Source organism: Roseomonas sp. CAU 1739 (assembly GCF_039839775.1).
Lineage (GTDB): Bacteria > Pseudomonadota > Alphaproteobacteria > Acetobacterales > Acetobacteraceae > Neoroseomonas.
The window spans coordinates 56,199-169,936 of sequence record NZ_JBDOQQ010000006.1 but is presented as its reverse complement, the minus strand read 5'-3'; the positions used below and the strand labels follow the sequence as shown (position 1 = coordinate 169,936).

Here is a 113,738-nt window from a genome sequence, read left to right as displayed (position 1 = left end):
GCCGGCCTGCTCGGCGACGTTCATGAACAGGTTGTTGAACAGTTCCAGCATCACCGGATCGGGCCGGTCGCTGGTCGCCGCCAGCGCCGCGGCGCGCGGCGAGGTCCGCCGCAGCACGAGGTGGTCGAGCGCGGTGAGTTCGGCGGTCCAGCCCGGTTCGACCACGGTGGTGGCGATCGCCTCGCGGATCAGCGCCGGGCCAGGGATGAGATCGCCGGGGAGCAGCGCATCGCGGTCGAACAACGGGGCAGCGTGCGCCGCGCCTTCGCTCCAGACCTCGACCGTGTCGATGGGTTCGGGGTGGCCATCGCCGCGATCGGGCAGAGCGGGTTCGGTGACGCGCTCGCCGGGCATGGTGACCTCGGCGATGCAGGCCTCGACCACCACCTGGCGTTCCGGCGTGGCGAAGCCGAAGCGGCGGCGATGCGCCTCGGTGAAGGCGTCCAGCACCGTGGCGTGGTCGGCAAAGCCGACGGGCAGGAAGGCATCGGTGCCGGCGTAACGCAGGTGCAGCCGCCGCGCCGCCTGCAGGCGCGACGGGTCCGCCCCCTGCCGCACCAACTCCTCGCGGCCCTGTTCGACCAGCGCATCGAGCCGCGCGGCGAGGTCGGCCATGCCGTCGGCGGACAGCGGCGCTTCCACCGCGCCCTCGCGGATCACCGCCTGGTCGGCGAGGCCCATGCCATAGGCCGAGAGCACGCCGGCGAAGGGGTGGATGAACACCGTCTCCATCCCCAGCGCATCGGCGACCAGGCAGGCATGCTGCCCGCCCGCGCCGCCGAAGCACTGCAGGGCGAAACGCGTCGCGTCATGGCCCTTCTGGATGGAGACCTGCTTGATGGCGTTCGCCATGTTGGCCACGGCGATGCGCAGGAAGCCCTCGGCGACGCCGCGCGGATCCTGCCCGGTGCCGGTAGCCTGCGCGATCTCGGCGGCCAGGGCGGTGAACTTTTCCCGCACGACCGACGCGTCGAGCATCTGGTCGCCATCCGGCCCGAAGATCGCCGGGAAGTGCCTTGGCTGGATCTTGCCGACCATGACATTCGCATCCGTCACGGCGAGCGGCCCACCGCGGCGATAGCAGGCCGGCCCCGGCACCGCCCCAGCGCTGTCCGGCCCGACGCGCATCCGCGCGCCGTCGAAATGCAGGATCGAGCCGCCACCCGCCGCGACCGTGTTGATCGCCATCATCGGCGCGCGCATGCGCACGCCGGCGACCTCGGTTTCGAAGGCGCGTTCGAATTCGCCGGCATACAGCGCCACGTCGGTGGAAGTGCCGCCCATGTCGAAGCCGATGATGCGATCGAACCCACCCATTGCCGCGGTGCGCGCGGCACCGACGATGCCGCCCGCCGGGCCGGACAGGATCGCATCCTTGCCCTGGAAGCGGCCGGCCTCGGTCAGCCCGCCATTGGACTGCATGAAGTAAAGCCGCACGCCCTTCTGCGCGCCGGCCGGCTCCGGCCCCACGCCCTCGGCGCCCGGCGATCGGGCCGCCTGCAGTTCGGACGCCACCTGGTCGACATAACGCCGCAGGACCGGCGACAGATACGCATCCACCACCGCGGTGTCGCCACGCGGGACGATGCGCGGCAGCGGGCTCGCCTGGTGGCTCAGCGAGACCTGGGTGAAGCCTTCCTCACGCGCGATCGCGCCCAGGCGCAGTTCATGCGCCGGATGCGCCCAGGCATGCATCAGCACGATCGCGACCGCGCGGATGCCATCGGCGAAGCCGGCCTTCAACGCGGCGCGGGCCGCCACTTCATCCAGAGGCTCGATCCCGGTGCCATCCACCGCGACGCGGCCGCCGATCTCGGCGACGCGTTCATGCAGCAGTTCCGGCAGCCGCACATCAAGGTCGAACAGCCGCGGCCGCGCCTGGTTGCCGATGCGCAGCATGTCGCCAAAGCCACGGTTGACCACCAGCAGCACGCGTTCGCCCTTGCGCTCCAGCAGCGCATTGGTGGCGACGGTGGTGCCCATCTTCACCGCCTCGATCGTGCCGGGCGGGATCGGCGCACCGGGGGGCAGGCCCAGCGTCTCCCGGATGCCGGCCACCGCGGCGTCGCGATAGCGCTCGGGGTTCTCCGACAGCAGCTTGCGAGTGGACAGGCGCCCGTCCGGGTCGCGCGCGACGATATCGGTGAAGGTGCCGCCACGATCGATCCAGAACTGCCAGCCAGCCATGAAATCCCCATCCATCACCAAAAGCGGGCGGAGAATGCGAGCAGGGCCGCGCCAGGACAAGACGAAGGTCGCGCCGCCAGTGGGGCGAAGCCGCCCGGCCTTTGCAGCTTCGCGCCTGACGGACGGCGTCCAGGCGTGCTAGCAGGATCACCATGATGAGCTTCTGGGGCAAGATCCTGGGCAGTATGGCGGGCTTCGCCATGGGCGGGCCCTTCGGCGCGATGATGGGCGCGGCGATCGGTCATGCCGCCGACAATGGCGCGATTCCCGGTGCCGGACGCATCCCACCCAATGCCGCCGACATGGTCCACATGCTGGGCGGCAAGGAAAACCTGTTCTCCTTCGCCGTCGTGGTGCTGTCGGCCAAGCTCGCCAAGGTGGATGGGCCGGTGAAGCGGGTCGAGATCGAGACCTTCCGCCAGATGTTCCGCGTACCGGATGAGGGGCTGCGCGATGTCGGCCGCCTGTTCGACCAGGCGCGCGAGACCGCCGATGGCTGGGAACCCTTCGCCGACAAGCTCGGCGTGACCTTCGCCGACAACAAGGCGATGCTCGAGGATGTGCTCGCCGCGCTGGTGCGCATCGCCCGTGCCGATGGGCCGGTCACGCGGTACGAAGGCGACATGCTGCGCGGCATCCATGCGCGCTTCGGCCTGGACGCTGCCGCTTGGCAGCGCGCCAAGGGCGGCGCCCCGCGCGGCATGAACGCGCAGCAGATGGAGGACCCCTATCCGGTGCTTGGCCTGACACGGGAAGCCAGCGACGAACAGGTCCGCGCCGCCTGGCGGCAGTTGATGCGCGAGAATCATCCCGACAGCCTGGCGTCGCGCGGCGTGCCCGAGGAATTCGCCAAGCGTGCGACGGCGAAGGTCGCCGACATCAACGCAGCCTGGGACAGGATTAAGCGGGAGCGCGGCCTTTGAAGGCAGCGCCATGGTCCCAGGATCCTTGTCCAGAACGGCCACGCCAGCGCGTCCTCGGGGACCGCATCAAGCGGGAGCGCGGCCTCTGATCCTGCGCGTCATCGAGGCCCCGAGCCCTAACCACGACGACCGCCCGCACGGCATGCCCATCGACATGCTGGTGCTGCACTACACCGGCATGCGCAGCGGCGCCGAGGCGATCGAGCGCCTCCGCGACCCCGCCGCCCGCGTCTCCTCCCACTACGTCGTCGAGGAGGATGGCCGCATCGTTCGCCTGGTGCCCGAAGCCCGCCGCGCCGCCCATGCCGGCGTGTCCCATTGGCGCGGCCACACCGCGTTGAACGCGCGCTCCGTCGGCATCGAGATCGTCAATCCCGGCCACGAATGGGGCTATCGCGACTTCCCCGCCCTGCAGATGGCCGCGGTGTGCGACCTCGCCCTCGACATCCTCGGTCGCCACCCGATCCCCGCCCGCAACGTGGTCGCGCACAGCGACATCGCGCCGGACCGCAAGCAGGATCCGGGCGAGTTGTTCGACTGGCAGGGCCTCGCCGCGAATGGCGTCGGGCTGTGGCCGCAAGCCGATCCGCCACCCCCGGCGGAAGCGGACGCGCCCGGCCTGCTCGGCGCCATCGGCTACCGGACCGACCTGCCGCTCTCATTGCTGCTCAGCGCCTTCCAGCGCCATTGGCTGCCGGGCCGTGCGGATGGCATCGCCGATCCGGCGACGCTCGCGCGGCTCGCCGCAGTCGCCATGGCCTGCACGGAATGACCCCTATCCAGACCAACAACGACCGGATGCGCGACGCCGCTGGCCTCGCGCGCTTCATCCACAGCCAGCCGACCATGATGTCGCGGCTGGGGTCCGTTGCCGCGCATGGCCCGCCTGGCGCCTGGATCGGTGCCGGCTTCCTGCGCAACGCCGTGTGGGATGCGCTGACCGGCCGCGACCCGGACGCGACACCGCCGACGGACCTCGATGTCGTGTACTACGACGTCGCGGATGCCTCCGCCGCGCGCGATGCGGCCGCGCGGGCGCGGCTGGAAGCCGCAGCCCCGGGCCTGCCATGGGAGGTGACGAACCAGGCGCGCATGCATGATCGCCACGGCCATGCACCCTATCAGGACCTGGCTGACGCCCTGGCGCATTGGCCTGAGACGGCCACCGCGATCGCCGCGCGGCTCGGCCCTGGCGGGGTCGAGATCCTGGCCCCGCACGGCCTTGCCGACCTGCTTAGCCTGATCGCTCGCCCGACGCCGGCGTATCGGGCGCGGCCAGCGGCAATGCTGGCACGCGTCGCGGCGAAAGGTTGGGCGGCGCGATGGCCAGCGCTGCAGGTGCTGGCACGTTGATGCGTCGGCGGCAGGCCCGAAATGGGCGTTGCCCCCTTCCGAGCCTCACCCCCCGCCAAAATCCCGAAGACTTCCGAACATCTCGACGTGACGCCGGTAGCCATGGCCGGACGAGGATGATCCGGTCGCGATTTGCGCGGCGGCCGGCACGCATCCGGGCGCCGGGCCGATCGGTCAGCCCGACTGCGACACCCGATGCCGAAAACCCGCGGTCCAGGGGCCCGCAGGCCCCTGGCGGGGTGGCTTGGAGGGGCAGAGCCCCTCCATCCCGTGCCTCACCGATCCCACCACGGCAGCACGGGCACCACCTCGTCCCGCCCGTATCGGATCGCGCGTTCGGCGTCACCGCGATGGATGCCGATGTCGCGCAGCATGCGGTCGTCCATCTGGCCGACCAGTTTGCGGGCCTGCCGGCGTTCCATCGCGACAACCGCCGTGGACCAGAGGCGCGCGAACGGCCCCGGCGTGACGGCCGAAGCCCGGTGCCCTGCGGTCCGGAAGGGGTTGGCGATGCGTTCGACGGACATTGGTCTGCTCCTGCGGCGCGGGTTGCGGAGGGCGCCGTGCCGTCAAGCATTGCGCGCATGGCATGGCTCGCGGAAGCGTCTCGCATTCACGGAGGATGTGAGGAATACTCACGCCCATGCGCCCCACCCGCCTACCCAGCATTGAGCAGCTCCGCGCCCTCGATGCCGCGCTGCGCGCCGGCAGTTTCGGGCGCGGCGGGGCTGCACTCGGCCTGACGCATGGTGCGGTCAGCCGCCACGTCGCGGCGCTGGAGGCGATGCTGGGCGCGCCATTGTTCGAGCGCGGCCCACGCGGGGCCGAGCCGACGGCGCTGGCCAAGCGCTACCATGCCGAGGTCGCCCCCCTGCTGGCCGGGATCGAGGACGCCACGCGTCGCGCGGCATCCCGCGGCCGTCGCCGCTCCCAGGACGGCGCCGGCGAAGTCCGCGTCGGCGTCGTGCCGACCTTCGCGGCACGCTGGCTGCTGCCGCGCCTGCCCGCCTTCGCGAAACAGCATCCCGCCATCCGCGTCGAGGTCGCCGCCACCACCGAACTGCAGGACCCGCAGCGCAACGGCCTCGACTTCCTGGTGCGGCACGGGGTGCCGCCCTGGCCCGGGATCGAGGCGGAATTGCTGATGGCCGAGACACTTCGCCCGGTGCGGTCCCCGCAGTTTCGGCTGCGCGGCACGCCATCCCTGAAAGCCATCGCCGAGCGCCTCCCACTGATCTTCGATGTCAACCGGGACCACTGGGCGGGCTGGCTCGCCGCCGCCGGTTGGCGCGGCGATCCACCGGTCAACGGGCTGGTGTTCAGCGATTTCGGCCTGACGCTGGAAGCCGCGGCGGCGGGGCTCGGGCTGGCGCTGACGCGCGGCGACCTGGCGGAGCGGGAAATCGCCTCGGGCCGGCTGGTCTATGCGCATGCCTTCGCCGCCCCGGGGCCGCGCGCCTTCCACCTGGCCAGGCCGATCGGTCCGCTGCGGCGTCCCGCGCAGGTCTTCTGGGATTGGATGCGCGCCGAGGCTGCCGGGGCCACGTGACGCACGGCAACGCCGCAGTGACCTCAAGCGCGGCCGCGCTGGGACAACCTGAAGCGCGGCCGAGCCGCGACAACCTCAGACGCGGCCGAGACGCGACAACCTGAAGCGCGGCCGAGCCGCGACAACCTGAAGCGCGGCCGAGCCGCGACAACCTGAAGCGCGGCCGAGCCGCGACGACTTGACGCACGCCCTCGCCACAGCGCACAGGGTGCGCGGCGTCAGACGGCCGGGCGGCCGCTGGTGCGGGAGCGATCCCGCACTGGAGGAAAGTCCGGGCTCCACGGGACTACGGTGCCGGTCAACGACCGGCGGGGGCGACCCCAGGGAAAGTGCCACAGAGAACAGACCGCCCGGACGGCTTCGGCCCTTCGGGCAAGGGTGAAACGGTGGGGTAAGAGCCCACCGCGCTTCCGGCAACGGCGGCGGCACGGCAAACCCCACCGGGAGCAAGGCCGAATAGGGGTGGACGGCGAGGCGCCTTCGGGCGTCGTCGCAGGGGCGGTCCCGCCCTTCCACCCGGGTTGGCCGCGCGAAGCCCGCAGCGATGCGGGTTCCAGAGGAATGGCCGTCCATGCCCGGCAACGGGTGTGACAGAACCCGGCTTACAGGCCGTCTGACGTCACTCGCCGCCGCAAAGCGGCGAGTGACGTGAGGTGTTGTTTTGACCCTCAAACGGCGGGCGGGCCGCATCCGCGGCCCTTGCCTTCGCGCCATGGACTGTCGTTCCTGCGGCGACTGATGGTCGGGGCGCGGTCGCGCTTTGCGCTCCCGGATCGAGGCAAAACCTCGATCCGCAGGGACCGGTGGATGGTGGGCGCGCCTGTCCGCGAGGATCGGCCTATCCTCGCGGCATGGATGCCGCCGGCCCCATCATCGTCTTCGACACTGACTGCGTGCTGTGCAGCGGCATGGTGGCCTTCGTGCTGGCGCATGAACGCGCATCCGACCTGCGCTTCGCCGGCGCCTGGTCGGCCGAAGGCCTGGCGCTCGCGGGGCGCCATGGCTTCACCCGCGACGATCTCGAGGAAACCTTCCTGGTTATCGACGGCGATCGTGCCCTCGCGCGGTCGGATGGCGGCATCGCGGTGGCGCGGCATCTGCGGCGGCCCTGGCGATGGCTCGCCATGGCGGCGATCCTGCCGCGACCCATGCGCGACGCGCTCTATGTCTTCGTCGCCCGGCGGCGCTATCGCTGGTTCGGCCGCCGTCGCGATTGCACCATCATCCCGCCGGCCCAACGGCACCGCTTCATCGGCCTACCCGGCAACCCCGGCAGCGGCTGAGCGGCACCCCCGGCAGCGGCCGAAATGGCCGATGCCGTCCGCCAGGCCTGTCGCGAAGTCAGAAGCCCGGTTCCGGCCGCTCGCTGCGCCGCGGCGCATCCAGGCCGGGCCGGCGGCTGGCTTTCCAACCCCGCCGCCTCGGTGCTGATCAAAAACCATCGTCATTGTTGAACAAACGGTGCAGGCTGACCCTGCAAGCATCCGTTTTCACTGTGTTTTTCAAGCAACGTCCGCGACACGCAATGATTCTTCTCCCTTGCTGTCCCGCGTTTTCCCATGTTATCCCATGTCATCCCGTGAGGATCCCAGGACGCTCGGGGGGGCGAGAGGGTTTCAGAGCGGGATGGTCGGGCGAGCCGGCGAGGTCGGGGGGCCTCGCCGGCCGCTGATCCGGACCGGAACAGATTTCAATCGCGGCATCGCGGGGCCGTCAGCGGGGGGCGATGACCCAGTTCCTGGGCACGCACAAGGGTAAGTTGGACAAGAAGGGCCGCATCTCGGTTCCCGCCTCGTTCCGCGCTGTCCTCGAAGCCCTGGGCACCGCCGACATCGTGCTGTTCCCCTCCTTCCGCCACCCCTGCATCGAGGTCTGGCCGCAACCCGCCTTCACGGCGCTGTCGGCCGGCCACAGCAGCCTCGACATCTTCTCCGACGCCTCGGACAACCTCGGCGCCGCCCTGTTCGCCACCGCCCATCCTGCCCGCCCCGATGGCGAGGGCCGCCTGGTGCTGCCCGAGGACCTGATCGAGGAAGCCGGTCTGTCCGACACCATCGCCTTCCTTGGCGCCAACCAGTGCTTCCAGATCTGGAACCCCGAGCGCGCCGCCGCCCATGTCCGCGACGCCCGCGCCCGTGCCCGCGACTTCCGCCTGACGCTGCCCTCGCCCGCCGCCGCCCCCCGCCCGGACGGAGGCGCGGCATGAGCGGCCACCTCCCCGTCATGCTGGCCGAAGTGCTCGACACGCTGGCGCTGCGCAACGATGCCACCTATCTCGACTGCACCTTCGGCGGCGGCGGCTATGCCACGGCTATCCTCGACTCCGCGCCGGGTTGCACCCTGTTCGCCATGGATCGCGACCCGGATGCCATCGCCCGCGGTGCCGCGCTCGCAGCGCGCTACGCGCCCCGGCTGCGCCTGATCGAAGGCCGCTTCGGGGACATGCTCGAACACCTCGCCGCGCACGGCGTGACGGCGCTCGACGGCGTGGTGATGGATCTCGGCGTCTCCTCCTTTCAACTCGACCAGGCCGAGCGCGGCTTCTCCTTCCGCGCCGACGGCCCGCTCGACATGCGCATGGAAAAGGACGGCCCCTCCGCCGCCGACATCGTCAACACGCGCACCGAGGCGGAGATCGCCGACATCCTGTACCACCTCGGCGAGGAACGCTTCGCCCGGCGCATCGCCCGCGCCATCGTCGCCCGCCGCGCCGAACAGCCCTTCGCCACCACCGGCGACCTCGCCGCGCTGGTGCGTTCGAAGGTGCCGCGCGATCCCTCCGGCATCGACGGCGCGACACGCTCCTTCCAGGCGCTGCGCCTCGCGGTGAATGACGAACTCGGCGAGGTCGAGCGCGGCCTTGCCGCGGCGGCGCAGTTGCTGGCCCCGGGCGGGCGGCTCGTCGTCGTCGCCTTCCATTCGCTGGAAGACCGCATCGCCAAGCGCTTCATGGCCGACGCCACCGGCCGCGCGGGCAACGCCTCCCGCCACAATCCCGCCGCGTTGGCATCCCGCGTGCCGCCACGGTTTCGCCTGATCACATCCCGCGCGCTCCGCCCTGCCGAGGCGGAAACCGCGACCAATCCCCGTGCACGCTCGGCCCGCCTGCGCGCCATGGAACGACTGGAGGAGGCCGCATGATCCGCCCCCTGACCCTCGTCACCCTCTGCGCCGCCGCCGGCGCGGGGCTGTACCTGTACCAGGTCAAGCATTCCGTCTCCGAACTCGATCGCGAGTTGCGCGACATCAACCGCCGCACCGAGCACGCGCGCGAACGCACCCAGGTGCTGCGCGCCGAATGGGCGCTGCTGAACGAACCCGACCGGCTGCGCCAGGTCGCCCAGCGTTACCTGCCGCTCGACGCCATGACGCCGGCGCAGTTCGTCCGCATCGGGGAGATCGAGCGCCGCCTGCCGGCCGCGCGGCAATTCGCCGGCTCGCCCTCGCTGTTCGCGCCGACCGAACCCGCCGGCGACGGCAGCGCGACCCCGATGGCGATTGCCACGGCCGAACCGCGCGGCCAGCCGCCCGCTGCGACCCTGGCGGCGGCGGCCGCCGCCGTTGCCGCCCCGCGCATCGCTGCCGCCGCGACGCCGCCACCGGCCACCACCACCCCGGCGCCGACGGTCGTCGCAGCACCTGCGGCCCCCGCGGCCCCGGTCACCCCCGCCCCGGCAATGGCCGCCGCCGAGCCCGCCCGCCCCGAACCGGCCGCCCCACGCGCGGCCCCACCAGTGCGCGTCGCCGCCGCCGCGCCGCGGCCCGCGCCGCCGGTCCATTCGGCGATGCATGTGGACCGCCGCCCGCAGCAGCCGCCCCAGGCGCAGACCGTCGCCGCCAATGTGGTCCGTCCCGCGGCGGCCTCCTCGCTCGGCTTTTCCGCGCTGGGTGGCAGCGGCATGCCGGCCCTCGCTCCGCCGGTGCCGATCGCGCGCGCCGCCGCCGCGACGCTGTCGCCCGGCATGGTGCGGTAGGCCCGCCCCCGCGCATGACCCAGCAACCCCCCATCGAGGTGATCCGCCCGCCCGAGCCGAGTTCCGCCCCGGCCAGCAACTATGGTCTGCGGCGGCCGGCGAACCTGGCCGGCGGGGGCGAGCCCGGCACCGCCGCGCCGCGCGCACTTGTGCGGGTGACGCAGCCCGACCTGATGCGCCGGGCGATCCTGGAGAAGTCCCGCGGCAGGCTGGTCATCGCCGCCTTCGGCTTTTCCGCGATCTTCGGCGTGGTGGCGATCAAGCTCGCCTTGGCCACGGTGCTGAACCCTGCCGATGCGCGCCGCGCCGCCGTGCTCTCCCGCCCCCCGGCCCCGGCCGCCGAGGCGCCGGTCGCGCGCGCCACCGTCACCGACCGCAATGGGGAGATCCTGGCGGTCTCGCTGCCGCTCACCGCGCTCTACGCCAATCCGCGGCAGATCGAGAACGCGACCGAAGCCGCCGACCGGCTGCGCAGCGTGCTGCCCAATCTCGACCGCGAGCGCCTGATCCAGCGCATGACCGGCGAGCGCCAATTCGCCTACATCGCCCGCGCTCTGACCCCGCGGGAGATGTCGCAGGTCAATGCGCTGGGCATCCCCGGCCTGCATTTCGAGGAAGCCGAGCGCCGCTACTACCCGCAGGGCCGCACCGCCGCGCATATCATCGGCGGCGTCGACGTGGACGGCCAGGGGATCGCCGGCGTCGAACGCCATTTCAACGCGCGGCTGCGCGACCAGCCGAACGAAAGGCTGCGCCTGTCGCTCGACATCCGCGTGCAGCTCGCGCTGCGCGACGCGGTGCAGCGCGGCATCACCGAATACAACGGCATCGGCGGCGCCGGCGTGGTGATCGACGTGAACACCGGCGAAGTGCTGTCGATGGTCAGCCTGCCCGACTACGACGCCAACGATGTCGGCTCGGCGACGATGGACCAGCGCTTCAACCGCGTCACCGTCGGCGTCTACGAACCCGGTTCGACCTTCAAGCTGCTGACCGCGGCGATGGCGCTCGAACACGGACTGCAGACCTGGCAGGGCTACGACGCGGCGCATCCGATCTCAGTCGGCCGCTTCACCATCAACGACTATCGCGGCAAGGGGCGCTGGCTCGCGCTGCCCGAGATCCTCGCCTATTCCTCCAACCTCGGCGCGGCGCGCATGGCCGCGGCGGTCGGCGTGAACGATCATCGCGACTTCCTCCGCCGCATGGGCATGACGTCGCGCCTGGGCATCGAGATCCCGGAGACGGCGCTGCCGCTGGTGCCGCCGCAGCGCGCCTGGCGCGAGCTGAACACGATGACGATCGGCTTCGGCCACGGCATCTCGGTCACGCCGCTGCATGTCGCGACCGCCGGCGCCACCATCGTCAATGGCGGCATCCTGCGCCAGCCGACGATCCTGGCGCAGGAACCAGGCGTCGAACGCCCGGGCACGCGCATCATCAGCGAACGCACCTCCGAGACCATGCGCCGGCTGATGCGCCTGGTGGTGACCGACGGGTCAGGTCGGTCGGCCGAGGTGCCGGGCTACTATGTCGGCGGCAAGACCGGCACGGCGCAGAAGACCGGCCCGCGCGGCGGCTACCTCGAGAATAAGCGCATCGCCGCCTTCGTCGGCGCCTTTCCCATCAACGCGCCGCGCTACGCCGTCTATGTCATGGTCGATGAGCCGAAGCCGAACGCGCGCAGCCACGGCTTCGCGACCGCCGGCTGGGTGGCCGCGCCGGCCGCCGGCATGGTGATCTCCCGCATCGCCCCCATCCTGGGCATGCTGCCGGAACCGGCCACGCCCGAGATCACCCGCAGCATCGCCATGCCGATGAACGGCCGCGGCGTTCCCGGTGCCGCCGCGCCGGCCGCGGCCACACCCGCACCGCGCCCCGTCCGCCCCGCCGCGCAGCCGCCCGCCGCCGCCGTGCCACGCCTGGCCGTGCAGCGGGAGGCGAGCCTTGCGCCTCGGTGAGATCATGCGCCGCGCGGGCCTTCACGGACCGGCCGAGGACACCGCAATCGCCGGCCTGACGGCCGACAGCCGCGCGGTCTGCCCCGGCATGGTCTTCGCTGCCCTGCCCGGCGCGCGCGCCGATGGCCGCGCCTTCATCGCCGATGCGGTGGAACGTGGCGCGGCCGCGGTGCTCGCCCCCGAGGGCACCGAATGGCCGCCCGGCGTGCCGGTGCGTCCGCTGATCACCACGGCCGATCCGCGCCGGACGCTGGCGCTGATGGCGGCCGCCTTCCATGGCGCGCAGCCGCGCAGCGTGGTCGCGGTCACGGGCACCAACGGCAAGACCAGCACGGTCGATTTCCTGCGCCAGATCTGGATCGCCGGCGGCGAGCGCGCCGCAAGCCTCGGCACGCTTGGACTGGTGGCGGAAGGCTTTCCGCCCGGGCCCTCGCTCACCACGCCGGACCCGGTGGCGCTGCATGCGACGCTCGCCGCCCTGGCGCGCGCCGGGTTCGGCGCGGCGGCGATGGAGGCGTCGTCGCACGGGCTCGACCAGCGGCGGCTGGATGGGGTGGTGCTGGCGGCGGCGGGGTTCAGCAACCTCACGCGCGACCACCTGGATTATCATGGCGACGTGGCGGCCTATCGCGCTGCCAAGCTGCGGCTGTTCGACACGCTGCTGCCGGCGGGTGCCGCGGCGGCCGCCTGCACCGAGATGGATCCGGCGACGCTCGCCGCGCTGCGCGGGATCGCCCAGGCGCGCCGGCTGCGGCTGCTGACGGTCGGTGATGCCGGGGATGCGATCCGCCTGCATGCCGCGCAGCCGCTGCCGGATGGGTTGGCGCTGAGCGTCACCGCCTTCGGCACGCGGCACGACATCCATCTCCCGCTGCCAGGGCGCTTCCAGGCGGATAATGCGCTACTCGCCGCGGCCCTGGCGGTCGGCGCCGGCCAGCCCGCCGATCGCGTGCTGGCCGCGCTGCCGCATCTGGCGGGCGTGCGCGGGCGGATGGAACGCGCGGCGATGCTGGCCAATGGCGCCGCGGTCTATGTCGACTACGCCCACACGCCGGATGCGCTGTCGCGGCTGCTGGTCGCGCTGCGGCCGCATGCGACCGGGCGGCTGCACGTGCTGTTCGGTGCCGGCGGCGACCGCGACCCCGGCAAGCGTCCGCTAATGGGTGCCGCCGCCGCGGCGGCGGCCGACATCGTCTGGGTCACCGACGACAATCCGCGCAGCGAGGACCCTGCCGCGATCCGCGCCGTCGTGCTGGCCGGCGCGCCGGGCGCCATCGACGCCGGCGCGCGCGAAGCCGCCATCGCCGCCGCCCTGTCCGACCTGCGGCCGGGCGACGTGCTGGCGGTCGCCGGCAAGGGACATGAATCCGGGCAGGAGATCGCCGGCATCGTCCATCCCTTCGACGATGTGACCGTGGTGCGTCGCCTCGCTGGGATGGCGCCGTGACCGCGCTGTGGAGCACGGACGAACTGCGCGCCGCAACGGGCGGATCGCTCGATGCCGAGGTCGCCGTCACCGGCGTGTCGATCGACACCCGGACCATCGCAGCCGGCGACCTGTTCGTGGCATTGCGCGATGCCCGCGACGGCCACGACTTCGTCGCGGACGCCCTGGCGCGTGGCGCGGCCGCAGCACTGGTGGACCGTGATCCGCCGGGCGCCGCGGCCGATGCGCCGCTGCTGCGCGTGGCCGATACGCTGGCGGGGCTGACCGCGCTGGGTGCGGCGGCACGCGAACGCAGCGATGCCGTCTTCGTCGGCGTGACGGGTTCGGTCGGCAAGACCACGACGAAGGAGATGCTGCGCGTCGCCCTCGCCGCCTTCGGGACGACGCATGCCGCCGCCGCCTCCTACAACAATCACTGGGGCGTGCCGCTGACGCTCGCCCGCCTGCCGCGCGACGCCGCCTTCGCGGTGATCGAGATGGGCATGAACAATCGCGGGGAGATCGCCCCGCTCGCCCGCCTGGCCCGCCCGCGCATCGGCGTGATCACCAATCTCGGCTCGGCCCATGTCGGCCGGCTCGGCAGCGAGGAGGCGATCGCCGAGGAGAAGGGCGACATCATCGCCGGCATCGCCCCCGGCGGCGCGCTCGTGCTGCCGGCCGACAGCCGCTTCGCCGCGCGGCTTGCGGCGCGCGCGCGCGAGGCCGGCCTCGATGTGCTGACGCATGGAGAAGCGCCCGGCGCCGATGCGCGGCTGCTGTCCTACGACGGTGCCGACGATGGCGGGCGGGCCGAGATCCTGCTGGGCGGCGAACGGATCGGCGTCACGCTGGCCGCACCGGGGCGGCATGTCGCGCTCAATGCCTGCGCGGTGCTGGGCGCGGTTGCAGCACTCGGGCTGTCGCCGCGCATCGCGGCGTCGGCGCTGCCCGCCTTCGGCGCGTCGGCCGGGCGCGGGCGGCGGACACGCATCGCCGTCGCCGGCGGGGATGCACTGCTGATCGATGATTCCTACAACGCCTCGCCGCCCTCGATCCGTGCCGGGCTTGCCGTGCTCGGCGCGCAGGCGGCGGGAAGGCGCATCGCCGCGCTGGGCGACATGCGCGAACTCGGCGAGGACGGGGCGGCGATCCATGCATCGCTCGCCCCCGATGCCGCCGCTACCTGTGATCTTGTGTTCTGCTGCGGGGACTTGATGGGCCACCTGTATCGCGCGCTGCCGAATGTGAAGCGCGGTGCGCATTGTGCGGATTCCAGCGCCCTCGCGCCCGTGCTGAAGGCCGCGCTGCGGCCGGGCGATGCCGTGCTGGTGAAGGGTTCGCTCGGGTCCCGCATGGCGGTCGTCGTCGCCGCGCTGACGGAAGGGGCGGCGGCATGATCTACAACCTGCTGACGCCCTTCGCCGAGGATTTCGCGCTGTTCAACCTGGCGCGCTACCACACCTTCCGCGCGGGTGCCGCCTGCATCACCGCGCTGTTCATCTGCCTGGTCTTCGGCAGCCCGATCATCCGCTGGCTGCGGTCCTTCCAGCGCGGCGGCCAGCCGATCCGCGACGACGGCCCCGAGCGCCACCTGATCGAGAAGAAGGGCACGCCGACCATGGGCGGCGTGATGATCCTGACCGCGCTGGTGGTCTCCACGCTGCTCTGGGCGGATCTGCGCTCCGGCATGGTCTGGGCGGTGCTGCTGGTGACAGTCGGCTACGGCGCGCTGGGCTTCGCCGATGACTGGCTGAAGGTGACCAAGCGCAACACCAAGGGCGTTTCGGGCCGGGCGAAGCTGTTCGTGCAGGCCGGGCTGGGCCTGGTGGCGGCGCTGTGGATCACCGCGCTGATGCCGGGACCGCTCGGCGACCGGCTGGCGCTGCCTTTCTTCAAGGAAGTGCTGGTGCCCTTCGGGCTGCTGTTCCCGCTGTTCGGCATGCTGGTGATGATGGGCGCGTCGAATGCGGTGAACCTGACGGACGGACTCGACGGGCTCGCCATCGTGCCGGTGATGATCGCGGCGGCCGTCTTCGCGTTGATCGCCTATCTCGTCGGCAACCGCGTCTTCGCCGACTACCTGCAACTGCACTATGTGCCGGGCACGGGCGAACTGGCCGTCTTCGCCTCGGCACTGATCGGCGCGGCCCTGGGCTTCCTGTGGTTCAACGCGCCGCCGGCCGCGGTGTTCATGGGCGATACCGGCTCGCTCGCGCTGGGCGGCGCGCTGGGTGCGCTCGCGGTGGCGACCAAGCATGAGATCGTGCTGGCGATCGTCGGCGGTCTGTTCGTGGTCGAGACGGTATCCGTCATCGTCCAGGTGTTCTGGTTCAAGCGCACCGGCCGCCGCGTGTTCCTGATGGCCCCGCTGCACCACCATTTCGAGAAGAAGGGCTGGGCCGAGCCCACCATCGTCATCCGCTTCTGGATCATCGCCATGATCCTCGCCCTGGTCGGGCTGAGCACGCTCAAGATCCGATGACCGCGCCCCCGCCCCCCTTCACGCCGTTCCTGGGTGCCCGCATCGCCGTGGTCGGGCTCGGCCGCGCCGGGCTGCCCGCGGCGCTGCGCCTGGTGGAATGGGGCGCGGAGGTCGAGGTGTGGGACGACGGCGAGACGGCGCGCCGGGCCGCCGAGGAAGCCGGCCTCACGGTGCACAACCCGGCCGAGGATCGTTTCCGTGCCGATGCGCTGCTGCTGTCGCCCGGCATCCCGCACCGGTTGCCGAAAGCCCATCCGGCCGCACGCGCGGCCGAGGCCGCCGGCGCGCCCATCCTGTGCGACGCCGAATTCCTCTATCGCGCGGTGCTGGCGGCCCATTCCGGCGCACGCTTCGTCGGCGTGACCGGCACCAACGGCAAATCGACCACGACGGCGCTGATCCACCACCTCCTGGCAGGCGCGGGGCGTCCCGCCGTGGTGGGGGGGAATCTCGGCCCCGCCGCCCTGGGACTCAACATCTTGGGGTCGGATGGCGTCTACACCCTCGAAATGTCGTCCTACATGTTGGAGCGAATCGCCACGCTGCGCTTCAACGTGGCTGTCATGCTGAACCTCAGCGCCGATCACCTCGACCGTCATGGTGACATGGCCGGCTATGCCGCTGCCAAGGCGCGAATCTTCGCGCGGCAGACCAAGCAGGACGTCGCGGTGCTCGGCCAGGACGACGCCGCAACCGTGGCGATGGGCCACGGGCTGCAGGCGCAGGTCGTGCCGATTTCGGGACTGGCGCGGCAGAAGGGCGGCATCTGGGCCGAAGGTCGCGCGCTGCGCGACGAAGCCGGAACGATCCTCGACCTGGGCGAGGCGCCGGCCCTGCCCGGCAGTCACAACGCGCAGAATGCCGCAGCCGCCGCCGCCGCCTGCTTCGCGCTCGGCCTGTCGCGCGATGCTGTCGCCGCCGGCCTGGTGACCTATCCCGGCCTGCCGCACCGCCAGGAACGCGTCGCCGAGGCGCGCGGCGTCGTCTTTGTGAACGACAGCAAGGCGACCAATGCCGACAGCGCGGCGCGCGCGCTGGCGTCGTATGACCGCGTCGTGTGGATCGCCGGCGGCGAGGCGAAGGATGGCGGCATCGAATCGATCGCGCCGTTCTTCCCCCGCATTGCCCGCGCCTTCCTGATCGGGCGCGACGCGCCGATGCTGGCCCAGACGCTCGCCGCCCATGGCGTGGCGCATGAGGTCGCCGGCACGCTCGATGCCGCGACGCGCGCTGCCGCCGATGCCGCCTTCGCGGGGGCCGCGCCGGTCGTCCTGCTGTCGCCCGCCTGCGCCTCCTGGGACCAGTTCACCGGCTTCGATGCGCGCGGGGACCGCTTCCGAGACCTGGCGCGCGCCATTGCCGAGGAGACCACCTGATGGCCTTCTCCCGCGCCGACACCTCCGTCCTCGGCCGCTGGTGGTGGACGGTGGACCGCTGGACGCTGGCCGCGCTGCTGGCGCTGGTCGGCTTCGGCTACGTCATGATGCTCGCGGCGTCGCCCGCCGTGGCCGAGCGCATCGGCGCCTCCTCGCGCCACATGTTCTTCATCAAGCAGGTCGCCTACCTGATGATGGCGACGGGGCTGATGGTCGCGGTCTCGCTGCTGTCGCCGCGCGGCGTGCGGCGCTTCGCGCTGATCGGCTTCGCCATCGCCCTGCTGCTGACGGCGGCGACCCTCGTCGTGGGCGTCGAGATCAAGGGCGCGCGGCGCTGGCTGCCGATCCCGGGCCTGTCGCTGCAGCCCTCGGAGTTCCTCAAGCCGTTCTTCGCCGTGGTCGCCGCCTGGCTGATCGCGGAGGGCAAGGCACCGGGGTCGAAGGTCTGGGGGGCGACGATCGCGCTGGGGTTGTTCCTCGCGGTGGGCGGCATCCTCAAGGGCCAGCCGGACATCGGCATGCTGATCGTCGTCTCGGCGGTGTTCTTCGCGCAGTTCTTCGTCGCGGGCATGAACCTGTTCCTGGTCGGCATGGTCGGCGGCATCGGCGTGGCCGGCGCGGTCGGCGCGTATTTCATCTTCCCGCATGTGCAGTCGCGGGTGCAGCGCTTCCTCGATCCCGCCTCGGGTGATTCCTACCAGGTCAGCGTGGCGATGGAGGCTTTCGCCAATGGCGGGCTGCTCGGCCGCGGGCCGGGCGAGGGCCGGGTGAAGAACGTGCTGCCCGATGCCCATGCCGACTTCGTCTTCGCCGTCGCCGGCGAGGAATTCGGCATGGTGATCTGCCTGGTCATCCTCGCGCTGTTCGCCTTCATCGTGGTGCGCGGGCTGATGCGCCTGCTGTCCGAGACCGACCTGTTCGTGGTGCTGGCGGGCACCGGGCTGCTGACGCAGTTCGGGCTGCAGGCCTTCGTCAACATGGCGTCCACCCTGCACCTGATCCCGACCAAGGGCATGACGCTGCCCTTCGTGTCCTATGGCGGGTCCTCCGTGCTCGCCATTGCGATGGGGATGGGCATGCTGCTGGCACTGACGCGCCGCCGGGTCGGCGCGCGTTCGGGTGGCAGCGTCGAGGACTCCCCCGCCGCGCCTGTCATGGCGGCGGGAGGGGCACGGTGAGGGGCCCCGCCGTGCACCCCATCATCATCGCCGCCGGTGGCACCGGCGGGCATCTGTTCCCCGCCGAGGCGCTGGCGGCGGAACTGCTGCGCCGCGGCGAACGCATCGCGCTGATGACCGATGCGCGTTCGGCCGCCTATGACAGCGCGGCCTTCGCCAATGCGGAACGCTTCGTGCTGTCGGGTGGTGGCCTGTCCGGACGCGGCTTGCGGCGCGCGACGCGCGGAGCGATGGCCCTGATGGCCGGCACGATGCAGGCGCGGCGGCACCTGGCGCTGCTGATGCCCTCGGCCGTGGTGGGGTTCGGCGGCTATGCCTCCTTCCCGCCGCTGGCTGCGGCGCGGCTGATGGGGGCGTCGCGCCGCCCGGCGATCATCCTGCACGAACAGAATGCGGTGCTCGGCCGCGCCAACCGGCTGATGGCGCGCGCGGCGGATCTGCTGGCGCTGTCCTTCGAGGGCACCGCCAATGTCCCGGCCGGCACGACATCGGCCGTGGTGGGCAATCCGGTGCGCCCCGCGCTCGCCGCGCTGGCCGGGCAGCCCTATCCGGTGCCGCTGGAAGGCGGCGCGCTGCGGTTGCTGGTGACCGGCGGCAGCCAGGGCGCACGCATCTTCGCCGACATCGTCCCGCCCGCCGTCGCCGCACTGCCCGAATCGATCCGCGCGCGGCTGCTGGTGACGCAGCAATGCCGCGCCGAGGATCTCGCGCGCACCGAAACCGCCTATCGCGAGGCCGGTGTCGTCGCCAACCTCGCACCGTTCTTCCCCGACATCGCGGGGCGGCTTGCCACCGCCCACCTGGTGGTCGCGCGGGCCGGCGCCTCGACCGTGTCGGAACTGGAATGCGCGGGACGCCCCTCGATCCTGGTGCCGCTGCCCTCGGCGATCGACGACCACCAGAACGCCAATGCGCGTGCCCTGGCCGAAGCGGATGCCGCCTGGGTGTATCCGCAACCGGCCTTCACGCCTGCGGCCCTGACCGAAAGACTGACCGCCTTGTTCTCGGTGCCTGAACGCCTCGTCTCGGCCGCGGCTGCCGCCGCCGCCCTCGCCCGCCCGCAGGCCGCGCGCGACCTCGCCGACCAGGTGCTGGCCCTGGCCCGCCGCGCGACGATGGGGCTCGGCTGATGCGCGCGCTGCCACTCAACATCGGGCCCATCCATTTCGTCGGCATCGGCGGCATCGGCATGTCCGGCATCGCCGAGGTGCTGCACACCCTGGGCTACCAGGTGCAGGGCAGCGACATCGCCGACAGCACCAATGTCCAGCGCCTGCGTGGCGCGGGCATTCCGGTCGCGGTTGGGCACGACGCGGCAAACCTGGGCGATGCGCAGGTTGTCGTGGTCTCCACTGCGGTCAAGCGCGACAACCCCGAGGTCGCCGCTGCCCGCAAGCGCTTCATCCCGGTGGTGCGGCGTGCGGAGATGCTGGCCGAGCTGATGCGCCTGAAATGGGCCATCGCGATCGGCGGCACCCATGGCAAGACCACCACGACCAGCCTTGTCGCCGCCGTGCTGGAAGCCGCGCGACTCGATCCCACGGTCATCAATGGCGGCATCATCAACGCCTATGGCACCAACACCCGCATGGGCGGCGGCGACTGGATGGTGGTCGAGGCCGATGAATCCGACGGGTCCTTCCTGAAGTTGCCGGCCGTCGTCGCCGTCGTCACCAACATGGACCCCGAGCACCTGGACCATTGGGGCACCGGCGATGCGATGAAGGAGGGCTACGCCCAGTTCGTCGGCAACATCCCGTTCTACGGCTTCGCCGTGCTGTGCATGGACCACCCGGAAGTGCAGGCGATGATCCCGCGCCTGTCGGACCGCCGCATCGTGACCTACGGCTTTTCCCCGCAGGCCGATGTGCGCGCCGAGAAGGTGATCACCGACCGCATGGGTGCGACCTTCGAGGTGACGGTGACCGACCGCGCCACCGGCCGCGTGCGCCAGATGAAGCCGTTCCGCCTGCCGATGCTCGGGCAGCACAATGTGCAGAACGCGCTCGCGGCCGTGGCCATCGGCGTCGAGATGGATGTCGATGAGGGCACCATCCGCACCGCGCTCGCCGGCTTCAAGGGCGTGAAGCGGCGCTTCACCCGCACCGGCGAGGCCGGTGGCATTTCGGTGATCGACGATTACGGCCACCACCCGGTGGAAATCGCCGCGGTGCTGAAAGCCGCGCGGCAGGCCGGCGCGCGGGACGTGATCGCCGTGGTGCAGCCGCACCGCTATTCCCGCCTGCAGACGCTGTTCGAGGATTTCTGCACCTGCATGAACGATGCCGGCACGGTGATCGTCGCCGATGTCTATGCGGCGGGCGAGCAGCCGATCGAGGGCATCGACAAAGACGCGCTGGTCGAAGGCCTGCGCGCGCGCGGCCATCGGTCGGTGGTGCCGCTGCCGGGTCCGGATTCCCTGCCGGAGATGATCAACGCCATCGCGAAGTCGGGCGACTACGTGGTGTGCCTCGGTGCGGGCAACATCACCGCCTGGGCGCATGCCCTGCCGGGCCAGTTGCAGGAGCTGCAGTCGCGCTCCCGCGGCCGGCTCGCGGGGGCGATGAAGTGAGGCCCGGCATGCAGGCCCACGCCACGCTGCCCCCGCTGCGCGGCCGCGTGCAGCAGGACGCGCCGCTGGGCGCGGCGACCTGGTTCCGCGTCGGCGGGCCGGCCGATGTGCTGGTGCGCCCGGCGGATGCGAACGACCTGATGCTGCTGCTGCGCGACCTGCCGGACGATGTGCCGCTGACCGTGCTGGGCGCGGCGTCGAACATGATCATCCGCGATGGCGGCGTGGCCGGCGTCGTGGTGCGCCTCGCGCGCGGTTTTGGCGACATCGCGGTGGAAGCCGACGGCATCGTCGCGGGTGCGGCGGCGCTCGATGTCACGGTGGCGGAAACGGCGGCCGCGCACGCGCTGGGTGGGCTGGAATTCCTCGTCGGCATTCCGGGGACGATCGGCGGCGCAGTGGCGATGAATGCCGGCGCCTACGGGGCCGAGGTCAAGGACGTGCTGGACTGGGCGGAGGTCGCCACGCCGACCGGGCTGCTGCGCATGACCGCCGCCGATCTGCACTTCGCCTATCGCCACGCAGCCCTTCCCGCGCGGGCCGTCGTCACCCGCGCGCGCTTCCGTGCGATGCCCGGCGACGCGACTGTCATCTCGGCGCGGCTGAACGACATCCGCACCGCGCGCGAAGCCACCCAGCCCGTGCGTGCCCGCACCGGCGGATCGACCTTCAAGAACCCGCCGGGTGCTGCGAAGGCCTGGGAACTGATCGACGAAGCCGGCTGCCGCGGCCTGGCGCTTGGCGCCGCGCAGGTCAGCGAGAAGCACTGCAACTTCCTGCTGAACCTCGGCGGTGCCACCGCCGCCGAGATCGAAGCCCTGGGCGAGGAGGTCCGCACCCGCGTGCGCGCCGCCACGGGCATCGATCTCGAATGGGAAATCAAGCGCATCGGGCGGCCCGCGCCTGCCGATCCGATCCAGCACTCCGGGCCCGGCGGCCCTCCGTCCATCGGATCGATGCCATGACGCAGACGGTCGCGGTCCTCTATGGCGGCAGGTCGGCGGAACGCGAGGTCTCGCTCTCCTCCGGCCGCGAATGCATCGTCGCCCTGCGCGAGGCCGGTTTCGACGTCATCCCGATCGAGGTGACCGACGACCTGCCCGCCGTCATCCACGCGCTGACGCATCCGCGCCCCGATGCCGTGTTCAACGCATTGCATGGCCGCTATGGCGAGGATGGCTGCATCCAGGGCGTGCTGGACTGGCTCGGCATTCCCTACACGCATTCCGGGCTGCGCGCCTCAGCGCTGGCGATGGACAAGGCCGCCGCCAAGGCGGTGTTCCGCGCCGCCGGCCTGCCGATCGTGGACCATCGCCTGGTCACGCGCGACGAACTGGAAGCCGCCGACCCGCTGCCGCTGCCCTATGTGGTGAAGCCGGTCAACGAAGGCTCCTCGGTCGGCGTGCACATCATGCTCGAAGGCAGCAACCGCCGCGCCGAGATCGCCCGCAACTGGCGCTTCGGCGAACACGCCATGGCGGAAACCTATGTCCCGGGCCGTGAACTGACGGTCGGCGTGATGGGCGACCGCGCACTGGCGGTGACCGACATCATCGCCGATGCGGGCGCCTTCTACGACTACGATTCAAAATATGCCGAGGGCGGGTCGCGCCATGTCGTGCCGGCGCAGATGCCGGCGGAGGACTACGCCCGCGCGCTCGACATCGCGCTGCGGGCGCACCAGGCGCTGGGCTGCCGCGGCGCCTCGCGTGCCGACCTGCGCTACGACGAAACCGCCCAGGGCACGCGGCGGCTCGTGCTGCTGGAGGTCAATACGCAGCCGGGCCTGACGCCGACCTCGCTGCTGCCCGAACAGGCCGCGCATTGTGGCATCCCCTTCCCCGCCCTTTGCGCCTGGATGGTGAAGGAGGCACGGCATGGCGCGTGACCCGGCCCGCGCCGCGGCGCGCGAAAGGCTCTCCCGCAGTTCCGTGCCGCACAAGGACCCGGCGCGGCCGTCGCGGCTGCGCATCTGGGTCAAGCGCCGGCGTTCGCTGCTGCGCCCCGCACTCTACGGCGCATTCGGCATCGGCGCGCTGGCGCTGGTGGTGGTGGCGGTGCGTGCGGTCGATCCGGCGGGACGCGTGCGCTCCATCGCGGAATCCTTCAGCGGCATCGGCGAGGGCCTCGGCCTCGACGTGCAGCAGGTGATCCTGGAAGGCCGCCGCAACACGCCCACCGACATGATCCGCGCCGCGCTTGGCGTGGCGCGCGGCGACCCGATGCTGGAATTCTCGCCCGAAGCCGCACGCGCGCGCATCGAGACCATCGCCTGGGTGCAGACCGCCCATGTCGAACGCCGCCTGCCCGGCACCATCCTGGTGCGCATCGAGGAACGCCGCCCCTTCGCCATCTGGCAGAATGGCGGCCGCTTCGTGATCATCGACCGGGAGGGGCGCGTCGTCGCCTCCGATGGCCTCGACCAGTTCGGCCCGCTGCCTCTGCTGGTCGGCACGGGTGCGGACACCATGGGTGCCGCCCTGCACGACATGCTGAAGGCGCAGCCCGAGGTCGCCGAGCGCGTCCAGGCCATGGTCCGCATCCATGAACGCCGCTGGAACCTGCGGCTGCACAACGGCACCGACGTGCTGCTGCCCGAAGGCGCGGAGGCAGCCGCGATCCAGCGGCTGGCCGAGTTGCAGCGGGAGGCACGGCTGCTCGACCGCCCGCTCGCGGCGATCGACCTGCGCCTGCCGGACCGGCTGGTGTTGCGGCCGACGCGGCAGGCGGAACCCGCCGAACAGCCCAACCAGCAACAGGCGAGCAGGGCACGTCGCGGATGAACCAGATGACCCGCCTGCCCGCCCCCGTCGAACCCGGCCAGCCGCCGCGCCGCCGTCGCCATGCGCGCAGCGGCACCTTCGGCGTCATCGACATCGGCTCGACCAAGGCGGTCTGCCTGATCGCGCGCATCGAATCCGACGGATCCCCGCGCGTGCTCGGCTTCGGCTGGCAGCGCGGGCGCGGCGTGAAGGGCGGGTCGATCGTCGATCTCGAGGAAGCCGAGCGCGCCATCCGCGCCGCCGTGGGCCAGGCGGAGGAGATGGCGGACACCCGCATCCCCGGCGCGATCGTCAATCTTTCGTGCGGCCAGCCCGATAGTCGTCAGTTGAACATCCAATGGGGCATCGGCGGGCGCGCGGTCACCGAGAACGACCTGCGCGCCATCCTGCATGAGGGCCGTCGCCGCACATCCGAGGAAGGCCGCGAGACGGTGCACGCCATCCCGCTCGGCTTCACCGTGGATGCGACGCCGGGCGTCGATGATCCGCGCAGCATGATCTGCGACACGCTGGGCGCGCGGCTGCATATGGTCGCGGCGTCCCAGGCCTCGCTGCGCAACCTCGGCGCCTGCCTGATGCGGTGCGACCTGGAAGTCGAGGAACTGGTCTCCGCGCCCTTCGCCGCCGGCCTCGCCACGCTGGTCGAGGATGAGAAGCAGCTCGGTGCGACGGTGATCGACATGGGCGGCGGCGCGACCTCCCTCGCCGTGTTCAGCGAAGGCCACCTGGTCCACACGGCGCAGATCGCGGTGGGCGGCGGCCAGGTGACCAACGACCTCGCCACCGTGCTGTCCACGCCGGTCGCGCATGCCGAACGCATCAAGACGCTGCATGGCAGCGTGCATGGCGGTGCGGATGACGACCGCGAATACCTGCCGGTGCCGTTGCTCGGCGAGGATGAGCACGCCATCGCGCGCATCCCGCGCGCCATGGTGGTCGGCATCATCAAGCCGCGCCTGGAAGAAACCTTCGAGATGCTGCGCGAGAAGATCGACGCCGCCGGCCTCGGCAAGGAAGGCGGGTCGCGCGTCGTGCTGACCGGCGGCGGCAGCCAGCTGGTCGGCGTGCGTGAACTCGCCGCGCGCGTGCTGGACCGCCAGGTGCGCGTCGGCCGACCGCTGCCGGTGCGCGGCCTGGCCGAAGCCGCCTCGGGGCCTGCCTTCGCGACCGCCATCGGATTGCTGCTGTGGGGGGCCGGCGAAGGCCGCCCCGTGCTTGATATCGCGCCAGGCCCTGCACGGGCCGGCAGCGGTTTCCGTCGCTTCGTCAACTGGATCAAGGACCGCGTGTGAATCGAGGCCTCGCCACGAATCGACGCGATCCCGTAGAGCTTCAACAGGAGGCCCGCCCATGACCCTGAATCTGACCGTGCCGACGAGCACGCATACGGACTTCAGCCCGCGTATCACGGTCGTCGGTGTCGGCGGCGGTGGTACCAACGCGGTCAACAACATGATCGCGATGGGGCTCGACGGCGTCGAGTTCCTCGTCGCCAACACCGACAGCCAGTCGCTGTTCCATTCGCGCGCCGAACGGCGCGTGCAGCTCGGCCCGCATCTCACGCAGGGTCTTGGCGCCGGTGCCAAGCCCGAGATCGGCCGCGCCGCCGCGGAAGAAGCGATGGAAGAACTCGCACGCCACATCGAAGGCGTGCACATGATCTTCATCACCGCCGGCATGGGCGGCGGCACGGGCACGGGTGCCGCGCCGGTGATCGCGCGCATGGCGCGCGAGCGCGGCATCCTGACCGTCGGTGTGGTGACCAAGCCGTTCGACTTCGAAGGGCCGAAGCGGAAGAAGTCCGCGGATTCCGGCATCGAGGAACTGCAGTCCTTCGTCGATACGCTGATCGTCATCCCGAACCAGAACCTGTTCAGGCTGGCCAATGAACGCACCACCTTCCAGGAAGCGTTCAAGATGGCCGACAACGTCCTGTACATGGGCGTGCGCGGTGTGACGGACCTGATGGTCAATCCGGGCATGGTCAATCTCGACTTCGCCGATATCCGCACCGTGATGGCGGAGATGGGCAAGGCGATGATGGGCACCGGCGAGGCCGAAGGCGAGGAACGCGCCCGCAAGGCCGCCGAGGCCGCCATCAACAACCCGCTTCTCGAGGACATCTCGATGAAGGGGGCGAAGGGCGTGCTGATCAACATCACCGGCGGCCTCGACATGACGCTGTTCGAAGTTGACGCCGCCGCGAACCGCATCCGCGACGAGGTGGATGAGGACGCCAACATCATATTCGGCACCTCGGTCGATGAGGACATGAACGGGCGCGTGCGCGTGTCGGTCGTGGCCACCGGCATCGACCTGGTGGTGAAGGAAGAAGCGGTCCGGCCGAAGCTCGTCGCCATGGGCGGCGGCGCGCCGGTCTCGGCGGTCGCGACGCAGCCCGTGGCCTCTGCTATGGCGCCGCGCGCGGCCGCCACCCCGTCATCCTTCGTGCGCCGCGCGCCGGAGGTGGCCCCGGTCGCCACCATGGCGACGATGCGGCCGGCGGTGGTCGAAGCCACGCCTGAGCCGCTGCACTACGACACCCAGCCGGCCGAGGCGCCCGCCCCGGTGGCGATGGATCCGGCCCCGGTGATGATGACCCCGGCGCCGATGCACGCCGACCCCGTGCCGGCGATGCGCCCAGCCTTGGTCGACGCGCCGCGCAACGCGGGCGCCGGCTTCCGCGGCCTGTTCCAGAAGGCGACAGGCCTGGGCAGCATGATGCGCCGGACCCTGCCCGAGGCGCAGGCGCCGATGCAGCAGCACCACGCCGCGCAGACGGTGCGGATGGAACCTTCGGTCGGTGGGCCGATGCATGCGGCCCCGGCGCCGGCCCGTACGGCACCGCGCCCGGTGCAGCAGGATGAGATGGGCCTGGAAATCCCGACCTTCCTGCGTCGCCAGAGCAACTGAGGCACCCCAGCCGGGGCCATGCCGGCCCCATTGGATGGTGGAGCGTACCAGACGCCCCGGAGGCCCAGCGGCCTTCGGGGCGTGTCGCTTTGTGCCGCACCTGACCGGTCCGTGTTGCAGGCGCCCCAATTCTGCCCCATTCCGCGACGCACCAATCACGCAATTTCAACAGGTTACGTCGTAATACGGAGAAACAAGGCTTGAATGGCATCCCGCACTGCACAGTGCTTCTGTAATCCTGGGTGTTAACCCCTTCCGTGCCTTGGCCCCGATCGGGCCGTGCAGCGCGGGTTGGATCACCCAGGAAAGGCGACGGGTCTATGGACGGTTTCATCACGGTCGAGACGGGGCGGCGCAGGACGCTGAAGGCACCCATCGGGTGCGTCGGCGTCGGCCTGCATTCCGGTCACCGTGCCACCGTGACCCTGCGCCCGGCCTCGGCCGGCACCGGCATCGTATTCCGCCGCATCGACCTTGGCGGCATCGAGATTCCAGCCCTGTTCGACCGCGTCGGCGATACCCGCCTGTGCACCGCGCTCGGTGACGGCGCGGCGCGCGTCTCGACCATCGAGCATGTCATGGCGGCGCTGGCCGGCTGTGGCATCGACGACGCCATCGTCGATGTAGACGGCCCCGAAGTGCCGATCATGGACGGGTCGGCCGCGCCCTTCGTCTTCCTCATCGACTGCGCCGGCATCGCCACCACCGCCGCGCCGCGCGCGACGATCGAGGTGCTGAGCCCGATCCGGGTCGAGGATGCGAGCGGTGCCTTCGCCGAGCTGCTGCCCGCCCGCGAGGCCGCCTTCGACGCCGAGCTCGAGATCGACTTCCCCAACACCGCCATCGGCCGCCAGGCGGTCACGATGCGCATCACCGAGCGCAGCTTCCGCGACGGGCTGGCCGATGCCCGCACCTTCACCCTGGCCGAGGACATCGCGCGGCTGCGCGCTGCCGGCCTGGCCCAGGGCGGCAGCCTCGACAATGCCGTGGTCGTGGATGGCCCGCTGGTGCTTAACCCAGGCGGGCTGCGCCGCAGCGATGAATTCGTGCGGCACAAGATGCTCGACGTGGTGGGCGACCTGGCGCTGGCCGGTGCCCCGCTGCGCGCCCGCTTCCGCGGCAGCCGGTCCGGCCATGCGCTGAACAACCGCCTGCTGCGCGCGTTGTTCGCCGATGCCTCCGCCTGGCGCTTCGCCGGCCTGCCCGTGTTTGCCGAGGGCGTCTCGGCCTCCCCGATGCGGGCGGCCGCCGCCCCGGCCATCGCCTGATCCGCCTCGCCGACCGGGGCGGCTTGGCGCCTTCACCCATCAGCATGATATAGAGCGGCGCGATATCATGGCTGCCGAGATGTTCCGTCGATTCCTGCCCATCTTCCTCGTTGCGGTCCTGGCCGGCTGCGGATCCTCGAGTTTCCGTCAGGGAACCGGGGCTGACCCGTCGCTCGCGCCGAATACGGCGCCCGCCGACGCCGCCGACCAGTCGCCGGAGGCGCTCTACGCCGCCGGCATGCAGGAATTGCGCAACAACCGCTATCAGCGCGCCGTCGACCTGTTCGACGCGGTGGAACGCGAACACCCGTATTCCACCTGGGCGACCAACGCCAAGCTGATGGCCGCCTACACAGAATACCACCGCAATCGTTACACCGAGGCGATCGGCGCGCTCGACCGCTTCATCCAGTTGCATCCGGCGCATCGCGACATCGCCTATGCCTATTACCTGCGGGCGCTGGCGCAGTACGAACAGATCAACGATTCCGAACGCGACCAGCAGCAGACCATCACCGCCATGACGTCGTTGCAGGAGGTGGTGAACCGCTTCCCCGACACCGCCTATGCCCGCGATGCCCGGCTCAAGATCGACCTCGGCCGCGACCATCTGGCGGGGCGCGAGATGCATGTCGGCCGCTGGTACCAGCGCCAGGGCCTGTCCACCGCCGCCATCGGCCGCTTCCGCCGCGTGGTCGACGAATACCAGACCACCAACCACGTCCCCGAGGCGCTGCACCGCCTGACTGAGATCTACATCTCGCTTGGCCTGACCGATGAAGCGCGCCGCACCGCCTCGGTGCTCGGCCACAACTATCCGGGCAGCCCCTGGTACCAGGATTCCTACGCGCTGCTGGTCGAAGGCGCACCGGCGGCCGCGCAGGATCGCCCGGGCTTCTTCACCCGCACGCTCAACTGGCTGTTTTAGCGTAGGGCACGGCGCAACCGTGCTCTCCAGCCTCGCCATCCGCGATGTGGTGCTGATCGAGCGCCTGGACCTTGCCTTCGGCCCGGGCCTGACGACCCTCACCGGCGAAACCGGCGCGGGCAAGTCGATCCTGCTCGACAGCCTTGGCCTCGCGCTTGGCCAGCGCGCCGAATCCGGCATGGTCCGCGCCGGCCAGCCCCAGGCCTCGGTCGCCGCAGCCTTCCACCCCCCCACCGGCCACCCGGCCTTCGACCTGCTGCGCGAGCAAGGCATCGAACCCGAGGACGATCTGGTGCTGCGCCGCGTCGTGCAGGCCGATGGACGGTCGCGCGCCTTCGTCAACGACCAGCCGGTCGGCGTCGCCTTGCTGCGCCGCCTCGGCGCGCTGCTGGTCGAAGTGCAGGGCCAGCACGACCAGGTCGGCCTTGCCGACCCGGCCTCCCATGGCGGCCTGCTCGACGCCTTCGGCGCGCTGGAACCCCGCCGCGGAGCCGCCGCCGAGGCCTGGTCCGCCTGGCGCACCGCGACGAAGCGCCTGGCCGAGGCCCGCGCCGCCATCGCCGCCGCCCAGCGTGAGGAGGAATGGCTCCGCCACGCGGTCGCCGAGCTCAAGGACCTGGCCGCGGAGGAAGGGGAGGAGGACCGCCTCGCCACCGAACGCCAGCGCCTCCAGCAGGGCGAACGCCGTGCCGAGGCCATCGCCACGGCCATCGGCGAACTCACCCCGCGCGACCGCCGCGCCGCTTCCCCCGCCCGCGCCTTGCGCGAGGCCGCCCGCGCGCTCGAGCGCCTGCCACCGCCCAACGAGGATGCGCAGCCGGCGCTCGTCGCACTCGCCGCCGCACAGGACGCCCTCGCCGAGGCCGAATCCGCTCTGTCCCGCCTTTTGCAGGAGGGTGGCCCCGACCCCCGCCGCCTGGAGGTCGTCGAGGAGCGCCTGTTCGCCCTGCGCGCGGCCGCCCGCAAGCATTCCGTCCCGGTGGTGGAATTGCCCGCGCTGGCCGCCGACCTGCGCGCCCGCCTAGAAGCCCTCGATGCCGGATCCGGCCGCGTTGCTGCGCTGGAACGCGACGAGGCCGCCGCTCGCCGCGCCTACCTCGCGGCCGGCGCCGCGCTCACCGAAGCCCGCCGCGAGGCCGCCACCCGGCTGGAGAAGGCCGTCGCCAAGGAACTCCCGCCCCTGAAGCTCGACCGCGCGCGGCTGGCCATCGACATTGCCGCCCGTGAGGAAAGCGCCTGGGGTGCGGACGGGCAGGACCGCGTCGCCTTCCTGGTCTCCACCAACCCGGGCCAGACGCCGGGCCAATTGGCGAAGATCGCGTCGGGCGGCGAACTGTCCCGCCTCATGCTCGCGCTGAAGGTGGTGCTCGCCCGTGGATCGCCCGTGCCCACACTGGTCTTCGACGAAGTGGATTCCGGCATTGGCGGCGCCACCGCGGCCGCTGTCGGCGAACGTCTCGCCCGCGTGGCGGAACGGCTGCAGGTGCTGGTCGTCACGCACTCGCCGCAGGTCGCCGCCCGTGGTGCGGCGCATCTGCGCGTCGCCAAGCAGGTGAAGGGCGGGCGGGCGGAAACCCGTGTCGAAACCCTGCCGGAAAGCGAAAGGCGCGAAGAACTGGCGCGGATGCTCGCCGGCGAACGCGTCACCGATGCAGCACGCGCGGCGGCGGAAAGCCTGCTCGCGGATGGGCGATGACAGGAGGAATGGAGGCGTTCCCACCCCCGCTCCCGTCCCATGCGCGTGATCCCGGGTTTCGATGGTGCAGTCTTTTCGCCGGCATGGAGGGACGCCCTATGGGCCAGGTTCTCCACGGGTGTGCCCGCACGACAGAGGCGATCCGCCGTTGAGCATGCAGCGTTCGCATGCGCTCACGCCACATGCTTCAGCCTATTGCTTTGAGAGCATCTTCACGCGTCCAGATGATTCCATCTGAACGCGATCCGCTCTAATCCACCGTGATCCCTGCCGAACGCACCAGCGCGGCGTGACGCTCGATCTCGCTGGCCAGGAAGCGTTGCAGATTCTCCGGCGGACCGCCCGCCGCGCCGTCATCGATCTCCAACCCGCGTTGCAGCAGCCAGTCGCGCCCCGGGCTGTCCAGCACCTCGTTCACCGCCGCGTTCAGCGCGGTGATGATCGGCCGCGGCGTCCCCTTGGGCGCCAGCCAGGCGAACCAGGTGCCCATCACCACGCTCGGATATCCCAGTTCCGCAGTGGTCGGCACGTCGGGCAGGACGGCGGCGCGCTTCTCGGACAGCACGGCCAGGACACGGATCTCGCCGGACTGGCTCAGCGGCACGGTGCCCGGCGCGCCGAGGAACATGGCGTTGAGCCGCCCCGCGATCACATCCGTCGTCGCCGCCGCCGGCGAGGTGTAGGGCACATGCGTCAACTGCGTGCCCGTCGCCGCGGCGAGCATGGCGCCGGCCAGATGCATGGAACTGCCGCTGCCGGTGGACCCGTAGCTGACCGTCCCGGGATTGGCCCGTGCCAGCGCGATGAATTCCGCAAGCGTCGTAACCGGTGAGTTCTTCCCCACCACGATCGCGTTCGGAATGGAGCCGAAGCGCACGATCGGTTCGAAGTCCCGCTGCGAGTTGAAGGTCAGGTCACGATAAAGCGCGAGATTCGTCGCCAGCGGCCCGGCCCAGCTGAACAACAGCGTATGCCCGTCGGCCGGTGCGCGCGCCGCCGCCGTCATGCCGACATTGCCCGCGGCGCCGGGTCGGTTCTCGATGACGAAGGGCTGGCCGAAGCGCTTGCTGAACTCCTGGCCGCCGAAGCGCGCCAGCGGATCGGAGGAGCCGCCGCCGGCCGCCGGCACGATGATCCGCACCGCCTGCCGTGGCCAGGCCGGCTGCGCCGATGCCCGCCCCGCCACCAACCCGGCCGCCGCACCGTGCAGCAACGCGCGCCTGTTCAGTCGCATGCCCATGGATCCGCCTTCTCCCCGCCGGTCCGGGCCGGCTCGTTTGACCCAGTTTTCGAGGATGTGCTTCCTTTGTCCACCAGCATGAACAGCCCATCTCCCCCAACCCCGGAGGACGGCATCGCGCAGCCCGCCGCCGGTCCGCTCGCCGGCATCCGCGTCCTTGACCTCACCACCACGCTGATGGGCCCCTATGCGACCCAGACGCTCGCCGACATGGGCGCGGCGGTGGTGAAGGTGGAGCCGCCGGAAGGCGACATCGTCCGCCACATCGGGCCGTCGCGGCATGCGGGCATGGGGCCGATCTTCCTCAACACCAATCGCGGCAAGCAGAGCCTCGTGCTCGATCTCAAGAAGCCGGAGGGGCGGGACGCCGCGCTGCGCCTCGCCGCGCAATCCGACGTGCTGGTCTACAGCCTGCGGCCCCACACGATGGACAAGCTCGGCCTCGGCTACGACGCCGTGGCGCGGGTCAATCCGCGCATCATCTATGCCGGTGTCTACGGCTTTGGGCAGGACGGTCCCTATGCCGCGCTGCCCGCCTATGACGATCTCATGCAGGGTGCGACCGGCGTTGCCGCGCTGAATGCGCGCATCGGCGACGGCACGCCGCGCTACGTGCCGCTGGGCCTGGTGGACCGCATCGTCGGGCTCGCCGCGTCGGGCGCGATCTCCGCAGCGCTGCTGCACCGGGAAAGGACCGGCCAGGGACAGCGGGTGGACGTGCCGATGTTCGAGACCATGCTGCCCTTCGTGCTGGGCGACCATCTCGGTGGGCTGACCTTCGATCCGCCGATCGATGCCGGGGGCTATGCGCGCATGCTGTCGCCGGGGCGGCGGCCCTATCGCACGCGCGACGGGTGGATCTGCGCCATGGTCTATACGGACAAGCACTGGCGCAGCTTCTGCGCCGGGCTCGGCATGCCGGATCTTGTCGCGACCGACCCGCGCTTCGCCAACCATGGCGCGCGCATCGCGCATATCGACGAAATCCTCGACATGATCGCCGGAACCATGGCGAAACGCAGCACGGCGGAATGGATGGCCTTCTTCCAGGAGGCCGACATCCCGGCCATGCCGGTCAATGAACTGGCGGCGCTGTTCGACGACCCGCATCTGCGCGCCACGGGCTTCTTCGAGGTGGAGGATCATCCGAGTGAGGGCCGGCTGAACCGCCCCGCCATCGGGCCCCGCTGGTCGGCGAGCGCGACCGGCGAGCGGCTGCCCGCACCGCGCCTCGGCGCCGATGGCGCCACGGTGCTGCAGGCCGCGGGCTTCACCGAGGAGGAGATCGCGCGGCTCGCCGCTAGCGGCGCGACGCGGCTGCCGCAAGCTCGATGATGGCCGGAAGCGGCAATCGCCGGCGGGCAGCGCCGTGACGGTGCGCAGGGCGGCGGGCAGCGATGCAGCCGCGCTGGAACGGCTGATCGCAGCCATGAACAGCGACCAGGGCGACCCGATCACCCCGACCGACCTGCGGCGCGACCTGATCGACAAAGACCGCGCCATCGTCCTGGTCGCCGAAGCGCCCGGTCATGGCCTGATCGGCTACGTCACGGCGCATCACACCTACGAGACAGGGCACGCCGAACACGGGCTTTATGTCGGCGATCTCTACGTCGTGCCGGCCCATCGCAGGCAGGGTGTCGCCCGCGCCCTGCTCGCAGCCCTCGCGCGGCAGGGGCATGCACGGGGCGCGCGCCATCTCTGGCTGACGGCGAAGCCCGGCAACATCGCCGCCCACGCCTTCTATCGCCGCCTCGGCAGCCGTGGCGAACCGGTCGTCGCCTTCGCCGTCGTCGAACAGGACTTCCTCAACCTCGCCGCCGAACAGCCGCGATGACACCAGCCATCCGGGGCGACGCCGCCGCCGTGGCGGTCTACATCGTCCCCGGCGCCGCCTCGGGCATCCCGCCCGGAGCGGCCGCCGCCACCTTCGCCGCCGAGGCCTGGACATGACCACGCTGCGCAGCCGCGACATCGAATCCCTCACCGAAGTCGAGGCCGCCGCCGAACTCGCCGCGCTTGCCGCCGAGATCGCCCATCACGACGCGCTGTATCACGGCCAAGACGCCCCCGAGATCAGCGACGCCGACTACGACGCGCTGGTGCGCCGCAACCGCGCGATCGAAACGCGCTTCGCCGGGCTGATCCGCAGCGACAGCCCATCCCGCCGCGTCGGTGCCGCCACCGCCGAGGGCTTCGCCAAGTCGCGCCATGGCGAGCCGATGCTGTCGCTGAACAACGTCTTCTCGGACACCGAGTTCAGCGAGTTCTGCGCCTCCATCCGCCGCTTCCTCGGCCTGGCGCCGGAGGAACCGCTGCGCTTCGTCGGCGAGCCCAAGATCGACGGGCTGTCGATCAACCTGCTGTATGAGGACGGCGTCTTCGTCAAAGGTGCGACGCGCGGCGACGGTACCGAGGGCGAGGACGTCACGCCGAACCTTCTCACCATCGCCTCGCTGCCGAAGCGCCTGCACGCCCCCTTCCCCGCCCGCATCGAGATCCGCGGCGAGGTCTTCATGGACAAGGCGGAATTCCTCGCCTTCCGCGCCACCCAGGAACAGGCCCTGGCCGACCGGGAAGCGCGCCGCGCGCGCGGCGAGAAGCTGGGCGACGCGATCGTCGTGCCGGCCAACCCCCGCAACGCTGCTGCGGGATCGGTGCGGCAGCTCGACCCGCGCATCACCGCGTCGCGCCCGCTCAAGCTCTTCGCCTACGCCATGGGCGCGGCAAGCGAGCCACCGGCCGACAGCCATCACGACTTCCTCAAGCGCCTGGAACATTGGGGCTTCGTGGTGAATCCACTCTCGACGATGCTCGATGGCGAGGCGGCGGCAGCGGCATTCCAGCGCGGCATGGGCGACCAGCGCGCCGTCCTCGCATACGATATCGACGGCGTGGTGTACAAGCTTGACCGGCTCGACTGGCAGCGCCGCCTCGGCTTCGTCGGCCGTGCGCCGCGCTGGGCGACGGCGTGGAAATTCCCCGCCGAGCAGGCGACGACGGTGTTGCAGGACATCGAGATCCAGGTCGGCCGCACCGGCGCGCTGACGCCGCGCGCGGTGATGCAGCCGGTGACGGTGGGCGGCGTCGTCGTCCGCCATGCGACGCTGCACAATGAGGACGAGATCGCGCGCAAGGATGTGCGCATCGGCGACACCGTCATCCTGCAGCGCGCCGGCGACGTGATCCCGCAGATCCTCGGTGTGGTGCTGGAAAGGCGCCCGGCCGATTCCGTGCCCTTCGCCTTCCCGACCACCTGCCCGGTCTGCGGCAGCCACGCGATCCGCGACGGGGAGGACGTGGTGCGCCGTTGCACCGGCGGCCTCATCTGCGCGGCGCAGACGGTGGAACGGCTCAAGCATTTCGCCTCGCGCCGCGCGATGGATATCGAGGGGCTGGGCGAGGAGAACATCCAGCTCCTGTTCGACCGCGGACTGGTGAAGAGCCCCGCCGACATCTTCCGCCTGCGCGATCACCGCGACGCCCTGCTCGCCCTGGAAGGCTGGGGGGATCGCAAGGTGGCCAAGCTGCTCGACGCCATCGAGGCGCGGCGCAACGTGGCACTGGAACGCTTCATCTTCGCGCTCGGTATCCGCCGCATCGGGGAACAGAACGCCAAGCTGCTGGCGCGCCACTACCACACGCTGGCGGAGTGGCGCGAAAGGATGATCGCCGCCCATGTCATCGGATCGGAGGCGCGCGAGGAACTCGGTTCGATCCAGGGCATCGGCCCCGCCATCGCCGAGGAGCTGGTGGAATTCTTCGCCGAACCCCGCGCGGTGGCGGCGCTGGACGACCTGGTCGCGCAGGCCCCGCCGCTGCCCGCCGAATCCGCCGCCGCATCCGACAGCCCCTTTGCCGGCAAGACACTCGTCTTCACCGGCACGCTCGAGACGATGACGCGCGACGAGGCGGAGGCGCAGGCCGAGCGCCTCGGTGCCAAGGTCACGAAGTCGGTGTCGAAGAAGACCGACTTTGTCGTGGTCGGCGCCGATGCCGGATCCAAGGCGACCAAGGCCGCCGAACTGGGCCTGCGCATCCTGACCGAAGCGGAGTACCGCGCCATGTCGGGCATGTAGCCCGGCAGCCACGCCAGAAGACCGCGGGCCAGGGTCCATTGCGGGGTGGGCAATGCCCCGCCCGGCTTGCCGATGCCGTTTCACGGCCCACCTCATGGGGGCCAGCACATCGGAGAACGGCATCCATGGACAAGATCGACCCGAAATTCACCGCCATCGCCACCGCCAAGGGCGGCCGCAACGGCCATACCGCTTCGGATGACGGCATGGTGTCGGTGGACCTGTCGGTGCCGAAGGCGATGGGCGGCCCCGGCAAGCCCAACACGGCGACGCCGGAACACCTCTTCGCCGCCGGCTATGCCGCCTGCTTCGGTGGTGCGCTCGACTTCATCGGCCGGCAGCACAAGGTGAATGCGGCGGATGCGACGATCACCGCCGCCGTCTCGATCGGCCCGCGCGAGGGTGGTGGCTTCGGCCTGGCCGTCACGCTGAAGGTCGAGGATCCGTCCATTCCCCAGGCGACGCTCGAAGCCCTGGCGAAGGAGGCGCATGAGAAGATCTGCCCGTATTCCCATGCCACGCGCGGCAATGTGGATGTGACGCTGGCCGTCCACGGGGCGTAGCAGCCCATCAACCAGCCTGATGCACCCCATCAGGACAATGCGTTGGACGAATGAGGCATGGGTGGTTCATCACGCCACCCATGCCCGTCGATCCCAGCCTGCTCTCCGGTTACCTCCTGGCCTGCCTGGTGCTCGTGCTGACGCCGGGGCCGGACATGGCCTTCGTGCTCGGCCAGACGCTGTCGGGCGGCGCGCGGCGCGGCTGGGCGGCAACGCTGGGCGTCTTCACCGGCGCCTCCGTCCATATCCTCGCGGCCGCGGCCGGCGTCGCAGCGCTGGTTGCCGCCAATCCGGTGCTGTTCACCGCGCTGCGGGTGATCGGCGCGCTCTACCTGCTCTACCTTGGCTTCCATGCCATCCGCGCGGCGCTGCGCGGACAGGGCGGGCTGGGTGACGGCGGCGCACCGACCGCGTCCCTGTCCGCTGCCTGGCGTCAGGGCTTCCTGACCAATCTCCTGAATCCCAAGGTGGGGCTGTTCTTCCTCGCCTTCGTGCCGCTGTTCGTGGATCCGGCGCGCAGCGCGCCCTGGGTGCAGATGCTGATCCTCGGCCCGCTGCTGCCGCTGATCTCCGTTCCCTTCTTCGCCGTGCTGATCGCCGGCGCGGCGCGCATCGCGGACCGGTTGCGCGCATCATCCGCCGGGCGCTGGCTCGATGGCGCGGCGGGGACGCTGTTCCTCGGCCTCGGGTTCCGGCTGCTGGCAGGGTCGCCGCGGTAGCGGCAGCCGGTCAGAGCACCGACAGCGCCTCCAGCCCCGCCCGCATCACCGCCACCGGATCGCGCCCCGGCCCACGACTGACACTCGCGATATGGCTGCCAGGCAGCACCACATGGCGTGCTCCAGGGATCAGCGCGCTGTCTACCGGCACCAGCCCGTCATTCGGGCCATAGCCGCGCTTCTCCATCCATTGCGACGCAGCGAGGTGCAGGCGTTCGCGCCCGCGCGCCTCGCCATCCTCCAGCGCCGTCGCCAGGCAGGCAACCGGCAGAGCGGCAACAAGTCGCTGGATGGGTGCCTCCGCCGCGGCCATCCAACTTCGCCGCGCCTGGGTCGTCAGGTCCCGCACGCCTTCCTCCGACCCGATCCCCAACAGCCGCGCCAGACCACCGGCGGCAGCCTCCAGCGGCTTGGCGCCGACCACCACATCGGCGACCGGGCTGCCATAGAAGGGCGACTGCATCGCCAGGAAGCCGACGCAGCGCGCCTGCGCCGCCGGATCCAACAGGGCCGCCAGCGCCTCCAGCCCGCCCTTGCTGTGGGCGATCACCAGCGCCGGCGCCGGATCGGCCAGGATCTCCGCCCGCAGCCGCGCGGCATTGGCGGAAACCGATTCCGCCGTGCGCAGCTTGACCACCGAGGCGACCGCCCCCTGGCCGCGCAGCCATTCCGCCAAGGGCTGCATGTATTCCAACCCGAAAGGGTGGAACGCCGCAGCAACATCGCCGAGCAGGCCATAGACGAGCAGGACACGCTGGCCGGCGAGGGTCATCGCGTCATGCCGGCGGGCCGGGAGCGCATGGCGCGCAAGCCACGCCGCCGCATGGCGGCGCCGGTAATTGAGGCGTGACAAAAGGTCGGGGGAGAGAACTCCCCCGATCCCCCTCCTTTTTCTGATTCCCTGGCGCCGATGATGCCGGGCGGCGCCATCACAGCGGGGCGCAGGCGGCGCGCAGCCAGGTCGCCGTCGGCGCATCCACCTGCGGCGCGACTTCGGCCAGCACGCGGGCGTGGTAGGCGTTCAGCCAGCCCCGCTCGGCCTCCGTCAGCAGCTCGGGGTCGATCAGCGCGCGGTCAAAGGGGGCCAGCGTCAACGTCTCGAACGCCAGGAAGGGACGATTGGCCAGCGGCAATTCGGCCGGCACCACCAGCACCAGGTTCTCCAGCCGGATGCCGTATTCGCCCGCGGCGTAGAAGCCCGGCTCATCCGACAGGATCATCCCCTCCCGCAACGGCACCACCTTGGCCGCCCGGCTGAAGGCGACCGGGCCCTCATGCACTGACAGGAAGGACCCGACGCCATGCCCGGTGCCATGGTCGAAATCGAGCCCCGCATCCCACAACGGCCGCCGCGCCAGCGCATCCAGATGCGGCCCCGCCACGCCGGCCGGGAAGCGCGCCGTCGCCAGCGCGACATGGCCCTTCAGCACCCGCGTCACCCGGTCCTTGATGACAGCCGGCGCGGACCCCGGTCCCGTCCACAGCGTGCGCGTGATGTCCGTCGTGCCATCGAGGAACTGCCCGCCGGAATCGATCAGATAGACTTCGTCCGGCGCGATTCGGCGGTCGGTCTCGGGCGTCACGCGGTAATGCACGATGGCGCCATGCTCGCCCGCGCCGGAGATGGCGGGGAAGGATTCCCCCCGGAACAGAGCGACCTCGCGCCGGAAGGCCAGCAATTGTGCTGCGGCCGACATCTCGGTCAGCCCGCCCTTCGGCGCCTCGGCCGCGAACCAGCACAGGAAGCGCGCCATCGCCGCCGCGTCGCGCCGATGCGCAGCGCGTGCGCCGTCGCGCTCGGTCGCGTTCTTGCAGGCGCGCGGCAGGCGGCAGGGGTCCTCGCCGGGGCTGAGTTCGGCACCCGCCTCGCGCAGCCAATGGCTGAACCAGGCAGGAGTGGCCTCGCCGTCGATACGCACGCGCTTGCCGCGCAGGGCATCGAGCGCGCGGGGCAGTTCCTCGCGCGGGCGCACCACCACCTGGTTGCCCAGATGCACGCGGGTATCGGCGCCGACCTTCTCCGGGGCCATGAACAGCTCGACCCGCGCATCGGCATGCAGCAGCGCGACACCCAGCGCGAGCGGCGTATGCGCCAGGTCCCCGCCGCGAATATTGAGCAGCCAGGCCGCCGAATGCGGATCGGCGAGCACCGCCGCCGCCTCGCCGGCCTCACGCAGCGCGGCGGCGGCGTCGGCGCGCTTGTCGGTGGAGGATTTGCCGGCATGGGCCAGCGGATGCGGCACCGCCTGCGCCATCGGCGGGGCCGGGCGATCCGTCCAGGCGGCGTCCAGCGGATTGGCGGCCAGCGGCACCAGATGCACGCCGGGCACCGTCAGCCGTTCGATCGCCGGCACCGATTGCAGCCAGGGATCGTAGCCGATGGCGAGGTCTTGGGCATGCGCCTTCAGCCAAGCGCTCGCCGGTTCATCGGTGATGTGCCGGCACTCCCACAGCGCCGGGTCGGTCTGCTCGCGCACCTGCAGCGTGTAGCGCCCATCGGTGAAGACGGCGGCGCGATCCGGCAGCACGATCGCCATGCCGGCCGACCCGGTAAATCCGGTCAGCCATGCCAGGCGATCGCCCGATGGCGGCACGTATTCGCCCAGATATTCATCGGAGCGAGGGATGATGAAGCCCTGCACCCCGGCCTCGGCGAGGCGGGCGCGAAGGGCGGCAAGGCGTTCGGTCGGTGACAGGGCTGTGATCCTTGTTACGCCAAAATTGCTCGCATCCACAGGAAGCACCGCGTTCTATGCATGGCTCATTCGTGGCCTTGGCGCATCACCTGTGGCGTCGATGCATCTAGATTGCGTTTGCGAAAGGTTGGCGCCCGGAACGAGGCGCCACCCAGACGAAGGACACTTATCATGGACGACCGTTTCACCAAGGCCGAGGCCGCCCTGCTGCTGCCGGAAGCCGCCGCCGCCTCCCGCCGCGAGACCGATGCCGAGGCAATCCGCCTGGCCGCCGTTGCGGCGCGTGACGAAGCCGTGGCCTCCTGGATTCTCGGCGGGCTGCGCAGCGCGGTCCACTTGGTCGCTTCCCTGCCGCAGCGCGTCGCCACCTACAACGCGCTGCGCGCCCTGTCGGATCGCGAACTGCGCGACATCGGCATGAACCGCTTCGACATCGGCCGCGTCTTCGAGCCGAGCTTCAATCCGCGCCCGGCCAATGATGCCGGCCGGCAGACCACCCCCCGGGCTGCCTGACGCGCGGCGGGGCCGCGGCATTCGCCCCCTCCGCCGCGGCCCCACCCCTTCCGCTTCGGCGCGACCGGCGCCGATTCAAGAGGCAGCGTCCTGCGGGGCTGCCATGCCGCAGCGTCGGTTGCGGCAGCGCAATGCAGCGGCTGACATGTGACCATGCCCGCAGCCGCCTGGATCATCGTCCTTTCCGCCGCCGCTTCGGTCTCGCTGTCGCTCGGCGCGCGCCAAACCTTCGGGCTGTTCCTGCTGCCGCTCGGCGTCGAGCACGGCATCAGCGCGACGGTGCTCGGCGCCTCGGTTGCCATCCACAATCTGATCTGGGGTATCGGCCAGCCCTTCGCGGGCGCGCTGGCCGACCGCATCGGCACCGGGCGCGTGGCGCTCTCGGGTGCGGCGATCTACGCGGTCGGGCTGTTGCTGCCGGCGATCTATCCTTCCGCCGCCACCCTCATCATCGGCATCGGCATCCTGACCGGCCTCGGGACCGCGGCGGCGGGGGCGGGCACCGTGCTGGGCGCCGTTGCCCGCGCCGTGCCGGAACATCGGCGCGGCGATGCGCTGGGGCTCGCTTCGGCCGGCGGGTCGGTCGGCCAGGCGGCGATGGTGCCCTTCGCGCAATGGGGCATCGAGACCGGCGGCACGTCCTTCGCCTTCACCCTGCTGGCCTCGACCATGCTGCTCGCGCTGGTGATCTGTCCAAGGCTGGAATGGAAGGCGCCGATCCGCGTCGGCAACGCCATGCCGGTGGGCATCGCCGGGCTGCCGAACCTCGCGCGCCGCGCGCTGGCCGATCGCGACTTCGCCCTGCTGACGCTGGGCTTCTTCGCCTGCGGCTTCCAGCTGGCCTTCCTGACCGTCCACCTGCCGGCGCATCTGGCGCTGTGCGGCCTGCCGACCGGGTTGGGCGTCACCGCGCTGATGTTGATCGGGCTGTTCAACATTCCCGGGTCGTGGCTGTGCGGGCGCATCGGCAACGTCATCCGGCCGGAGGTCGCGCTCGGCGCCATCTACCTGCTGCGCACCATCTGCATCGCGATCTTCGCGTCCATCGTGCCGAGCGAATGGGGCACCATGATCTTCGCCGCGGTGATGGGCTTCATCTGGCTCGGCACCGTGCCGCTGACCTCGGCGGCCATCGCGCGGCGCTTCGGCGTCGCCGATCTCGGCGCGCTGTATGGCGTGTGCTTCCTGTCGCACCAGGTGGGCGGGTTCCTCGGCGCCGGGGCGGGGGCGATCGTGGTCGATGCCACCGGCTCCTATGCCGCCTTCTGGCCGGTAATGCTGGTGGTGGGGATCGTGGCGATCGCCAGCAATTGGGCGACGCGCGCACCCCGGATGGCACCGGCGTGACGCACCGCACATGAATGCATCGTCATCGACCAATTGAAATTGAAGGCCCGTCCGCCATCGCCGTAGCCTGCCGCGATCAGAACCCCGGGAGCAGACGGTGACGCGGATTTTCCTCATGCTCGGCCTGTTGGCCATTGGCACCGCGCCGGCCTTCGCGCAGCCTGCCTGCCCCATCGATTTCCAGAGTCAATCCGCCTCGATGACCTGCCGCTGCGCCCCCGACGCCGCCGTTGCGGGCATGGTCTGGGGCAGCGGCCCCTACACCACCGACAGCCGGGTCTGCCGCGCCGCCCTTCACGCCGGCGCCATCCCGGCCTCCGGCGGCGTTGTCCTCGTCGCACCGGCCGCGGGGCTGCAAGGCTATGACGGCAGCACGGCGAACGGCGTCACCACCTCCGACTATGGGGCCTGGCCGGGATCCTTCACCGTCGCCGCCCCGGGCGCGGTGGCATCCGCCTGCCCGGCCGACTTCCAGAACCAGGCGGCACCGATCACCTGCGCCTGCATGGCCGATGCCGCCTTGTCCGGCACGGTCTGGGGCAGCGGCACCTACACCAATGACAGCCGGGTCTGCCGCGCCGCGATCCATGCCGGGGCCATCCCGGTGACCGGCGGCACCGTAACCGTCACGCCCGCGCCCGGCCAGCAGGCCTACCAGGGCAGCACCGCGAACGGCATCGCCACCGAGGATTACGGGCCCTGGGCCGGGTCCTTCACCGTGGCCGCGGCCAGTGCGGCGCCCGTCGCGGCCGCCGCCTGCCCGGCCGACTTCCAGAACCGCTCCACGCCGCTGTCCTGCACTTGCACCGCCGATGCCGCGATGGCTGGCGTGGTCTGGGGCAGCGGCACCTACACCACCGACAGCCGCATCTGCCGCGCGGCGGTGCATGCCGGCGTCATCCCGGTCACCGGCGGCACGGTGAACCTGCAGCCCGCACCCGGCCTGCAGGCCTATGCCGGCAGCGCCGCCAACGGCGTCACGACGTCGAGCTACGGCCCCTGGAGCGCATCTTTCATCTTCCAGTCGCCGAAGTGACCGGCGCGGCAATGCCGGGCGGCGACGCGCCGCGCATTCCCAGCCAAGCCAACACCCCATAGCATCGGGCGGTTCCAGGGAAGGGATCCGTCCGATGCAACTCGGCCTGTTCATGATGCCGCTGCACCCACCGCACCGGCCGCTGCACGAGACCCTGGCGGAGAATACCGAGAAATCCCTGCTCGCCGACCGGCTCGGCTTCAACGAGTTGTGGGTGGGCGAGCATTTCTCCGCCAGTTCCGAACCCATCGCCTCGCCCCTGATGTTCATGGCCGGACTGATCCACCGCACCCGGCTGACCTTCGGCACGGGCGTCGTGAACCTGCCCAACCACCACCCCGCCATCGTCGCGGCCGAGATCGCGCAGTTCGACCACATGTCCGGCGGGCGGCTGATGTTCGGAATCGGGCCTGGCGGCCTGCCCTCCGATTCCGAGATGTTCGGCGACCTGCCGCCGGCCGAGCGCGGCAAGCGCATGATCGAGGCCGCCGCGACCATCCAGGCGATCTGGGCGCAGGACCCGCCCTATGACATTCCAGGCGCGACCTGGCCGATCCGGCTGTCACGCACCGTCTCCGCCGACTATGGCATCGGATACATGCCCAAGCCTTTCCAGAAGGGCGGGCCGTCCATCCATGTCTCCGCCCGCAGCGCCGAGAGCCAGGGGGTGGCCGTCGCGGCCGCGCGCGGCTGGGGCGTGATCAGCGCGAATTTCGTCGCGCATCGCGTGATCGCCGGGCATTGGCGCAGCATGGCCGCCGGCATGGCGAAGGCCGGGCATCCAGTCGATGGCGGCCGCTGGCGGGCCGCGCGCAACTTCGTCATCGCCGGCACGGATGCCGAGGCACGGGCCCGCGCCACCGCGCCCGAAGGGGCGACGCGCTACTATTTCGACTACCTCGGCTCCATCGCGAAGCGGTCAGGCTTCGGCGCCACCATGACGCCGCGGGAGGAGATGGACCCGATGACTGCCACCACCGAGGACATGATCGAAGCCTGCGTCATCGCCGGCAGCCCGGCGGCCGTGCTCGACCGGCTGGTGGCGCTTCGCGAGGAGGTCGGCCCCTTCGGCCACCTGCTGATGGCCGGGCTCGACTGGTCCGGCGTGAACGCGGCCTGGGAAGCGGAGACGATGCAGCTTCTGGCGCAGGAGGTGATGCCGAAGCTGCGCCAGCATGTGATGGCGACCGCCAAGGCCGCCTGACGGAAGGCCGACTGTCTGCAAGCGGCCGCTGCGCGCCCGCCGCGACCGCGCCGTCGGGCGTTCGCCGCATACCAACGGCACGGGTCATGGACTCGTGCCGAGGCCGCGAAGGCGGCCCGCCGGTCGTCCGGCGAAGGCCAAGCAAACCGGAGGTTTGCGCGTCACGCCATGGGCGCGCCTTCGGCACGACGCGTCCGAGGGCGGGCCAAAGCCGATACCCACGGTCGAAGAATTCGGCATTTGGTATCAGTCCACGCTGGCGCCGGACAGGCGCACCAGTTCGACCAGGCGCGTCGTCTCGCTGCCGACGAAGCGTGCGAAATCCGTCCGGTCACCCACGCTGGAGGTACTGCCGAGGCCGCGCAACCGCTCGGTCAGGAAGCCCTGGCTGCTGACCTTCAGGAAGGCGTCGGACAGGCGGCCCAGGATGGCCGGCGGCGTTGCCGCGGGCGCGAAGGCGCCCCCCCAGACCAGCAGGTCCACCGGCACGCCGGCCTCGGCCATGGTCGGCACATCCGGCATTTGCGGCGAACGCGCCGCCGCCGTCACGCCGAGCGCCCGGGCCTGGCCATCGCGCACCAGCGGCAGGGCGGTGGACATGTTGTCGAAGATCAGCTGGATGCGGCCGGCAATCAGGTCCTGCTGCGCCGGCGCCGCGCCGCGATAGGGCACGTGCGTCAGCTCGATCCCCGCCGCCTGCGCGAACAGCACGGTCGACAGATGCATCCCCGAGCCGCTGCCCGCCGAGCCGTAGTTCAGGGCACCCGGCTCGCGCCTGGCCATGGCGACCAGTTCCGCGACGTCGCGCGCCGGGAAATCCGGCCGCACGAGCAGGATGCTGGGCACGCTGTACAGCAGCGCCACCGGCGCCAGGTCCTTCACGAAGTCGAAGGTCAGGTTGCGATAGAGGCCGACATTGATGGCGTTCACCACCGACCCCATCAGGATCGTGTAGCCATCGGGCGCCGCCTTGGCGACGAAATCCGCCCCGATGCTGCCGGCCGCGCCCGCGCGGTTCTCCACCACCACGGGCTGGCCCAATTCCCGCGACAGCGGCTCGGCGTACAGCCGCGCCATCACGTCGATATTGCCGCCCGGCGCGAAGGGCACCACCCAGCGGATGGGCCGCGAGGGCCAGCCGCCCTGCGCCAGGGCCGGGCGTGCGAGCGCCACGCCGGCAAGGCCGAGGCCCAGCCGCCGGCGCCCCATCGGGATATCTGCGGTCATGCTGACCTCCTTGTCATGAACGCGACGCATCGCGCAGAGCCTGCAGGTTCTCATGAGGGGTCGCCGCCGTCAGGATGGAACAGCCCGGACCAAGGACGAAACGGCGGCCATCGGCCTGGCGGATCGCATCTTCCGCCTTCATGCGCACCTCGGCCGGCCTGCCATGGGCGAGCGTGTAGGGATCGACGCCGCCGGCGACCGCCGCATGGCCAGGCAGGCGCTTGAGCGCCGTGCCGGGGGACGGATTGCCCTTGGTCTGGGATTCCCAGTGGAACCCGGCCACCGGATAGTCGGACAACGCATCGAGGTAGATGCCGTCCTCGCAGAGATGCAGCAGGTTGCACGGCAGCGACTTCGCCGCCTCGATCATCGCGAGGTCGAAGGGGCGGGCGAGGCGCCGGTAGTGCGGCTCGGTCAGCCGATGCGCATTGGCCCATTTGGTCGAGAAGTAGATCCCGTCCACGCCGCGCTTCACCACCGCCTCAATGAACGGGACGAAGGTCTCGGTGAAGACGCCGAGGGCGGAGGCGACCGCCTCCTCATCCGCATGGATGTGCTCGGCCAGCATCGCGCCGTTCTTGTCGGAAAGCTTGTAGGCGATGTCGAGCGGCAGGAAGACCGTCATGATCACCGGCACCGCATCGCCAAGCGCGCGCTTGACCAGGTCAATGGCCTGCAGCTGCTCAGCCAGCGCCGGCGTGCTCAACGGCAGCGGCCGGAGCTTGCGCCAGTCCTGCGGCGTAGCGATCGGCGAATGCAGCGTCTCATGCACCGTGTCGGCGCGCGTCGAGGGTCGGTGGCGGAAGCCGAAGCCCTCGGCATGGTAGCTGGCGCGCGCATGCAGCTTGCAGAAGTCCCAGTCGTAGCGCTGCTGGAACTCCACCATCACATCGGCGAAGGCCTCCGCGCTCATCTCGCGCAGGTACCAATGGCCCCAGGCACTGACCGGAACCCGGTCGGGATTGCCGCCACGCAGGGCGGCGTGCAGCCGGTCATGGCGATTCATCGCGTGCAAGTCCTGCGCATGGGGATGACTCCAAAGCCTGGGATGCGATGGACGGTATCGACTTGAATCCATCACATCAAAGTCCGTATTCTGATGATTCCATCACATTATGCTATGGATATGCATCGCCCGAATTCACGCCAGCTCGAAGCCTTCCGCGCCGTCCTGATGGCGGGCGGCATGTCCGCGGGGGCAAGGCTGCTGAACATCACGCAGCCGGCGGCAAGTCGCCTGATCCGCGATCTCGAGGCCGGGCTGGAACTGACGCTGTTCGAACGCCGCAACGGCCGCCTGGTAGTCACGCAGGAAGGCCGCGGGCTGCAGGGTGTCGTGGAACGCCATGTCGCGACGCTCGCCGAGGTGCTGGAGACCGCGCGCGGCCTGCGTGCGTCGCGCCTGGGGCAGTTGCGCATCGCGGCCGGCGCCAGCCTGTCGCTCGAAATGCTGCCGGCCCTGCTGGCTGCGCTGCTGCGGGACTATCCCCGTGATTCCGTGCGCATCGCCACGGCCACCGCCCGGGACGTCGCGGGCCTTGTTGCGCGCGGGGAGGCCGATATCGGCTTCGCCGCGGACGTCTCGGCCGACGCGGCGGCCAACCCGGGGGTCGAAGTGGAACACCTGCCGGGACCTGAGGCCGTCTGCGCCTTGCCGCCCGGCCATCGGCTGGCGCGCCGGCGGCGGATTGCCCTGGCCGAACTCCATGACGAGATGTTCGTCAGCTTCGGCGGCGACGGCGTCTTCCCGATCCGCATCGCCACCGCGCTGCAGGCCGCGGGGGTCGTGCCGCGCATCCGCATGGTGGCAAGCAACGCGGCAATGGCCGCCCGGGCGGTCGCGCAGGGCATCGGGCTCGCAATCCTGGATCCCTTCACCGGCGACATGCTGGCGACGCAGCGCTTGACGGTGCGTCCCATCGAACCGCCCCTGCCCTATGACCTCGCGCTGTTCCGTCCCTTGGGCGGCAGCACGTCCCCCTTGGCGGAGGCGTTCGCGACGCTGGTCACGGCGGCGGTTACGCAGCGTGCCGGCGGACAGCCCGGCACGGCGGCGAGCCATGCCGAATCGCGTTGCCCGTGATCGGCCGCCGCCCAATGAAGTCCGGCGAAGTCAGGCCGGCGGATGCCGGTGCCTGAGGGCGCGACAGGCATGGCCGGTTCCGCGGATCGGTCACGATCCGCGGGATCCGGCGTTGGGCAGCCACCATCGCGGCCATCCGGTTCACGCTTTCTCAACGTCCGCCGCATAGGCTGAGACGATGCAGATTGGACCCATAGCCCCCGTCCAGGGCATGCAGCGCGCGACGGAACAACTCGACCGTGCCGCCGCGACCATGGCCAGCCCGCAGCCCCAGGCGGCGCGCGGCAGCGACCCGTCGCCGGCGCCGCCCACCGGCAACCAGGGCCTGACCGCGGCGCAGGCCAGCGGCGACCTGGAAAGCGCGATGGCCGACGCGATCCAGGCCAGCCGGGCCTATGAGGCGAATGCCAGGGCGCTGGAACAGAACGACACGATCCAGCGCCGGGCGATCAGCCTCGGCGCTTGAGCACCAGAGTGGTCCACGGTCCGACATCGATGCGCCGTTCCATCACCAACCCGGCCCGCCGATGCGCCGCCAGCACCATCCGCACCTGGGTGCCGAGCAGCCCAGCCAGGATCGCCGTCCCGCGCGGCGCCAGATGCAGCGCCAAATCCTGCGCCATGGCGCATAGCGGCCGGGCCAGGATGTTCGCGAAGATGAGGTCGTAGCGCACGCCCTTCATCAGCCGTGGCTTCCAGCCATCGGCGAGGATGGTGCGCATCCGCCGCGGCACCAGCCCGTTCATGCGCGCATTCTGTTCGCAGACGCGCACGCTCCACGGTTCGATGTCGGTGGCGAGTGCCGTGCAGGGCAGCATCTTCACCGCCGCCATCGCCAGGATGCCCGAACCGCTGCCGAGGTCGCAGACCGTGCGCGGGCGGCGATGGGCGACGCCCTCGAAGGCGCGCAGGCAGCCTTGCGTGGAAGCGTGCTCGCCCGACCCGAAGGCCAACCCGGCATCGAGCTTCAGCACCACGCGACCGTAGGTCGGCGGGTCCGGCACATGGGTCGGGCGGATGATGAAGCGGCGGCCGACCGGCATTTCCGGGAAGGCCTGCACGGTGCGGGCGAGCCAGCCCTCGGCTTCCACCGGTGCCGCCTGCACCGCCGGCGGGTCGATGCCGGCGACCATGGCGGCGAGCGCGAGCGCGGCATCCAGTTCATCGTCATGCGCGCCGGCTTCCCGCACGCCTTCGATGCGCCAGGTGTCGGTCGGTTCGTCGCGGAACAGCGCGACGGTGGTGCAGACCTGTTGCAGCGCCGCCTCGAAGACCGGCACGGCATGTTCGGGCAGCCCGTCGATCACCAGGGCTTCCAGCGGCTCGGCACGGCGGCGGGACAGCGCGCCGGGGGCGTCAGGGCCTGACGGTCGCATCAGGTCTTCTCCACGAAACTGTCGAGCAGGCGCTTCTCGCCCGCCTTTTCAAACGCGATGTCGAGCCGGTTGTCGTCGATGCCGATGACGCGGCCATAGCCGAATTTCTGGTGGAAGACGCGCTCACCCACGGTGAAGGATGACGTCGTTGCGCGGGGCTTCACTTCCCAGGCACCGGCCTCGATCATCCGGCGTGGGCGCTGGGCGAACATGCCGCCGCCGGCGAAGACCGACGGGCCGCGCTGGGCGCGTTGCGAGGTGCCTTCGCGAATGATCTCGCTGGCGGGGAGTTCATCGAGGAAGCGCGAGGGGATCTGCGACTGCCAATTGCCGAAGATGTTGCGGTTGGCGGCATGGCTGATGACCGCCACCCGGCGTGCCCGCGTGATGCCGACATAGGCGAGGCGGCGTTCCTCCTCCAACCCCTTGTCGCCGGCCTCATCGACGCTGCGGCGGGACGGGAAGACGCCTTCCTCCCAGCCCGGCAGGAACACCATGTCGAACTCAAGACCCTTGGCGCCATGCAGCGTCATCAGGGAAACGCGCTCGCCTTCCGCATCGGCGTCATTGTCCATGACCAGTGCGACGTGTTCCAGGAACGCGCCGAGGCTTTCGTAGTCGGCCATGGCGCTGACGAGTTCCTTGAGGTTCTCCAGCCTGCCGGGTGCCTCGGGCGATTTGTCCTGCTGCCACATCGGCGCGTAGCCGCTTTCATCCAGCAGCGTCTGCGCCATCACGATATGGCCTTCGACTTCCAGCATCGCGCGCCAGCGTTCGAAGCCTTGCAGCAACTCACGCAGCGCCTCGCGCGCCTTGGCCTGCTTGATCGCGCCGGTTTCCAGCGCGCGCGCGGCGGCGAGGGCCAGCGGGATGGATTCCGCGCGCGCGATGCCGTGCATCGCCTGCATCGCGGTGTCGCCCAGCCCGCGTTTGGGCAGGTTCACGATGCGCTCGAAGGCGAGGTCGTCGGCGGGCTGTGCGACGACGCGGAAATACGCCATGGCGTCGCGGATCTCGGCGCGTTCGTAGAAGCGCGCCCCGCCGATGATGCGATAGGGCAGGCCGATCGCGATCAGCCGTTCTTCCAGCGAGCGGTTCAGGAAGCCGGCGCGCACCAGGATCGCGATCTCGCCCAGCGACTGGCCGTCGCGCTTCGCCGCCTCGATGCGGTCGCCGATCATGCGGGCTTCCTCGTCGCTGTCCCAGACGGAGACGACGGTGACCTTGTCGCCTTCCGCATCCGCGCGACCCGGGCGCAGCGTCTTGCCCAGGCGGTCGGTGTTCTTGGCGATCAGGCCGGAAGCCGCGGCGAGGATGTGGCGCGTCGAGCGGTAGTTGGATTCCAGCCGGACAATCTGCGCGCCGGGGAAGTCCTTCTCGAAACGCAGGATGTTCTCGATCTCCGCACCGCGCCAGGAATAGATCGACTGGTCGTCGTCACCCACGCAGCAGATGTTCCTGTGGCCCTGTGCCAGCAGCCGCAGCCAGTAATACTGCACCAGGTTGGTGTCCTGGTATTCGTCCACCAGGATGTAGCGGAATCGCCGGTGGTAGTCGGCCAGGATGTCCGGGTTCTTGCGCAGCAGCGTGACGACATGCAGCAGCAGGTCGCCGAAGTCGCAGGCGTTCAGCGCCTTCAGCCGGTCCTGATACGCCACATACAATTCGGTCGCGCGACCGCCGGCATAGTCGGTGTCCTCGGCCGGTGTCACGGCCTCGGGTTCCAGCCCACGATCCTTCCAGCGCTGGATGGCGGCCATCAGCCCGTTGACCGGCCAGCGCTTGGTGTCGATGCGCGCGGCTTCCATCACCTGCTTGAGCAGTCGGTTCTGGTCGTCGGTGTCGAGGATGGTGAAGTTGGAATTCAGCCCGACCTGCTCGGCGTGGCGGCGCAGCATGCGCGCCGCCAGCGCGTGGAAGGTGCCGAGCCACAGCCCCTCGGCCGGCTGGCCGAGGATGGCGGAGACGCGTTCGCGCATCTCGCGCGCCGCCTTGTTGGTGAAGGTGACGGCCAGCACCTGGTTCGGGAACGCCTTGCCCTGCAACAGGATGTGGGCGAAGCGCGTGGTCAGCACGCGCGTCTTGCCCGTCCCGGCGCCGGCCAGCACCAGCAGCGGCCCGTCCACGGCCTCGACCGCCGCGCGCTGTTCCGGATTGAGCCGGATGAGATAATCCGCGCCGCTCATGATGGGCCGTGCCCGTGGCGCCGGCGCACTGTCGTGACGAACAAAGGCAGGAGGCCCACCCCCTCCTGTCGACGTCGCTGCGCGATGCCGACGGGGCCCTGGGCAGGGGGAGTTCTCTCCCCCGTCTTCTTCGTCACTGGCAATTCCCCACCGACCCCGCCGCACAGATGCGGCGCCCATCCGTCCAGCGTGCCCCGCCCAGCATCGCCCCCGAAATGTTCGCCCCCGACAGGTTCGCCCCGGTCAGGTCGGCACCTGACAGGTCCGCGCGGAACAGCGTGGCGCGGCGCAGGTCGGCACCGGCGAGGATCGCGCGTTGCAGGTTCGCCCGCGTGAAGTCCGCGTTGCGCAGGGTGGCGCGCGACAGGTCCGCCCCGGTCAGGTCGGCGGAGACGAAGCGGGCCTCGATGGCATCGGCCTCGACCAGCTTCGCGCCGGTCAGGGTGGCGCGCTGGAAGGTGGCGTCGCGCAGCACGGCGCGGGACAGGTCGGCGCCGGCGAGTTCGCTTTCCTCCAGAAGGCAGCGCCGCCACACCACCTCGGGTGCCGGGGGGTCGGTACAGCCGGCCAGGGCGGGCCCGGCGAGAAGCAGGACCAGCCCCGCGACAAGGGTGGGCAGCGAGGATGGTGTGTGCACGCCATGGGATATAGAACCTTGCGCGAACTCCTCCAACCACTGGACGGCCTGCCCTGTCTCCGTTGCGTTTCCTGGAATGGTCGGCCCGTCGGGGTGGCGCGCTGCTGGCGGTGGGCATCTTCGCCGGGCTTTTCATCCCCCCGCTTGCCGCGGCGTTCCGCGATGTCGTGACCATCACGGTGGCCGGGCTGATGACGCTGGTGCTGCTGCGGGTCGATCCGGCGCAGGTGGTGGCGTATCTGCGGCGACCGGTGCTGGTGGCGGCGCTCACCTTCTGGCTGCTGCTGGCGATGCCGGTGCTGACCTATGCTGTGGCGATGGCGGCGGGGCTGGATGGGCCGTTGGGGGCGGCGCTGGTGATCAGCGCGACCGGCTGTGCGGCCACCTCCTCGCCGGCCTTCGCCAGGATGGTGGGGCTCGACGGGGAGATCAGTCTGGTCGTCGCCGTGGTGACGACGCTGCTGGTGCCTTTCACCGCGCCGCCGCTCGCCCTCGGCCTGATGGGCATCGACCTCGCGATCTCGCTGACCGGATTGATGATGCGGCTCGCGCTGGTGGTGGGGCTGCCACTGCTGATCTCGATCGCGATTCGCCAGGCGGTGGCGGCCTCGACGCTGAAGCGGGTCGGCCCGGCGGTGGATGGCGCGGTGGTATGGCTGGTCGTGCTGTACGGCTTCGGCGTGATGGACGGGATGCTGGCGCGGCTGATTGCCGAGCCGTCCTGGGTGCTGGGGGACCTCGCACTCGCCTTCGCCGGGAATTTCGGGATGAACGCGGTGACGGCCCTGGCCTTTTTCGCGGCTGGCAAGCGGCTGGCGCTGGCGGGGGGGCTGCTGGCGGGCAACCGCAACATGGCGCTGTACCTGGCGGTGCTGCCGGCGGCGACGGATGACCGAATCCTGCTGTTCTTCGCGCTGTGCCAGTTCCCGCTGTTCCTCAGCCCCTTCCTGTTGCGACCGGTCTATGCGCGGTTGCGGCCCGCCTGAAGCGAGACCGAAACGATCCGGCAAGGCGCCGGAACCACCTTCAGCCTTGGCAGAACGGCGCCGCCGCCACACAGTCGCGCCATGGGAATTCGTGCAAAATTGAACCTCGGCCTGCTGGTGGTCTTCGCGATCGCCTTCGTCGCATCCTGGTGGTTCCTCGACCGCCAATTCGTCGCCACCGCGCGGCAGGATGTGCTGCAGAACGCGCGCATCATGATGAGCGCGGCCAACGCCGTGCGCGTCTATACCGCTCGGGAGGTCCTGCCCGCCGTGCAGCGCGACAATGAAGACTGGATCGCCCCGGTCACCGTCCCCTCCTATGCCGCGCAGACCAATTTCCGCACGGTGCGCAACGACCACCCGGACTACACCTACAAGGAAGCCGCGCTGAACCCGACCAACCCGGCCGATCGCGCGCTGGACTGGGAAGCCGACTTCATCAACAGCTTCCGCAATACGCCAGGCCAGACCGAGTTGATCGGCGAACGCGAGACACCCAGCGGCCCGACCCTGACCCTCGCCCGGCCGATCACTATCCAGAACGAGGCCTGCCTGACCTGTCATTCCACCCCCGACCGGGCGCCGGCGCGCATGGTCGCCGCCTACGGCGCCGCCAACGGCTTCGGCTGGCGGATGGGCGAGACGGTGGGCGCGCAGCTGGTCTCGGTGCCGATGGCGCTGGCCCTGCGCAGCGCCCAGGCCAATCTGTACAGCGCCATGGCCATCCTGCTGGCGATCTTCGTCGGGCTGATGGTGGCGCTGAACCTGCTGATCCACGCCATCGTGATCCGGCCGGTCGGGCTGATGTCGCGCACCGCCACCGCGGTCAGCCTGGGGCAGCAGGATGCCGAGGAATTCCCCGCCAAGGGCCGCGACGAGATCTCGGAGCTCGGCCGGGCCTTCACCCGCATGCGGCGCAGCCTGGACCAGGCCGTGAAGATGCTCGGTGACTGATGCGCGGAACGGCGTCACGACCATGAGCGGCACCTCCGGCCTGCCCGCGGCCTTCGGGCGCTACCGGCCGCTCGAGGAACTCGGCACCGGCGCCATGGGCAAGGTCTACCTGGCGATCGATCCGCTGATCGACCGCCGGGTGGCGGTGAAGGTGATCAGCGCGCAGGGCCTGTCCGAGGAAGACCGCGCGGCCTTCCTGCAACGCTTCCGCACGGAGGTGCGCGCGGCCGCGCTATGCGCCCATTCCGCGATCGTCGCCGTGTACGACTTCGCCGATGACGGGCCGATGCCCTACATCGTCATGGAATACGTGCCGGGCACCACGCTGACCGCCCTGCTGCGCCGCCCGCCGGCCGAACGCACCGCGTCCGTGCCGGGACTGGTGACATCGATGATCGACGTGCTGGCCGGTCTGCACGCCGCTCATGCGGCCGGCGTCGTGCATCGCGACATCAAGCCGAGCAACATCATGATCACCCCGCAGGGCGCGGTGAAGATCACCGATTTCGGCATCGCCCGGCTGGCCAGTTCCTCGCTGACGCTGGTCGGCGACATGATCGGCACGCCTGGCTACATGGCGCCGGAACAGGCGCTGGGCCAGGCGGTGGACCACCGGACCGACCTTTTCGCCACCGCCGCCGTGCTGTTCGAGATCCTGCACGGACGCCCGCCATTCTCCGCCGGCACCATGGCCGAGACGCTGCTCCGCCTGACCGGCCCGGCGCCAGCCGATCTCGGCCCCCTCGCCGGGACCATGATGGGCGAGGTGCTGGCCCGCGGCCTGGCCAAGGACCCGGCGACGCGCTTCGGCTCGGCCGCGGAATTCGCCGAGGCGCTGGACCGTGCGCTGGCGCAGGAAGGCAACCCGCCGATCGATGCGACGCGCGTGCTGTCACCGGCGATGCGCGGATCGACCTCGGCCTTCCCGCGCTTCCCCTCGACGGCCGGGTTCCGCGGAACGGGCATGACGCTCGCGCCGACGGCCTTCGCCCTGCCCGCGGGGGCACAGGCGAAGGCGACCGAGGCCGTGGCCTTCCTGGTCGGGCCGATCGCCAAGGTGTTGGTGCAGAAGGCGGCGGCCAAGGCAACCAGCGCGGAGGAGTTCGTCAGCCTGCTGTGCGGGCATGTCGCGCCGGAGGAAGCGGCGGGGCTGCGGCGGAAGCTGTCATCGATGCTGTAGCGCGCCGCAGGCGCTTGCGTTGCCGGCGAAACCCGCGGAACTGTCGCTGCCATGGATGATGCCCATCAACGCGGGTCACCGCGACAGCCAGGCTCCTTCCTCTATCCAAGGCCAGCCATTGCCGCGGCGGCGCCGCCCGGCGAGGCCGTCGCCATCATCCTGCGCACGCGCAACCGGCCCTTGCTGCTGGGCCGCGCCTTGGCGGGCATCACGGGCCAGACCCATGCGGCATGGCACCTGTATGTTGTGAATGATGGGGGCGATCCGGCTGCGATCGACGCCCTGCTTCGCCGGCACGGGTCGGCGCTGGCCGGGCGCGTCAGCGTCATCCATCGCGACGCGCCGCCGCACGGTCCTTGGCCGGCCGCCCAGGCGGGCCTCGACGCCATCGGGCGCGAGGGCGTGGTTTGCCTGCATGACGATGACGACAGTTGGGAACCCGGCTTCCTGGCGGCCGTCACCGGCTTCCTCAATGACCCCGCCCATGCCGGCTTCGTGGCCGTCAGCACCGGTTGCACCCTGATCGAGGAGGAGATCGCCGGCGAGACCGTCACCGAACGCTGGCGCTGCCGTTGGCCACATGGCCGTGGCCTAGTGGATCTCAGCGCCGCACTGACGGATGCGCAGATCCCGCCCATCTGCCTCGCCTTTCGCCGGGACGCGTTGTTCGAAGCCGGCGGCTTCGACGCGCGGCTCCGATTCGCGGGGGATTGGGAAGCGCTGCTGCGGCTGCTGCTGCTGGGCGAGATCGGCCATGTCGATGCGGTGCTCGCCAGCTACCACCACCGGGTGCGTGGGTCGGGCGAAGCCTATGGCAATACGGTGGTCGAACAGCAGCCGGCACGGCGCGAACAGCTGATCCTGCTGCGCAACGCCATGCTTCGGGCCGGATTGCACGGTAGGCCGGAAACGCTGGGGCTGCTCCAGGCATTGCTGACCGCCCAGGCGGAGGTCGATCCGCGGGCGCGGCTCGACGCCCTGGTCACGGAGATTGCCGCAGCGCGCAACGAGGCCGCAGCCGCGCGTGCCGCTGCCGAACAGGCCGCAACCGCCGCGGCGTCGGAGCAGGCGGGAAGGCTGGAGGCGCTGCGGCACGACCTCGCGGCCTTGCATGCCGGGCTTGCCGCCCGCTTCGACCGAATCGACGCGGATCTAGCCGAACTGCGCAAGGTGGCGGGATGGCACCGCACCCTGCTGCGCCCGCTGCGCTTCGCCTGGCACAGCGCGCTGCCGTTGCGCCGCGTGGTGGCCCGGGCCCGCGGCCGATCCGCCGATGCCGCCTCGCTCGCCCCGGACACCCCACCGCCACCCCCGCCGCCGCTGAGCCCCCGGATGTTGCGGATGCTGGATTGGCCGGTGATCGGGCCGCGCCTGCTGCGGCGCGAACTCGTCCGCCGTTTCATCAGCCACCACGGGCGGGCGCCGGAACTCGACCCGCCGCGCGGATTCAACGCCCATATGGTCGCCCGCATCCTGCGCGACCGCGACCCGCGGCTGAAGATCATCAGCGACAAGTTCGCGGTGCGGGAGGTGGTCCGGGCCGCACTTGGGGATGCCGTGCTGGTGCCGCTGCTCGGCGCCTGGGATGATCCGCGGACGGTGCCATGGGACAGCCTGCCCCTGCCCTTCATGATGAAGCCGAGCCATGCCTCCGGCCTCACCCATGCCGTGACCCGGCCGGACCAGATGCAGGCCGACTATCTCACCGCCCTGGCCTGCGAGTGGCTCGCCCATGATTACTACGAGTCGAGCCCCGAATGGGGCTATCGCGGCATACCGCGCCGCCTGCTCATCGAACCGCTGCTGAAAGGCGCGGATGGCGGGGCCCCGCTGGAGGCCCAGGTATTCACATTTGGCGGGCGCGTCACCCATATCCGCATCTGCACGGGGCCGATACGTGGGCCCGGCCGAACGAACAACTGGTTCGATACACGGTGCATGCCGTTGCCGATCAGCCAGAACTACCCGACCGGCAGCTATCGGCTGCAACCCGAGTTGGCGGAACGGCTGACCACCATGGCGACGGTTCTCGCCGCCAACTACGCCCATCTGCGGGTGGACTTCCTGGTGACGGCGGACGGGCCGCGCTTCGCGGAACTGACCCCCTACACCGGCGCCGGGGCATCGAAGTGGGACCCGCCGGAGGTCGACCTGGAGTTCGGGCGACTGTGGGATGAAGGCGCGGCGCGGATCGCCGGACTGTAAAGCGACGCCGCCGAAAGCGGCAAGGCCGTGTTTCCGGCCCCGTCACGCCTCACCCCGCCTTCGGCCGCGCCCCCAGGATATGCGCGATGGCGTAGGTCAGGTCCGGCCGGTTCAGCGTGTAGAAGTGGAACTCGTCCACCCCATTGGCCTGCAGCAGCCGCACCTGCTCGGCCGCGACCACGGCCGCGACCATGCGTCGCGTCTCCGCATCCTCGTCCAGCCCTTCGAACAGCTGCCCCATCCAGCCCGGCACCGACGCCCCGCACATGGCGGAAAACCGCTGGACGGACCCGAAATTGGTCACCGGCATGATGCCAGGGACGATCGGCACAGTGATCCCGGCCGCCAGGCACCGGTCGAGGAAGCGCAGATACACCTCGGCATCGAAGAAATACTGCGTGATCGCCCGTGTCGCCCCGGCGTCGATCTTGCGCTTGAGGAAATCGAGGTCGGCATCGGCCGACACGGCCGCCGGATGCACCTCCGGATAGGCGCCGACGCTGATCTCGAAATCGCCGATCCGTTTCAGACCGCGCACCAGATCCTCGGCCTGGGCGTAGCCGCCCGGATGCGGTTCATACCGCTCGGACCCGGCCGGCGGGTCGCCGCGCAGGGCGACGATGTGGCGCACCCCCGCCTCCCAGTACCGGCGGGCGACGGCGTCCACCTCATCGCGCGTCGCACCCACGCAGGTCAGGTGCGCCGCGGGCGTCAGCGTGGTGTCGGAAACGATGCGCGCCACCGTCGCATGGGTGCGTTCCTGGGTGGTCCCGCCGGCGCCATAGGTGACGGACACGAAGCGCGGCCCCAGCGGCTCCAGCCGCCGGATGCAGGCCCAGAGCTGTTCCTCGAGCTTGTCCGTCTTGGGTGGGAAGAATTCGAAGGACAGGCGCGGCGCGGGCATGGCGGCAGGCGCCGGCAGGCCGGCCACGCGCGGGCCGGTCAGCCAGCGGGCCAGGGTTCCGCTCAAGGCCTGGTTCATCTCTCACCTTCCCCATTCGCTGCCGCCGGGTCGCGGCGGGCGGTTCCTCTCGCCCGTCCCGGCCGGGCTGGCAAGCCATCGTCATGCGCTGCCGCGCAGCGAATCGACGCCGCGCGGCCAATCCGTCCTAGGATGGGGTGCGCGGTCGCGCCGGCAATCCCCCGGTCCACAGGGTGGAACCCGGCGCGCACGTCACCACGTCACATGGCATCAACAGCGGTTCCAAGGGCCTGCGAGACATTGTATTCCGCCCCCATGTTTCTCTCCCGATCCGGCCTGGTGCGCGCCACCATGCTCGCCGCGGCCCTGATGGCCAGCGGTTGCGCCACCCGCCCCGGGGATGACGACCCCGAGGGCCAGGCGGAATTCCGCGAAACCAACGATCCGCTGGAACCCACGAACCGCGCGATGTTCGAGGTGCATGAGGCGATCGACCGGAACGTGCTGCAGCCTGTTGCCGAGGCCTATCGCGACCTGATGCCGCAGGGCATCCGCGTCGCCATCCGCAATATCCTGGGCAATCTGCGCGCGCCGGTGATCCTCGCCGGCGACCTGCTGCAGGGGAATATTCCGCGGGCGCGCATCACCCTCGGCCGGTTCATGGTCAATTCCACCATCGGGGTCGGCGGCATCATCGATGTCGCCCGCGAATGGGGCGTGCCCGGCCATACCGAGGATTCCGGCCAGACGCTGGCGGTCTGGGGGGTCGGCGAAGGGCCGTACCTGTTCATCCCGCTGTTCGGCCCGTCCAACCCGCGCGACGTGGTGGGCCAGGCGATGGATTTCGCCATCAACCCGCTGTCCTGGTTCGGCCAGGGCGTGCTGGTGGACGTCGCCGGCTGGACGCAGCTCGGCCTGACCGTGGTGGACACGCGCGAGGCGCTGCTGGAACCCATCGACCAGGTCCGCGCCACCTCGCTCGACCCCTATTCCACCCTGCGCTCGGCCTATCGGCAGCGGCGCGGCTATGAAATCCGCAACGAGGAGGAGCGCGGCCGCGTTGTGGGCCCATCCGGCGTCACCGGCTTCGGCCAGGGTGTCACCGGACCGGCCGGCCCCGATGCGCGCCCCCCCACGCAATGACTCGGCAACCTGGAATGGCTCACTATATGACCGCCATGAACAGACGGCTCCTCCTCTCCGCCCCCTTGGTCGCCGCCGCCCTGGTGGGGCTGCCAAGCCCCGGGCAGGCACAGGTCGACCCCAGCCGCGCCACCGCCTTCATCCAGGGCGCGGGCAACGAGCTGGTGGCCGCAATCAACGACCCGCGGCTCGACCTCGCGACCCGGCGGGATCGCGTGGCCGCCACGCTGCGCCGCACCATCGACGTCGAAGGCACCGGCCGCTTCATCCTGGGCCGCTACGCCAGGCAGGCGAGCGCCGCGGAACTCGCCGAATACAATCGGCTGTTCGATGACATCATCGTGCGCAATCTGTCGGCACGCTTCGGCGAATACCGCGGGGTGAAATTCTCGCTCGGCCGCAGCCAACAGCGGACCGAGGAGGACGTGCTGGTCAACACCATCGTCGAACGGCCCAGCACCCCGGCCTTTTCGCTCGACTGGCGGGTCAGCGAGGTGGGTGGCCAGCCGCGCGTCGTGGATGTGATCGCCGAGGGAACCTCCCTGCGGCTGACCACGCGCAGCGAGTATTCGGCGGTAATCCAGCGCAATGGCGGGCGGGTGGCGTCCCTGCTGGAGGCGATGCGCAACCAGATCGCCCAGTTGGCAGCCCGCGAGGGCCGTGGCTGACGGGCATAGGCCTGCCGCGAGCCGGCCGGCTTCGCCGGGTGCGCTACGTCGCCGCCTTCCGCGTCTATCAATGGGATGCGGACATCGCGGCCTTGGCGGAGCGCTTCTTCGCCAATTGCCGTTCCGCCCGCCAGGTCGTGCTGGCCGACACCACGCATGGCCCGTTGCCGATCACGCCCTATGAGGTGGTGAACCACACGGCGGCAACGCAGCAGGCTGGGCTGCTGGAATACCCGCCCAACCGGTCGCTCTGGTACAATGTTGATTATGGGCCGTATTTCGTGCGGCAGGCCCTGCCGGACTACGATTGCTACCTCATCGCGGAATCCGATGTGGCGGTGAATCTCGACCTCGAGCCGATGGTCGCGCGCTGCATCGACGAAGGCATCGACATCGTCGCCCATGATGTGAAGCCCGCCGAACCCGGCTGGCCGTGGTACGGGGCCGGCGCTGCGCTGTACGCTGAACCGTGGCAGGCCCTGCTGTTCATGATGGTGTTGTCGGGCCGCGCGCTCGACCACCTGTTCGCCGAACGGCAGCGCCTGACGCGCGAATACCAGGCCGGACGCCTGGCCCGGTGGCCGTTCTGCGAAGTCTTCGTGCCCTCGGTCCTGAAGGCCGGCGCGTTCCGCTTCGCCCCGGTCGATGCCTTCGCCGATACGCGGCACCTGCGCTACCGTCCGCGGCTCGACATCGATGACTGGCGGGCCAACCGTCCGGGCAGCCTGGCGCATTCGGTGCTGGGGCGGCAGGCCTATATCCGGGACATGGTGGGCGCCCATGATCCACGCGGCTGGTTCGATCCGCAGGGCCGCCTGCGCCGGCTGCTGGCGCCCTACCGGCTGGCCGACTACGCCGAGGCCCTGCAAGGGCGCCTGGCGCTGCTGCCGGATGGCTCGGCCCTGATGCCGCTTCTGCAGGCCGCGCTGGCAACAGAGGCGGCGGCCCGCGATGTCCTGCCCGGCAAGCCGGCGCTGGTCAGTTCCGTCTCCCGCTGGTCACGGCACCAGGATCCCGCGCGCGAGGCCGCCGGCGCGACCGAGGCCGAAGGGTACGAAGACTGCGGCTTCCATACCGACATCGAGGATTCGCCCTGGTGGATGGTTGCGCTCGGCTCGCCGCATCAGCTCTCGCGGCTCGAGATCGTGAACCGGTGCTCCCACCCGCATCGGCTGGGTCGCTTCGTGATCGAGGCATCGGACGATGGCACGCATTGGTCGATCGTGCATGAGCACGGATCCGGGCCGGCGCCGTCCTCGAATCCGGCGGCGCCGCATGTCGTGACCTTCGCACCGCCACTGCGCACCGCCTGGCTGCGGCTGCGCAAATGCGATCGCGGCTTCCTGCATCTGCGCTGCATCAAGGCCTTCGGGACACCCCAGGATCATGTTGCCTCCGCATGCCGTGGAAGCCATGCTTCCGGCCGTTTTGAGGGCGACACCATGACAGCGCTGACCATCCAGGATCTGTTCGCCGAGAAGGCCGAGATCGCGGCGAAGCGAAAGGCCGAGGCCGATGCGGCCGAAGCCCAGCACAAGGCAGACCTCGCCGCCTTTTCCGAACGTGTGCAGACCTATGAGATCACCGATGACGACCGCGCGCGCGCCATCAAGCGCATCCGGCGCGCCTTCGATGCCGGCGAACGCGAACTGATGCTCGTGAAGTTCCCATCCGTCCTGTGCGAGGATGGTGGCCGGCGCATCAACAACCATCTCGAAGGTTGGCAGGACACGCTGCCGGGCGTCTACCAGAAGATCTATCATTGGTGGGAGAAGGAACTGAAGGCCGGCGGCTTTACCTTCTCGGCCCGCGTGATCGACTTCCCCGGCGGGATGCCGGGCAATGTCGGCGTGTTCATCGGATGGCCGGAGAGTCTCGGTTAGACCCTAGGCGGCCGGCCTCCGCCGGCCCTTCCTGCACGCCGTGCTCCGCCTGCATCGGGGACGACTGACGGTCCGACCGTGGCCGCGCCTTGTGCTCCCTGCCCGATGCATGCGCATCGGGCCAAGGAGGATCGCGCAGCATCAGCCCAGGCTCAGCTACGGCTTTCGAACATCATCATGCGGTGGCCCTGGTGGCGGAATTCGCCGGCCGGGGTCATGCCGATATCGGTCAGCACGGCGCGGGAGGCGACGTTCTCCTCCCGCGCCACGGCGATGATGCGGGGCAGGCCGGCGCGATGGGCGAAGGCGATCGCAGCCTTCGCCGCTTCGCGCGCGTAGCCCTTGCCACGGCATTCCGGCCACAGCGCGTAGCGCAGCGCGACGCCGCGCCCGTCGGGTCGTTCCATGAAGCCGCAGATGCCCAGGAAGTCGCCGGTCTCGCGTTCGAAGACGCACCAGGTGCCGTAGCCACGCACTTCCCAGAAGTCGTGATCGTCCTCGAGTTCCTCGCGCGCGCGTTCGGCCGACCGCACGCCATGCAGCATCCAGCCGAAGACGCGCTCATCCCCCTTGAGGCGGATGAGGTCCGGCAGGTTCTCCTTGCCCGGCGGGATCATCATCAGCCTTTCGGTGTTGACGATCCGTGCCGAGCGCAGCGGCATCATGCTCGCGCTCAAATGCGGCCTCCGCCTGGGGGCTTCGACTGCCGCGCCAGGACTGCCCTGGTGACAGACGGAAAAAGGAGGGGGCGCGGGGGAGTTCTCTCCCCCGTCTCCTTCACCGTGCGAGTGGCTTGTACTTGATTCGATGAGGGTCGGTTGCCGCGTCGCCGAGTCGACGTCGCTTGTCCTCTTCGTAGCTTTCGAAATTCCCCTCGAACCACTCGACGTGGCTGTCCCCTTCGAAGGCGAGGATGTGCGTCGCGAGCCGGTCGAGGAAGAAGCGATCGTGCGAGATGATGACGGCGCAGCCGGCGAATTCCATCAGCGCGTTCTCCAGCGCCCGCAGCGTCTCGACGTCGAGGTCGTTGGTCGGTTCGTCGAGCAGGAGCACGTTGTGCTCCTTCTTCAGCATCTTCGCGAGGTGGACGCGGTTGCGCTCGCCGCCCGAGAGCGAGCCCACCCGCTTCTGCTGGTCGCCGCCCTTGAAGTTGAAGGCCGCGCAATAGGCGCGCGAGGGCACGGACCGCTTGCCGATGGTGATGACGTCGTCGCCGCCGGAGATTTCCTGCCAGACCGACTTGGTGTCATCCAGCGTGTCGCGGCTCTGGTCCACATAGCCGAGTTGCACGCTGTCGCCGACGGTCATGGTGCCGGCGTCGGGCTGCTCGCGCTGCATGATCATCTTGAACAGCGTGGTCTTGCCCGCGCCGTTCGGCCCGATGACGCCGACGATGCCGCCCGGCGGCAGCTTGAAGGACAGGTTGTCGATCAGCAGCCGGTCGCCATAGCCCTTCGAGACGCCATCGGCGACGATGACGGTGTTGCCCAGCCGGGGCGCGGGCGGGATGGCGATCTCGGTCGGGTCGGGCGCCTTGTCCTGGGACGCGCGCAGCAGGTCCTCATAGGCCGCGATGCGCGCCTTGGACTTCGCCTGGCGGGCGGAGGGCGACCGCCCGATCCAGTCGCGTTCCTCGGCGAGTTGGCGCTGGCGACTGCTCTCCTCGCGTTCCTCCTGCGACAGGCGCTTGCGCTTCTGTTCCAGATACGTCGAGTAGTTGCCTTCGTAGGGAATGCCGCGGCCGCGATCGACCTCGAGGATCCAGGATGTGACGTTGTCGAGGAAGTAGCGATCGTGGGTCACGATCAGCACCGTGCCCGTATAGGCCTTCAGCGTCTGTTCGAGCCACGACACGGATTCCGCATCGAGGTGGTTGGTCGGTTCGTCGAGCAGCAGCATGTCCGGCTTTTCGAGCAGCAGCCGGCACAATGCGACGCGGCGGCGCTCGCCACCCGACAGGTTGGTCACCGCGGCATCGGGCGGTGGGCAGCGCAGCGCATCGAGCGCGATCTCGACCTGGCGATCGATCTCCCACCCATTGGCGGCGTCGATCTTCTCCTGCAGGTCGGCCTGCTCGGCGAGCAGGGTGTTCATCTCGTCTTCGGTCATCTCCTCGGCGAATTTCTCGGAGATCTCGTTGAAGCGCGCCATGGCGGCGTTGAGCTCGGCGAAGGCAAGGCGGACATTCTCGCCGACCGTCAGGTTGGGGTCGAGTTCCGGTTCCTGCGATAGGTAGCCGACGCGCACGCCCTCGGCGGCCCAGGCTTCGCCGCCGAATTCCTTGTCCTGCCCGGCCATGATGCGCATCAGGGTGGATTTGCCGGCGCCGTTCGGGCCAAGCACACCGATCTTCACCCCCGGCAGGAAGGACAGGGTGATGCCTTTGAAGATGTCTCGCCCGCCCGGATAGGACTTGGTGAGGTCTTTCATCACATAGACGTACTGGTAGGCGGCCATGGGGCGGGGAACCTGTGACGGAGGGGGTTGCCCGGGGTTCTACGGCCAGCGGAAGGGCGCGCCAAGGCGGGGGCTTGCATTAGGTGCATATACGCCTATTTTACACGCCATGATCCCGCCCCGCCCCGATGGCTGCAGCTGCCATGGCCTGCGCAAGGCGACGCGCCACCTGAACCAGCATTATGACCGGCATCTGGCGCCATCCGGCCTGAACATCGGCCAATACGCGCTGCTCTCGACGCTGGCGCGGCGCGGCCCCATCGCACCGGGTGCCTTTGCCGAGGTGATGGCGATGGACCGCACCACCATGGGCCGCAACCTCCAGCCCCTGGAACGGGAGGGGCTGGTCGCCATCACGGTCGACCCTACCGACCGGCGCGGGCGACTGGTGTCGCTGACCGCCGAGGGCCAGGCCCGTCTCGTCGCGGCGCGGCCGTTGTGGTCCGCCGCCCAGACCGCATTCGAGACCAGCTTCGGCATGGACCAGGCGCAGGCGCTGCGGACCCTTCTCGCCGAGCTCATTGCCACCGACCTCATCCCGGCGCCCTGACGCCGCACAGGACAGGATCCAACGCCATGCTGTCGGCCCCCCTTGCCTCTGCCCTGGCCCGTCGCGGCATCCACTACGGCTGGGTGATGGTGGCGCTGACCTTTCTGGTCGCGCTGTCCTCCTCCGGCGCGATGGGGGTGCAGGGGGCGCTGCTGCTGCCGCTGCAACGTGAATTCGGCTGGGAGACCGGGACGATCTCCGGCGCGCTGGCGCTGCGGCTGCTGCTGTTCGGGGTGATGGCGCCGTTCGGCGCAGCGCTGCTGCAACGCTACGGGCTGGTCCGCATGGTGGTGCTGGCGATGACGCTGGTGGTCGTGGGCTGCCTGCTGTCCCTGCGCATGACCACGACCTGGGAGCTGTGGCTGTACTGGGGCGTGATCACCGGCCTCGGCACGGGGATGACGGCGCTGATCCTCGGCGCGACGGTGGCCAACCGGTGGTTCGCCCAGCGGCGCGGGCTGGTGATCGGGGTGCTGACGGCGGCCGCGGCGGCCGGGCAATTGGCGCTGCTGCCGCTCGGGGCGTGGCTGGCGCAGGACCAGGGCTGGCGCGTCGCGATGGTGCCGGGCCTCGTTGTCTGCGCCGCCGCCACGGTATTGATGGCGCTGTTCGGCCGCGACCACCCGTCGGATCTCGGCCTCGCGGCCTATGGCGAGACCGCGGTCACGCCGCCGGCCGCACCCACCGGCAACCCCGTGCGCACCGCCTTCGCCACGCTGGCGGACGCGTCGGGCTCCAAGGTCTTCTGGATCCTGTTCGCCACCTTCCTGATCTGCGGCCTGTCCACCAACGGACTGATCCAGACGCATTTCATCCCGCTCTGTGCCGATTTCGGCATGGCGGAGGTCCAGGCTGCCTCGGTGCTGGCGATGATGGGCGTGTTCAACTTCATCGGCACCGTCGCCTCGGGCTGGCTGTCGGACCGCTACGACAACCGCAAGCTGCTGTTCTGGTATTACGGGCTGCGCGGGCTGTCGCTGCTGTGGCTGCCGTCGAGCACCTTCTCGCTCTATGGCCTGTCGATCTTCGCGTTGTTCTACGGGCTCGACTGGATCGCCACGGTGCCGCCGACGGTGCGGCTCGCCGGCCAGGCCTTCGGGCGGGACAAGGCGCCGCTGGTGTTCGGCTGGGTGTTCGTGGGCCACCAGGTGGGTGCCGCGATCGCCGCCTTCGGGGCGGGGCTCAGCCGCGATGCGCTGGCCTCCTACCTGCCGGCCTTCTACCTGGCGGGGGCGGCCTGCCTGGTGGCGGCGGTGATGGTGCTGGGGGTGCGGGCCCGGCAGGCGGCCGCGCCGGTGCCGGCAGCCTGACGCGCGGCGGTTCCCGTCGCATTGCCTGCGGCGGATGAACGCCGCGCGGCGACGGGCATGGGCCCGGCAGGACTCGAACCTGCAACCAAACCGTTATGAGCGGTCCGCTCTGACCATTGAGCTACAGGCCCATGCGGGTGCCTGATTGCCTCTACCGGCTGAGGAAATCAAACCCCGCCGACCAGAGCGCCGGTCGGGTGAGCATCAGCCAGACAATCGCCAGTACCGCGGTGAAGGCCGGAACGCCGCAGGCGAAGCAGATGCGGAACAAGCGATTGTAGGCCGCCGGCAGCGCCTGCCCCGCCTGGGCCGTGACGCGCGCCAGGTCGCGCAGCCGGATCTGGATCACCACCACCGGCAGCCAGAACATGCCCGTCAGCACGTACAGACCCAGCGAGACCAGGATCCACGGCTCGCCGAGGCTCCAGCCGATCTCCCACGCCAGCAGCGCGCCGGTGACGGGCTGCAGCACCACCGCCGTGGCGGTGAAAACGGTGTCGGCCAGCACCACCGTGCCGGCGACATGCGCGATCAGCGCGGCCTGGCGCGTCCGGTGCGCCATCAGCATGAAGAACGCGATGCCGGCACCGGTGCCGAGCAGCACGGCGGCGCCGATCACATGCAGCCAGCGGAGGATCTCCGCGGCCACGCTCACCGATCCTCGGCCAGGGCAAGCAGCGCCGCGGCGGGCAGCATAGCCGGCAGCACCTTGACCAGCGGCCCGAGCGGATCGGCCCAGAGGTCCGGCGCCAGCAACGTGCCACCGAGCAGATAGCCGGCGCTCGTCGCCAGCATGCCGAAGGCCGCCAGAGGCATGGTCCGGCGCAGCAGCACCAGCGCGCCGAGGGCGAGATCGACCGCCGCGCCGCCGACAACGAAGGCGCAGGCCGGCGCTTCCGCCAGGCCGCGCGCGGTCAGCACGGCGGCCGCCGCTTCGGGCCGCGCCAGGGCGATCGCGCCGGAGGCCAGCCAGAAGGCCGCCAGGCCGGCAACCAGCACCGGCCGCAGCAGCCACAGCCGCCCGAACCAACGTTCCTGCACGGTGGCAGGGTGGCGGCGCAGGGTCTCCGCCAGCGATGCGACGGGCCGCCCGTTCGCCGCCGCCCAGGCAGCGGGGTCGCCGAGGACGCCGCGCGCGATCTCGGCGAGCGCCGTGCTGCGCAGCGGGGCCCGCCAGCCGAGGCGGCCGAGGAGGTCGCAAATTCGCCCCGCCACATGCGCCAGCGCCGCCGGGGCCGGCCAGATTCGCAAGGGCCGCCGCCCGCTCCAGCCACGCAGCGCGATCACCAGGGCCGCCAGGCTGTGGCTCTCCGCCTCCACCAGATCGTACTGGCGCCGGTCCGGGAGGCGACCCTCGGCGGCGGCCAGCACGGCATCCGCCACATCACCGACCCCGACGGTCTGAAGGCGGGCATCAGAGAAGGGCAGCGGCAAGGGCAGCCAGGCAGGCCATGCCGCCAACGCCCGCAGCAGCGCAGTGGCGCCATAGGCTGTCGGCGCCCAGACCAGGCCCGGCCGCAGCACGACCCAACCGAGGTCCAGCCGCGCCAGCGCCGCATCCGCGGCGGCCTTGCTGCGCATGAACAGCGTCGGCGCATCCGCTGCGGCGCCGGCGGCGGAAACCTGCACCACACAGCGGGTCCCGGCGGCCGCGCAGGCCTGCCAGAGCGCCAGCATCGCCGTTTCCTGCACCGCGCGGACGTCGTCGCGCCGCCCGTCCTGCAAGGCGCCGGCGCAATTCACCGCCACATCCATGCCGGAGATCACCAGTGCCCAATCCTCGGGCCGGACGCAGGCGGCAATGTCCCGCGCGACCAAGGTGATATGCGGACGGGCCCGAGCCGCCGACGCGACGTTCCGGCCCAACCCGGTCACGGCATGGCTGGCCGCGGCCAGCCGGTCCACCACCGCGCTGCCGATCAGCCCATAGGCCCCCAGCACGAGGATGCGCAGCGCCACGCTAGCCCGCGAGAAAATCCAAGGCCGCGATGGCATGGACGCGGGCAACCGCCTCCAGCTCGGCGATGTCGGCCCATTCATCGGCGCCGCCCATGTTGTGCGGCGTCGGACCGTAGACCACGGTCGGCAGGCCCGCCATGCGGAACCAGCGGGCATCGGACCCGCCGACGCGCATGTTCACCGCGACGGTCCCGCCGAGCACCTCCTCGGCCGCCGCATGGGTGCGACGGACGATGGCGGCGGCGGGGTCGGTATGGTTCGGCTCGAATCGGCGCAGCACGCGCCAGGTGACGCCGGGCAGCGAACCCAGGCCCCCGGCCAGCGCCGCCTCGGCTTCGGCGCATGTCACGCCAACCGGCAGACGGATGTCGCAGGCCGCACGCGCCGAGGCCGGCACCAGGTTCGGCGCGGTGCCGCCCTCGATACGGCCGATGTTCACGGTGACGGCCGACAGCACCCGCGCCTCGCCCGCCCCTGCCAGGGGCTCGCTGATTGCCCGCGCGGCGGCGATGGCGGCCGTGACGGACGGCGGCGCGCCCACCGGCAGGTCGCGCAGCGCCGATACGGCATCGAGCGCGACCCGCAGCCTGTCGATGGCATTGTCCCCCAAATGGACATGGGCGCCATGGGCGGCGGTGCCCGCGGCCTCGACCTCGATCCACAGGAAGCCCTTTTCGCCAAAGCGCAGCACGCGGGGGCTGCCCGCATCGCCGATGATCACCGCACCCGCCCCCGCCAGGCCGGGGACGTGGTCGAGCAGCCACTTGGTCCCCAGCGGGCCCATGCTTTCCTCATCGCCGGCCAGCGTCAGCACCGCTTCCCCCCGCCAGGCGGCGCGGTGGCGCGCCAGCAGGGCGAAGGCGAGCATCGAGGCGGCGATGCCGCCCTTCATGTCGGCCGCGCCCCGGCCATACAGACGCCCGTCGCGGGCCTCCCCGCGCAGCGGGTCAACGGTCCAGGGCAGCGCCTCATTGACCGGGTAGGTGTCGAGATGGCCGTTGAAGGCGAGCAGCGGACCCGGCCCGGCACCGGCGATCCTGGCCACCAGGTTGGTCACCTCGGGCGACGTGGCATGCAGCGTGACCTCGGCCTCCGGCGCCAGCTCCCGGACCAGGGCGGCGGCCTCCTCGGCGCAGGCGCGGACATCGCCGGGCGGGTTGGGCGACGGTACCGCCATCAGCCGGCGGGTCAGGGCCACCACCTCCGGCGCGCGGGCGGCGACTTCGGTGGCAAAGGCAAGGTGGGCAGCGTCGGGGTGAGGCATGGTCCGAGCCTCGCCGCCGCGGCCCCGCCGCGCAACCCATGCTGCACTGCGATTGGCCGCGGCGTCCCACTCTGCTACCAGCCGCCGCGAATTCTCTTGGAGATCCATTCCATGCGCATCGACGCCATCGCGATCGGCAAGAACCCGCCCGAGGACGTCAACGTCATCATCGAGGTGCCGGTCGGCGGCGAGCCCATCAAGTACGAGATGGACAAGGAAGCCGGCACGCTGTTCGTCGACCGCTTCCTGTACACGCCGATGCGGTACCCGGGGAATTACGGCTTCGTGCCGCATACGCTGTCGGAAGACGGTGACCCGATCGACGTGCTGGTGGCCAATACCCGCCCCATCATCCCTGGCGCCGTCATCAACGTCCGCCCGGTCGGCGTGCTGCGCATGGAAGACGATGGCGGCGGGGACGAGAAGATCATCGCGGTGCCGTCCGCCAAGCTGACGCAGCGCTACGCCCATGTGCAGAACCACACGGACCTGCCGCAGATCACGCTGGCGCAGATCCAGCACTTCTTCGAACACTACAAGGACCTGGAACCCGGCAAGTGGGTGAAGGTGCTGGGCTGGGGCGGGGCGGAGGATGCGCGGCGGCTGATCGTGGAAGCGATCGAGCGGGCAAAGAAGTAAAGGCGAAGAGGGGCGCCGCCCCTCTCCGAACCTCACCCCGCCAGGGGCCAGCGGGCCCCTGCACCGCGTTCTTTTGACAGCCCGCCATTGATGCCGCAGGCGATTTTTGGGCGGCAATACCTAATATCCGACGTTGCCTGGCGCCCGAAAGGCAACCCACCCATCCCCGGCACCAAAATCCCGCATTCCAAAGGCCCGTTGGCCTTTGGTGGGGGGAGGTCCGGAGGGGGGCAAAGCCCCTCTCCGCCGCACCCATTGAAATTTGATGATATTCCTATATCGCGCCCGGACCAGCCTTCGGGGACGACATCCCGTCCCGTTGCGCGCTCTCCCATTCCCCCTCTAGCCTTCGGTTTGGCCTGCGAAAGACGGGTCGTGGCGGCGAGGTGCCGCTGATGTTCGAGGGGGAGTCCGCGATTTGTTGACCGTTTGGCTGATCATCGTGATCGCGCTGGGGGCGTGTTCCGTCGCCTATGGCGTGTACACCGCCAAGGATGTGCTCTCCCGCGACCCGGGCAATGAGCGCATGCAGGAGATCGCGCAGGCGATCCAGGAAGGTGCCAACGCCTATTTGAAGCGGCAATACACCACCATCGCCATCGTCGGCGCGGTGCTGTTCGTACTGGTCGCGTGGCGGCTCGGCATGACCGTCGCCATCGGCTTCCTGTTGGGTGCGGTGCTGTCGGGCGCGGCGGGTTTCATCGGCATGAACGTGTCGGTGCGTGCCAATCTGCGCACCGCGCAGGCGGCGATCGGCTCGCTGGCCGGGGGGCTCGATGTCGCGTTCAAGTCGGGCGCGATCACCGGCATGCTGGTGGCGGGCCTCGCGCTGCTGGGGGTGGCCGTCTATTTCTTCCTGCTGGTGGTGATCGGCGGCTTCGCGCCGAATGACCGGCTGGTGATCGATGCGCTGGTGGCACTCGGCTTCGGTGCGTCGCTGATCTCGATCTTCGCGCGGCTGGGCGGCGGCATCTTCACCAAGGGTGCAGATGTCGGCGGCGACATGGTCGGCAAGGTCGAGGCCGGCATCCCCGAGGACGACCCCCGCAACCCGGCGACCATCGCCGACAACGTGGGCGACAATGTCGGCGACTGCGCCGGCATGGCGGCGGATTTGTTCGAGACCTATGCGGTGACGATGGTCGCCACGATGGTGCTGGCGGCGATCGCGTTCGCCGGCACCGACTTCCTGCGCGCAGGCATGATCTTCCCGCTGGCGATCGGCGCGGTCTGCGTCGTGACGTCGATCGTCGGCACGTATTTCGTGAAGCTGCCGGCGAACAACAACATCATGGGGGCGATGTATCGCGGCTTCGCGGTGACCGGTGCGCTGTCGCTGGTGGCGCTGCTGCCGCTGTCCTACCTGATCTTCGGCACGGGCCGGGCGACGGCGGCGGGCGCGACGTTCAGCGCCTTCGACCTGTTCCTGTGCGGCGTGGTGGGCCTGGCGGTGACCGGGCTGATCATCTGGATCACCGAATACTACACCGGCACGAACTTCCGCCCGGTGAAGTCGATCGCGGAATCATCCGTGACGGGCCACGGCACCAACGTGATCCGGGGCTTGGCCGTGTCGATGGAATCCACCGCCCTGCCGGCGCTGGTGATCATCGCGGGCATCCTGGTGTCTTACGCGCTGGCGGGGCTGTATGGCATCGCCATCGCGGTCACGACCATGCTGGCGCTGGCCGGCATGGTGGTAGCGCTCGATGCCTTCGGACCGGTGACGGACAATGCCGGCGGCATTGCCGAGATGGCCGGGCTGCCCAAGGAAATCCGCCAAACCACCGACGCGCTCGACGCGGTGGGCAACACCACCAAGGCGGTGACCAAGGGGTATGCGATCGGCTCGGCCGCGCTGGGTGCGGTGGTGCTGTTCGCGGCGTACACGCAGGACCTCAACTACTTCATCACCAATGCGGCGACCTACCCGTACTTCCGGGGGGTGACGGCGATCGACTTCTCGCTGGCCAATCCCTACGTCGTCGTCGGGCTGCTGTTCGGCGGCATGCTGCCGTACCTGTTCGGCGGCATGGCGATGACCGCGGTGGGCCGCGCGGCGATGAGCGTGGTCGAGGAAGTGCGGCGCCAGTTCCGCGAGAAGCCGGGCATCATGCAGGGCACCGAGAAGCCGGATTACGGCCGCGCGGTGGACATGCTGACCAAGGCGGCGATCAAGGAGATGATCATCCCGTCGCTGCTGCCGGTGCTCTCGCCGCTGGTGATCTACTTCGGCATCCAGGCGGTTGCCGGGAAGGCGCAGGCCTTCGCGGCACTCGGCGCGATGCTGCTGGGCGTGATCGTCAACGGCTTCTTCGTCGCGGTGTCGATGACCACGGGTGGTGGCGCATGGGACAACGCGAAGAAGTACATCGAGGACGGCCACCATGGCGGCAAGGGATCCGACGCGCACAAGGCGGCGGTGACCGGCGACACGGTAGGCGATCCGTACAAGGACACCGCCGGCCCGGCGGTGAACCCGATGATCAAGATCACCAACATCGTCGCACTGCTGCTGCTGGCGATGCTGGCGCACAGCTAGTGCCGTGAGCTCCCCGATCGCGGCACGGCCGCGATCGGGATGGGACTGGGAGGGGCGCCGCAGGGCGCCCCTTCTGCTTTCCGGAGCCGGCGTCGCGGCCCGGCGCCGGACGGTTTTCACGTGCCTGTGAACCCAGGATCGTGCTGGGCTGGTGTGCCGTGGGCATGCGGGAGCACGTGGATGGCATCCACCGAGCAGGCGGAGCATGTGGGGACGCTCGTCATCGGCGGCGGCCAGGCCGGCCTTGCGATGAGCGAGCAGCTCAGCCTGCACGGCTTGCCGCATTGCGTGATCGAGCGCGGCCGCATCGCCGAGCGCTGGCGCAGCGAACGCTGGGACGGGTTGTGCCTGCTGGGACCGAACTGGGCCACAAGCGTCGGCGGCTTCGCCTGGAATGGCGGCGACCCCGACGGGTTTGCGCCGCGTGACGCGGTGGTGGCCTTTCTTGCCGACTATGCCGCGCACATCGCCGCCCCGGTGCGCTGCGGGGTGACCGCAACCGCCCTGTGCCGCACGACCGACAGCCCCCTGTATCGCGTCGAGACCTCCCACGGCCCGATCGAAGCGAATAGCGTCGTCATTGCCACCGGCCCCTTTCAGCGGCCGGTCATCCCCGCGCCTTTCGCGGGCGATCTCGGCGTGCTGTCGCTGCACGCCAGCGCCTACCGCAATCCGGCGCAACTCCCCGACGGTGCCGTCCTTGTCGTCGGCGCCGGCGCCTCCGGCGCACAGATCGCCGAGGAGTTGCTGCGCGCCGGCCGCCATGTCCATCTGTCGATCGGCCGTCATGTGCGGTCGCCACGGCGCTATCGCGGGCGCGACTCGGTCTGGTGGCGCATGGCCATGGGCGAGTGGGACGAGGAGGTGGCTGGTCGCACGCGGCCACGCGGCGCCTTGGCGAATTCCGGCGCCTATGGCGGGTACACCATCGACTACCGCGCCTTCGCCGCGCGCGGCGGAGTACTGCTCGGCCGCACGGAGGCAATGTCCGGCGGCGTGATGCATTTCGCGTGCGATCTGGCGGAGAGCCTCGCCGGGGGCGATGCCGCCCTGCGCGCCTTCTGCGACGCGGCGGACGCCCATGCCGAGCGCGAAGGGCTGGACCTGCCGGAGGACCCCGCCGCACGGGTTGGGTTGCCCGATCCGCCCTGCGTCACGGATCCGATCCGAGACCTGGACCTGCGGGCCGCCGGCATCACCACGATCATCTGGGCGACCGGCTATGCGCTGGATTTCCGCTGGATCGACCTGCCGGTGGTGGATGAAGTCGGGCAGCCGCGGCATCGGCGCGGCGTGACCGAATTGCCGGGGCTGTATTTCCTCGGGCTGCCCTGGCAGACGCGGCGGAATTCCGCCTTCCTGAACGGCGTCGGCGTGGATGCGGCCGAGATCGTCGCGGATATGCTGGCGCGGCGGTGACCGGCGCGGGAGCGCGCCCCGCGCAGGCGCGGCGGGACCTCGGCATCGGCCTCGGTCCCCGACAGGCGGGCGAAACGCCGCGTCCCGCCCGATCAGCGCTTCCCGCCCCTGGGCGGATTTCTCGGTCAGGCCGGTCAGTTCCCGCGATCGGGCAAACTGGTCGTCGTCCATGGCGATGATGCTGCGGATGGTGCGCGGCGTGACCCTTTCGTGGCACCGGTCCGCCCATGCGCGGACCGTGTTAGGGATGACCGCTTCGATCTTCTGACCGGATGATTCGCGCCCTTGGCCTTCCTCCAGACCATCCAGTTGCTGCCCGTCCTGGACAGCGCCTTCAGCCTGTTCGTCGCCTTCGTGATGGGCACGCTGGTCGGCATGGAAGGCCAGTTCCGCCAGCGCAGCGCCGGGCTGCGGACCAACACGCTGGTCGCCGTCGGCGCGGCCGCCTTCGTCGATATCGGCCAGCGCCTGGCCGGCGATGCCGAGGCGGTGCGCGTCATCTCCTACGTCGTCTCCGGCATCGGCTTCCTGGGTGCCGGCGTCATCATGAAGGACGGCACGAATGTCCGCGGCCTCAACACCGCGGCGACGCTGTGGGGGTCCGGGGCGATCGGCGCCGCGGCGGGGTCGGACCTGGTGGTCGAGGCGGTGCTGATCACCGCCTTCGTGCTCGCCGGCAACACGCTGCTGCTGCCGCTGGTGACCTGGGTCGAGCGCCGCCCGGTCAACCAGGCGCGCACCGAGGCACGCAACGAGGTACGCATGACAACGGATGCCGCCAGCCTGCCGGTGGTCCGCCGTCATCTTATCGAACGGCTGCAGGCGGCGAAGTACCCGGTGGCGGATATCGAGGTGGTCGAACGCGCCGACGATGCTGTCGAAGTGGTCGCCGCGCTAGTCAGCACCGCCGTGGTGGCGCGCGAGATCGAGTCGGTGCTGGAGGCGTTGCACCGCCACCCCGGCATCACCGACGCGGCCTGGGAGAGCAGCGTGCTGGAATGAACCCGCGAATGCGCGGCATGCCGGCCACGCGGGAACAGCCTTGTTCGCCGATCGGGCGGCAGGCCGCCATGGCCCAGACGCCTTATTCGGTGACGAAGCACTTGCACTGGGCGTCGGGAGGCCCTTCATGCGCCTCCATGCTGCGCCTGTTCGCCCTGCTCGCCGCCCTGATGGCTGCCGCCCCCACGGCGTGGGCAATCGAAAGCGCGCCTGTCACCTCCCCCCGCGCGACCGTCACGCTGATCGCCGACCAGGCGGCCCTCGCCCCGGGCCAACCGTTCCGGGTCGCGTTGCGCCAGCGCCTTGCCCCGGGCTGGCACACCTACTGGATCAATCCGGGCGATGCCGGGCAGCCGCCCGAAGTCACGCTGGCGCTGCCCGAGGGCGCCACGGCCGGCGCCATGCGCTTCCCCGCACCCCAGCGCATCCCATTCGGCCCGCTGGTGAATTTCGGCTACGAGGGTGAGGCCGTCTTCAACATCCCGGTGACCCCGCCGGCCTCCCTGCGCCCGGGCGAGACCTTCACCCTCGTCGCCGATGCGACCTGGCTGGTCTGCGAGCAGGTCTGCATACCCGAGAATGGCGCCTTCCGCCTGGATATCCCGGTGGAGGCCGCGCCGCGCCCCGATCCGGTGACCGGCCCGACCTTCACTGCCGCCGAGGCGGCCGAACCGCGCGCCGGTCCTTTCGCCGCGCGGGTCGGCTTCGACGGCATCCATGGCGCGATCGACATCACCGGCCCGGCCATCGCGCCAGGTGCGGTGCGGGATGCCTTCTTCTTCCCGATCGAGGCCAACCTGCTCGACAACGCCGCACCGCAACCGTTGACGGTGCGCGATGGGGTGCTGCGCCTTGGCCTGACGCGCGCACGGGCGGAACCGCTTCCGCCGGCCATCGAGGGCGTGGTCGCCATCACCGACGCGGCAGGGGTGCGCGGGGCCTATCTGATCTCGGCACCGCCGGGCGAGGTGCCGGCGGCGGGCGGGCTGCCGCTGTGGCAGGCGGTGCTGTTCGCCGCCCTGGGTGGGTTGATCCTGAACCTGATGCCCTGCGTCTTCCCCATCCTGGCGATGAAGGCGGTTGCGCTGGCGCGGCTGTCGGGGGCGGCAGGCGGGACGGTGCGAGCCCACGCTGCGTCCTATACCGCCGGGGTGGTGCTGTCCTTCCTTGCTCTGGGTGGCCTGATGATCGGGCTGCGCGCCGCCGGTGGCGTGGCGGGCTGGGGGTTCCAGTTCACCTCGCCGGTCTTCGTCGGCGCGATGGCCTGGCTGATGCTCGCGGTGGGGCTGAACCTGTCGGGGGTCTATGGCTTGGGCGGGCCGGTCTCCGCGGGCGGCGCGCTGGCCGGGCGGGGCGGGCATGCCGGGTCGTTCTTCACCGGGACGCTGGCGGTGCTGGTGGCGACGCCCTGCACGGCGCCGTTCATGGCGGCGGCGATCGGCGCGGCGCTGGGGCTCGGCGCGGTCGAGGCGCTGGCCGTGTTCGGCGCGATGGGGCTGGGGATGGCGCTGCCTTACGCGGTGCTGGGTGCAGCGCCGGGGCTGGCGAGGGTGCTGCCGAAGCCGGGCGTCTGGATGGACCGGCTGAAGCAGGGTCTCGCCTTCCCGATGTACGGCGCGGCCGCCTGGCTTGTTTGGGTGCTGGCGGAACAGGCCGGGCCGCCGGCGGTGCTGGTGGTGCTGGTGGGCGGCGTGCTGATCGGCTTCGCGGCCTGGGCGGTTGGCCTGGCGCAGGCTTCCGGCGGCCGTCTGGGGCGCTTCGTCGGCGCCGTCGCCATGGTTGGTGCGCTGGCGCTGCTGCCGGTGCTGCACGCGGCCCCTGCCCCAGCGCAGACGACCGGGGCGGAAGGCGCGGAAGCCTGGTCCGAGGCGCGGCTGGCCGCCCTGCTGGCCGAGGGACGGCCGGTCTTCGTCAACCTGACGGCGGCCTGGTGCATCACCTGCAAGGTCAATGAGCGCATCGCCCTGGGCACCGAGGGCGTGCGCACCGCCTTCGCGCAGCGCGGCGTGACGGTGCTGACCGGGGACTGGACGCGCGGGGATCCGGCGATCACCGCCGCGTTGCGCGCCCATGGGCGGGATGGCGTGCCGCTGTACCTGTATTATCCGGCCGGAGCGACGACGCCGCGCATCCTGCCACAGATCCTGACAGAGGGGATCGTGCTCGGGGCATTGTAAGGGCCGGAACGGCGAGGGGCGCTGTTCGGCGCGCCGCGCCGGCGTTCGATGTGCCGGGGCGGCGGACCGGAAAGGGCGCCTTCCGCATGACCCGATGACTGTGGCGCGCAACGGTTCGCGCCCACGCAGGATTTGCGCCACCATCCGCGCCATGCGCCCACGGCCCAGCCCCCCTGGCTGGGCGGCTTGGAGGGGAAGCCGCCCCTCTCGGCGCCCTCAGCGCCCCAGATGCGCCGGGATGCGCAGCCCGAGCCGCGTCGGCACCGGCCAGACCTCCCGCACCGTGCGCAGTGTCCGGAAGCCGGCGGCGAGGTAGGCCGGCAGGGCGCGCGGATGGTCGGCCGTGCAGGTGTTCACCGTGACCATCGCCTTGCCGGCCGCCCAGGCGGCATCGACCGCGTGGCGCAGGAAGGCGCGGCCAACCCCGGTGCCGATCGCCCAGGGCATCAGGCCGAAATAGGCGAGGTTCACCGCATGCGGATGCCGGCGGTCGAGCTCATAGAACCCCGCCGGCTCGCCATCCTTCATCAGCACGTGGATCGACACGGCCTGCATCGACAACAGCGCGGCAAGATCGGCATCGGAGGCGGTGCGACGCATCCACCACAGCCAGGGTTCGCCCACCGTGTCGTAGAGGTAGCGATAGAACGGCACGGAGCAATGACGCGCCTGCTCCACCCGGACATCGGCTGGCAGCGGGCGCGGCGGGTCGGTCGGCGGGGCTTCCATACGCAGGAAGGTGACGTCGACCACCACCTCCTGGATGCCACTCAATGTTGCCGCCATGGGCGCGAACCCCCTGTTTGGCGCGACTCTCGCGGGTAGGCGGCGGGGTGGTCAACGGGGGCGTGAACCCCCGTCGCCATCAATTGTCGAGGAAGGACCGCAGCTTCCGCGACCGGCTGGGGTGCTTCAGCTTGCGCAGCGCCTTGGCCTCGATCTGCCGGATGCGTTCGCGCGTCACGTTGAACTGCTGGCCGACTTCTTCGAGCGTGTGGTCGGTGTTCATGCCGATGCCGAAGCGCATGCGCAGCACGCGTTCCTCGCGCGGCGTGAGCGAAGCCAGCACGCGCGTCGTCGCTTCGCGCAGGTTGGACTGGATGGCGGCATCCAGCGGGATGACCGCCGCCTTGTCCTCGATGAAGTCGCCGAGATGGCTGTCTTCCTCGTCGCCGATCGGCGTCTCCAGCGAGATCGGCTCCTTGGCGATCTTGAGGACCTTGCGGACCTTCTCCAAGGGCATGCCGAGCTTCTCGGCCAGTTCCTCGGGCTGCGGCTCGCGGCCGATCTCGTGCAGCATCTGGCGCGACGTCCGGACCAGCTTGTTGATCGTCTCGATCATGTGGACCGGGATGCGGATGGTCCGCGCCTGGTCGGCGATGGACCGCGTGATCGCCTGGCGGATCCACCAGGTCGCATAGGTGCTGAACTTGTAGCCGCGGCGGTATTCGAACTTATCCACCGCCTTCATCAGGCCGATATTGCCCTCCTGGATCAGATCCAGGAACTGCAGGCCGCGGTTCGTGTACTTCTTGGCGATGGAGATCACGAGGCGGAGGTTGGCCTCGATCATCTCCTTCTTCGCCTGGGTCATGTCGCGCTCACCGCGGCTGACCGTCGCGTAGACGCGCTTGTATTCCGCCACCGGCATGCCGGTCAGGTTGGCGACCTCGGCGATGCGGGCGCGGATCTGCTCGACCTCGACGCTCGACTTGGCGACGAAGGCCTTCCAGTTCTTCGACGGTAGGGCGCCGACGCGCTCCAGCCAGGACGGGTCGAGTTCCGACCCGCGCCACTGCTGCAGGAAGTCCTCGCGCTTGACCTTGTGCGCCTCGGCCTGGCGCAGCACCTGCCCTTCGAGCACCGTCAGCTTGCGATTGAGGCCTTTGAGCTGGTCGACCAGTTCCTCGATGCGGTTGTTGTGGAGGTGGACCTTTTCCACCAGCGCAATCAGCTCGCGACGCAGCTTCTCGTAGTTCTTCTCGCCACGACCAACGAGCTCCTCGCCGGCATGGTAGGCATCCATGCGCTTGTTCGAGAGCTTCTGCAGCTTGCCGTACAGGCTCTCGATCTCGGCGAAGTTCGCCAGCACTTCCGGCTTCAGCTTTTCCTCGAGCGCGGAGAGCGACAGGCCCATCCCCTCGCCCTCGTCGCCTTCCTCGAATTCCTCCTCGGCGGCCTCGGCGGGCGCGCCATCGGGGTTGCCGGCGGATTGCGTGGCTTCGAGGTCGATGACGTCGCGCAGCAGCATGCGCGGCGGCGTGGCCTTCACCGCCTCATGCCAGCGCAGGATGGCCTGGAAGGTCAGCGGGCTCTCGCAGAGGCCCCCGATCATCATGTCCCGGCCGGCCTCGATGCGCTTGGCGATGGCGATCTCGCCCTCGCGGCTCAGCAGTTCGACCGAGCCCATCTCGCGCAGGTACATGCGCACCGGGTCATCGGTGCGGCCGAGGGATTCCTCATCGACGTTGCCGCCGGATTCCTCCTCCTCCTCGCCATCCTTCTTTTCGGCCGGCTTGGCGACGGCGGTCTCGCCGTCCTCGCTTTCCTCGTTCTCGACGACGTTGACGCCGGCCTCGCTCAGCATGGCCATGGTGTCCTCGATCGTCTCGGAGGAGACCTGGTCCTGCGGCAGGGCGGCGTTGATCTCGTCATAGGTGACGTAGCCGCGCTCCTTGCCCCGGGCGATCAGCTTCTTCACGGCCGCCGACTGGGTATCGAGCAGCAGTCCCTCGACCTGCTCGTCCCGCGTCTCGGTCGTCTCAGCCCCGCTCGCCGCCTTGCTCGCCATGCGCTTTCCGCTCCGTCCAACGGTTTCGGGCATCCGGTGTGGCCGGATGCCCGAAAAAAAGGTCTCACTACTATGCGGCGTCGCCAGACGCCCCGGAGGCCCCTTCCCCGCGGCGGAGCGCGTCGAGCGCCTCCGTCACCAGGATGAGCCGGCGTTGCGCCGAGGGGTCATTCGTCTCGGCCAGAATATGCCGGGCTTCCTGCTGGTCCTCGATCAATTCAGCCTCGCCGCGCAGGCGCAGGAAGAAATGCCAGAAGCCTTCCTCGACCTCCCCGGGCAGGGACTGAGGCCCCGCCGCGAGAGGCAGGCCGGTCGGCATCAACGCCCAGGCCACTGCATCTTCCACACCGTATCGGCCGAGGTGGGCGATCAGCCCCTCAGAGTCAAGCGGCTCGGCGGCGACATGCCATGCCAGAATCGCGTCCCGCAGTTGCGTCGCGCGTCCTTCGGGCAAATCGAGCAACCCGATCGCCTCCTCAACCTGGGGCAGCAGCCAGGGATGGCGCAGGATTATGGCGAACATCATCCGCGCCCGTTCGGCCCGCACCGGGCCGGCTTCGATGGCCGGGCGGGCGGGCCGGCGGGGCATCGGCTTCCCCCCGGTCTTGACGCGGGAGGCCGCGAAGAAGCGATCGAGCAACACCCGGCGATATTCCGCCGCCAGCGCCTTGTCCGGGATTGCCCCGGCCGCACCCGCAAGGCGGTTGCGCAGGGCGGCGCGCTGTTCGGGGGTGGCGGCGGGGCGGCCTTCGGTGATCAGGCCGAACAGCGCCTCGGACATCGGCTGGGCCGCATCCAGCACCGCTTGGAAGGCCGCCGGGCCGCGCTTGGCTGTCAGCGTGTCGGGGTCCTCCCCCGAGGGCAGGGTGGCGAGCCGCAGCGTCCGTTCCGTCGAGATCAGCGGCAGGGCGAGTTCCGCTGCCCGGGCCGCCGCCCGCGCGCCGGCCGCATCGCCATCGAAGCACAACACCGGCTCGGGCGAGATGCGCCAGAGTTCTTCCAGCTGTTCGGGCGTCAGCGCCGTGCCGAGCGGTGCCACCGCGCCGGTGAAGCCCGCCTGGTGCAGCGCGATGACGTCCATGTAGCCCTCGACGGCGACGACGGCCGCGCCCCGGAACGCGCCCTCCCGCGCCAGGTCCAGGCCGTAGAGGCCCATCCGCTTGCGGAACAGCGGCGTCTCCGGACTGTTCACGTATTTCGGCTGGCCATCGCCGAGGATGCGCCCGCCGAAGGCGATGACCCGGCCGCGCCGGTCGCGGATCGGGAACATGACGCGCGAGAAGAAGAAGTCGCGGGATGGTTCGCCGGCCTCGCCTTCCCGCAGCAGCCCGGCCTCGATCATCTGGGCCTCGGTGATGTCCTCCCCGCGCAGGTCGGCGGCGAGCGCCCCGCGACCGCCCGGCGCCCAGCCGAGGGTGAAGTCGCGGATCGTCTGTTCCTTCAGTCCCCGGCGCAGCAGGTAGTCGAGCGCGGCGCGTCCCTCCGGCAGGAACAATCGGCGATGATAGGCCTCGGCGGCCGCGGCCATGACGGCGTGCAGGTCGCGCGCGCGGCGGTCCCGCGCGGCTTCCTGCGCGGAGGGCTTGGGGACCTCCATGCCGGCCTCGGCGGCCAGGCGTTCGACAGCCTCGGGGAAGGCGGCCCCCTCGGCACGCATCAGGAAGGAGATGGCATCCCCGTGCGCGCCGCAGCCGAAGCAATGGAAGTGGTCGTCATAGACGTAGAAGGACGGTGTCTTTTCGCCATGAAAGGGGCAGCAGCCCTTCCAGTTGCGACCCGACTTCGCCAGCCGCGTCTTGCGGCCGATCAGGCCGGGCAAGGGCGTGCGGGCGCGCAGCTCGTCGAGGAAGGCGGGGGAAAGGGCCATGGGTCGGGGGGCTGTAGCACAGAAGCGGGCAAGGCCCGGAGGGGGCGATTGGCGCCGGATGCCGCGGCGGCCGGGGAATGTTGCGCCGGGCCTTGGTGGCGGATTGGAGGGGCTTTGTCCCTCCAAGCCACCCCACCAAAGGCCAGTGGGCCTTTGGAAACCGATACCAGGCTTAGACCCCGATCGGTTGGAGGGATCTGGTCGGGTGACGATGCCCGCAAGACAACGCGGTAAGGACGTTGCCGGGTGCCAGGGCGAACGGAAAGGAGGCGAGATCAGATCCCGATCGGGTGCGGTCACCTGACCGAGTGAGGATGTTCGCGATGACAGAAGCCAGGAGCCCTGGCTGGAAGCCATGGCGCGGGGAAACGGCTCCATCGCCTGGAACCGGCCCCGATCGGGGGGGGTCACCTGAGCGGGTGACACCGCTCGCGAGAGCAATGGGCTGGAGACGGTGCCGTGAGCCGGCGCGAACGGGAACGCCTCTGGCCGGGTGGGTGAGCCCGATCGCCATGGGCGCGTCAGGATCGGGAGACGATGTCGGCTGCGTCCCGGTCGTTCGGCCAGTCGCATGGTGATGGTTGCCGAGGCGATGGGTCTCGTTCGAGGGGCGCTGAAGCCTATGAGGGCGCCTCAAAGGACCAGCGGCGGCGGGGTGCCGAACACCAACAGGACCCGCATTCCGAAGCAGGATGGGCCCGTCAGTTGGTCCGCCCGCCCGACCGCCCGACATGGGCCCCGGCATTGGCCAGCGCGCCGGCGCGCTGCGCGTCCTCGATGGTGCGGAAGAAGGTATACGACAGGGTGATCGCCGTGACGTCGCGCGTGTTGGGGTCCTCGGCGATGCGGGGATCGACCCAGAACGACACCGGCATGTCCGCCCTCTGGCCCGGCGTCAGCGTCTGTTCGTCGAAGCAGAAGCAGGCGACCTTGTGGAAATACCGGCCGACCTTCTCGGGCGTCACGTTGTAGACCGAAATGCCGGTGACCGGCGTCGTCGCCTGGTTGGTGGCGGTGTAGAAGGCGAGGCCTTCCTCACCCAGGCGAACAGTCATGCTGGGCTGCTCAGGCTGGAAGCGCCACGGCAGGCCGCGGTCCGTCTGGGCGGCGAAGCGGACCTGGATGGTGCGTTCAGTCGCACCCGGGGCGGCCTGCCCGGTCTGCACCGTGCCATTGTACCCGGTGATGCTGCAGAACAGCGTGTACAGCGGCACCGAGGCGAAGGAGAGGCCAACCATCCCCGCCGCGACGGTGGCAATGGTGAATCCGGCGCGCCTGTTGCGGCGCTTCATTGCCGCGGCCCGTGTCTCGTCCATGGGGGTCATCTGCCCCCGTGGCGGGTGCTTGGCAAGGGCAGGATGGCGCGCGGCCGGACACGGCGACGCCTGGCGCCACCGCGACTCGGATCGCGGTCGCGCAAAACCGCCAGCCGTCGGCGCGGCTCGCCTGCGCACCGCGGATGGATGTCGCGCGAATGCGGCTCGTCCGGAACGGACCTTTGGCGGGCACTCCATCCCCCGATCGCCGCCAGGCGGCAATCCACGGGCGCCAGGCGCGACCGCATCCTGGCCATCAGCCGGCACCAGGGCGACAATGCCCGGTGCGAAGCCAAGACCCTGCGGTTGCAGGCCGACCGGCGTTCAAGGGCGTGAAAAAAAGTCGGCGGCCGTCAGCCGCCGCGCAGCAGCCGCGCCATACCGATGAAATAGAAAAGGCCCGCAAGGCACACCAACACGACCAGGATGGCGATGTTGCGCCCCCGTCGGCGCTTCTCGAAAAGCGCGCGATCCTCAGGCGTCATGCGCCGAGGACCAGGCGATCGACAGCCAGCGCCGCGAACAGGATGAACAGGTAGTAAAGCGAGAATCGGAAGCAGGCCCGCGCCGGCGCGTCGCGCGTCAGGCTGCGTCCCGCCTCATCCTGCCGGTCGCGCAGCACGGCGATGGCATGGCGCAGGAACATTGCCCCCAGCAAGGCCGCGACGGCGGCATAGGCAGGGCCCGAGAAGCCCACCAGCCAAGGCACCAGGCCCAGCGGGGCGAGCACCACCGAATAGATCACGATCTGGCGTCGCGTCTCGCGCGCCCCGGCAGTCACCGGCAGCATGGGCACGCCGGCCCGCGCGTAGTCGTCATGTGCCCACAGCGCGAGCGACCAGAAATGCGGCGGCGTCCACATGAAGATGATGGCGAACAGGATGATCGGCACGGCCGTCACGTCGCCGGTCACCGCAGCCCAGCCGATCACCGGCGGAAAGGCGCCCGCGGCACCGCCGATGACGATGTTCTGCGACGTCCGCCGCTTCAGCCACATGGTGTAGACAAAGACATAGAAGGCAATCGACAGCGCCAGGATCACAGCGGCCGCGACATTGGTCGCCATCCACATCACCGTGACCGAGGCAACCGCAAGCCAGATGCCGAAGGCGAGCGCCGCACCCGGCGCGATGCGCCCATCGGGGATCGGCCGCTTGGCGGTACGGCGCATCACCGCATCGATGTCGCGGTCGTACCACATGTTGATGGCGCCCGCCGCGCCGGACGCAACGGCGATGCACAGGATGGCGGTCACCGCGAGGACGGGGTGCATCGCGCCCACGCCCGGCGCAACCAGCAGGCCCACCAGGCCCGAGAAGACCACGAGCGACATCACGCGCGGCTTGAGCAGCGCAATCCAGTCGCCCACTTCGGACATGTCGTAGGACGCAGGAAGGGGGGCAGCGCCCCCCTGTCCCGCTTCCATGGCGGTATCGCTCATGGTCACTCCGTCTGGTGGCGCCGCTCAGTGGACGCGCGGCAGCTCATCGAAGGTATGGAACGGCGGCGGGGAGGAAACCTGCCATTCGAGCGTGGTCGCACCCGCGCCCCAATAGTTGTCGGCCACCTTTTCCTTCGAGCGGAAGGTCAGGAAGACGACGTAGAGGAACAGCAGCAGCGACGCAGCCGAGATGTAGGACCCGATCGAGGCGAGCAGGTTCCAGCCCCACAGCGCTTCCGGGTAATCCGGGTAGCGGCGCGGCATGCCCTGGTTGCCCGAGAAGTGCATCGGGAAGAAGGTCAGGTTCACGCCGATGAAGGTGAGCCAGAAGTGCACCTTGCCCCAGAATTCCGGGTACTGGTGGCCGCTCATCTTGCCGATCCAGTAGTAGAAACCGGCATAGATGCTGAACACCGCGCCCAGCGACAGCACGTAGTGGAAGTGCGCCACGACGTAGTAGGTGTTGTGCAGCACCTGGGTGATGCCCGCATTCGCCAGCACCACGCCGGTCACGCCGCCGACCGTGAACAGGAAGATGAAGCCGATGGCGAACAGCATCGGGGTCTTCAGCTCGATCGACCCGCCCCACATGGTGGCGATCCAGGAGAAGATCTTGATGCCGGTCGGCACCGCGATCACCAGCGTCGCCGCCATGAAGTAGGCGCGGGTGTCGACCGAGATGCCCGACTGGAACATGTGGTGCGCCCACACGATGAAGCCGACGAAGCCGATCGCGACCATGGCATAGGCCATGCCGAGGTAACCGAAGACCGGCTTGCGGCTGAAGGTGCTGATCACGTGGCTGATGATGCCGAAGCCCGGCAGGATCATGATGTAGACTTCGGGGTGGCCGAAGAACCAGAACAGGTGCTGGAACAGGACCGGGTCGCCGCCGCCCTCGGGCTTGAAGAAGGCGGTGCCGAAGTTGCGGTCGGTGATCAGCATGGTGATCGCGCCGGCCAGCACGGGAACGGCCAGCAGCAGCAGGAAGGCGGTGACCAGCATTGACCACACGAACAGCGGCATCTTGTGCAGGGTCATCCCCGGCGCGCGCATGTTCAAGATGGTGGTGATGAAGTTCGCCGCGCCCATGATGGACGACGCGCCCGCCAGGTGCAGCGAGAACAGCGCCATGTCCATTGCCATGGACGGGTGAAACTGGTTGGACGACAGCGGCGGATAGATTGTCCAGCCTGCGCCCGGGCCTTCGCCCACGAAGGCGGATGCGCCCAGCAGCAGGAAGGCCGGCACCAGCAGCCAGAACGAAATGTTGTTCATGCGCGGGAAGGCCATGTCCGGCGCGCCGATCATCAGCGGCACGAACCAGTTGCCGAAGCCGCCGATCAGCGCCGGCATGACCACGAAGAACACCATGATCAGGCCGTGGGCCGAGACAATGGCATTCCACATCTGGCCGTCGGCGAAGATCTGCATGCCCGGCTGCTGCAATTCGATGCGCATCAGCACCGACATGCCGACGCCGATCAGCGCCGCGAAGACCGAGAAGATGATGTAGAGCGTCCCGATATCCTTGTGATTGGTCGAGAACAGCCAGCGGGACACGAAGCCCGGCTTGTGGTCGTGGTCGTCGTGATGCGCGTCGGTTGCGATGGCCATCGTTCTTCCTCCGGATCGCGCCTTAACGGCGCGCCTCCGCGATCTGCACGGTGTCGGTCTGGGTGGGGGCGGCGAGCACCGGCGCGGCCGGTTCATCGGCGCGGGCGAAGCGCGTGCGCGCCTCGGCCACCCACTTGTCGAAATCCTCGCGGCTGACGGCGCGCACCGCGATCGGCATGAACCAATGGTTGGTCCCGCAGATCTGGTTGCACTGGCCGTAGAAGATGCCTTCGTGGTCGGCGCGCATCCAGGTCTCGAGCGCGCGGCCCGGGATCGCATAGCGCTGGATGCCGAGTGCGGGCACGAAGAAGGAATGGATCACGTCATAGCCCTGCGTCACCACGCGGACATTGGCGCCGATCGGGATCACCAGCTCGTTGTCCACCGCGAGGCGGTACAGGTGGCGACGCTCCGGCGGCAGCTGATCCTCGGGGACCGGGTAGCTGTCGAACGCGAAGTTGCCGTTGTCCGGGTAGGCATAGTGCCAATACCACTGCCGGCCCTGTACGTTGATCGTGATGTCCGCGTTGGGCGTGCGGTCCTCGTAGTAGATCAGCCGGAAGGACGGGATGGCGATGACCAGCAGGATGATCACCGGCACCGCGGTCCAGGCCACTTCCAGGATCGTGTTGTGGCTGGTCGTCGACGGCGTCGGGTTCACCGCGGCACGGTAGCGCCACAGCACCCAGGCGAGCAGGCCGGCCACGAAGACGGTGATCACCACGATGATGGCGAAGACCAGATTGTTGAAGTCGTGAATGGCTTCCTTGATAGGGCCACCCGCCGGCTGAAGTCCCATGCCCCAGGCCGTCGGCGCGCCGACCATGCCCTCGGCCATTGCCGGCAGCGCCGCCATCGCGGCCGCGAAGCCGCCCATCGCCGCCCAGAAGCGCTTACAGTCGCTCAACCGCATCACCATTCCCCGTGCGCGTTGCCGCATCAGCATTGCCCGTGCGCGTCGCCGCGCGACCCCAACGAATTCCGCATCCCGCAGTCGCTGGCCACACCGGCCATGGCGACGCGCCCGCTGCCGGCCCCAGGGGCCGGCGACGTGCGCGGACCATAGTCGCGCCACCCCGCACCGCACAAGTGAGCACACCCCACACCGGCGCAACCCTGCGCATTCGAAACATTGTCCCGCATCCGTGAGGTCTGCCACGCGGGCCGACGCGGCGCCGCGACGGCGGTTGGGCACCGTCGATCGATCAGGAATATCGTGCTGCGGACCGAGCGGCCGCGCCCGGCGCCATGAACCGACGGACGACGCCTATTCCGCCGCCAACGCCTGCGTGGCGACCACCGGATTACGCATCTGCACGAGGGTGAAGATGCCTGCCGGCGGGCAGGGTTCGATGCTTTCGACCGTGGTCGTCTCGGGTTCGAACAGGTCGCACAGGGCGAAATCCGGATGCCAGCCGAGTCGGCGCGACAACGGCGCCATGGCGCGCTCGATCCACCAGCGTGGCCCGCCCTCGGCGGCGAAATGGTTGACGAACAGCATGTGGCCGCCGGGGCGCACCACGCGCGACATCTCGGCGAACAGCTTCTTCGCATCCGGCACGACGGACGCGGTGAACATCGCCACCGCGATGTCGAAGGCGCCGTCCTCGAAGGCCATGCGCTCGGCGTCCATCTCAACGAGGCCGCGGACATTGGCCAAGCGTTCGGCAGCGACGCGTTGCTGGGCCTTCTGCAGCATCTCCCGCGACAGGTCGATGCCGACCACCTGCAGGTCACGCCGATACAGCGGCAGGGCGAGGCCCGTGCCGACGCCCACTTCCAGCACGCGCACGCCGGACAGGCGGTTCACCGCCGCGACGGCACGCCGGCGCCCGAACCCCGACACGCCGCCGAACACCGTATCGTAGACGCTCGCCCAGCGGCGATAGGCGTCCCGCACGCTGTCGACGTCGAGCGCCGCGCGCGCGTGGCCGCGTTCTTCGGCCCCTTTGGCCAATCCGATGTCCGCCATCGATCCCCTCACGTCCGCGCCCCGCGCGCCGGGGCCGCGGCACCCCGGCAGGCCATGGGGCCGCCGAAACCATGCAAGCGACGCGCAGCTTGGCTAGACCACCGGGGGCTGCGGTGCAAGCGCGGCCTCAATCCACCTGCACGATTGCGCGGAACAGGCATGTCGTGAACACAGCACGGGCAGGCGCCAGCCGCCTGCGACTCCGCCGATGGCATCAGCCGCCGCGCTTGCGGTCGGGCAGCGCCACCAGGACACCGCCGACAGCCACGATCGCCATGCCGACCACGGTCAGCGCGTCCGGGATGTCGCCGAACACCAACGCACCCGCCAGCACCGCCCAAATGATCTGGGTGTAGGACATCGGCGCGAGAAGGCTGGCCGGCGCACGCGTGAAGGCCATGACCAGCAACCCATGCCCCGCGCCGCCCAGCACGCCCAGCAGCATCAGCGCGGCCCAGCCACCGCCCGAAGGCCAGGTCCAGGCCAGCGGCGTGGTCGCCGACATCACCACCGCGGCGGCCAGGCTGGTGTGGAAGATGGTGGTTCGCGCATCGTCCAGCCCGGCGAGGCGCCGGGTAAGGATCTGATAGACCGCGAACAGCGCGGCGGTGCCGAGCGGCAGCATCATCGCCCAGTGCACCGGCGCGGCGCCGAAGATGAAGGGCGGGCGCAGCAGCACGACGACGCCAATCAGGCCGATCGCGACTCCCGCCCAGCGCCGCCATCCCACGCTCTCCTTCAGTACGATCGCCGCGAGGCTGATGGTGAACAGCGGCGAGGCGAAGCCGACCGCCGTCGCATCGGCCAGCGGGATGTGTACGAGCGCCGTGGTGAACAGGAAGTTGCAGGCGGCGAGCGTCAGGCTGCGCAAGGTCTGCCAACCGGGAGCGCGGCTGCGCCAGGGAAACTGGCCGGTGGTCACCCGCAGCGCGATGGCGACGGTGATGAAGCCGAACAGGAAGCGCGCCCACATCACCTGCGTCACGGGAAATCCCGAGGTCAGCAGTTTGATGAGCGTGTCCATGACGACGAAGGTCGCCAGCGCCGCAAGCTGCAGCGCCACCCCGGCCAGACGCGATTGCATGTTGCGACCAGAATTGCCGCAATGCGAGGTGGGCGGAAGCCATCATGACGCGCATCCGCACCGCGCAACGCGCACGTCGCCCCAATCGCGGGCAGATGGCGGCATGCGCCGAATGGCGCGAAGGCAGGCCCGCGGAAGCGCGGCGCCCGCCGTCCGCGGGTCAAGCAAATACGGCCCGAGGCATTCGCCTCGGGCCGCGCCCGTCATCCGACGGCTTGAGAAAGGCTTACGCCGCGTCTTCGCGCCTGTCCCGCGGCTTCACATAGGCAAGCGCCGCATGTTCGGTGCAATAAGGCTTGCCCGACATCGGGTCGCCACCGCAGAAGCGGAAGCCGCTCGTGCCAGGTTCACCGATCGGCCAGCAGCAGGTGCGCGCCCCGATCCGCTGACGTGCCGCCGGGAATGCTCGCACCACCGGCGAGGGCGGCGCGACGGCGACCGTCGGCGCATGCTGCACGGCCGGCGCTGCACGCAGCATAGGCGGCGGCGCCATCCGCGCGGCCGGCACGGGCCGCGGCGCGCGCGGCACCGGCGCCGGACGCGGCACGGCATCGCGGCGAATAGGGCTCGGCCGGGCCGGCAAGTTCAGCCGATGCGCCTTGCCCACCACGGCATTCTTCGAGATGCCCATCCGACGACCGATCTCGGCCGTCGAATGCCCCTCGGCCCACAGCGCCTTCAGGCGCTCGATCGCTTCCGCGGTCCAATCCATCGCAAGCGTCCCCCTGTCATCCCCTGACACAACATACGGTAGGGTAAAGCGGGGTCAGGACACAAGTTCTGCGATGCAACCCGGCTGCAATTTCCTGTGGACAACCTTTCCGACGAAACTTGCAATTTAAAAGTTGCAATTTGCAAGCTTATGCGGCCCCATGCTCGCCCCGCCACCGGACACCCGAATGCGACCCACCGATTTCGGCGCCATGCGCTGCCCCGTCGCCCGCGCCATGGCCGTGCTCGGCGAGCGCTGGACCATGCTGATCCTGCGGGAAGCCTTCACCGGCACCACCCGCTTCGACGGCTTCGCCACCAATCTCGGCATCGCGCCCAACATCCTGTCCACGCGCCTGACCCAGCTGGTCGAGCACGGGCTGTTCGAACGCGTCCCCGAAGGCAGCCGCCATGCCTATCGGCTGACCGATCGCGGCCGCGACGCCTTCACCCTCTACCTCGCCATCCGCGACTGGGGTGCCCGGCACTTCTCTGGCCCCGAGGGGCCGCCCACGCTGATGATCGACCGCGCCACCGGCGCACCGGTGCTCGCCTCGCCACCCCGCCGCGCCGACGGCACGCCGATCGGCCCAGATGATGTCCGCATCCTGCCCGGCCCCGGCGCCAACGAGGCGATCCGCCGCCGCTACGGCACACCCGAAACACGCGACACCCACGCCGAGACCGCACCCCATGAATGACGCCGCCGGCCTCACCTTCCCGGTGCCCACCGCACGCGACCGGCTGCGTCGCATCTTCGCCCTGGCCGCGCCCACCACGCTGCTCGCCGCCACCCAGGTCGCCGCCCTGCTGATCGAACCCTGGCTCGCCGCGCGGCAGGGCACGCTCGCCCTCGCCGGCTGGGCGCTGGTGCTGCCCTTCGCCCTGCTGCTCGGCCAGATGACGGCGGGGGCGATGGGCGGCGGCGTGGTCTCGGCCATCGCCCGCGCCCTCGGCGCGAAGAAGCCCGACGAAGCCGCCGCATTGGCGACCCACGCGCTGGTCATCGCCTGCGCGGGCGCGGCGCTGTTCGCCCTCCCGCTCGCCATTTTCCCGCGCAGCCTGCTCGGCCTGATCGGCGGGGCCGAGACCGCCGAGGCCGCCGCCGCCTATTCCGCCTGGCTGTTCGGCGCCGGCGCGCTGCCGACCTGGCTGACCAATACCCTCGCCTCCATCCTGCGTGGCGGCGGGCGGCACGCTCTCGCCGCGCGCGGCGTGATCGGCGCGTGGATCGCCTATCCGCCGCTCGCCTGGCTGCTGATGGAACCGGGCGGGATGGGCCTGGCCGGCGCCGGCCTCGCCTTCGCCGTCGCGATGACCGGCGCGGCGCTGATCATGGCCGCCGCCGTGATGTCCGGCAGCGCCGGCTTCACCCCGTCGCTGCGCACGCCGCTGCGCCGCGCGCTGTTCCACCGCATTCTCGCGGTCGGGCTGGTCGCCTGCGTCATGGCCACGATCGCCAACCTCGCCACCATCCTGGTCACCGCGCGCATCGCCCATCACGGCGCGGCGGCGGTGGCTGGCTACGGCATCTCGGCGCGGATGGAGTTCCTGATGATCCCGCTCGCCTTCGGCGTCGGTTCCGCCCTGACCGCCCTGGTCGGGCGCGCCGTGGGCGGCGGCGACTGGCCCGAGGCGCGGCGCATCGCCTGGACCGGTGGCGTGTTGGCGCTGGGCGTGACAGGCGCCATCGCCATCCCGGTCGCCATCTTCCCCGCCGCGACAGCCGCCGCCTTCACCACCGATCCCGCGGTGCGCGCCATCGCCTCCGAGGCGCTGTCCATCATCGCCTGGGCCATGCCGTGCCTGGGCATCGGCATGGCGTTCTATTTCGCCGCCATGGGCGCGGGCCGCATGACCTTCCCGGTCGCAGCGGGTCTGTCGCGCATCGGCCTGGCGGTTGGCGGAGGCTGGGTGCTGGCGGACCTGCTGGACTTCGGCCTGCCCGGGCAATTCACCGCCGTCGCCCTCGGCATTACCGCCTACGGCGCGATCTGCGCGGCGGGGGTGCGTCCTGGGGTCTGGGGGCCGCGATAGGGCGGTTCCCCAAATGCGGAACCACTCCTGCCTTCTTTGAGCGAGCATCGTCGCACGTCCGGGTAACTCCCCCCGGACGGCATGGGCTCCAGGCCGACGGGCAGGCATTGCAGGAGACCCTTCCTCTTCTGTAACGTCCGCGTGTTCGCCTGACGCCAAAGGCCCGCGATGCACGAGACCCGGCCCGCCACCATGGGCTTCAACCCCTATGTCCACGGCGCGCGGGGCCTGTTTGCCATGATGATCATGGCCTACCACGTGCTCGATTCCGAACGTCCCACCTATCCCTGGGCGCAGGAACACCCCTGGCGCGAAGCCGCGCTCGCCTTGCCTTTCGGTGTCGAGCTGTTCTTCGCCATCAGCGGCTTCGTCATCCTCGGCGCGCTCGGGCGCGCCCCCGGCCTCGGCAGTTTCCTGCGCGACCGCGTGGCGCGGATCGGACCCGTGCTCTGGGCCTCCGTGCTGTTCATGGGTGCCGTGGGCGTCGTGCTCGGCCGGCGCGAATTCGGCGAGAAGACGCCGGACGAACTGCTGTTCGGCCTGGTCGCCAGCCTGTTCGCCCTGCCAGGTGTCTTCCCGATCTGGGGCTTTCACGCCGCCGCCTGGTCGATCAGCTACGAATTCGCCTTCTACCTGCTGTGCGGCGGCGCGACCTGGCTGATCGCCCGCTGGGGCAGCGGCCGCGCGGCGCTGGTCTGGGTACCGGCCGCCCTTCTGCTGGCCAACCACTACCCGCGCGCCCTGCCCTTCCTCGCTGGCGTGCTGGTCGCCCGTGGGGCCATCGAACGCTTCCGGCCCCTGGCGCGCTGGCCAGGGGTGCTGCTCATCGCCTTCATGGCCTGCTGGTCGCTCGTCGCCGAACTCAGCCCCGACCGCCAATGGCTGCACGCCACCACCTTGTTGCAATGGGCCGGCGACGCCAGGCTTCCCATCGGCCTGCTCGGCCTGGCGCTGCTGATCCTGGCGTTCCAGGGCATCGTGGACGGGGCAGGCGCATTCGGACGCTTCCTGACGATGCCGCCGATGCTGTTTCTCGGCACCATCAGCTACAGCCTGTACATGTGGCACGGCCCCGTCATGGGCGGCGTGCGCCACGTGGTCATGCCCCGGCTGGTGGAAGACCAGGATGGGTCGCTGGCACGGCTGCTGTTCCCGATCGTGTCGCTGGCAATCGTCATCCCGGTGTCGCTGATCAGCTACCGCGTGCTGGAGGGGACCGGGTCGTGGCTGGTGCGGCGCGCGCTGGGGGCGGCTCCTCGGCGGCAGGATGCTGGGGACCGTGTTGCGAGGCGGATGGATGGAGGGGCGCCGCCCCTCCAGACCTCCCCGCCAAAGGCTTAAGGCCATTGGGAACCTCAACTCCGCCCTCGCAGACAGTCAGCGCGGAGTGCGGGCGAGGTTGGAGCGTGATGGCCGTAGGTACGAATGCACCGGACGCCTGAATCGCGCGATCAAACAATAGGTTAGAGCGTGATGGGTGAACGAATGTGAACCGATCATGCTCTAGGCACGCGGGCGGCCTGCTCCGGGAACGCTCCCTGTCGGGCCAGCTCTGCGCTGCGATATCGTTGCGGCGTCATGCCCCCGGCCAAGAACCCGCCGCCGCAGCCGGAAAGCTCAATATACCCAGTATATTAAGGTTACTGACTTGCTCAGGTGCGCCTCGAGTCGTCGCCTGCCCAGTCTCGCCGAATTCCCGCGGTCCAGGGACCCGCTGGTCCCTGGTGGGGAGAGGTCCGGAGAGGGGCGACGCCCCTCTCCGACGCGCCCTCACCGCTCAAGGCACATCGCAACGCCCATCCCGCCGCCGATGCACAGCGTCGCGAGCCCCTTCTTGGCCCCGCGCTTCTGCATCTCGAACAACAGGGTGGTCAGCACGCGGGCGCCGGAGGCTCCGATCGGGTGCCCCAGCGCGATGGCGCCGCCGTTCACGTTCACCTTCGACGTGTCCCAGCCGAGGTCCTTGTTCACCGCCAGCGCCTGGGCCGCGAAAGCCTCGTTCGCCTCGATGAGGTCGAGGTCCTCATGCTTCCAGCCGGCCTTGGAGAGCGCCTTGCGCGACGCCGGGATCGGCCCGGTGCCCATGATCGACGGATCGACGCCGGCGGTCGCCCAGGATGCGATGCGCGCCAGCGGCGTGAGGCCGCGCTTCGCCGCTTCGGCGGCGGACATCACCACCAGCGCGGCGGCACCGTCATTGATGCCGGAGGCATTGCCCGCGGTCACCGTGCCTTCCTTGCTGAAGGCGGCGCGGAGCTTGCCAAGGATTTCCATCGTGGTGTCGGGCTTCGGATACTCGTCGTCGCTGACGACGACATCGCCCTTGCGGCCCTTGATGGTGATCGGGACGATCTCGTCCTTGAACCGGCCGGACTTCATCGCCTCGCCGGCCTTGCGCTGGCTGTTGAAGGCGAATTCGTCCTGTTCGGCGCGGGTGATCTGGAACTTCTGCGCCACGTTCTCGGCGGTGTTGCCCATGTGGTAGCCGTGGAAGGCGTCCATCAGGCCGTCGCGCAGCATGGTGTCGACCAGCGCAAGGTCGCCCATCTTCTGCCCGGCGCGCAGCTGCTGGGCGTGCGGCGCCTGGGTCATGCTCTCCTGGCCGCCGGCGATCATGATGCGGGCGTCGCCCGAGGCGATCTGCTGGGCGGCCAGGGCCACCGCGCGCAGGCCGGACCCGCAGAGCTGGTTGATGCCGAAGGCTGTGTGCTCGACCGGGATGCCGGCGTTCACCGACGCCTGGCGGGCGGGGTTCTGGCCGGACGCGGCGGTCAGGATCTGGCCCATGATGACTTCGTCGACGTCACCACCCTCAATCCCGGCGCGTTCCAGCGCGGCCTTGATCGCGGCGGTGCCGAGGACATGGGCGGGGACAGCGGCGAAGGCCCCGTTGAAGGCGCCGACCGGGGTGCGGGCGGCCGAGGCGATGACGATCTCGGTCATGACAGCGTGTTCTCCCAAGGGGGTATTGCGCGGCAAGATGCGCCTTCGCGGGGGGTGGCTACAAGCGTCTGAGCCATGCGGTGAAGGGCTGCCAGAGCGCCGTCTCCGCCCCGGCTCCGGCGACCATGCCGATATGGCCCCCGGCGGCGATATGCACATGGCCCTGGCGCAAGCGCGCCGCGGCGGCGATGGCCGAGGCCGGCGGCACGATGCGGTCGCGTTCGGGGATGCCGGCGAAGGCCGGCCCGTCCCAGGCGGCGGGGTCCACAACCTGGCCGGCGATCCGCCAGGCGAGCCGCCCGGGTTCGTTGCGGCCATACCAGCCGGCCAGGCATTGCCGCGCCACCGGGGCGGGCAGCGGGATGCCGTCGTTCAGCCAGTCCTCCAGCGCCACGAACAGCGCGGCGCGTTCGGAGTCCGGCTTCAGCCGGGCGAAGGCGCGGAATTTCTGGGCGATGCCGAAGGGGTCGAGCATGGCGAACAGCGTCTGGATGGTATCGACGGTCAGCGCGCCGGTCGGCTCCATCACGGTCTCGAGCCCCGGCAGCAGGGCGGCGGCGGTGCGGGCGCGGCGAGGCCCGTCCGGCCCGGCGTGGAAATCCCAAGGCGTGGCGAGCAGGGCGAGGGCGCGCACCCGGTCCGGCCGGCGCAGCGCGGCCGCGATCGCCAGTAGGCCGCCCATGCAGTAGCCCACCAGCACCACCGGGCCAGGGGCCCCCGCCAGAGCACGTTCCAGCCGCCCGGCAACGTAGTCGGTCATGGTGAAGTGGCGTTCCGCCTCGCCCGGCCAGCCCCAGTCGAGCAGCAAGGTGCGGAAGCCTTGTCCCGGCAGCCAGCGCATCAACGACCGCTCGGGCGTCAGGTCCAGCACGTAGGCGCGGTTGACCAGGGACGGGACGAACAGCACCGAGGGCCCCTCCCCGCCGAAATCGAGCAGGCGGGAGCCGCCCTCGGTCCAGATTGCCGGCGGATCGGCCATCTCCCGCGTCCAGGAGTGGCGGCGATAGGCGGCGAGGCCGGCGATCATCGCCCGGTCGGCGCGGGCGAGGCGCATCAGGACGGCGGCGGAGAAATCCTCAGGCCGATGGCCGCTTGCCGCGAGGGCGCCGAGGATCCGGTCCTTTTCCTCCCGGCCCGCCTTCGAGATCGGCCAGCCGGCGTTCGAGCTCGGCCAGGCGTTCGGCCATGGCATCGCGGGCAGGCTTGTCGCCGCCGCCATGGCCCGCATGCCCGCCAGCCCCAGATGGAGCGGCAGGGGCCGGGGCCCACGGCGGCGCAGCGGCGCGGTCATGCGCCCCCGGCTGGTAGCGCGGCGCCATGGCGGTGGCCGCGCGCATCCACGCCGCCCCGAGCGCAGCCCAGGCGGCCCATTGCTCGGCCAGTTCCGGATCGGCCGCCAGTCCGGCAATCTCGCTTTGCCACAGGGCGATCCAGTCCTCCGCGAGGCTGTCGAGATCCTCAGGGGGTTCCATAGGGGGGTTCCTCGCGCCGCGGACCATAGCCGCACGGGGCCGCGGAAGGAACGTGCGGAATTTGCTGCTTTCGCTGCACCGCATTCCGCGTGCTAGTATACAAATCGAACAAAGCAATTGAGTGAGGCGTGATGTCGATGGCCGGCAGTGCAGCCGCAGGCGGCGCGCAGGGGAGTGATCCGTCAGTCCCGCCCGTCGTGGTGAAGAAGTATGCCAACAGGCGGCTCTACAACACGGAGGCATCGACCTACGTCACGCTGGACGACCTGGCGAAGATGGTGCGCAACGGACGCGATTTCGTGGTCTACGACGCCAAGTCGGGCGACGATATCACGCGTTCGGTGCTGACCCAGATCATCGTCGAGGAAGAGAGCAAGGGCGGGCAGAACCTGCTTCCCACCGCCTTCCTGCGCCAGCTGATCGGGTACTACGGCGACAACCTGCAGGGTCTGGTGCCGCGCTACCTTGAATTCGCGATGGCATCCTTCGGCCGGCAGCAGGACCAGATGCGCCGTACGATGGAACACACAATGGGCGGATTCATGCCCTTCCCGAACATCGACGAATTGGGCAAACAAAACATGGCGATGATGGAACGAGCCATGTCACTGTTCGTCCCCTTCGGACGGCGTGAGGACGCTCCCGCCGAAGTGGACGCCCTGAAGGCAGAGTTGGACATGCTTCGCCGCGAACTGGCCAGCATCAAGGACACGAAGTCGCGACCTTGAGACTGGTAAACACGACCGCGTGTTGCACGTATAGGTAGAAAAGTTACCTTGCTGGCACGCGCATTCCGCGTTAGGATATCGTTGTTGCCATGACAATGAACTCAGCCCCCTCCCCCGCCGAGATCGAGATCGGCATTGACGATGGCTCGACGCAGCGCGCGAGCCTGGTCGACCACCACGTCGGCGCTCGCATCCGCGAACGACGGACCATGCTTGGGCTGTCGCAGCAGCAGCTCGCGAAGATGATCGGCGTCACCTACCAGCAGGCCCACAAGTATGAGCGAGGCCTGAACCGCATCTCCGCCGGCCGGCTGTTCGAGATCGCGCAGGTGCTCAACGTCCCGGTCTCCTTCTTCTTCGAAGGGCTGCAGCCGGGTGTCGAGGCGCAGCCGGTCTCCTCGCGCCAGCGCATGTTCCTTGAGCTGGCGCGCAATTTCGCGCTGATCGATAACGACAAGCACCAGGAGGCGCTGAGCCAGATGGCCCGCGCACTCGCCGCGCAATCCCAGGCGCATCAGCGCGACCGGGACGACTGACCGGCCCCAATTCGCCCAATCAGTGGGCGAATTGTAGAATTTTGGCCCAATATGGCGCCTTTTGGCGCCTGACTGCCCACAGAGCAATCACGCCCATTATGGTGCTCCGCAGCAACCGATTGCAGCGGAGACTTTGATGCATCCTACCCTCAGCCGCCGGCACCTCTTCGGCGGTGGAGCGGCCCTCGGCATGGCCGCGGTGCTTCCCTTCGACCTCGCCCAGGCCCAGACGCCGAGCGGCAACCTGCGCGTCGGCATGACCGCTTCCGCCGTGCCCCTGCCCAACGGCATGCCCGACCAGGGCGCCGAGGGGCACCGCTTCATGGGCATTACCCTCTACGATCACTTGGTGATGTGGGATCTGTCGGTCTCAGACCGGCCGGCGCCGCTGCGTCCAGGCCTCGCCACATCCTGGCGGGTGGATCCGGCCAATCCGAAGCGCTGGATCTTCACCCTGCGGGAAGGCGTGAAGTTCCACGACGGCAAGATCATGACGGCCGAGGACGTGGTGTTCTCCTACAACCGCGCCTTCAAGAACGACGCGCCGGAATTCGACCCGCGCGGTTCGGCCCAGGTGCGCGGCCGCATGCCCACCATCGTCAACTGGTACGCCGAGGGCGAGAACACCTTCATCATCGAGACGCGCACGGTGGACAGCCTGGTCCCCTATGGCGCGACCTGGACCGGCATCACCCACCGCGGCGCCTGGGAAGCTGCCGGGCGCGACAACGACAAGTTCCTGACCCAGCCGGTCGGCACCGGGCCGTTCAAGCTGGAAGCCTTCAACATCCGCGAACGCGCCATCCTGGCGCGCAATGCGGATTACTGGGAGACCGCGCGCATCCCGAAAGTCGCGCGCGTCACCCTGCTGCCCCTGCCGGAGGCGAATACCCGCGTGGCCGCCCTGCGGTCCAACCAGGTGGACTTCATCGAGGCGCCGCCGCCCGATGCCATCCCGTCCCTGCGCCAGGCCGGCTTCAACATCGTCACCAACCAGTACGGCCACAACTGGACCTGGCACTTCAACATGAAGGAGGGTTCGCCCTGGCGCGACGTGCGGGTGCGCCGCGCGGCAAACCTGGCCATCGACCGCACCGGCATGAAGGACATGCTGGCCGGCACCATGCTGGAAGGCGGCGGGCTGGTCCCGGTGGGCGGTCCGTGGAACCCGGTGCGCAGCCCGCGCCTGACCTACGACCAGGCCGGCGCGCGCCGGCTGCTGGCCGAAGCCGGCATCACGCCGCGCACGCCGATGCGCACCAAGGTCGCCATCTCCTCCTCCGGTTCCGGCCAGATGCAGGTGCTGGCGATGAACGAGGCGCTGCAGCAGCAGCTCAAGGAAGTCGGCATCGAGGTCACCTTCGAGGTGTTCGACTGGAACTCGCTGCTCAGCACCTGGCGCGAGGGCGCGGGCGCCGCATCGGTGCGCGGCTGCGACGCGATCAACGTGTCCTACACGGCGCTCGATCCCTATACCTCGATCGTGCGGCTGGTGAAGTCGGACCTTGCCCCGCCGGTGGCGAACAACTGGGGCTTCCTGAACGATCCGGCCTATGACGCGCTGATCACCCGCATCTACGAGACCTTCGACATCACCGCGCAGGACGCGCTGGTGAAGGAGCTGCACGACAAGGTGCTGGACGACGCGCTGTTCCTGTTCGTTGCACACGATATGAATCCGCGCGCGATGAGCCGCCGCGTGAACGGCTTCGTGCAGGCGCAGTCGTGGTTCCAGGACCTGACGCCGATCAGCCTGGGGGCGTGAGGGCGTCGTCCTCACGCGCGACGTGTCGACGGTGTCTGGGAGAGGGGCCTTGCCCCTCTCCGAACCTCACCCCGCCAAAGGCCTTTGGAAAGCGCAACCTGGTGCCGAGCGGGCTGTCGGTCGGCAAGGGAAGAATTGCGCACGGCCCACGATGCCGAGCGACGGAACACTCAATTTGCCCATCGCCGGAATCCCGCATTCCAAAGGGCCGTAGCCCTTTGGTGGGGGTGGTCCGGAGGGGGCAAAGCCCTCTCCGGCCCCGCCTTCACGACTCTATCCTGGCACGTAAGCGGCAGCGCGCCCCTCCACCTCACCTCGGAGCCGGCATCTCCACCGCCCCGCCAGCATCGCGCCAGGCCGTGAATCCGCCGCCGATATGGGCAACCCGCTCCAGCCCCATCTCCTGCGCCGTCCGCGCCGCGAGGGCCGACCGCCAGCCGCTTGCGCAGTAGAACACGAAGCGCTTCGGCTCGGAGAAGACCGTCTTGGCGTAAGGACTTTCCGGGTCGATCCAGAATTCCAGCATGCCGCGTGGGCAGGAGAAGGAACCGGGGATACGGCCTTCACGCTGGATCTCGCGGGGGTCACGCAGATCGACAAAGACCACGCCGTCATCACCGTGCAGCGGCAATGCCTGTGCGACGGGCAGCGTCTCGACCACAGCCTCGGCTTCGGCCAGCAAGGCCTTGTAGCCCTTCCTCACGCGCATCCTCCGGAGCCTGTTGCATCAGAGGATGCCGCCGGCACGGCCCCGGCCGCAACCGTCAGCCGCGCACGCCGATCAGCCGACGGCGAATGCGGGCCGACAGGAAGTCGATGGCCGCGACGGTTGCGATCATCAGGAGAATGATGAAGGCCACCTCGTCCCAATGGCGGACGCGGATGCGCTCGGCGATCTGCAGCCCGATTCCGCCGGCGCCGACCACGCCGAGGATGGCCGCCGATCGCGTGTTGCTTTCGAAGAAATACAGCGCCTGGGCGAGCATGACGGGTGCCACCTGCGGCAGGATGCCGAAGCGGATGGCGGCGAGCCGGCCGCCGCCGGCGGCGATCACGCCTTCGGCCTGCTTCTTCTCGGCGTTCTCGATGGCTTCGGCATAGAGCTTCGCCAGCACCGCGACATCCGTGGTGAAGATGGCGAGCACGCCGGCCAGCGGCCCCAGCCCGACCGCGCGCACATAGGCCAGCGCCCAGACCAGCTGGTCCACCCCGCGAAAGCCGTCCAGCAGCCGGCGCAGGGAAAAGCGGAACAGCACATTGGTGACGATGTTGCGCGCACCGAGCAGGCCGAGCGGCACCGCGACGGTCGCCGCCATGACGGTGCCGAGGAAGGCCATGGCGACCGATTCCGCCATGCCCTTGAGGATCTCGACCCAGAGTTCACCCGGGCTGGGCGGGATCATCAGCCGGACGATGGTGGCAAGGCCCGACAACCCGTTCCACAGCCGCCGCGGCGTGACGTCGAACCACCACAGCGCGGCCACCAGCCACACGACGAACAGCACCCAACCCGCCGCGCGCATCACGCGCTGTGCGGCGCTGGGGCCGAAGGCCGCCGGCATGCGGTCCCGCCACCGCGCGACATCGGCGTTCATCGTGCCGTCTCCAGCCGCCCGATCGCGGCATGGCGCAGCCGCTCGGATATCAGGTCCACGCAGGACACGGTGAGGACGATGAGCAGCACAATGGCGCTGATCTCCTCGTAGTAGTTGAACGAGATCACCTTGTAGAGCTCCTCGCCGATCCCGCCGGCACCGACGAAGCCGATCACGCTCGCGGAGCGGATGTTCACCTCGAAGCGCAGCAGCAGGTAGGAGATGATGTTGGGCAGCACCTGCGGCAGCACCGCGAAGCGGCAGCCATGCGCCCAGGACCCGCCGGCACTGGCCACGCCTTCCCAGGATTTGAGGTCGGCATTCTCAATCGCCTCGGCGAACAGCTTGCCGTTCGCGCCGGCGGAATGCACCGCGATGGCGAGGATGCCGGCAAGCGGGCCGATGCCGAATGCCCAGACGAAGATCAGCGCGTAGACGATCTCGGGCACCGTGCGCATCGCTTCCAGCGAGCGGCGCGCGAGATGATAGGCGAGCGGCGATGGCGTGATGTTGCGCGCCGCGGGGAAGGCCAGCAGCAACGCGGCGGCGGAGCCCATCAGCGTCGCGAGCGCGGCCATGTTCGCCGTCTCAAGGATCAGCAGCGACCATTCGGGCAGGCGGTAGAGCCAAAAGGCGATCGATCCTTCGGTCTCCGCGCCGGCAAACAGGGACGCCCAGCGCAGGTCGGGCAGGATCTTCGCGAAGTATTCGCCGATGCGCGGCAGGCCGGCCCACAGCGTCGCCGGATAGGCTTCGCTGACCCAGGCGGCGACCAGCAGGCAGGCGAGCAGGATCGCGCCGCCGAGCAACGCCTGCTGGCGCTTCTGCCGGCGGGCGGCCTGGAAGGCTTCCTCCCCGCGGATCACCGCGGGGAGGCCGGTGGCGTAGGCTGCGCTCACGAACGACGGCGGCGCGCGGCGGCTTCCTCGCGCCGCAGTTCGACGATCATCTCGAAATCCTGGTGGCGCACCTCGCGATACCCGGTGCCGCCGCCGCGCTCGATCTGCTGGTAGATGTCCGGATGCGACTTCGGCAGCGCCAGGTGGAACAGCTTCATGTCTTCCTTGAACGCCGCCGGCAGCGCGGTGCGCGCCGCGGTCGGGCCATTCGGAATGGGGTCGGAGGTCCAGATGATGCGCAGGTCGGACATGTTGAGCATGCCTTTGTCCACCATCGCGCGCAGGTTGCCGCGGCTGTAGCCCTGCGACACCTCGCCCTGGCCCGAGGCCCAGGTCACCGCGCCGTCATACTGGCGCTGCAGCACGGCAACGACGCCCTGTTCATGCCCGCCGGCGAAGCCGGTGCGGGAGAAGTACTGGCCCGATTCGACCCCGATGCCCGACCGGCGCAGCGCGAAGCGCGGGATCAGGTAGCCCGAGGTGGAATTCGGATCGGCCCAGGCGAGCGACTTGCCGCGCATCTGCTCCATGGTGGTGATGCCGGAATCGGCGCGCACGACCAGGACCGAGACGTAGGAGATCGAGCCATCATTCTCCTCCGGCACCACCAGCGGCTCGATGCCGCCATTGGTGTCGAGCCAGGCACCGGCATAGCCGGAGGCGCCGAGGCTCGACATCTCGATCTGCCCGGCGGAGAAGGCCTGCAGCACGCCGGCGTAGTCGGTCGCCGGGAACAGCCGCGTGGGCACGCCGAAGGTGCGCTCCAGCAGGTCGCGATAGGCGCCGAAGCGGCCGAGGCGATCGGCCTCGTTCTCGCCACCCAGCAGGCCGATGCGCAGCTGCGGCACCTGGTCGGCCCAGGGGCGGCGGCCGGCGGCCGGCATCGCCGTGGCGGCGTCGAGGGTGCGGCGCGGGGTCCAGGCCTGCGCGGCCGCAAGACGCGGGGCGAGGGTCGCGCCGGCGGCCAGGCCAGCAAGGGTGCGGCGGGTGATCATGGCTATTCTCCTGTGGCGGGGGGTCAGGCGGTGACGACCTGGCGCGGGGTGGCACCCACGGCCTCGGCGGCCTGGGCGGCGAATTCCTCTTCGCTCACCCCGTAGATCTCGCGGATGCGCCGGGCGGTCAGGTCGCCGGGTGCACCGTCGAAGACCAGGCACCCGGCGTTCAACGCGACGATGCGGTCGCAGTTGTCGCGCGCGGTGGCGAGGTCGTGCAGGTTGACCAGCACGGTGATGCCATCCCGGTTCACGCCGCGCAGCGCATCCATGACGATGCGCGCATTGCGCGGATCGAGGCTGGCGATGGGTTCGTCGGCAAGGATCATGCGCGGCTCCTGCAACAGCGCACGGGCGATCGCCACGCGCTGCTGCTGGCCGCCGGACAGCGTGTCCGCCCGCTGCAGCGCGGTCTCGGCGAGGTCGAAGCGGTCGAGCGCGGCGAGGGCGAGGGCGCGCTCCTCGGCGGTGAACATGCGCAGCAGGGACGAGAGCAGCGGCCGGCGGTTCAGCCGACCGACCAGCACGTTGGTCAGCACGTCGAGCCGCTGCACCAGGTTGAACTGCTGGAAGATCATCGCGCAGCGCATCCGCCAGTCGCGCAGCGCCCGGCCGCGCAGCGCGGTCACCTCCCGGCCGTCGAAGCGGATGCTGCCCTCGGTCGGGTCGGTCAGCCGGTTCACCATGCGCAGCAGGGTGGACTTGCCCGCGCCAGAACGACCGATCACGCCCAGCATCTGGCCGGCCGGCACCACGAGCGACACGGCATCCACCGCTGTCTTGGTGCCGAAGCGGCGCGTCAGCCCGTCGATCTCCAGCATCGCATCCCGCCTTTCCATGAGGCGGCGCAGTAGCAGCGGGTCGTGACCTGCCGATGACGTCGGGATGACAGACGTGTTGCGACGCGGCAGGTTGCGCGTAACCAATCGGAGGACAACGCCATGACCAACCGCCGCGCGCTGCTCGCGACGCCTCTCGCCCTGCCCGCGCTGATCCGCCCCGCCACCGCGCAGGATGCCTGGCCGAGCCGGACCGTGTCGGTGCTGCTCGGCTATCCGCCCGGCGGGGTCACGGATTTCGCCGCCAGGGCGGTGAGCGAACGAATGGGCCGCGCGCTGGGCCAGACCGTGGTGCTGGAGAACCGGCCGGGTGCGGCGACGGCGGTGGCGAACACCGCGGCGGCGCAGGCGCGCCCAGATGGCTACACGCTGCTGATGGGCACCTCGACCCTCGCGATCAACCCGGCGCTGCAGCCCAGCCTGACGCCGCGCGACCCGCAGAAGGACCTCGCCCCGATCGGCACGGTGTTCCGCACCGCCTTCGTGCTGCATGTGCATCCGTCGCTGCCCGTGCGCAGCGCCGCGGAATTGATCGCCTATGCCAAGGCCAATCCGGGCAAGCTGAATTTCGGGTCATCCGGCACCGGCGCGGTGAACCACCTGTGCCTGGAACTGTTCCGCGCGCGCGCGGGGATCGATGTGGTGCATGTGCCCTATCGCGGCGGCCCGGCCGCGCTGCTGGACCTGCGCGAGAACCGCATCCAGGGCATGTTCAACGCCGTGCAGGAGGCCCTGCCCGCCGTGCAGGCCGGCGCCACGCGCGCGCTTGCCATATCCTCGAAAGAACGCGCCGCGGCGATGCCGGAACTGCCCCCGATCGCCGATGTGCTGCCCGGCTTCGACGGCGTGTTCTGGCAGGGGCTGTTCGGCCCCGCCGGGCTGCCCGCACCCATCGTGGCGCGCGCCGGCGCCGCGCTGCGGGAAGCGACGACCGATCCGGACCTGGTCGCCCGCATGGCCGCGCAGGGTGTCGCGCTCATGCCCGGTGACGCCGATGCGCTGCGTCGCATGCTGGCGGAGGAGACCGAGATGTGGGGCCGCCTGATCCGCGAGCAGAACATCCGCCCCGAGTGATCGGCCCCACGCGCGCCCGCTCGCTCGCCGGCGGGCGCGGCTCGGGCCCGTGGCGGGCCGACCGGCCGGCTGGCAGCCCGACGGCCCGGCGCGGTTCTTGCTGTCCCTGGCGTCGGGGCGCCGACCGAGGCGGCCCGCGCGACAGGGAGCGACCGATTCATGAGCAGGTTCCGGCGGATCACCGCCTATGCGCTGGGCGCCACCATGCTGGCTGCCTCCGGCGCCGCCATGGCCCAGCAGCCGCGCACGCTGCGTATCGCCATGACAGCCTCGGACGTGCCGACCACCACGGGCATGCCGAACAACGGGTTCGAGGGCATGCGCTTCCTCGGCTACCCGATCTTCGAGGCGCTGACGCTGTGGGACCTGTCGGATCCGACACGCCCGGCGGGCCTTCGCCCCGGACTCGCCGAAAGCTGGGAACAGGACGCGACCGACCCGAAGATCTGGCGGTTCCGCCTGCGCCAGGGCGTGACCTTCCATGACGGCACGCCGTTCAACGCCGATGCGGTGATCTGGAACCTGGACCGGTTCTTCCGCAACGACGCGCCGCAATTCGAACCGGGCGGCAGCGGCATCACGCGCGCCCGCGTCACCATCCTCGGGTCCTATCGCAAGATCGACGACAGCACGGTGGAGATGACGACGACGCGCGTCGCCTCCTACTTCCCCTACATGGTCGTCTATATCCTGATGACCTCCCCGCAATCCTTCGAGACCGGGGGCCGGGACTGGGCGCGCGTTGCCGCGATGCCGCCGGCGGGGACCGGACCGTTCCGCCTGTCGCGCTTCGTGCCGCGGCAATCGGCGGAACTGTCGCGCCATGACGGGTACTGGGACACGGCGCGGCGCGCGCGACTGGACCGCATCCTGCTGCTGCCGATGCCGGAGGCGAATACGCGCCTGGCCGCGCTGCGGTCGAACCAGGTGGACTGGATCGAGGTGCCGCCGCCGGATGCCATCCCGTCCCTGCGCGCGGCCGGCTTCAACGTCACCACCGGGTCCTATCCGCATGTCTGGCCGTGGTTCTTCCAGATGAATGGCGACAACACGCCGTTCCGCGACGTGCGGGTGCGCCAGGCGCTGAATTACTGCGTCGATCGGGAAGGCTTGGTGCAGTTGCTGAACGGCACGGCGGAACCATCTGTCGGCTGGCTGAAGCCATCGGACCCCGCCTTCGGCGCGCCGGTGAACCGGTATCGCTTCGATGCAGCACGTGGCCGCGCGCTGCTGGCGGAAGCCGGCTTCAACGCCCAACGGCCGCTGCGCTTCAAGGTGATGATCTCGACCAGCGGATCGGGCCAGATGCTGCCGCTGCCGATGAACGAATACCTCCAGCAGAATCTGCGCGAGGCCTGCGGCGTGCAGGTGGATTTCGAAGTGACGGACTGGTCGAACCTGCTGGTGGCGACGCGATCGGCGGCGAATGCACCGGTGGTGGCGAATGTGCAGTCGTTGAACCCGTCCTCGCCTTCGTCGGATCCGTCGGTGATGGCGCGGTATTTCCTGCGCGCCTTCGCACCGCCGAACGGCTTCAACTGGGCAGGCTTCTCGGACGACCAGTTCGAGGCCGCCTTCGCCCGTCTGGAGACCGCCCGCACCCCGGCCGAAGCGACCACCGCCTATGCCGAGGCGCATGCGCGCCTGGTCGACAACCCACCCTGGCTGTTCATCGTGCACGACCTGAACCCGCGCGCGATGAGCCGGCGGGTAACGGGGTTCACCTCGGTGCAATCGTGGTTCCAGGATCTGGTGCCGGTGAATCTGCAATAGGCCTGCGGATGGCGGGCGCGGCCGCGCCTTGCGCTCCTGGCCCGAGGCATCCGCCTCGGGCCGGATTGGCGCGATGGGGTGGGCATTGTCCCGGCCAGCCTGTCGCGTGTCCCGCCGGTTTGCGGTCGTGTCCTTCCCCGATGAGGCGTGGCGGGACATGCTGGCCTCACCTTGAAGGAGAAGCCCGCCATGATCGTCGACCTGCGCATCTACACCTGCCTGCCCAACCGGGTGGCGGAGTTCGTCGAACTGTATGAGAAAATGGGGTGGCCGCTGCAGCAGAAGCATCTCGGCAACTGCGTCGGCTGGTACACGACCATCGAGGGGTCGTTGAACACCGTCGTGCATATGTGGGGATATGAGGACCAGGCGGATCGCGAACGGCGCCGCGCCGCGATGGCGGCGGACCCGGCCTGGGCGGACTACCTCGCCGAGGTCGGCAGGCGCGGCATGCTGGTGAAGATGGAGAATCGCATCGTGAAGCCGGCGCCCTTCTTCGCCGCTCTGAAGAAGTAGCCGCGCGGTCCAAGGGCCCGATGATGCCGCGGCCCAGGTGACGACGGCCTCGGGCGACGCCTGCGGTGGGATAAGGCCGGGAGCCCCTTCCCGCCTTCACCGCCCGAGCAGCACCAGCACGACGCCCGAGACCACCACCAGCGCGCCGATGATGTCGGTGCGCTTCATCCGTTCCTTCAGGAAGAAGCGGCTGAACAGCAGGGTGAACAGGATCTCCACCTGCCCCACCGCGCGCACCAGCGCAACTGGGGCATAGGCGAAGCCGGTGAACCAGCAGGCCGACCCGCAGGCCGACAGCGCGCCGACCTGCGCCGAGGACCGCCAGGTGCGGAACAGCGCCGGGATCGAGGCGCGCTCCGTCGCCAGCAGCCAGCCGCCCTGCATCAGCGTCTGCAGCATGTTGATCACCACCAGCGTCTCCAATGCGCGCAGCGTCGCATCCGGCCCGTCGAGCGACTGCGTCGCCGCGCGGATGGCCAGCGCGCAGAGCGCGAAGGCGAACCCGGCACCCAGGCCATAGATCGCCGATGGCTGCACGGTCGCGGCCACCACTTCCCGCAACGATGAGACGCGCCCGGCGAGCGAGAGGAACAGCGTCCCGCCCACCGACACCGCGATGCCAAGCCAGGCCAGCGCGTGGAAGGATTCGCCGAGGAAGATCAGCGCGATGAACGCCGCCTGCACGGCCTCGGTCTTGGAATAGGCGGTGCCGACCGCGAAGCCGCGATGGCCGAAGGACATGATCAGCAGGTTGGTGCCGATGATCTGCCCGAAACCGCCGAGCACGCAGTAGAGCAGGTAGATCCAGCTCGGCGAGGACAGGCTGCCGCCGATCAGCGTCAGGTACAGCACGACGAACAGCATGCCGACCGGCACGCCATACAGGTACCGCACGACAGCCGCAGCATTGACCGTCAGCTGCCCGCGCAATTTCTGCTGGAGGGCTGTCCGCCAAGTCTGGAACAGACCGGCGAACAGCGTGGCGACGACCCAGATCGGCATCAGCCCAACCGCGGATCGAGCCAGGGTTTCGGCATGGGCTGCCAGGGCGTCAGCCGCGCCCCGGCATCGTCGATAGCATTGCCGAGGCCGGGTGCAGCGGACAAGGTCGCCACGCCGCGCGCGAAGCGCAGGTCATGCCCGGTCACCAACGTGAAGAAGCGGTCGGTTTCACCGAACTGCACTTCCAGCGGCAGCAGGTTCGGGATGGTCGCGCACAGATGCACCGAATGCGCGTGACACACCGGCCCGGTCGGGTTGTGCGGGGCGATCTCGACGCCGGCGGTCTGCGCCAGGGCGGCGATGCGCCGGATCTCCTCGTGGCCGCCGGCGTATTTGATGTCAGGCATTAGCACATCGTAGCAGCCGGCCTCGATGAGCGCGCGATAGGCGCCGAGGCCGGCAAGCGATTCCGCGCCGGCGAGCCGCATGCCGCGGTCATTGGCCATGGACCGGATGCGGCGGATCTCCGGATGATTGGCTTCCGACACCGGGCATTCCAGCCAGAACAAGCCGAAGGGTGCAACATCCTGCACCAGCCGCGCCGCACCGCCGGGGGAAAAGCGCCAATGCGCATCGACCATGATGTCGATCTCGCGCCCGACCGCGGCACGCACGGCGGCGATGCGCGCAAGCCCCTGTTCATAGGCGGCGCGCAGGGAAGCATCGGCCGCGTCTTCCCACACGAAGGGTTCGAACGGCGCGAGTTTCACCGCACGGAATCCATCCGCCACGGCGCGTTTCGCTGCGGCGGCGAAGCCTTCCGGGGTGCGCGGGTTCGCACCGCGGTTGATGTTGGCATAGAGCGGCACGACGCCGCGCAGCGCGCCGCCCAGCACGGCGTGGATCGGCCGGTCCGCCGCCTGGCCCGCCAGGTCCCACAGCGCCTGCTCGAAGGCCGAGAGTACCGCATGAGCAACGAGGCCGCCGGCCGCATGCGGGATCAGCCGCGCGACGCGGTTGCGGTTGGTGGCGTCCTCGCCCACCACATTCGCCGCGAGCCGCGCAGCCTCGGCCGCGAGCAGCGCTTCCTGGTTCGACAGCGTGCATTCGCCAAGTCCCGTGCGGCCATCATCGGTGCGCACCAGCAGGAAGGACCAGTTGGTCTTCGGCGTGACGTTGACGCCGAGGAAGTCGAGCGAAGCGATCTTCATCCTACTGCGCCGTGATGTTGGCGGCGGTGGCAAGGCGCTTCCACTGCGCGACATCATGTTCGATGCGCTGCTGGAAGACCTCGGGCGTCGAGACGACAAGTTCGCCGCCGAGCAGGCGGATGCGGTCGCGCAGCATCTCGTTGCCGCGCAGCCTGACCAGTTCGGCGAGCAGTTTCTCGCGGATCGGCGCCGGCGTGCCCTTGGGTGCGAGCAGCCCGTTCCAGGCCACCGTCTCGAAGCCCGGCAGGCCGCTTTCGTGGATGGTCGGCGTGTCCGGCAGGTCGGGCAGGCGGGTCATGGAGGTCACCGCCAGCAGTTTCACCTCCCCGCTGCGGACCTGGGGCATGACGTTCACCAGGTTGCCGAAGGCGAGCGGCGCCTCCCCCGCGATCACCGCCTGCACCAGCGCGGGCGACCCGCGATAGGGCACATGGACGATGTCGAGTGCCGCCTGGTTCTTGAACAATTCCATGTTCATATGCGCCGAGGACCCGACGCCGGCCGACGCATAGTTGAAGGCGCCGGGGCGTGACCGCAGCAGGGCGATCAGCGCGGCGACGTCGGCGACCGCCAGCACGCGCGGATTGATGATCAGCGCGTTCGGCCCGACCACCAGCAGCGAAACCGGGTCGAAGGCGGTGGTCAGGTCGTAGGGCAGGTCGCGGTATATCGCCCCGTTGATCCCGTTGGACCCGGCATTGCCAAGCAGGAAGGAATAGCCGTCCGGTGGCGACCGGAAGGCGGCCTCCACGCCGATGCGCCCGCCGGCGCCGCCGCGGTTGTCGACCACGAAGGGCTGGCCCAGGGCTGCTTCAAGCAGCGGCGAGAACAGCCGTGCCGTGGTGTCGTTCCCGCTGCCAGGCGTGTCGGGCAGGATCAGCCGCACGGAACGCTGCGGCCAGGGCTGCTGCGCCAGCGCGGGCATGGCAAGGGTGGCGACGGCGCCCGCGATCAGGGTGCGGCGATGAAGCATGGCGAGGGTCCTCCCGGGACGCGCGCAGCGTGGCCCGAACCGGGTCGCGCATCAATGTGGCGCGCGGCCCCGGCGGCCCGGCGTCGCGCGCGGCCTCAGCCGCGCGCAATTTCAGCCGCCACGCCGCGTGCGCCCCCAGCCCGGGTCCTCCTCGATCATGTCCGCCATGCCCGAACGACCGAGCATCTGCGCCGTCTCGGCATTGGCGGCCTCGGCGATGGCGGCTTCATCCACATGCGGCACGACGCGGTCGCTCATCAGGATCTCGCCGGCCACCACCACATCGCGCACATCGCCGCCGGAGGCGAAATACACCACGCGGTGCACCGGCATATTGGCCGGCAGCATGTGCGGCGCGGAAAGATCGACCGTGATGATGTCGGCCTGCTTGCCGACCTCCAGGCTGCCCACGCGATCCGCCATGCCGAGGCCCTTCGCGGCGTCGATCGTCACCATCTCCAGCGCCTTGCCCGGCGGCAGCAGTTTCTCGTCGCGTGCGGCGCGCTGGTGGTAGCGCATGGCCTGGAACATGTGGCGGAACATGTCCGTGGACCGATCCGGTGCCGTGCCGTCCGACCCGATCATCACCGTCACGCCGCGATCCATCATGGCGATGACGGGGCAGAAGCCACGCACCGCCGCGATGGCCGACGGGTTGTGCACCACTGAGGCGCCGGTGCGGACCATCGTGGCGATGTCGCCCTCGGTGAGGTCCGTGCAGTGCGACAGCCAGACATCGGGACCCATCAGGCCGAACATGCGGTCGGCCATCTCGATGGAGCCGCTGCGATGGCCGTCCTGGTGGAACAGCGTGCCGGCCTTGCTGCCGATGTCGCGGATGACGCGGCCCTGGGCTTCGATTGCCGCGACCTCGGCGGCGTCGTGGGTATCCTTGCGATAGACCGGCATCAGCGTCGCGCAGGTGACGCGGCCACGGCCGTGGTGGCGCGCGACCAGCGTGCCGATGGTCTCGGCCTGCTGCTCGAAGGACACGTCGGCCACGCTGCCATCGACACCGCGATAGGGGCGCGGAAACGGCGGGCGTGTCGGCCCAAGCACCATGATGCGGCGGATGCCGATGCCATTGATGCCTTCCACATGCGCATCGCCATGCGCCGGGTCATCCACGCGGCCGATCGAATCCCCGCCGCCGAGCAGCATCACCGAGGTGGTGACGCCGAACTTCAGCAGTTCCAGCCCCGCCAGCGCGGCTTCCGCCCGCCAGAAGGACGGTGGGGAGGCCAGGGTGTAGATCACCCGGCAGGCCTCCGACCACGCCTCGGAATCGCCGCTGCCCATGGTCTTGACCAGGCCATGCCCGGCATGGGCATGGCCGTCGATCAGCCCAGGCAGAATCGCCTTGCCGCGCGCATCGATGCGGCGCGGCGCGGCATGCGCGGCCTCGACCTCCGCGCGCGGGCCGACCGCGGCGATGGTGTCGCCGCTGACGGCCACGGCCCCGTCCTCGATGACCCGGCGGCCGCCATCCATGGTGATGACGGTGCCGCCGGCAATGATCAGATCAGCCATTCTCAGTTCACCCGTACGTAGCGCAGGCGCAGACGGTTGTCCGGCGACTGCGCGAGGTCAATATTGCGCCGCGCCGCCCACACCACCGGCTGCTGGTGCAGCGGCACGTGGGCGATCTCGCGCTTCTCGATCAGCAGCGCCTGACGGATCAGCGCGCGGCGCGTCGGCTCGTCGCCTTCCTGCGCGATGCGGTCCACCAGCGCGTCGAATTCGGCATTCGACCAACGGCCGACATTCAGGCCGGAGGTCGTCGCGGTGCGGGTGCGCAGCACCTCCGACAGCGTGGAATAGGTATCGGCCAGCGGCAGCCCGGCATGGCCGACCATGAACATCGACACGTCGGAATTGTTGATCCGCCGCGACCACAGCGCCACCGTCTCGAACTGCGGGATGATGCGGATGCCCACGCGCTGCAGCATGCCGGAGATGGCGATGCACAGCCGCTCGTCATAGACGTAGCGATCGTTCGGGCAGGCGAGGCCCAGCGAGAAGCCGTCCGGGTAGCCGGCTTCCGCGAGCAGCCGCTTCGCCGCATCGGGGTCGAAGGGGAAGGTGCGGGTGTTGATGTCGGACGGCGCGCCGTTGAGGAAGGGGCTCGCCATGGTGCCAGCGATCCAGGCGTTGTTGCGCATGACCGAACGGCGCAGCGCCTCGACATCGATCGCCTGGTAGATCGCCTGGCGCACGCGGATGTCGCGCAGCGGGTTGCGGCCGCGCACATCGGAATAGACAAGTTCATCGCGGAAGTGGTCGAAGCCGAGATAGATCGTGCGCAGTTCCGGCCCCTGCACCACCTGCAGGTTCGGATTGGCCTCGATGCGCGGAATGTCCTGCAAGGGAAGTTCGACCAGGGCATCCACCTGGCCGCCGAGCAGGGCAGCGGTGCGCGTCGGCGCGCTGCGGATCGGCTGGAAGGTGACTTCCGTCAGATTGTGCCGCGGCGTGTCCCACCAGCCCGCGAAGGGTTCCAGTACGGTCGGGCCGTCGATCTGCCGGCTGCGGACGCGGAAGGGGCCGGTGCCATTGGCGGCGCGGGATGCGCCGGTCTCCTCGCGGGCCTGGAGGTTGGTCGCCGCCGTCGCATTGTTCGCCGCCGCCCAGCCGGCATCCATGATGTGCATCTGGGTCAGGGCATTCAGCAGGATCGGGAAGGGTTGCTCCGTCTCGATCTCGACAGTCAGCGGGCCCGTGGCGCGGACTTCCTTGATGACGCCGGCAAGCACGCCGCGGGCGAGCGCGCCCGGCGTGTTCAGCCGCTGCCAGGAAAAGACCACATCCTCGGCGCCGAAGGTCTCGCCACCCTGGAAGCGCACGCCTTCGCGCAGCTGGAAGCGCCAGACCGTGGGCGTCAGGCGTTCCCAGGATGTCGCCAAGGCGGGTTCCAGCTCGATGCGCTGATTGTGCCGCACCAGCGTCTCATAGACGTTGTCGAGAAAGGCGTTGGTGAAGGTGTTGTTCGACGAATGCGGGTCGAGCGTCAGGATATCCGCCGAAAAGGACCAGGACAGGCTGCGCGCGACGGCCGCGGGGGCCGCGGCGATCACCAAGGCCGCGGCCGCCACGGGCATCAGTGCCGCCACCGCGGCGGGGATCATGCGCATCGTCGTGTCCTCCGGCTGGAACCCGGCCGCTGCTGGTCGGGTCGTGGTCGCACAGGCTCGGGCGCGCGGCGGCTGCCCGTCAACGGGACGGATCAGCCCGCATCGACGGTCAGGCCCTCGCGACGGATCACTTCCGCCCATTTGGTGATCTCGCTGCGCACGAAGGCGGCAAATTCATCGGCATTGCCGCGCATCGGGAAGCCGCCGAGTTCGGTGAAGCGGCGCTGCGTGTCCGGCTGGCCGATCAAGGCGGCGACCTCGGCATTGAGACTGTTGACCGCGTCGGCCGGCAGGCCGGCCGGGCCGAACAGGCCGAACCAGGTGTTGACCTCGTAGTTGGCGAGTTCGGGCATGGTCTCGCGCATCGCCGGCACGTCGGGCAGCAGGCTGTTGCGCTCGCGGCTGGTCACCGCCAGGGCGCGCACGGCCCCGGACTGGATATGGCCGCTGATGCCGGTGAGGTTGTCGATCATGAAGGCCACATTGCCGCCGAGCAGATCAACCTGGGCGGGGGCCGAGCCGCGATGCGGCACGTGGATCGCCTCGGCATTCAGCATCTGCAGCATCAGCACCGGCGACAGATGCGTGGATTGCCCCACGCCCGTCGAGGCATAGGGAATGCGCCCGGGCTGCGCGCGCAGCAGCGCGGCGAGTTCCGCGACGGTGCGCACCGGCACATCCTTGTTGACCACCAGCACGTTGGGCCCGGCGATGGTGCCGGCGATCGGCACGATCTGGTCCGGCCGGTAGGGCATGTTGCGGAACAACGAATACG

General features: G+C 70.0%; 99 protein-coding genes, 1 tRNA gene and 1 other RNA gene (2 of these 101 cut by a window edge). 59 read left to right on the top strand and 42 right to left on the bottom strand.

The features are described 5' to 3' along the window. Positions 1-2,187: the 5' portion of a hydantoinase B/oxoprolinase family protein gene (locus AAFN86_RS12395; RefSeq protein ID WP_347543636.1), read on the bottom strand. The gene continues 1,473 nt to the left of window position 1, outside the view; 2,187 of the gene's 3,660 nt are visible here — the first part of the coding sequence; its start codon is at positions 2,185-2,187; its stop codon lies off the left edge, out of view. Between the two features lie 155 nt (positions 2,188-2,342). On the opposite strand from AAFN86_RS12395, the gene AAFN86_RS12390 reads away from it, so the two are divergent. The 3 genes from AAFN86_RS12390 (at position 2,343) to AAFN86_RS12380 (ending at position 4,463) form a co-directional block, all read left to right on the top strand. Further along, positions 2,343-3,110 (top strand): TerB family tellurite resistance protein, encoded by a 768-nt coding sequence (locus AAFN86_RS12390; protein WP_408906602.1) that lies wholly within the window; start codon positions 2,343-2,345, stop codon positions 3,108-3,110. A 142-nt stretch (positions 3,111-3,252) separates the two neighbouring features. Next, positions 3,253-3,882 carry an N-acetylmuramoyl-L-alanine amidase gene (locus AAFN86_RS12385; protein WP_347543634.1) on the top strand — a complete coding sequence of 210 codons (630 nt, stop codon included), beginning with the start codon at positions 3,253-3,255 and terminating at the stop codon, positions 3,880-3,882. Beyond that, on the top strand, positions 3,879-4,463 hold the full coding sequence (locus tag AAFN86_RS12380; protein ID WP_347543633.1) for a nucleotidyltransferase family protein: 585 nt from the start codon (positions 3,879-3,881) through the stop codon (positions 4,461-4,463). Before AAFN86_RS12385 ends, AAFN86_RS12380 begins: the two co-directional genes overlap by 4 nt. Before the next feature lie 275 nt (positions 4,464-4,738). Here the strand turns inward: AAFN86_RS12380 and AAFN86_RS12375 are convergent, their stop codons facing one another. Next, positions 4,739-4,990, bottom strand: coding sequence for a DUF1127 domain-containing protein (locus AAFN86_RS12375; protein ID WP_347543632.1), 252 nt, complete (start codon positions 4,988-4,990; stop codon positions 4,739-4,741). 116 nt (positions 4,991-5,106) lie between these two features. On the opposite strand from AAFN86_RS12375, the gene AAFN86_RS12370 reads away from it, so the two are divergent. The 22 genes from AAFN86_RS12370 to recN all read left to right on the top strand — a co-directional run bounded on the left by AAFN86_RS12370 (position 5,107) and on the right by recN (position 30,569). Then, entirely contained in the window at positions 5,107-6,012 is a 906-nt protein-coding gene (locus AAFN86_RS12370) for a LysR substrate-binding domain-containing protein (protein WP_347543631.1), read from the top strand. A gap of 218 nt (positions 6,013-6,230) precedes the next feature. After that, positions 6,231-6,633: RNase P RNA component class A (gene rnpB / locus AAFN86_RS12365), an RNA gene on the top strand. A 230-nt stretch (positions 6,634-6,863) separates the two neighbouring features. Then, on the top strand, positions 6,864-7,295 hold the full coding sequence (locus tag AAFN86_RS12360; RefSeq protein ID WP_347543630.1) for a DCC1-like thiol-disulfide oxidoreductase family protein: 432 nt from the start codon (positions 6,864-6,866) through the stop codon (positions 7,293-7,295). Positions 7,296-7,738: 443 nt separating this feature from the next. Beyond that, positions 7,739-8,218, top strand: coding sequence for a division/cell wall cluster transcriptional repressor MraZ (locus tag AAFN86_RS12355; protein ID WP_347543629.1), 480 nt, complete (start codon positions 7,739-7,741; stop codon positions 8,216-8,218). Next, positions 8,215-9,153, top strand: a complete 939-nt coding sequence (gene rsmH, locus AAFN86_RS12350; RefSeq protein WP_347543628.1) for a 16S rRNA (cytosine(1402)-N(4))-methyltransferase RsmH — start codon at positions 8,215-8,217, stop codon at positions 9,151-9,153. Before AAFN86_RS12355 ends, rsmH begins: the two co-directional genes overlap by 4 nt. Beyond that, the gene (locus AAFN86_RS12345; RefSeq protein WP_347543627.1) at positions 9,150-9,986 is read left to right on the top strand and encodes a hypothetical protein; all 837 of its coding nucleotides are present in this window, start codon (positions 9,150-9,152) and stop codon (positions 9,984-9,986) included. Before rsmH ends, AAFN86_RS12345 begins: the two co-directional genes overlap by 4 nt. A gap of 14 nt (positions 9,987-10,000) precedes the next feature. Then, positions 10,001-11,947: a penicillin-binding protein 2 gene (locus AAFN86_RS12340; RefSeq protein WP_347543626.1), complete on the top strand. Its 1,947-nt coding sequence runs from the start codon at positions 10,001-10,003 to the stop codon at positions 11,945-11,947. A 4-nt stretch (positions 11,948-11,951) separates the two neighbouring features. After that, positions 11,952-13,394 (top strand): UDP-N-acetylmuramoyl-L-alanyl-D-glutamate--2,6-diaminopimelate ligase, encoded by a 1,443-nt coding sequence (locus tag AAFN86_RS12335; protein WP_347543743.1) that lies wholly within the window; start codon positions 11,952-11,954, stop codon positions 13,392-13,394. Then, positions 13,391-14,770, top strand: coding sequence for a UDP-N-acetylmuramoyl-tripeptide--D-alanyl-D-alanine ligase (gene murF / locus AAFN86_RS12330; protein ID WP_347543625.1), 1,380 nt, complete (start codon positions 13,391-13,393; stop codon positions 14,768-14,770). Before AAFN86_RS12335 ends, murF begins: the two co-directional genes overlap by 4 nt. Then, on the top strand, positions 14,767-15,855 hold the full coding sequence (gene mraY / locus AAFN86_RS12325; RefSeq protein ID WP_347543624.1) for a phospho-N-acetylmuramoyl-pentapeptide-transferase: 1,089 nt from the start codon (positions 14,767-14,769) through the stop codon (positions 15,853-15,855). Before murF ends, mraY begins: the two co-directional genes overlap by 4 nt. Next, a complete protein-coding gene (murD, locus tag AAFN86_RS12320) occupies positions 15,852-17,231 on the top strand; it encodes a UDP-N-acetylmuramoyl-L-alanine--D-glutamate ligase (protein ID WP_347543623.1) in 1,380 nt (459 codons plus the stop codon). The genes mraY and murD overlap by 4 nt, the downstream gene beginning before the upstream one ends. Next, positions 17,231-18,409: a putative peptidoglycan glycosyltransferase FtsW gene (locus AAFN86_RS12315; protein WP_347543622.1), complete on the top strand. Its 1,179-nt coding sequence runs from the start codon at positions 17,231-17,233 to the stop codon at positions 18,407-18,409. Before murD ends, AAFN86_RS12315 begins: the two co-directional genes overlap by 1 nt. Beyond that, the gene (gene murG, locus AAFN86_RS12310; RefSeq protein ID WP_347543621.1) at positions 18,406-19,539 is read left to right on the top strand and encodes an undecaprenyldiphospho-muramoylpentapeptide beta-N-acetylglucosaminyltransferase; all 1,134 of its coding nucleotides are present in this window, start codon (positions 18,406-18,408) and stop codon (positions 19,537-19,539) included. The genes AAFN86_RS12315 and murG overlap by 4 nt, the downstream gene beginning before the upstream one ends. After that, entirely contained in the window at positions 19,539-20,981 is a 1,443-nt protein-coding gene (gene murC / locus AAFN86_RS12305; RefSeq protein ID WP_347543620.1) for a UDP-N-acetylmuramate--L-alanine ligase, read from the top strand. The genes murG and murC overlap by 1 nt, the downstream gene beginning before the upstream one ends. Before the next feature lie 8 nt (positions 20,982-20,989). Continuing rightward, positions 20,990-21,946 carry a UDP-N-acetylmuramate dehydrogenase gene (murB, locus tag AAFN86_RS12300; protein WP_347543619.1) on the top strand — a complete coding sequence of 319 codons (957 nt, stop codon included), beginning with the start codon at positions 20,990-20,992 and terminating at the stop codon, positions 21,944-21,946. Continuing rightward, the gene (locus AAFN86_RS12295) at positions 21,943-22,869 is read left to right on the top strand and encodes a D-alanine--D-alanine ligase (protein ID WP_347543618.1); all 927 of its coding nucleotides are present in this window, start codon (positions 21,943-21,945) and stop codon (positions 22,867-22,869) included. The genes murB and AAFN86_RS12295 overlap by 4 nt, the downstream gene beginning before the upstream one ends. Next, entirely contained in the window at positions 22,859-23,764 is a 906-nt protein-coding gene (locus AAFN86_RS12290) for a cell division protein FtsQ/DivIB (RefSeq protein WP_347543617.1), read from the top strand. The genes AAFN86_RS12295 and AAFN86_RS12290 overlap by 11 nt, the downstream gene beginning before the upstream one ends. Further along, entirely contained in the window at positions 23,761-25,056 is a 1,296-nt protein-coding gene (ftsA, locus tag AAFN86_RS12285; RefSeq protein ID WP_347543616.1) for a cell division protein FtsA, read from the top strand. Before AAFN86_RS12290 ends, ftsA begins: the two co-directional genes overlap by 4 nt. Positions 25,057-25,114: 58 nt before the next feature. Further along, complete coding sequence (ftsZ, locus tag AAFN86_RS12280; RefSeq protein ID WP_347543614.1) at positions 25,115-26,677, top strand: cell division protein FtsZ; 1,563 nt, start codon at positions 25,115-25,117, stop codon at positions 26,675-26,677. Between the two features lie 320 nt (positions 26,678-26,997). Next, positions 26,998-27,945, top strand: a complete 948-nt coding sequence (lpxC, locus tag AAFN86_RS12275) for a UDP-3-O-acyl-N-acetylglucosamine deacetylase (protein ID WP_347543613.1) — start codon at positions 26,998-27,000, stop codon at positions 27,943-27,945. 67 nt (positions 27,946-28,012) lie between these two features. Then, positions 28,013-28,873, top strand: a complete 861-nt coding sequence (locus tag AAFN86_RS12270) for an outer membrane protein assembly factor BamD (protein ID WP_347543612.1) — start codon at positions 28,013-28,015, stop codon at positions 28,871-28,873. Positions 28,874-28,892: 19 nt separating this feature from the next. Next, the gene (recN, locus tag AAFN86_RS12265; RefSeq protein ID WP_347543611.1) at positions 28,893-30,569 is read left to right on the top strand and encodes a DNA repair protein RecN; all 1,677 of its coding nucleotides are present in this window, start codon (positions 28,893-28,895) and stop codon (positions 30,567-30,569) included. Between the two features lie 250 nt (positions 30,570-30,819). Here recN and AAFN86_RS12260 read toward each other — a convergent pair whose 3' ends face one another. Further along, complete coding sequence (locus AAFN86_RS12260; RefSeq protein ID WP_347543610.1) at positions 30,820-31,803, bottom strand: tripartite tricarboxylate transporter substrate binding protein; 984 nt, start codon at positions 31,801-31,803, stop codon at positions 30,820-30,822. 72 nt (positions 31,804-31,875) lie between these two features. Here AAFN86_RS12260 and AAFN86_RS12255 point away from each other — a divergent pair, with 72 nt between their 5' ends. From AAFN86_RS12255 to AAFN86_RS12235, 5 genes are all read left to right on the top strand, one after another. Then, positions 31,876-33,144, top strand: a complete 1,269-nt coding sequence (locus AAFN86_RS12255; protein ID WP_347543609.1) for a CoA transferase — start codon at positions 31,876-31,878, stop codon at positions 33,142-33,144. 34 nt (positions 33,145-33,178) lie between these two features. Then, positions 33,179-33,646: a GNAT family N-acetyltransferase gene (locus AAFN86_RS12250; RefSeq protein ID WP_347543608.1), complete on the top strand. Its 468-nt coding sequence runs from the start codon at positions 33,179-33,181 to the stop codon at positions 33,644-33,646. A 112-nt stretch (positions 33,647-33,758) separates the two neighbouring features. After that, on the top strand, positions 33,759-35,888 hold the full coding sequence (gene ligA / locus AAFN86_RS12245) for an NAD-dependent DNA ligase LigA (protein WP_347543607.1): 2,130 nt from the start codon (positions 33,759-33,761) through the stop codon (positions 35,886-35,888). A gap of 125 nt (positions 35,889-36,013) precedes the next feature. Continuing rightward, complete coding sequence (locus AAFN86_RS12240; protein ID WP_347543606.1) at positions 36,014-36,451, top strand: organic hydroperoxide resistance protein; 438 nt, start codon at positions 36,014-36,016, stop codon at positions 36,449-36,451. Between the two features lie 80 nt (positions 36,452-36,531). Next, the gene (locus AAFN86_RS12235) at positions 36,532-37,170 is read left to right on the top strand and encodes a LysE family translocator (protein ID WP_347543605.1); all 639 of its coding nucleotides are present in this window, start codon (positions 36,532-36,534) and stop codon (positions 37,168-37,170) included. 10 nt (positions 37,171-37,180) lie between these two features. On the opposite strand, the gene AAFN86_RS12230 is transcribed toward AAFN86_RS12235, so the two are convergent. Both AAFN86_RS12230 and AAFN86_RS12225 read right to left on the bottom strand, forming a co-directional pair. Further along, entirely contained in the window at positions 37,181-37,942 is a 762-nt protein-coding gene (locus AAFN86_RS12230; protein ID WP_347543604.1) for a hypothetical protein, read from the bottom strand. Positions 37,943-38,099: 157 nt separating this feature from the next. Continuing rightward, positions 38,100-39,905, bottom strand: a complete 1,806-nt coding sequence (locus AAFN86_RS12225; RefSeq protein ID WP_347543742.1) for an aminopeptidase P family protein — start codon at positions 39,903-39,905, stop codon at positions 38,100-38,102. Positions 39,906-40,037: 132 nt separating this feature from the next. Here AAFN86_RS12225 and AAFN86_RS12220 point away from each other — a divergent pair, with 132 nt between their 5' ends. The 4 genes from AAFN86_RS12220 (at position 40,038) to AAFN86_RS12205 (ending at position 43,966) form a co-directional block, all read left to right on the top strand. Next, complete coding sequence (locus AAFN86_RS12220; protein WP_347543603.1) at positions 40,038-40,379, top strand: DUF1127 domain-containing protein; 342 nt, start codon at positions 40,038-40,040, stop codon at positions 40,377-40,379. Positions 40,380-40,532: 153 nt separating this feature from the next. Continuing rightward, complete coding sequence (locus AAFN86_RS12215) at positions 40,533-41,726, top strand: MFS transporter (protein ID WP_347543602.1); 1,194 nt, start codon at positions 40,533-40,535, stop codon at positions 41,724-41,726. A 97-nt stretch (positions 41,727-41,823) separates the two neighbouring features. Further along, positions 41,824-42,762 carry an LCCL domain-containing protein gene (locus AAFN86_RS12210; protein WP_347543601.1) on the top strand — a complete coding sequence of 313 codons (939 nt, stop codon included), beginning with the start codon at positions 41,824-41,826 and terminating at the stop codon, positions 42,760-42,762. 94 nt (positions 42,763-42,856) lie between these two features. Continuing rightward, positions 42,857-43,966, top strand: a complete 1,110-nt coding sequence (locus tag AAFN86_RS12205) for an LLM class flavin-dependent oxidoreductase (RefSeq protein ID WP_347543600.1) — start codon at positions 42,857-42,859, stop codon at positions 43,964-43,966. Between the two features lie 246 nt (positions 43,967-44,212). Here the strand turns inward: AAFN86_RS12205 and AAFN86_RS12200 are convergent, their stop codons facing one another. Beyond that, positions 44,213-45,193, bottom strand: coding sequence for a tripartite tricarboxylate transporter substrate binding protein (locus AAFN86_RS12200; protein WP_347543599.1), 981 nt, complete (start codon positions 45,191-45,193; stop codon positions 44,213-44,215). A gap of 13 nt (positions 45,194-45,206) precedes the next feature. Continuing rightward, positions 45,207-46,199 (bottom strand): uroporphyrinogen decarboxylase family protein, encoded by a 993-nt coding sequence (locus tag AAFN86_RS12195; protein ID WP_347543598.1) that lies wholly within the window; start codon positions 46,197-46,199, stop codon positions 45,207-45,209. A gap of 114 nt (positions 46,200-46,313) precedes the next feature. On the opposite strand from AAFN86_RS12195, the gene AAFN86_RS12190 reads away from it, so the two are divergent. Beyond that, the gene (locus AAFN86_RS12190; protein WP_347543597.1) at positions 46,314-47,276 is read left to right on the top strand and encodes a LysR substrate-binding domain-containing protein; all 963 of its coding nucleotides are present in this window, start codon (positions 46,314-46,316) and stop codon (positions 47,274-47,276) included. Between the two features lie 178 nt (positions 47,277-47,454). Further along, positions 47,455-47,742, top strand: coding sequence for a flagellar basal body rod C-terminal domain-containing protein (locus AAFN86_RS12185; protein ID WP_347543596.1), 288 nt, complete (start codon positions 47,455-47,457; stop codon positions 47,740-47,742). Here the strand turns inward: AAFN86_RS12185 and AAFN86_RS12180 are convergent. From AAFN86_RS12180 to AAFN86_RS12170, 3 genes are all read right to left on the bottom strand, one after another. Continuing rightward, a complete protein-coding gene (locus AAFN86_RS12180; protein WP_347543595.1) occupies positions 47,726-48,652 on the bottom strand; it encodes a 50S ribosomal protein L11 methyltransferase in 927 nt (308 codons plus the stop codon). The two genes, AAFN86_RS12185 and AAFN86_RS12180, sit on opposite strands and share 17 nt — an antisense overlap. Beyond that, a complete protein-coding gene (locus AAFN86_RS12175) occupies positions 48,652-50,838 on the bottom strand; it encodes a UvrD-helicase domain-containing protein (RefSeq protein WP_347543593.1) in 2,187 nt (728 codons plus the stop codon). Before AAFN86_RS12175 ends, AAFN86_RS12180 begins: the two co-directional genes overlap by 1 nt. A gap of 133 nt (positions 50,839-50,971) precedes the next feature. After that, positions 50,972-51,475, bottom strand: coding sequence for a pentapeptide repeat-containing protein (locus tag AAFN86_RS12170; RefSeq protein ID WP_347543592.1), 504 nt, complete (start codon positions 51,473-51,475; stop codon positions 50,972-50,974). A 62-nt stretch (positions 51,476-51,537) separates the two neighbouring features. Here AAFN86_RS12170 and AAFN86_RS12165 point away from each other — a divergent pair, with 62 nt between their 5' ends. The 4 genes from AAFN86_RS12165 to AAFN86_RS12150 all read left to right on the top strand — a co-directional run bounded on the left by AAFN86_RS12165 (position 51,538) and on the right by AAFN86_RS12150 (position 56,800). Further along, positions 51,538-52,461 carry a hypothetical protein gene (locus AAFN86_RS12165; RefSeq protein WP_347543591.1) on the top strand — a complete coding sequence of 308 codons (924 nt, stop codon included), beginning with the start codon at positions 51,538-51,540 and terminating at the stop codon, positions 52,459-52,461. 99 nt (positions 52,462-52,560) lie between these two features. Continuing rightward, the gene (locus tag AAFN86_RS12160; protein ID WP_347543590.1) at positions 52,561-53,415 is read left to right on the top strand and encodes a DUF3365 domain-containing protein; all 855 of its coding nucleotides are present in this window, start codon (positions 52,561-52,563) and stop codon (positions 53,413-53,415) included. Further along, positions 53,408-54,595 (top strand): serine/threonine-protein kinase, encoded by a 1,188-nt coding sequence (locus AAFN86_RS12155; protein ID WP_347543589.1) that lies wholly within the window; start codon positions 53,408-53,410, stop codon positions 54,593-54,595. Before AAFN86_RS12160 ends, AAFN86_RS12155 begins: the two co-directional genes overlap by 8 nt. Positions 54,596-54,646: 51 nt before the next feature. Continuing rightward, positions 54,647-56,800 carry an ATP-grasp fold amidoligase family protein gene (locus AAFN86_RS12150; RefSeq protein ID WP_347543588.1) on the top strand — a complete coding sequence of 718 codons (2,154 nt, stop codon included), beginning with the start codon at positions 54,647-54,649 and terminating at the stop codon, positions 56,798-56,800. Positions 56,801-56,849: 49 nt separating this feature from the next. Here the strand turns inward: AAFN86_RS12150 and metF are convergent, their stop codons facing one another. Continuing rightward, a complete protein-coding gene (gene metF / locus AAFN86_RS12145; protein ID WP_347543741.1) occupies positions 56,850-57,704 on the bottom strand; it encodes a methylenetetrahydrofolate reductase [NAD(P)H] in 855 nt (284 codons plus the stop codon). Positions 57,705-58,037: 333 nt separating this feature from the next. On the opposite strand from metF, the gene AAFN86_RS12140 reads away from it, so the two are divergent. From AAFN86_RS12140 to AAFN86_RS12130, 3 genes are read left to right on the top strand one after another with little or no spacing between them, the layout of a single operon-like run. Continuing rightward, the gene (locus AAFN86_RS12140; RefSeq protein ID WP_347543587.1) at positions 58,038-58,865 is read left to right on the top strand and encodes a VacJ family lipoprotein; all 828 of its coding nucleotides are present in this window, start codon (positions 58,038-58,040) and stop codon (positions 58,863-58,865) included. Positions 58,866-58,900: 35 nt separating this feature from the next. Continuing rightward, a complete protein-coding gene (locus AAFN86_RS12135) occupies positions 58,901-59,533 on the top strand; it encodes an ABC transporter substrate-binding protein (RefSeq protein WP_347543586.1) in 633 nt (210 codons plus the stop codon). Between the two features lie 38 nt (positions 59,534-59,571). Then, on the top strand, positions 59,572-61,416 hold the full coding sequence (locus AAFN86_RS12130) for a discoidin domain-containing protein (RefSeq protein ID WP_347543585.1): 1,845 nt from the start codon (positions 59,572-59,574) through the stop codon (positions 61,414-61,416). Between the two features lie 152 nt (positions 61,417-61,568). On the opposite strand, the gene AAFN86_RS12125 is transcribed toward AAFN86_RS12130, so the two are convergent. Further along, positions 61,569-62,081, bottom strand: a complete 513-nt coding sequence (locus AAFN86_RS12125) for a GNAT family N-acetyltransferase (protein ID WP_347543584.1) — start codon at positions 62,079-62,081, stop codon at positions 61,569-61,571. 112 nt (positions 62,082-62,193) lie between these two features. Then, a complete protein-coding gene (gene ettA / locus AAFN86_RS12120) occupies positions 62,194-63,873 on the bottom strand; it encodes an energy-dependent translational throttle protein EttA (RefSeq protein WP_347543583.1) in 1,680 nt (559 codons plus the stop codon). Between the two features lie 109 nt (positions 63,874-63,982). Between ettA and AAFN86_RS12115 the strand changes: the two genes are divergently transcribed. Beyond that, positions 63,983-64,423, top strand: a complete 441-nt coding sequence (locus AAFN86_RS12115) for a MarR family winged helix-turn-helix transcriptional regulator (RefSeq protein WP_347543582.1) — start codon at positions 63,983-63,985, stop codon at positions 64,421-64,423. 26 nt (positions 64,424-64,449) lie between these two features. Continuing rightward, on the top strand, positions 64,450-65,733 hold the full coding sequence (locus AAFN86_RS12110; RefSeq protein WP_347543581.1) for an MFS transporter: 1,284 nt from the start codon (positions 64,450-64,452) through the stop codon (positions 65,731-65,733). A gap of 58 nt (positions 65,734-65,791) precedes the next feature. Here the strand turns inward: AAFN86_RS12110 and AAFN86_RS12105 are convergent. The 4 genes from AAFN86_RS12105 to AAFN86_RS12090 form a co-directional block, all read right to left on the bottom strand. Then, positions 65,792-65,864: transfer RNA gene (locus tag AAFN86_RS12105), tRNA-Ile, on the bottom strand. Positions 65,865-65,884: 20 nt separating this feature from the next. Then, the gene (locus tag AAFN86_RS12100; RefSeq protein ID WP_347543580.1) at positions 65,885-66,382 is read right to left on the bottom strand and encodes a DUF2269 domain-containing protein; all 498 of its coding nucleotides are present in this window, start codon (positions 66,380-66,382) and stop codon (positions 65,885-65,887) included. A 2-nt stretch (positions 66,383-66,384) separates the two neighbouring features. Then, a complete protein-coding gene (locus tag AAFN86_RS12095) occupies positions 66,385-67,692 on the bottom strand; it encodes an SDR family oxidoreductase (RefSeq protein WP_347543579.1) in 1,308 nt (435 codons plus the stop codon). 1 nt (position 67,693) lies between these two features. Then, positions 67,694-68,956 (bottom strand): M20/M25/M40 family metallo-hydrolase, encoded by a 1,263-nt coding sequence (locus AAFN86_RS12090; protein ID WP_347543578.1) that lies wholly within the window; start codon positions 68,954-68,956, stop codon positions 67,694-67,696. Positions 68,957-69,067: 111 nt separating this feature from the next. On the opposite strand from AAFN86_RS12090, the gene ppa reads away from it, so the two are divergent. The 5 genes from ppa (at position 69,068) to AAFN86_RS12065 (ending at position 76,735) form a co-directional block, all read left to right on the top strand. Further along, positions 69,068-69,595, top strand: coding sequence for an inorganic diphosphatase (gene ppa, locus AAFN86_RS12085; protein ID WP_347543577.1), 528 nt, complete (start codon positions 69,068-69,070; stop codon positions 69,593-69,595). A gap of 421 nt (positions 69,596-70,016) precedes the next feature. Then, positions 70,017-72,137 (top strand): sodium-translocating pyrophosphatase, encoded by a 2,121-nt coding sequence (locus tag AAFN86_RS12080; RefSeq protein ID WP_347543576.1) that lies wholly within the window; start codon positions 70,017-70,019, stop codon positions 72,135-72,137. A 180-nt stretch (positions 72,138-72,317) separates the two neighbouring features. Further along, positions 72,318-73,556 (top strand): NAD(P)-binding domain-containing protein, encoded by a 1,239-nt coding sequence (locus AAFN86_RS12075; protein ID WP_347543575.1) that lies wholly within the window; start codon positions 72,318-72,320, stop codon positions 73,554-73,556. Positions 73,557-73,841: 285 nt separating this feature from the next. Further along, complete coding sequence (locus AAFN86_RS12070; RefSeq protein ID WP_347543574.1) at positions 73,842-74,558, top strand: MgtC/SapB family protein; 717 nt, start codon at positions 73,842-73,844, stop codon at positions 74,556-74,558. 137 nt (positions 74,559-74,695) lie between these two features. Continuing rightward, complete coding sequence (locus tag AAFN86_RS12065) at positions 74,696-76,735, top strand: protein-disulfide reductase DsbD domain-containing protein (protein WP_347543573.1); 2,040 nt, start codon at positions 74,696-74,698, stop codon at positions 76,733-76,735. A 216-nt stretch (positions 76,736-76,951) separates the two neighbouring features. Here AAFN86_RS12065 and AAFN86_RS12060 read toward each other — a convergent pair whose 3' ends face one another. The 11 genes from AAFN86_RS12060 to AAFN86_RS12010 form a co-directional block, all read right to left on the bottom strand. After that, complete coding sequence (locus AAFN86_RS12060; protein WP_347543572.1) at positions 76,952-77,521, bottom strand: GNAT family N-acetyltransferase; 570 nt, start codon at positions 77,519-77,521, stop codon at positions 76,952-76,954. Between the two features lie 79 nt (positions 77,522-77,600). Further along, the gene (gene rpoD / locus AAFN86_RS12055) at positions 77,601-79,526 is read right to left on the bottom strand and encodes an RNA polymerase sigma factor RpoD (protein ID WP_347543571.1); all 1,926 of its coding nucleotides are present in this window, start codon (positions 79,524-79,526) and stop codon (positions 77,601-77,603) included. A 70-nt stretch (positions 79,527-79,596) separates the two neighbouring features. Continuing rightward, the gene (dnaG, locus tag AAFN86_RS12050; protein WP_347543570.1) at positions 79,597-81,393 is read right to left on the bottom strand and encodes a DNA primase; all 1,797 of its coding nucleotides are present in this window, start codon (positions 81,391-81,393) and stop codon (positions 79,597-79,599) included. Positions 81,394-82,094: 701 nt separating this feature from the next. Further along, complete coding sequence (locus AAFN86_RS12045; RefSeq protein WP_347543569.1) at positions 82,095-82,709, bottom strand: cytochrome c oxidase assembly protein; 615 nt, start codon at positions 82,707-82,709, stop codon at positions 82,095-82,097. Between the two features lie 353 nt (positions 82,710-83,062). Continuing rightward, on the bottom strand, positions 83,063-83,194 hold the full coding sequence (locus AAFN86_RS12040; protein WP_347543568.1) for a hypothetical protein: 132 nt from the start codon (positions 83,192-83,194) through the stop codon (positions 83,063-83,065). Next, on the bottom strand, positions 83,191-84,150 hold the full coding sequence (locus AAFN86_RS12035; protein ID WP_408906600.1) for a heme o synthase: 960 nt from the start codon (positions 84,148-84,150) through the stop codon (positions 83,191-83,193). The genes AAFN86_RS12040 and AAFN86_RS12035 overlap by 4 nt, the downstream gene beginning before the upstream one ends. Before the next feature lie 24 nt (positions 84,151-84,174). Beyond that, on the bottom strand, positions 84,175-85,767 hold the full coding sequence (ctaD, locus tag AAFN86_RS12030) for a cytochrome c oxidase subunit I (protein WP_347543567.1): 1,593 nt from the start codon (positions 85,765-85,767) through the stop codon (positions 84,175-84,177). Between the two features lie 22 nt (positions 85,768-85,789). After that, positions 85,790-86,680 carry a cytochrome c oxidase subunit II gene (gene coxB, locus AAFN86_RS12025; RefSeq protein WP_408906599.1) on the bottom strand — a complete coding sequence of 297 codons (891 nt, stop codon included), beginning with the start codon at positions 86,678-86,680 and terminating at the stop codon, positions 85,790-85,792. Positions 86,681-87,034: 354 nt separating this feature from the next. Continuing rightward, positions 87,035-87,739, bottom strand: a complete 705-nt coding sequence (locus AAFN86_RS12020) for a class I SAM-dependent methyltransferase (protein ID WP_347543565.1) — start codon at positions 87,737-87,739, stop codon at positions 87,035-87,037. A 214-nt stretch (positions 87,740-87,953) separates the two neighbouring features. Then, entirely contained in the window at positions 87,954-88,823 is an 870-nt protein-coding gene (locus AAFN86_RS12015) for a DMT family transporter (RefSeq protein WP_347543564.1), read from the bottom strand. 226 nt (positions 88,824-89,049) lie between these two features. Then, entirely contained in the window at positions 89,050-89,535 is a 486-nt protein-coding gene (locus AAFN86_RS12010) for a GcrA family cell cycle regulator (protein ID WP_347543563.1), read from the bottom strand. 187 nt (positions 89,536-89,722) lie between these two features. Between AAFN86_RS12010 and AAFN86_RS12005 the strand changes: the two genes are divergently transcribed. The 3 genes from AAFN86_RS12005 (at position 89,723) to AAFN86_RS11995 (ending at position 92,912) form a co-directional block, all read left to right on the top strand. Beyond that, positions 89,723-90,235 (top strand): helix-turn-helix domain-containing protein, encoded by a 513-nt coding sequence (locus AAFN86_RS12005; protein WP_347543562.1) that lies wholly within the window; start codon positions 89,723-89,725, stop codon positions 90,233-90,235. Next, complete coding sequence (locus AAFN86_RS12000) at positions 90,228-91,571, top strand: MATE family efflux transporter (protein WP_347543561.1); 1,344 nt, start codon at positions 90,228-90,230, stop codon at positions 91,569-91,571. Before AAFN86_RS12005 ends, AAFN86_RS12000 begins: the two co-directional genes overlap by 8 nt. Before the next feature lie 168 nt (positions 91,572-91,739). Further along, on the top strand, positions 91,740-92,912 hold the full coding sequence (locus tag AAFN86_RS11995) for an acyltransferase (protein WP_347543560.1): 1,173 nt from the start codon (positions 91,740-91,742) through the stop codon (positions 92,910-92,912). A 429-nt stretch (positions 92,913-93,341) separates the two neighbouring features. Here the strand turns inward: AAFN86_RS11995 and AAFN86_RS11990 are convergent, their stop codons facing one another. Genes AAFN86_RS11990 through AAFN86_RS11980 form a run of 3 tightly spaced genes read right to left on the bottom strand, consistent with a single transcriptional unit; the run spans position 93,342 to position 95,986 of the window. Beyond that, positions 93,342-94,514, bottom strand: coding sequence for an acetyl-CoA C-acetyltransferase (locus tag AAFN86_RS11990; protein ID WP_347543559.1), 1,173 nt, complete (start codon positions 94,512-94,514; stop codon positions 93,342-93,344). Positions 94,515-94,572: 58 nt separating this feature from the next. Further along, positions 94,573-95,568, bottom strand: coding sequence for an alpha/beta fold hydrolase (locus AAFN86_RS11985; protein ID WP_347543558.1), 996 nt, complete (start codon positions 95,566-95,568; stop codon positions 94,573-94,575). A 22-nt stretch (positions 95,569-95,590) separates the two neighbouring features. Further along, positions 95,591-95,986: a hypothetical protein gene (locus AAFN86_RS11980; RefSeq protein WP_347543557.1), complete on the bottom strand. Its 396-nt coding sequence runs from the start codon at positions 95,984-95,986 to the stop codon at positions 95,591-95,593. 131 nt (positions 95,987-96,117) lie between these two features. Here AAFN86_RS11980 and phaR point away from each other — a divergent pair, with 131 nt between their 5' ends. From phaR to AAFN86_RS11965, 3 genes are all read left to right on the top strand, one after another. Next, positions 96,118-96,714 carry a polyhydroxyalkanoate synthesis repressor PhaR gene (gene phaR, locus AAFN86_RS11975; protein WP_347543556.1) on the top strand — a complete coding sequence of 199 codons (597 nt, stop codon included), beginning with the start codon at positions 96,118-96,120 and terminating at the stop codon, positions 96,712-96,714. A gap of 95 nt (positions 96,715-96,809) precedes the next feature. Beyond that, positions 96,810-97,250 carry a helix-turn-helix transcriptional regulator gene (locus AAFN86_RS11970; protein WP_347543738.1) on the top strand — a complete coding sequence of 147 codons (441 nt, stop codon included), beginning with the start codon at positions 96,810-96,812 and terminating at the stop codon, positions 97,248-97,250. A gap of 136 nt (positions 97,251-97,386) precedes the next feature. Then, positions 97,387-99,015, top strand: a complete 1,629-nt coding sequence (locus AAFN86_RS11965) for an ABC transporter substrate-binding protein (protein ID WP_347543555.1) — start codon at positions 97,387-97,389, stop codon at positions 99,013-99,015. 310 nt (positions 99,016-99,325) lie between these two features. On the opposite strand, the gene AAFN86_RS11960 is transcribed toward AAFN86_RS11965, so the two are convergent. Genes AAFN86_RS11960 through phnC form a run of 5 tightly spaced genes read right to left on the bottom strand, consistent with a single transcriptional unit; the run spans position 99,326 to position 103,325 of the window. Continuing rightward, positions 99,326-99,724: a rhodanese-like domain-containing protein gene (locus tag AAFN86_RS11960; RefSeq protein ID WP_347543554.1), complete on the bottom strand. Its 399-nt coding sequence runs from the start codon at positions 99,722-99,724 to the stop codon at positions 99,326-99,328. A gap of 55 nt (positions 99,725-99,779) precedes the next feature. After that, positions 99,780-100,610, bottom strand: a complete 831-nt coding sequence (phnE, locus tag AAFN86_RS11955; RefSeq protein WP_347543552.1) for a phosphonate ABC transporter, permease protein PhnE — start codon at positions 100,608-100,610, stop codon at positions 99,780-99,782. Then, positions 100,607-101,509, bottom strand: a complete 903-nt coding sequence (gene phnE / locus AAFN86_RS11950; RefSeq protein WP_347543551.1) for a phosphonate ABC transporter, permease protein PhnE — start codon at positions 101,507-101,509, stop codon at positions 100,607-100,609. The genes phnE (AAFN86_RS11955) and phnE (AAFN86_RS11950) overlap by 4 nt, the downstream gene beginning before the upstream one ends. Beyond that, on the bottom strand, positions 101,506-102,504 hold the full coding sequence (phnD, locus tag AAFN86_RS11945; RefSeq protein ID WP_347543550.1) for a phosphate/phosphite/phosphonate ABC transporter substrate-binding protein: 999 nt from the start codon (positions 102,502-102,504) through the stop codon (positions 101,506-101,508). The genes phnE (AAFN86_RS11950) and phnD overlap by 4 nt, the downstream gene beginning before the upstream one ends. Before the next feature lie 23 nt (positions 102,505-102,527). After that, a complete protein-coding gene (gene phnC / locus AAFN86_RS11940; RefSeq protein ID WP_347543549.1) occupies positions 102,528-103,325 on the bottom strand; it encodes a phosphonate ABC transporter ATP-binding protein in 798 nt (265 codons plus the stop codon). A 120-nt stretch (positions 103,326-103,445) separates the two neighbouring features. Between phnC and AAFN86_RS11935 the strand changes: the two genes are divergently transcribed. From AAFN86_RS11935 to AAFN86_RS11925, 3 genes are all read left to right on the top strand, one after another. Beyond that, positions 103,446-104,417 (top strand): tripartite tricarboxylate transporter substrate-binding protein, encoded by a 972-nt coding sequence (locus tag AAFN86_RS11935; RefSeq protein WP_347543548.1) that lies wholly within the window; start codon positions 103,446-103,448, stop codon positions 104,415-104,417. A 159-nt stretch (positions 104,418-104,576) separates the two neighbouring features. Next, entirely contained in the window at positions 104,577-106,190 is a 1,614-nt protein-coding gene (locus tag AAFN86_RS11930; RefSeq protein ID WP_347543547.1) for an ABC transporter substrate-binding protein, read from the top strand. A 189-nt stretch (positions 106,191-106,379) separates the two neighbouring features. Next, positions 106,380-106,706 carry an NIPSNAP family protein gene (locus AAFN86_RS11925; protein WP_347543546.1) on the top strand — a complete coding sequence of 109 codons (327 nt, stop codon included), beginning with the start codon at positions 106,380-106,382 and terminating at the stop codon, positions 106,704-106,706. A 96-nt stretch (positions 106,707-106,802) separates the two neighbouring features. Here AAFN86_RS11925 and AAFN86_RS11920 read toward each other — a convergent pair whose 3' ends face one another. The 6 genes from AAFN86_RS11920 to AAFN86_RS11895 all read right to left on the bottom strand — a co-directional run. Further along, entirely contained in the window at positions 106,803-107,708 is a 906-nt protein-coding gene (locus AAFN86_RS11920) for a DMT family transporter (RefSeq protein WP_347543545.1), read from the bottom strand. Continuing rightward, positions 107,708-108,859: a mandelate racemase/muconate lactonizing enzyme family protein gene (locus AAFN86_RS11915; RefSeq protein ID WP_347543544.1), complete on the bottom strand. Its 1,152-nt coding sequence runs from the start codon at positions 108,857-108,859 to the stop codon at positions 107,708-107,710. Before AAFN86_RS11915 ends, AAFN86_RS11920 begins: the two co-directional genes overlap by 1 nt. Before the next feature lies 1 nt (position 108,860). Next, on the bottom strand, positions 108,861-109,832 hold the full coding sequence (locus tag AAFN86_RS11910) for a tripartite tricarboxylate transporter substrate-binding protein (RefSeq protein WP_347543543.1): 972 nt from the start codon (positions 109,830-109,832) through the stop codon (positions 108,861-108,863). A gap of 111 nt (positions 109,833-109,943) precedes the next feature. After that, complete coding sequence (locus AAFN86_RS11905) at positions 109,944-111,362, bottom strand: amidohydrolase family protein (protein ID WP_347543542.1); 1,419 nt, start codon at positions 111,360-111,362, stop codon at positions 109,944-109,946. Between the two features lie 2 nt (positions 111,363-111,364). Further along, a complete protein-coding gene (locus tag AAFN86_RS11900) occupies positions 111,365-112,963 on the bottom strand; it encodes an ABC transporter substrate-binding protein (protein WP_347543541.1) in 1,599 nt (532 codons plus the stop codon). A gap of 92 nt (positions 112,964-113,055) precedes the next feature. Then, positions 113,056-113,738, bottom strand: the 3' portion of a protein-coding gene (locus AAFN86_RS11895; protein WP_347543540.1) for a tripartite tricarboxylate transporter substrate binding protein. 301 nt of this gene lie beyond the right edge of the window; the window shows 683 of its 984 coding nt (coding positions 302-984); its start codon lies off the right edge, out of view; it ends in the stop codon at positions 113,056-113,058.

Excerpts from the sequence above, each read along its gene's own strand:
- AAFN86_RS12390 (WP_408906602.1), top strand. The coding sequence starts at position 2,343 with ATGAGCTTCTGGGGCAAGATCCTGGGCAGTATGGCGGGCTTCGCCATG.
- AAFN86_RS12385 (WP_347543634.1), top strand. The coding sequence starts at position 3,253 with ATGCCCATCGACATGCTGGTGCTGCACTACACCGGCATGCGCAGCGGC.
- AAFN86_RS12380 (WP_347543633.1), top strand. The coding sequence starts at position 3,879 with ATGACCCCTATCCAGACCAACAACGACCGGATGCGCGACGCCGCTGGC.
- AAFN86_RS12375 (WP_347543632.1), bottom strand. The coding sequence starts at position 4,990 with ATGTCCGTCGAACGCATCGCCAACCCCTTCCGGACCGCAGGGCACCGG.
- AAFN86_RS12370 (WP_347543631.1), top strand. The coding sequence starts at position 5,107 with ATGCGCCCCACCCGCCTACCCAGCATTGAGCAGCTCCGCGCCCTCGAT.
- AAFN86_RS12360 (WP_347543630.1), top strand. The coding sequence starts at position 6,864 with ATGGATGCCGCCGGCCCCATCATCGTCTTCGACACTGACTGCGTGCTG.
- AAFN86_RS12355 (WP_347543629.1), top strand. The coding sequence starts at position 7,739 with ATGACCCAGTTCCTGGGCACGCACAAGGGTAAGTTGGACAAGAAGGGC.
- rsmH (WP_347543628.1), top strand. The coding sequence starts at position 8,215 with ATGAGCGGCCACCTCCCCGTCATGCTGGCCGAAGTGCTCGACACGCTG.
- AAFN86_RS12345 (WP_347543627.1), top strand. The coding sequence starts at position 9,150 with ATGATCCGCCCCCTGACCCTCGTCACCCTCTGCGCCGCCGCCGGCGCG.
- AAFN86_RS12340 (WP_347543626.1), top strand. The coding sequence starts at position 10,001 with ATGACCCAGCAACCCCCCATCGAGGTGATCCGCCCGCCCGAGCCGAGT.
- AAFN86_RS12335 (WP_347543743.1), top strand. The coding sequence starts at position 11,952 with ATGCGCCGCGCGGGCCTTCACGGACCGGCCGAGGACACCGCAATCGCC.
- mraY (WP_347543624.1), top strand. The coding sequence starts at position 14,767 with ATGATCTACAACCTGCTGACGCCCTTCGCCGAGGATTTCGCGCTGTTC.
- murD (WP_347543623.1), top strand. The coding sequence starts at position 15,852 with ATGACCGCGCCCCCGCCCCCCTTCACGCCGTTCCTGGGTGCCCGCATC.
- AAFN86_RS12315 (WP_347543622.1), top strand. The coding sequence starts at position 17,231 with ATGGCCTTCTCCCGCGCCGACACCTCCGTCCTCGGCCGCTGGTGGTGG.
- murC (WP_347543620.1), top strand. The coding sequence starts at position 19,539 with ATGCGCGCGCTGCCACTCAACATCGGGCCCATCCATTTCGTCGGCATC.
- murB (WP_347543619.1), top strand. The coding sequence starts at position 20,990 with ATGCAGGCCCACGCCACGCTGCCCCCGCTGCGCGGCCGCGTGCAGCAG.
- AAFN86_RS12295 (WP_347543618.1), top strand. The coding sequence starts at position 21,943 with ATGACGCAGACGGTCGCGGTCCTCTATGGCGGCAGGTCGGCGGAACGC.
- AAFN86_RS12290 (WP_347543617.1), top strand. The coding sequence starts at position 22,859 with ATGGCGCGTGACCCGGCCCGCGCCGCGGCGCGCGAAAGGCTCTCCCGC.
- ftsA (WP_347543616.1), top strand. The coding sequence starts at position 23,761 with ATGAACCAGATGACCCGCCTGCCCGCCCCCGTCGAACCCGGCCAGCCG.
- ftsZ (WP_347543614.1), top strand. The coding sequence starts at position 25,115 with ATGACCCTGAATCTGACCGTGCCGACGAGCACGCATACGGACTTCAGC.
- lpxC (WP_347543613.1), top strand. The coding sequence starts at position 26,998 with ATGGACGGTTTCATCACGGTCGAGACGGGGCGGCGCAGGACGCTGAAG.
- AAFN86_RS12270 (WP_347543612.1), top strand. The coding sequence starts at position 28,013 with ATGGCTGCCGAGATGTTCCGTCGATTCCTGCCCATCTTCCTCGTTGCG.
- AAFN86_RS12260 (WP_347543610.1), bottom strand. The coding sequence starts at position 31,803 with ATGCGACTGAACAGGCGCGCGTTGCTGCACGGTGCGGCGGCCGGGTTG.
- ligA (WP_347543607.1), top strand. The coding sequence starts at position 33,759 with ATGACCACGCTGCGCAGCCGCGACATCGAATCCCTCACCGAAGTCGAG.
- AAFN86_RS12240 (WP_347543606.1), top strand. The coding sequence starts at position 36,014 with ATGGACAAGATCGACCCGAAATTCACCGCCATCGCCACCGCCAAGGGC.
- AAFN86_RS12235 (WP_347543605.1), top strand. The coding sequence starts at position 36,532 with ATGCCCGTCGATCCCAGCCTGCTCTCCGGTTACCTCCTGGCCTGCCTG.
- AAFN86_RS12230 (WP_347543604.1), bottom strand. The coding sequence starts at position 37,942 with ATGACCCTCGCCGGCCAGCGTGTCCTGCTCGTCTATGGCCTGCTCGGC.
- AAFN86_RS12220 (WP_347543603.1), top strand. The coding sequence starts at position 40,038 with ATGGACGACCGTTTCACCAAGGCCGAGGCCGCCCTGCTGCTGCCGGAA.
- AAFN86_RS12215 (WP_347543602.1), top strand. The coding sequence starts at position 40,533 with ATGCCCGCAGCCGCCTGGATCATCGTCCTTTCCGCCGCCGCTTCGGTC.
- AAFN86_RS12205 (WP_347543600.1), top strand. The coding sequence starts at position 42,857 with ATGCAACTCGGCCTGTTCATGATGCCGCTGCACCCACCGCACCGGCCG.
- AAFN86_RS12200 (WP_347543599.1), bottom strand. The coding sequence starts at position 45,193 with ATGACCGCAGATATCCCGATGGGGCGCCGGCGGCTGGGCCTCGGCCTT.
- AAFN86_RS12195 (WP_347543598.1), bottom strand. The coding sequence starts at position 46,199 with ATGAATCGCCATGACCGGCTGCACGCCGCCCTGCGTGGCGGCAATCCC.
- AAFN86_RS12190 (WP_347543597.1), top strand. The coding sequence starts at position 46,314 with ATGGATATGCATCGCCCGAATTCACGCCAGCTCGAAGCCTTCCGCGCC.
- AAFN86_RS12185 (WP_347543596.1), top strand. The coding sequence starts at position 47,455 with ATGCAGATTGGACCCATAGCCCCCGTCCAGGGCATGCAGCGCGCGACG.
- AAFN86_RS12180 (WP_347543595.1), bottom strand. The coding sequence starts at position 48,652 with ATGCGACCGTCAGGCCCTGACGCCCCCGGCGCGCTGTCCCGCCGCCGT.
- AAFN86_RS12175 (WP_347543593.1), bottom strand. The coding sequence starts at position 50,838 with ATGAGCGGCGCGGATTATCTCATCCGGCTCAATCCGGAACAGCGCGCG.
- AAFN86_RS12150 (WP_347543588.1), top strand. The coding sequence starts at position 54,647 with ATGGATGATGCCCATCAACGCGGGTCACCGCGACAGCCAGGCTCCTTC.
- metF (WP_347543741.1), bottom strand. The coding sequence starts at position 57,704 with ATGCCCGCGCCGCGCCTGTCCTTCGAATTCTTCCCACCCAAGACGGAC.
- AAFN86_RS12140 (WP_347543587.1), top strand. The coding sequence starts at position 58,038 with ATGTTTCTCTCCCGATCCGGCCTGGTGCGCGCCACCATGCTCGCCGCG.
- AAFN86_RS12135 (WP_347543586.1), top strand. The coding sequence starts at position 58,901 with ATGAACAGACGGCTCCTCCTCTCCGCCCCCTTGGTCGCCGCCGCCCTG.
- AAFN86_RS12125 (WP_347543584.1), bottom strand. The coding sequence starts at position 62,081 with ATGATGCCGCTGCGCTCGGCACGGATCGTCAACACCGAAAGGCTGATG.
- ettA (WP_347543583.1), bottom strand. The coding sequence starts at position 63,873 with ATGGCCGCCTACCAGTACGTCTATGTGATGAAAGACCTCACCAAGTCC.
- AAFN86_RS12115 (WP_347543582.1), top strand. The coding sequence starts at position 63,983 with ATGATCCCGCCCCGCCCCGATGGCTGCAGCTGCCATGGCCTGCGCAAG.
- AAFN86_RS12110 (WP_347543581.1), top strand. The coding sequence starts at position 64,450 with ATGCTGTCGGCCCCCCTTGCCTCTGCCCTGGCCCGTCGCGGCATCCAC.
- AAFN86_RS12090 (WP_347543578.1), bottom strand. The coding sequence starts at position 68,956 with ATGCCTCACCCCGACGCTGCCCACCTTGCCTTTGCCACCGAAGTCGCC.
- ppa (WP_347543577.1), top strand. The coding sequence starts at position 69,068 with ATGCGCATCGACGCCATCGCGATCGGCAAGAACCCGCCCGAGGACGTC.
- AAFN86_RS12075 (WP_347543575.1), top strand. The coding sequence starts at position 72,318 with ATGGCATCCACCGAGCAGGCGGAGCATGTGGGGACGCTCGTCATCGGC.
- AAFN86_RS12065 (WP_347543573.1), top strand. The coding sequence starts at position 74,696 with ATGCTGCGCCTGTTCGCCCTGCTCGCCGCCCTGATGGCTGCCGCCCCC.
- AAFN86_RS12060 (WP_347543572.1), bottom strand. The coding sequence starts at position 77,521 with ATGGCGGCAACATTGAGTGGCATCCAGGAGGTGGTGGTCGACGTCACC.
- rpoD (WP_347543571.1), bottom strand. The coding sequence starts at position 79,526 with ATGGCGAGCAAGGCGGCGAGCGGGGCTGAGACGACCGAGACGCGGGAC.
- dnaG (WP_347543570.1), bottom strand. The coding sequence starts at position 81,393 with ATGGCCCTTTCCCCCGCCTTCCTCGACGAGCTGCGCGCCCGCACGCCC.
- AAFN86_RS12045 (WP_347543569.1), bottom strand. The coding sequence starts at position 82,709 with ATGGACGAGACACGGGCCGCGGCAATGAAGCGCCGCAACAGGCGCGCC.
- AAFN86_RS12040 (WP_347543568.1), bottom strand. The coding sequence starts at position 83,194 with ATGACGCCTGAGGATCGCGCGCTTTTCGAGAAGCGCCGACGGGGGCGC.
- AAFN86_RS12035 (WP_408906600.1), bottom strand. The coding sequence starts at position 84,150 with ATGAGCGATACCGCCATGGAAGCGGGACAGGGGGGCGCTGCCCCCCTT.
- ctaD (WP_347543567.1), bottom strand. The coding sequence starts at position 85,767 with ATGGCCATCGCAACCGACGCGCATCACGACGACCACGACCACAAGCCG.
- coxB (WP_408906599.1), bottom strand. The coding sequence starts at position 86,680 with ATGCGGTTGAGCGACTGTAAGCGCTTCTGGGCGGCGATGGGCGGCTTC.
- AAFN86_RS12020 (WP_347543565.1), bottom strand. The coding sequence starts at position 87,739 with ATGGCGGACATCGGATTGGCCAAAGGGGCCGAAGAACGCGGCCACGCG.
- AAFN86_RS12015 (WP_347543564.1), bottom strand. The coding sequence starts at position 88,823 with ATGCAATCGCGTCTGGCCGGGGTGGCGCTGCAGCTTGCGGCGCTGGCG.
- AAFN86_RS12010 (WP_347543563.1), bottom strand. The coding sequence starts at position 89,535 with ATGGATTGGACCGCGGAAGCGATCGAGCGCCTGAAGGCGCTGTGGGCC.
- AAFN86_RS12005 (WP_347543562.1), top strand. The coding sequence starts at position 89,723 with ATGCGACCCACCGATTTCGGCGCCATGCGCTGCCCCGTCGCCCGCGCC.
- AAFN86_RS12000 (WP_347543561.1), top strand. The coding sequence starts at position 90,228 with ATGAATGACGCCGCCGGCCTCACCTTCCCGGTGCCCACCGCACGCGAC.
- AAFN86_RS11995 (WP_347543560.1), top strand. The coding sequence starts at position 91,740 with ATGCACGAGACCCGGCCCGCCACCATGGGCTTCAACCCCTATGTCCAC.
- AAFN86_RS11990 (WP_347543559.1), bottom strand. The coding sequence starts at position 94,514 with ATGACCGAGATCGTCATCGCCTCGGCCGCCCGCACCCCGGTCGGCGCC.
- AAFN86_RS11985 (WP_347543558.1), bottom strand. The coding sequence starts at position 95,568 with ATGCGCCTCGCCCGCGCCGACCGGGCGATGATCGCCGGCCTCGCCGCC.
- AAFN86_RS11980 (WP_347543557.1), bottom strand. The coding sequence starts at position 95,986 with ATGGAACCCCCTGAGGATCTCGACAGCCTCGCGGAGGACTGGATCGCC.
- phaR (WP_347543556.1), top strand. The coding sequence starts at position 96,118 with ATGTCGATGGCCGGCAGTGCAGCCGCAGGCGGCGCGCAGGGGAGTGAT.
- AAFN86_RS11970 (WP_347543738.1), top strand. The coding sequence starts at position 96,810 with ATGAACTCAGCCCCCTCCCCCGCCGAGATCGAGATCGGCATTGACGAT.
- AAFN86_RS11965 (WP_347543555.1), top strand. The coding sequence starts at position 97,387 with ATGCATCCTACCCTCAGCCGCCGGCACCTCTTCGGCGGTGGAGCGGCC.
- AAFN86_RS11960 (WP_347543554.1), bottom strand. The coding sequence starts at position 99,724 with ATGCGCGTGAGGAAGGGCTACAAGGCCTTGCTGGCCGAAGCCGAGGCT.
- phnE (WP_347543552.1), bottom strand. The coding sequence starts at position 100,610 with ATGAACGCCGATGTCGCGCGGTGGCGGGACCGCATGCCGGCGGCCTTC.
- phnD (WP_347543550.1), bottom strand. The coding sequence starts at position 102,504 with ATGATCACCCGCCGCACCCTTGCTGGCCTGGCCGCCGGCGCGACCCTC.
- phnC (WP_347543549.1), bottom strand. The coding sequence starts at position 103,325 with ATGCTGGAGATCGACGGGCTGACGCGCCGCTTCGGCACCAAGACAGCG.
- AAFN86_RS11935 (WP_347543548.1), top strand. The coding sequence starts at position 103,446 with ATGACCAACCGCCGCGCGCTGCTCGCGACGCCTCTCGCCCTGCCCGCG.
- AAFN86_RS11930 (WP_347543547.1), top strand. The coding sequence starts at position 104,577 with ATGAGCAGGTTCCGGCGGATCACCGCCTATGCGCTGGGCGCCACCATG.
- AAFN86_RS11925 (WP_347543546.1), top strand. The coding sequence starts at position 106,380 with ATGATCGTCGACCTGCGCATCTACACCTGCCTGCCCAACCGGGTGGCG.
- AAFN86_RS11920 (WP_347543545.1), bottom strand. The coding sequence starts at position 107,708 with ATGCCGATCTGGGTCGTCGCCACGCTGTTCGCCGGTCTGTTCCAGACT.
- AAFN86_RS11915 (WP_347543544.1), bottom strand. The coding sequence starts at position 108,859 with ATGAAGATCGCTTCGCTCGACTTCCTCGGCGTCAACGTCACGCCGAAG.
- AAFN86_RS11910 (WP_347543543.1), bottom strand. The coding sequence starts at position 109,832 with ATGCTTCATCGCCGCACCCTGATCGCGGGCGCCGTCGCCACCCTTGCC.
- AAFN86_RS11905 (WP_347543542.1), bottom strand. The coding sequence starts at position 111,362 with ATGGCTGATCTGATCATTGCCGGCGGCACCGTCATCACCATGGATGGC.
- AAFN86_RS11900 (WP_347543541.1), bottom strand. The coding sequence starts at position 112,963 with ATGCGCATGATCCCCGCCGCGGTGGCGGCACTGATGCCCGTGGCGGCC.